Source organism: Tranquillimonas alkanivorans (assembly GCF_900115595.1).
Lineage (GTDB): Bacteria > Pseudomonadota > Alphaproteobacteria > Rhodobacterales > Rhodobacteraceae > Tranquillimonas > Tranquillimonas alkanivorans.
Genome location: NZ_FOXA01000007.1, coordinates 55,456 through 166,691, shown reverse-complemented (window position 1 = coordinate 166,691; position 111,236 = coordinate 55,456). Strand labels below are relative to the sequence as shown.

Sequence of the window (111,236 nt, the reverse complement as noted above, 5' to 3'; positions counted from 1 at the left end):
GACTGTCATGAGCACATACGCGAATCTTCCGGCCCCGAGCCCGGAACAGGGGCTTAACCGGTACCTGCAGGAAATCCGCAAGTTTCCGATGCTGGAGCCCGAGCAGGAATACATGCTGGCCAAGCGTTGGGCCGAGGATCAGGATACCGAGGCCGCGCACCAGCTGGTCACCAGCCATCTGCGCCTGGCGGCCAAGATCGCCATGGGCTACCGCGGCTATGGCCTGCCGCAGGCCGAGGTGATTTCCGAGGCGAACGTGGGCCTGATGCAGGCGGTCAAGCGGTTCGACCCGGAGAAGGGGTTCCGCCTGGCGACCTATGCGATGTGGTGGATCCGCGCCTCGATCCAGGAGTATATCCTGCGATCGTGGAGCCTTGTGAAGCTCGGCACAACCAGCGGGCAGAAGAAACTGTTCTTCAACCTGCGCAAGGCCAAGGCCCGCATCGGCGCGCTCGAGGAAGGGGACCTGCGCCCCGAGAACGTCAAGCAGATCGCCACCGATCTCGGCGTGACCGAGGACGAGGTGATCTCGATGAACCGCCGCATGTCGGGCGGGGACGCGTCGCTGAACGCCACCATCTCGAACGACAGCGAGGGCACTGCCCAGTGGCAGGACTGGCTTGAGGACGAGGACGCCAACCAGGCCACCGACTATGAGGAGCGCAACGAGCTGGAAAGCCGCCGCGCCCTGCTGATGGACGCGATGGACGTGCTCAACGACCGCGAGAAGGACATCCTGATGCAGCGCCGCCTGCAGGATCAGCCGGTGACGCTGGAAGAACTGTCGGGCCAGTACGATGTCAGCCGCGAGCGTATCCGCCAGATCGAGGTGCGCGCGTTCGAGAAGCTGCAAAAGCGCATGACCGAGCTTGCGCGCGAAAAGGGGATGATGGCGACCGCCTGAGGCGGACGTCCCCCGCATCGTACCTTCCTTCTGAATTGCCAGGGCCCGGACATGCGTCCGGGCCCTTTTCGCATGTAGGCGAGTGAGCGGATGCCTGTCCCATTCGCAGATGCTGTGTGATTGACGGCCGGGCCCGGGCAAGTACCCTCGCGCCGACCATCAAGATAGGGGACAGCACGATGAAGACGCCGATCCGCTGGGGCATCCTCGGCGCGGGGAAGTTCGCGCGCGAACACATGGGGCCCGCCATCCATCAGGCCGAACACGCGGTGCTCGCCGGGCTCGCCACTTCGGACCCGGCGAAGGCCGAACCGTTCCGCGCCTTTGCGCCCGGCCTGAGGGTCTTCGGCGATTACGACGCGCTGCTGGCCGATCCGGAGATCGACGCGGTCTACATCCCGCTGCCCAACCACATGCATGTCGAGTGGACGAAGAAGGCGCTCGCCGCTGGCAAACCAGTGCTGTGCGAGAAACCAATCGCGCTGCAGGAAGAAGAGTTTGATGACCTCATCGCGGCGCGGGAAAAGGCCGGGCTGCTGGCGGCCGAGGCCTACATGATCGTGCACCATCCGCAATGGCAGCGCGCTCGCGAGATTGCGCAGTCGGGCGAGATCGGGCGGATCCTGCACGTGGACGGCGCGTTCAGCTTCGACAACTCCCACGACACCGAGAACATCCGCAACCGCTCGGACACCGGGGGCGGCGGCCTGCGCGATATCGGCGTCTATACCTTCGGGTCGGCCCGCTTCGTCACGGGGGCCGAGCCAGATAACGTGGACGCGCACGTGCAATGGGAAAACGGGGTGGACGTCTATGCCCACGTCTCGGCCCGCTTCCCCGGCTTCGGCTATAACGCCATGGTGTCGATGCGGATGTTCCCGCGGCAGGAAATGGTGTTCCATGGCACGCAGGGCGTGATGCGCCTGACCGCGCCATTCAACGCGGGCGTGTTCGGCCAGGCCGAGGTGCATGTGGAGACGGACGGCAAGGTCGTCCGCACCGAACGCATTCCGGGCGTAAACCAGTACAAGCTCCAGGTCGAGGCCTTCGGCCGGTCGCTGCGCGAGGGCGATGAGTACCCGTGCCCGCTGGAGTTCAGCCGCGGAACGCAGCGGATGATCGACATGGTCTTCGCCGCCGCGGCGGAGTAGGGCATCGGGCGGGGCTGTCATCGCCGCGAAAGCCGGGACCTCCGTCCGTTGGCACAGGTGGGCGGGAGGTGCCCGCTTTCGTGGATATGACAGGGACAGGGGGTGTCCGACGCGCTATCTGTCATTCCCGCGCGCCCGCTGTCATCCCCGCCTGACGCCTGTCATTCCCGCGCAAGCGGGACTCTCTGTGGCGCAGGGCGTCGGGAGGTGCTCGCTTCCGCGGGCATGACACCCGGAAGAGGTGTTCTACTCCACCGGCGTCCTGTCATTCCCGCTCAAGCGGAGACCTCTCTCCGGTGCGCACAGGTGCTGGTGGACGCCCGCTCGCGCAGGCGTCGGCAGGTGCCCGCCTTTCACGGGCATGACAGGTGGCGGCCTCTCAGGCCGCGCCGTCCTCCATCGCCTCGAGCTCATCGATCATGCCCGAGATCATCGACAGGCCCTTGTCCCAGAACTTCGGGTCCGAGGCGTCGAGGCCGAAGGGCGCCAAAAGCTCCTTGTGATGCTTGGAGCCGCCCGCCTTGAGCATCTCGAAGTACTTGTCCTGGAAGTCCGGGTTCCCCTCCTCGTAGACGGCGTAGAGCGCGTTCACGAGGCCGTCGCCGAAGGCATAGGCATAGACGTAGAAGGGCGAGTGGACGAAGTGCGGGATATAGGCCCAGAACGTCTCGTACCCTTCCATGAAGTTGAACGCGGGCCCCAGGCTTTCGTCCTGCACCGACATCCACAGCGCATTGATGTCGTCGGGCGTGAGCTCTCCGCCGCGGCGGGCGGCGTGCAGCTTGCACTCGAAGTCGTAGAAGGCGATCTGACGCACGACCGTGTTGATCATGTCTTCGACCTTGCCGGCCAGCAGTACCTTCTTCTCGGCCGGGTCCTTGGCCTTGGCCAGAAGCTTGCGGAAGGTCAGCATCTCGCCGAAGACGCTCGCCGTTTCGGCCAGCGTGAGGGGCGTGGAGGCCAGAAGCTCGCCCTGGCCGGCGGCCAGCACCTGATGCACGCCGTGGCCCAGCTCGTGCGCCAGCGTCATCACGTCCCGCGGCTTGCCCAGGTAGTTGAGCATCACGTAGGGGTGCACGTCCACGACGGTCGGATGCGCGAATGCGCCCGGCGCCTTGCCCGGCTTCACGCCCGCGTCGATCCAGCCCTTGTGGAAGAACGGCTCGGCGATCTCGGCCATCTTCGGCGCGAAATCGGTATAGGCGTCCAGCACCATCGAGCGCGCGTCGTCCCAGCCGATGGTGCGCGGGTCTTCCATCGGCAGCGGCGCGTTGCGGTCCCAGACCTCGAGCTTGTCGAGCCCCAGCCACTTGCGCTTGAGCTCGTAGTAGCGGTGCGACAGCTTCGGATAGGCGTTCACCACCGCGTCGCGCAGCGCCTCGACGACCTCGGGCTCCACGTGGTTGGCGAGGTGCCGGCCGGTCTGCGGCGTGGGCATGCCGCGCCAGCGGTCCTCGATCTCCTTCTCTTTCGTCAGCGTGTTGTGCACGCGGGCGAAGAGCTTGATGTTGTTGGTGAAGGTCGCTGCCAGCTCCCGCGCCGCCGCCTCGCGCCGGGCACGGTCGTGGTCGGTCAGCAGGTTCAGCGTGGCCTCGAGGCCCAGCGTCTCGCCCTGCACCTGGAATTCAAGACCCGCCATCGTCTCGTCGAACAGCTTGTTCCACGCGCTCGCGCCGACCACCGACTGGTCGTGCAGGAATTTCTCGAGCTCGTCGGATAGCTGGTAGGGCCGCATCGCGCGCAACCGCTCGAAGACCGGCTTGTAGCGGGCGAGGTCCTCGTTCGCCTCGAACAGCGCGTCGAGTTGGTCGTCGGGGATGCGGTTGATCTCGAGCGAGAAGAAGACGAGCGGCGTCGTGTAGGTGGTGATCTTGTCCTGGCAGTCGGACATGAACTTGGCCCGCTCGGGGTCGGTGGTCTGCTGATAGTAGCGCAGACCGGCAAAGGACATGATGCGCCCGGCGATCAGGTCGATCTTCTCGTAGCGCAGGACGCACTCCAGCATCCCCGCAGCGTCCAGGCCGGCCAGCTTGCCCTCGTAGTCGGAGGCGAAGTCGGCGCAGGCCTTTTCCAGCCAGTCCATGTCGCGCTTCAGTTCGGGCGCGTCCGGCGCGGGGTAGAGGTCGGTCAGGTCCCACTCGGGCAGCTTGCCCAGATCCTTTCCGCCCTGGGCGTTGGCGTCGAAGACGGGGGCGGGCAGGGGAAGCGTCATGGGATACCTCGTTGTTGCTGTCGCCCCTGACATAAGGTTGCGCGGGCCGGCGGCGCAAGGCGGGCGACGCCTCGTCGCTCCTGCCGTCGCTTTTCGGGGCGACGAGGGACGGCAGGACCGGGGAGCCCCCGGCCTAGAAGCCGTACAGCTTGGCGGGGTTGTCCACCAGGATGCGCTGGCGGTCCTCGGCCCGCGGCACGGCGCGGTAGAACGCGTCGAGAAGGTGACCCGCATCCGGCATCGGCAGCCCGTCGAGCAGGATGTGCGGCCAGTCCGACCCCCACAGGCACCGCTCGGGGTTCGCCGCGACCAGCGCGGCGATCATCTCGTCGGCCTGGTCATAGGGATCGGCGCAGAAGCGGTAGACGCCCGACAGCTTCACCCAGGCGCGGCCGTCTTCCAGCAGCCGGCGCAGGGCCGCGAAGCCGGGCTCGTCCGGTCCGGCGGCGAGATCCGGCCAGCCCATGTGGTCGAAGACGACGGGGACGGCCATGCGGTCGATCGTGTCAGCGACCTCGCCCATGTGCTCGTGGGCATGCAGCAGCATCTCGACGTGCATGTCGCGGTCGGCCAGCATCGGGGCGAGGTTCTGCGCGCCCGCCCAGCTGAGCACGCCGCCGTGCACGTAGTTCAGCCGCACGCCCTTGATCCGGGCATGCGCCAGCCGGTCGAGCGTGCCGGCGCTGACCTCGTCGGGAACCAGCGCCACGCCCCGGAACTCGGGCCCCAGGCGGCGCAGCGTCTCGGCGGTCACGGCGTTGTCGGTGCCGTGGATCATCGACTGCACGACGACGCCGCGAGTGATGCCGAGAATGTCGAGATGTTCGTGAAACAGCGCCATCCAGTCGTCAAACCCCATGTCGGGGGCCGGGTCCTCGGGCCGGTCGTCGTCGAGCGGGAACTCGGCGGGGCCGCCCAGCATGTGGAAATGCGCGTCACACGCGCCGGGCGGCGGCTGGATCGAGGGCTTCTTGGGCACCGGCACGGGGTGGTGGCCGATGGGACGGCGCTCGGTCGTGTCGGGCGTGCGCTCGGGCGTGGCTGCAGCGATATCGTCGGGGTCATCCATAGGCGGCGAGCATCTCCCTCAGGTCGTTCAACGTGTTCGCTTCCTGCGCCGGCTTGTCGTGACGCCATCTTGCCATGCGCGGGAAGCGCAGGGCGACACCGGATTTGTGGCGCGGGCTTTCCTGTATGCCTTCGAAGGCGATCTCGAAGACGTGTTCCGGTTTCACAGCGCGCACGGGGCCGTATCGTTCCAGCGTGTTCTTCCGCACCCAGGCCGTGATGCGGCGGAACTCGGCGTCGGTCAGGCCGGAATAGGCCTTGGTGAAGGGGACGAGTTCGTTGCCCGACCACACGGCGAAGGTGAAGTCGGTGAAAAGGTTGGCGCGGCGTCCGTGGCCCTGCTGGGCATAGATCAGCACCGCGTCCACGGTCAGCGGGTCCACCTTCCACTTCCACCAGTCGCCCTTCCTGCGCCCGTCGCGGTAGGGGCTGTCGAGTCGCTTGAGCATGACGCCCTCGGCCTGCAGGTCGCGGGAGCGCTCGCGCTCGGCGGCGAGCGCATCCCAGTGGTCGAACGGCACAAGCGGGGAGAGCCGCACAGGAGCCTCGGGCGGGGCCCGTTCCACGAGCGTTTCCAGAAGGTTGCGGCGCTCGGCGAAGGGGATGCTTCGGACATCCTCGCCCTCGTGCTCCAGCAGGTCATAGGCCTTCAGGATCACGGGCGCCTCCGCCAGCAGCTTCTTCGGCACCGTCTTGCGCCCGATGCGCTTCTGAAGCTGGGCGAACGGCAGCGGGGCGTCCTGCGTCCACGCCAGCACCTCGCCGTCGATCACGGTGCCCATCGGCAGGAAGTCCTTCAGCACGGCCAGTTCGGGGAAGCGGTCGGTCATCAGCTCCTCCCCGCGGGACCAGAGGTAGTGGTCGCCGCCGCGCAGGATCAACTGGCCGCGGATGCCGTCCCACTTGCGCTCGGCCGCCCATTCCGCCGGGTCGCCCAGCTCCCACGGTCCTTCGTCGAGCTGATAGGCGAGGTAGAACGGATAGGGCTTCGACAGGTCGGCTGACGGGTCGTGCTCCAGGATCAGCGCGCGGTACGAGGTCGTCTCGGGGCTCCAGTCGCCCATCAGGCGGTGGGCGAGGTCGGGCTCCTCGACGCCGGTCGCCTGGCTCAGCGCGCGGGTCATCAGCTTTTGGCTGACGCCCATCCGGAAGCCGCCGGTGATCAGCTTGTTGAACACGAAGCGCTCGGTCTTGCCCATCTGGTTCCACGCCTCGAGAACCTGCCGTTTCCGTTCCTCTTCAGCGTGTTGCGACAGGCTCTTGATGTGACTGATCCAGTGCGTGAGGGATCGGTCGCTTTCCTCCTCGGCGTCGGGCAGGACCAGCGCAATGGTCTCGGCGAGGTCGCCGACGATCGGATAACTCTCCTCGAACAGCCACAGCGGGATACCGGCGCGCTCGGCGGCCCATTCGCGCAGGCGCGTTGTGGTGACGGTGCGCTTGGGCCGGCGGCCCGAGAGCAGCGCGATGGTCCACAGCCGGTCGTCCTCGGGCGCCTCGCGGAAATAGTCCGAGAGGGCGGCGACCTTGAGGCTTGTCTTGGTGGTCTGGTCGAGCCGGGTGAAGAGGTTGGCGAAGCGTTTCATGGGGTTACCGTTCGCCGAGTGCCGGAAATGGAGCGCGCCCCTCCCGCTGTTCCGCCCGGCGGGAACCGCCGGGCAGCGCCCGCCCGCCCCCAAGGCGGGCGCTTCCGCGCCCACCACGGGCGGCCGCTGCCCTCTGCTCGCCGTTCTTCCGCAACGTGTGCTTGCCAGTCGTGGAGACGCCGCTCACCCCTCGACCTCCCCCTCGTCGGCGGTGTCCAGGCTCTCGCCCTCCCATGCGGTTTCGACCACCTGCGCATCGAAGCCCTGCTCGGAGAGCCAGCGGCAGAAGATCGAGGTGTAGCCGTGGGTGACGAAGACGCGCTCGGCCCCGGTGTCGCGGATGGCGGCATTCAGCCCCTCCCAGTCGGCGTGGTCGGACATGACGAAGCCCCGGTCGGCCGCCCGCCTGCGCCGCACGCCGCGCAGCGCCATCCAGCCGCTGGCGAAGCCGGTCGAGGCGGGGCCGAAGCGCCTCATCCACGGCGTGCCGAGCGCCGAAGGCGTGGCCAGCACCAACGCGCCGGGATGCGCCTTCGCATCGAGCTCCGGCGTCACGCGGATGGTGTCGGGCAGCGCGACGCCCTGCGCGCGCAGCACCTCGTTCGTGTTCTCGACCGCGCCATGGGTGAGGATGGGACCGATGTCGGGATCGACGGCAGCGAGGATGCGCTGCGCCTTGCCGAGCGCATAGGCCCCCAGCACCGACACCCGCCCCTCGGCCTTGTTCTTCGCCCACCAGCCGTTGATCTCGCTCGCCACCTCGGCCTGCGGTTGCCATTTGAAGACCGGCAGGCCGAAGGTGCATTCCGAGATGAAGGCGTGGCAGCGCAGCGGCTCGAACGGCTCGGACAGGCCGTCGGGCTCGACCTTGTAATCGCCAGAGACGACCCAGACCTCGCCCCGGTGCTCCACCCGGATCTGGGCCGAGCCCGGCACGTGGCCCGCCGGGTGATAAGACACCCGCACGCCCCCGATCTCGCGCACCTCGCCGTACTCCACCGTCTCGACGTCGATGTCGCCCAGCCGGTGGCGCATCCCCGGCGCGGCGGCGCGGGTGGCGAGGTAACGGCGATGCCCGGGGCGGGCGTGGTCGGCGTGGCCATGGGTGACGAGCGCGCGGTCCACCGGTCGCCACGGATCGATGTGGAAGCCGCCCTTGGGGCAGCAGATCCCGCGGTCGGTGAAGGTCAGAAGCGGCTCGGTCATGTGGCGTAACCTAGGGCGTGAAAGCGGCATTCCCAACGCGCTCAGACGCTTGCGGTTCACCGCCCCGCGCCACGACGCCGCGGCGGCGCAAAACGTGATCAGGCGGCGGGAACACGGAGGGGGGTGGCCGGTTGGCGGGGCGTGGGGACGCAAGACAGTAACGGTTTCACAAGGAGACGATCACATGTTCCACCATTCCTCGAAGCTGCAGTACGAAGTGCGCTGCGACAAACCGAACCCGGCCTTCGCGAAGTACCTGCAGCAGGCCATCGGCGGGATCGAGGGCGAGATCCGCGTCGCGATGCAGTATTTCTTCCAGGCGATGGGCGCGCGCGGCAATCCGAAGTACCGCGACATGCTGATGATGACGGCGACCGAAGAACTCAGCCATATCGAGTTCCTGGGCCACGCCGTCGCCCTGAACCTCGAGGGCGCGCCGGTCGAGGTGACCGAGGACGCCGCCAAGGACCCCGTCGTGCACGCCATCCTGGGCGGCATGAACCCGCGTCACGTCCTGTCGTCGGGGCTGTCGGCGATGCCGGTCAACTCCAACGGCGTGCCCTTCGACATGAGCCACGTCTACGCCACCGGCAACCTGGCCGCCGACATGATGGCCAACGCCACGGCCGAGGGCGGCGGGCGCGTTCTGGCCAGCCGGCTTTACAACATGACCGACGACCCGGGCATGAAGGACATGCTGTCCTTCCTGATCGCGCGCGACACGATGCACCAGCAGCAGTGGATGGCGGTGATCGAGGAACTCGGCGGCATGGAGGCGCAGCTTCCGGTTCCCAACTCGACGCCCGAGGCGCACGAGAACACCGAGCATTCCTACTACTTCCTCAACACCTCGCTTGACGAGCCCACCCCCGAGGGGCGCTGGACCAGCGGCAAGTCGCTCGACGGCCGCTCGGAATTCACCATCCGCGAGAAGCCCGATCCGCTGGGCCAGAAGCCAGACCTGGGCAAGGCCAAGCCGGGATCCGGCGCCCAGAAGGAGCAGATGTAAGACATCTGCCCGCAGCCATTCGAAAGGAGGACGGACATGGTTACCACCGTTGGAACATCGACCGACATCAAGGACCTGGTCGAGAACTTCATCCTGCTCGAACGGGATGCGATCGCCGCCTATGACGAGGTGATCGCCAGGCTGGACTCGCCCGCCCGCAAGGAACGGGTGAGCCAGTTCAAGTCCGACCACGAACGGCACCTGGACGAGCTCACGCGGCTGGCCGCGCGGGTCGGTGCGAACGTCCCGCAGGAGCCCGACGCCAAGTCCATGCTGACCACAGGCGAGGTGCAGCTCGCTGACATGGCGGGTGGCGACGGCGCCATCCTCAAGGCGATGAGCACCAACGAAACCGACACCGTCACCGCCTATGAGCGGGGCTGCGACAACACGGCGGTGCCGGTCGAGGACCGGGCCATCTTCGCCCGAGCGCTCGAGGACGAGCGCAGCCACAAGGCGTGGATGGAGGCCGAGGCGAAGGCCGCCTGAACACCGCCCAATAAACGGGCGTCGCGCACGGATTTCCGGCGCGCGGCGCCCGGCCCCGGCCCGGTGCCGGAACACGGGGCTTCCCAATCGTTAACGCCGCGGCCTATCCTCGGCTCATGAGCGACGGAAACACACCGCCCTTTTTCAACGAGATGTTCGATGCCACCGGCGCCGTCCGCCCGCCCTATGGCGGGCTCGACGGCTGGGCGGCGGCCATGCCCGAAGAACTGCGCAGCCTCAAGCAATCCGAAGCCGAGGCGCTGTTCCGCCGCATCGGCATCACCTTCGCCGTCTACGGCGAGGGCGGATCGCCGGACCGGCTGATCCCCTTCGACATGTTCCCGCGCGTCTTCGGCGCCGACGAATGGCGGCGGCTGGAAAACGGCATCAAGCAACGCGCCCGCGCGCTGAACGCCTTCCTCGTCGACGTCTATGGCCGGGGCGAGATCGTGAAGGCCGGCCGCATCCCGGCGCGGCTGGTTTATTGCAACGAGGCATACGAGACGGCGGTCGCCGGCATCACGCCCCCCAAGGGCGTCTATTCTCACATCGTGGGCGTGGACTTGGTGCGCACGGGGCCGGACGAGTTCTTCGTGCTCGAAGACAACTGCCGCACGCCCTCGGGCGTGTCCTACATGCTGGAGAACCGTGAGATCATGATGCGGATGTTCCCGCATCTCTTCCAGCAGAAGCGCATCCTCCCGGTTGAGACGTACCCGGCGCTGCTCAAGCGCACGCTGGCCTCGGTCGCGCCCGCCAAGTGCCAGGGCGAGCCGCGCGTCGCGATCCTGACGCCCGGCCACTTCAACTCGGCCTATTACGAGCACTCCTTCCTCGCCGACCAGATGGGTGTCGAGCTGGTCGAGGGGCAGGACCTGTTCGTCGAGGGCGATTATTGCTGGATGCGCACGACCGAGGGGCCGAAGCGCGTGGATGTGATCTATCGCCGGATCGACGACGCCTTCATTGACCCGCTGTGCTTTCGCCCGGACTCGATGCTCGGCGTGCCGGGGCTGATGAACGTCTATCGCTCGGGCGGGGTGACCATCGCCAGCGCGCCCGGTGCGGGCGTCGCGGACGACAAGGCGATCTATACCTACGTCCCCGAGATGGTGCGCTTCTACCTGGGCGAGGAACCGATTCTGAACAACGTGCCCACCTGGCAGTGCGCGAAATCCGACGATTGCGCCTACGTGCTCGACAACCTGTCCGAGCTGGTGGTGAAAGAGGTGCACGGCTCGGGCGGCTACGGCATGCTCGTGGGCCCCAAGGCCACGCAGGAGCAGGTCGCCGCCTTCGCCGAGAAGATCAAGGCCGATCCCGACAACTACATCGCGCAGCCCACGCTGGCGCTGTCGACCACGCCGACCTTCGTGGAAGAGGGCGTCGCGCCGCGCCACGTGGACCTGCGGCCCTATTGCCTGGTGGGCGAAACGGTCGAGCTTGTCCCCGGCGGGCTGACGCGCGTGGCGCTGACCGAGGGCTCGCTGGTGGTGAACTCGTCGCAGGGCGGCGGGGTCAAGGATACCTGGGTGGTGGACGAGTGATGCTGAGCCGGACCGCCGCCAACCTGTTCTGGACCGCCCGCTACATCGAGCGGGCCGAGACCAACGCCCGCCTGCTCGAGGTCGGCGCACGCAACGCGCTGATCCCCAACACCGGCGGCGGTTACCGCAACGAGTGGGAATCGATCCTGCACGCCAGCGGCACCTCGGACGCCTTCCGCGCCAAGTACGGCGAGGCGGTGCAGCGCAACGTCGAAACCTGGCTGTTCTTCGACCGCGACAATCCGTCCTCGGTCACCGCCTGCATCGAGAAGGCGCGCGAGAACGGGCGCATCGTCCGTACGGCGCTGACAAGCCAGGTCTGGGACGCGCTCAACACCGCCTGGGCCGAGGTGCGCGAATTCGGACGCACCGAACGCTCGAAACTCGGCACCAGCGACCTGGTGGACTGGACGCTGCGCACCGCATCGCTGGTGCGCGGCGCGGCCATGGGCACGCAGTTGCGCAACGACGGCTACGACTTCACCAATATCGGCCATTTCCTGGAACGGGCCGACAGCACGGCGCGGCTTCTTGACACGAAGTACTTCGTGCTGCTGCCGCACGTGACCTTCGTTGGCTCGGGGCTCGACAATTACCAGTGGCGCACGCTTCTGCGCGCGCTCAGCGCCCACCGTGCCTTCAACTGGGCCTACGGGGGCGAGATTACGCCGCCCAAGATCGTCGACTTCCTGGTGCTCAACCGCGCCTCGCCGCGCTCGCTTCTGACGGCGGTCGAGGGCGTGAACCACCACCTCGACCGCCTGGCACGCGCTTACGGCAAGGCGACGAGCGCGCAGACGCGGGCGCGCATGCTTTTGGGCGAAATGGCCGAGCTCACGCCCGAGGACATTTTCGACGAGGGCCTGCACGAATTCCTGACCCGCTTCGTCCGCGATGTGTCGGCGTTGTCCGAGGTGGTGCACGAGACCTACCTGAGCGGAGAGACGCGATGAGGCTGACGGTCCGTCACACTACGACCTACCGCTACGCGCCGCCGCGCCGCGCCGTGGTTCAGAGCCACCGGCTGACGCCCTCTGTCTTCGAGGGGCAGCAGACGATCTGGTGGAACATCAGCGTCCCCGGTGCCTGGACCGGCGCGACCTTCCGCGACGGCGCGGGCGACCGGATCGAGACGGTGTCGATGCTGGGCCCGGTCGAGGAGGTGCTGGTCGAGGTCACGGGCGAGGTCGAGACGCAGGATTTGGCCGGCGTGCTGCGCGGTCACCGCGAAACGGTGCCGCCGACCGCCTACCTGCGCACGACCCGCGCCACGCATCCGGACACCGGCCTGCGCGAGCTTTCGGCCGACGCGCTCGCCGGCGCCGATGGCGACCCGCTGGACCGCGCGCACCGGCTGTCGCGCGCCGTGGCCGAGGCCATCGCCTATGTCCCGGGCGAAACGCACGCCCATACCAGCGCGGCCGAGGCGCTGTCGCTGGGCAAGGGCGTCTGCCAGGACCACGCGCACGCCCTGATCGGCGCGGCCATCGCCGCCGACATGCCCGCCCGCTACGTCACCGGCTACCTCTTCGTGGGCGACGAGCCGATGGGCGAGGCCAGCCACGCCTGGGCCGAGATCCACGTCCCCGAACTGGGCTGGGTGGGCTTCGACCCCGCCAACCGCTGCTGCCCCGACGCTCGCTATATCCGGCTTGGCTCCGGCCACGACGCGCAACTCGCCGCCCCCATTCGCGGCCTCGCGCAGGGCGTGGGCGAGGAACGGCTCGACGTCTCGGTCGACGTGGCCGAGGCCGCGCAGTCGCAGCAGCAATAGCGCGACCCGGCCCTCATCTTCGGTCCCTAAATATCCTCCGGGGGTGCGGGGGTGGAAAACCCCCGCCGGTCCCGCGTTCACCGCCCGCGCGGCGTCACCGCAGCGCGCCCTCGGCCCGCAAGCTCTGGTACTTCTCCTCGTCCCACCACCAGAAATCGTCGCCCCGGTCGTATGGCGGCTTCTCCTCGGGCCGGCCGAAGACGTCCCAGTAGGCCAGGAAGTGCGACCCCTTGTACCAGTTCGGCACCCAGATGTGCTTGGCCCGCAGCACCCGATCCAGCGCACGGACCCGCGTGACCAGCTCTCCGCGGCTCTCGGCCTGGATGATCCGCTCGATCAGCGCATCCACCACCGGGTCCGCGACGCCCGCCAGGTTCAGCGTGCCCGGGTTGTCCGCGCCCTCGGATCCGAAAAGCGAGCGCAGCTCGACCGAGGGGCTGAGCTGCATGACCAGCCGGCCGATGGCGATGTCGTAGTCGAAGACCTCCTGCCGCTCCTGCATCTGCGCGGGGTCGATCAGGGTGTGCGTCGCGTCGATCCCGAGCGCGCGCAAGTTGCCGATGAAGGGCAGCGCGATGCGCTCGAAGGCGGGGCTGTCGTCGACCATCTCGACCCGCAGCACCTCGCCTTGCGCGTTCCGGCGCAGGCCGTCCTCCCCCACGGTCCAGCCCGCCGCGTCCAGCAGTCGCGAGCCCTCGCGCAGCGCGCGCCGGTCGGTCTGGCTCAGGCTGCTCACCGGCGGGGAATAGGCGGGTTCGGTGAACACCGCCTCGGGCAGCTGGTCGCGGTATTCTTCGAGCAGGGCCAGTTCGTCACCCTCGGGCAGGCCCTCGGCCTCGAGTTCCGAGTTCTCCCAGAAGCTGTCCGTGCGCTCGTAGAGGCCGTGGAACAGCGTCTGGTTGGCCCATTCGAAGTTGAACATCAGCGCGATCGCCTCGCGCACGCGCGGGTCGGCGAATTTCTCGCGGCGCAGGTTGAACCAGAAGCCTTGTGCGCCGGAGGGGCGTCCATCGGGCAGCGTCTCGCGCTTGATCCAACCCCTCTCGACCGCCGGGAAGTCATAGGCGGTGGCCCAGAGGGCCGAGGTGAACTCCTCGTGGAACAGGTACTCGCCGACTTTCAGCGCCTCGAAGGCGGCGGTGTTGTCGCCGAAATATTCGTAGACGACGCAGTCGAAGTTGTCCTTGCCAACGTTCACCGGCAGCTCCGCGCCCCAGTACTCGTCGGTCCGGCAATAGGTGATCGAACGGCCGGGCGACACCTCGGCCACCTCGAACCCGCCCGAGCCCACGGGCGGGTCGAGCGTCGACTCCTCGAAGGGCACCTCGGCGTAGTAATGTGCGGGCAGGATCTCGATGCTGCCCACCTCGGCGGCAAGGTCGCGGGTCGCCGCGCCCTCGCGGAAGGTGAACCTCACCCGATGCGGGTCCAGTGCCTCGACCGTTTCCACGTCGGCGAGCGTGATGCGGTACCAGGGCATCCCGTGCTCTTTCAGCGCCTCGAAAGTGAAGACGACGTCCTCGGCGGTCAGAGACTCGCCGTCGGTGAAACGCGCCTCGGGACGCAGGTTGAAGATCGCCCAGCTGCGGTCCTCGGGGTATTCCACCGTCTCGGCGATTAGCCCATAGGCCGCGCCGGGCTCGTCGAGCGACGGCGCCAGAAGCGTGTCGTAGAGCCGCTCGAGCCCCTGGGCCGGCTCGCCTTTCAGGATGAACGGGTTCAGGCTGTCGAAGGTGCGTGAGGCGCCGGTGCCGCGGAAGCTGAGCGTGCCGCCCTGCGGCGCGTCCGGGTTCACGTACTCGAAATGCGGGAAATCCGGCGGGTACTTCAGCTCCCCGAACGGAGAGATGCCGTGGCGGACGGTCACCTCCTGCGCCGCCGCCGGAAGCGCGGTGACAAGGGCGAGAGCGGCGAGCGGGGCGGTGCGCATCGGGGCCTCCGTGGTGCTGTCATTCGTCGATGGTAACGCCCGTGCGGCACCGGTAAAGCGTGTCCTACACCTCCTCGTCCACCTGCGTGACGTGCCGGAAATAGCCGTAGGGTTCAAACGACGCGCCGAGCGCGCCGATCGCCACGCTGAGCGAGGCGGTGAAGGCGGCCATGTGCGGGCGCAGGCCAGGCAGCTCGCCGGCCCCGACCCAGCCGGCCAGTAGCGCGTCGCCGAACAGCCCCGCCCCCATGGCGAAGGCCACGGCGAAGACGCTCAGGTAGGTCACGCACATCCCCAACGCCACGGCGACGACGGTGCTGACATTGCTGACGGCCCGCTGTTCGCGCAGCGGCCCCCGGCGCGGGGCCAGCAGGCGCTGCGCCCGCAAGAGGTAGACGCTGGTGGCCGTCAGCGCGAGAAGCGACAGCACCACCACCGCGGGAAGGCCCAGGTTCGCCGCCACCTCCCACGACTCCGCGGTCATCATCAGCACGGCGAGCGCCGAGGCGGCGGCGGTGGTCAGGCGGCTCAGCCGCAGCGGAAAGCTCCACGGCCGCATCCGGAAGATCGCGCCGGGCAGAGCGGTGCGGTTGCGCCAGAGCGAGCGGGCGTAGAAGGCCACCGGCCCCGCGCCCGCACCCTCCATCTCTTCCACCCGCAGGTCGGCGACCTCTTCCAGCCGCCGTCCGAGCACCGGCAGGGCCGCTTCGGTGAAGCGGTTGCGGCCGTCCAGGTCGCCGGGCACGTCGATGGGCGCCATCAGGTCGCCGGCGGCGTCCGGCGACAGGCCGTTCAGCCGCCCGAAGAGGTGCAGCGCCAACGCCGTCAGCCGGCGGGCAAGCGCGTTGTCCTCGGCATCGGTGCGGGTGAGGAAGGCGGTGGACAGGATCGCCGTCTCGAACACGCTCGACGTCACGCCCAGGGCCTGCGGGTGGACATGGCTGGCCAGTTCGCTTTCGGTGACGACCAGTACGAAGTCCCAGCCGCCCGCGTCCCGCTCGACCTCGGCCGCGTCGAGCAGGCGCACCGGTTCCACCGTGCCGCCGCCCGAGTCGTCGGAGCGGGTCACGGTGCTCACGTGCCAGTCGAAGGCCGGCAGGCAACCCGACAGCATCCCGGCCATCGCGTCCGCCGCCGCCGGAACCGCCTGGCGCAGCCGCTCGCTCGCCCCGGCTTCGATCAGCCACGCAACCTCGACCTTCGGGCCCGTGGGCCGTGCGGTGCCGTCGGCGCTCATCGTTCAGCGTGCGGGCGCGGCTCCCCGCGCCTGCGTCGCGCGCGGCGGCCCAGAATGTTGAGCACCTCGACCAGCGCCGAGAAGGCCATCGCCGCATAGATGTAGCCCTTCGGCACGTGCACCCCGAAGCCGTCGGCGATCAGAGTCGTGCCGATCATCAGAAGAAAGCCGAGCGCGAGCATCACGATGGTGGGGTTGTCGGCGATGAAGTTGGCCAGCGGGTCCGCGGCCAGCAACATCACACCCACGGTGACAAGCACCGCGACGACCATGATCGGGACGTGGTCGGTCATGCCCACGGCCGTGATGATGCTGTCGACCGAGAAGACGAGGTCCAGCAGCAGGATTTGCAGGATCGCGGCCGAGAACCCGATGCTGCGCCCGCCCTCGAACATGTCGGGGCCGGGGTCGGGATCCACGTTGTGGTGGATCTCCTTCGTGGCCTTCCAGACCAGGAACAACCCGCCCGCGATCAGGATCAGGTCGCGCCAGGAAAAGCCGTGGCCGAAGGCGGTGAAGACCGGGTCGGTCAGTTGCACGATGATCGCGACCGTGCCCAGAAGCCCCAGCCGCAGGATCAGCGCCCCGCCGATGCCCATGCGGCGCGCGCGGGCGCGTTGGTCCTCGGGCAGCTTGTTGGTGAGGATCGAGATGAAGATCAGGTTGTCGATGCCCAGCACGATTTCCATCGCGATGAGCGTCACCAGAGCGGCCCATGCGGCGGGGTCGCTCAGAAGGGCGAGGATATAGTCCATGCGGTCTCCACCGTCGTTGCAGCCGCGGCTCGTCCGGCCGTTGCGGCAACGTGCCCGAAGAGGAAGACGTTCCTGACCCGCCGTTCCTCAGGCGCTTTGGTATTTCACCATCGGCTGCATCAGAACGAGCAGATTGTCGTTCATCCCGACATTCATCGAGCCATGGGGCTGCCACCCGGCGGCCAGGTATTCCTCGACCTGTTTCGACAGCCGGTCGCGCAGGGCGGCGGTATCCGCATCCTCGCGATAGAGCGCCGACAGAACGGTGTAGCGTTTGATCCTGGCCATGCAGTTCCTCCCTCGACATGACTCCGCCGCGGGCCGGAACGCGGAAACCGGACACGCGGCGCCTTGCGCGGGTCCTACCATCATTCTGATTTACAGGAGGTGAATGGTGGGCGACCCAGGAATCGAACCTGGCATGGGTCTCCCCGGCGGATTTACAGTCCGCTGCCGCACCTTGCAGCACGTCGCCCTAGCGCCGGCGCTCCGTCCGGCGTGGGGTGGGGGATACTCGGGCGGTGCGGAGGCGTCAACCGCAAAATCCCTTGCGTGCGCCACGTCAGCATCGCATGGGTGCACCCTCAGCAAGCGTGGGGCGAGAGAGCCATGAAGAAGCCGAAATGGGTGATCGAGAAAGAGCGCGGGCGCCGTGCGGCGGCGGCCGAAACCGTGTGGCTGTTCGGCCTGCACGCGGTGCGCGACGCGCTCGAGAACCCGGCGCGCGAAAAGCTGCGGCTGGTGCTGACCAAGAACGCCGCCGACAGGCTGGGCGAGGCGGTGACCGGATCGGGTATCGCGCCCGAGATCGCCGATCCGCGCAAGTTTCCCGCCCCGCTCGACCCGGGCTCGGTGCACCAGGGCGCGGCGCTCGAGGTCAAGCCGCTGGACTGGGGCTCGGTCGAGGAGCGCTGTGCCACGGGCGGGCAGGGGCGGCCGGTGGTCGTCGCGCTCGACCGGGTGACCGATCCGCACAACGTCGGCGCCATCCTGCGCTCGGCCGAGGTCTTCGGCGCCCGCGCCGTGATCGCCCCCGCCCGCCACTCCGCACCTGAGACCGGCGCGCTGGCCAAGACGGCGTCGGGTGCGCTCGAGCGGCAGCCGTACCTGCGGGTGACGAACCTCGCCTCCGCGCTCGAGCGGCTGCGCGACATGGGCTACGTGCTGCTGGGCTTAGCCGGCGAGGCCGAGGCGACGCTGGGTGAGGCGCTGGCCGACACCGGTGACCGCCCGGTGGCGCTGGTGCTGGGGGCCGAGGGGCCGGGCCTGCGCGAAAAGACGCGCGACACCTGCGACCGGCTGGTGAAGATCCCCTTCGCCGGCCCGTTCGGGTCGCTCAACGTGTCGAACGCGGCGGCGGTCTCGCTCTACGCGGCGCGGCAGGCGTAACCCCGCCGGCGATGCGCCGCTGCCACAGGCAAGTAGAATTTTATCTTCACAGATACATTACCGCCCCTTTCACCCAAGGGCAGCGTCCCTAACTATGGGTCATGATCGTGGGGGCGGAACACCCTGCGTTTCACTTCACTGTCCCTCGTTCCGACACTGCGCCCGGAGTTTGCTTCGGGCGCTTTTTTGTCCGAAACTCGGGGCATGACCCACTCCGATGATTTGCTGCGCGACGTGCTGGGCCGGGTGAAGACCATCGCCTGCATCGGCGCCTCGCCCAATCCCGCGCGCCCGTCGCACTATGTCTCGCAATACCTGCGGCAGAAGGGCTACCGCGTGATCCCGGTCAACCCGGGCCACGGCGGCAAGCACCTGTTCGGCGAGGTCGTCGTGCCCGACATCGCCTCGCTGCCCGACGGGGTGGACATGATCGACGTCTTCCGCCGCTCGGACGCGGTGGCCGAGGTCGTCGGCGCGGCGATTGAACGGTTTCCCGACCTTGACGTGCTGTGGACTCAGATTGGCGTGCGCGACGACGCGGCGGCGGCGCGGGCGGAGGCGGCCGGCGTCACCGTCATCCAGGACCGCTGCCCGAAGATCGAGTATGCCCGCCTGATCGGCTGAGCCGCCCCGGTCAGCCCTGCGGCATGCTCAGCGTCACGTCGCGGCCGTTCTTGATGTAGCGAATTTCGGACTCGCCAATCGCCGCGATGCGCCCGCCGTCGACGCTGTCGCCGACCTTGACCTTCACGAACCGGCCCGAGGGCAGGCGGACCAGCGCGCGGCGATCCGCGTCCGAGCCGTAGACCCCCACGAGGTTCAGCCGCCGCAGGTTCAGCTCGTCCGACAGCGTCGCCCGGCGCGCCACCTCGGGCGCAGTGGGTCGGCTCGGGGTGACCACCGAGCTGGCCGCCGCCACCTGGACTGGCGCGACCCGCTCCTCGAAATCCTCGGGCCGGCTGGCGGGGCGAAGCGAACGAGCGACGGCATAGGGCGACGCCTCGGCACTCTCCTCCTCGGCCTCGGCGCCCTCGACCGCCTCTTCGTCGGTGCGGGCGAACAACGACGCCGCGCTCGACGCGCGGGCGGCCTCGACCGCGCGTGCCACCGCGTCGTCGCGCGCCACGTCCTCCACGACACCAGACACCGCCTCGGCAACCTCGGGCAGGTCATCGGCCTGCGATGCCGTATCCTCTGCTGTCGCGGGGCGCGGCCGCGGGCGGATCGCGGGCGTCCCGGTCGTGGGCTGAAGTTCCTCCGGAATGCCGGCCACGACCGCCGGCCGTTCCGGCGTTTGCGGGGGCGTGATCGGCGGCGCGCCTGCGGTTACGAGGACGCCCGCGGGCGACAGCGCGCCGTCTGGCGTCGCCACCACGCGCCCGTCCTCGCCCATCTCGAAGGTGGTGCCGGCGGGGGCGGGCGGCAACGGCGCCTCGAGCGACGCGGCGGCCTCTGCCGGCGGGGCGGAAAGCGGCGTTAGGTCGGACAGCTCCACCTCCGGATCGACGGAGGCGAGGTAGACGTCGTTGGGGGCCCCGCCCGGCGGGGCGGCGGGCTCTTCCGGCGAGAGCTGCCAGATGCCGGTCGCCGCATAGCGGGTGACCGCCTGTTGCGGTGTCAGCGGGCCGGGTGCGGCGTTGGCGAGTGCGATGTCCGGCTGAGCGTCAGAGGACGCCATGTCCACCGATGCGCCGGTCCCGGCGTTGGCGGAGGCCGTCTCGACCGGTGTTGCGGACGCGGTGGACGTGCTGTCGGTCGCCGCCTCCGTGGGTGCGGCGTCTCGCTCGGGGACATCCGCGCCATCCGCCTGGCCTCGGGCAGCGCTCTCCACCGCCTGCTCCTCCGGGGCAGCGCTTGTGGTATCGACAGGCGCGGTGGGGCCAATCCCTGCCGGTGTCGGCTCAGGGGCAGAGGCCACATCTCGCGCCGCCCGCGCATCCGGCAGGTCGGGCTGCGCCGCTTCCTCCATCAGGACCACCGCCCGGTCCTCGGGCGCGAGGGCCGAGCTGTCGAGCGCCACCATCTCGCCCGCCGGCGACCCGCCCAGCACGTTCCACGCACCATAGGCCGCGCCTGCGGCCACCACGGCGGCGAGTCCCGCGGCAAGGACGATGCGCCGTCCGCCCCGCCGCTCCGGCCGGCTCCGCGCGCCGAAGACGGTCAGCGCCTCTTCCTCGTCCAGCGTGTGCCCGGCGGCCATGCGCGCGGTCAGCCGGTCCCGCGCCTCGGGCGCCAGCGCCTCGCCGTCCGCCCCGCGCGCCGGGGCAAGGCTCGCTGCCGCAGGACCGGTCGGGGGCAGAACGGGCTCCATGTTCGCCGGCCGCAGCGACGGGCCGAGCTTTGGCCGGGCGTGCTCCTTCGCCTTCGCCGTGTCCTCGGCGACGGGAAAGCGCGGGCCGATCAAGCCGGGCGCGCCCAGCTTCGGGCCAAGCGTGCGCGACGATGGGCCGGAGGCTTCGCCCGCTCCTCGTGAACTCTCTTCGTCGCCGGCTGCGACGGCTGCTCCGTCGTCCAGAGCGGAAGGGCGAGGTGCCTTGTCGGCCCGTGACGTGTGACGGTCGCCAGTCGGCTTGGCGGAGCGATCCTGCGGAGCGTGGGCCGCGTCGGTGTCGTCGGTGACGCCCATGTCGCCCCGCAGGGGCTTCCGCCCGGACACATCCGGTGCAAGAGCTGCAAGACCCGGCGAGGGTTCGGAGCCCGCCAAGGTCGGAGCGCCCTTGGCGTCCCCTTCTTCCAGGGCGCGCGTCTCTTGCTTCCGCTCATCCGGAACGGTTCGGTCGTCATGACCCGGTCCACGGCTATCGGAGCGAGCGGCATCCGCGCCCTCCGAGGCCGTCGCACCCTCGGTCTGCACTCGATCCGCCGGCTCCTCCGCAGGGGCGTCGTCCTCGACGCTCTCCTGCGTCCCGTTCGGTTCACCCGCGCGCGCCGTCTCGGCGTACGCGCCGGTAGAAGCTGTCGCCCCGGCCTCGGCCGGAGGTGCGGAAACGGTCGGCGCGGGACTCGCCCCTATGTCCTTCGAGCCCGGCTGTCCCGGCTCGGCATCCGCCGCCGCCTCGATCGGAGGCCCGAAGACGGCCGTTGCCGCACTTGTCCGGGCGGCTTCCGAATCCGCCTGTCCCGGCTCATGGGCCGCCACCGTCGCCCCGGCCTCTACCGGTTTCTCGGGAACAGCCTGCGCGAGCTCCTCGCCGCGGTCCTCCGCCTCCGGAGGCTCCACCGCCTGACCGCGCTCCGCGCCGGCCGCCGTCGCCTCAACCGCGTCCCCCAATCCCCCGACCGGCCCGAAGTCCGGCTGCCCCGGGAACGCGCCGGCCTCGGGGCGGGCGGTGAAGCGGACGGGGTTGAAGCCGTTCTGCGCCGCGAAGGCCTGCGCCTCGTCCAGGGTCTGGCGGGCCACGGCGGCGACCTGCGCGGCGTCCTTGTCCGCGCACCAGTCGAAGACCAGTTCGTCCAGCGTGTAGGGGGTGCGCCCCTCGAGCCCCGCGCGCACGGCCTGCCGGCGCGCGGTGTCGTCGCCGCCGGGAACGTGCAGGGTGCAATACAGGATCTCGGAGTTCGGGATTACCAGCTCGGTGCGTAGCGGCCCGTCCGACAGCGCCTCTGCGTCGCGCCGCAGCAGGTCCACCCGCGCCTCGAACTCCGGATCGTCGAGCCGCGCCTCTCCGAGGAACGGCGCCCCCTCGGCGGCGAGGTGGTGCAGGCGGATGCCGTCGAGCGACAGTTCGAGAGCGAAGTTCGGCTTCATGTCAACGGCCTAATCTGTGGCGCAGGACCAGCGTCCCGAGTATGACTGGCCTACAACTACAACAGCTTCACGCCAAAGAAAACGGCGGAGGCGGCGGTCCGGCGGCAGGGTGTCGCCGGCGCGGGCTTCGGGAGAATTACGATGAGCAGGCTGATTTTCGTGCTGGCGCTGGTCTGGGCGGGCGTCGCGGCGGCGCAGACGCCCGAGGGGCGGCTGACGGTGACCGGGCAGGGCAGCGTGACGCACGCGCCCGACATGGCGACGATCAACCTCGGCGTCGCGGCCGAGGCCCCGAGTGCGGCCGAGGCGGTCGAGGAGACCTCGGTCGCCACCTCCCGCGTGCTGTCGCGGCTGGTCGAGGCCGGCGTCGCGGCCAGCGACATCCAGACCGACCAGCTGCTCCTTCACCCCGTCTATGCCGATCGCGCGGTCGACGGCCCCGCTCGCACGCCCGAGATCGAGCGGTTCCGCGCGGTCAACCGGCTGTCGGTGCGGGTGCTCGACCTTCAGTCGCTGGGCGGCGTGCTCGACGCCGTGGTGACCGACGGCGCGAACGTCTTCGACGGCCTGCGCTTCGGTCTGCAGGAGCCGCAGCCGGCAGAGGATGCCGCCCGCGTCGCCGCCGTCGAGGACGCGATGCGCAAGGCCCGTATCATCGCCGGCGCGGCGGAGCAGGAGCTGGGCACCATCGTCTCGATCACCGAGAACGGGGGAGGCGGCCAGCCGGGCCCCGTGATGATGGAAATGGCCCGCTCCGTCCCCGTCGCCGAGGGCGAGATCGACGTGAGCGCTCAGGTCACCGTGGTCTTCGCGCTGGAGTGAGAGCCGCGCACGGGCGAGTTGTCGGCGCGATCTCGGTGGGGTAGAACGCGGCCCCGGAAGGCCGGTCGCGGGCGTGGTGGAACGGTAGACACAAGCGACTTAAAATCGCTAGGGCATCGCCCGTGCGGGTTCGAGTCCCGCCGCCCGCACCACCGAAAGATCGGCCCATACCATGCCTCGGACCGGCTGCTTGTCAGGCCGCCCGGCAAGCGGCCCCGGACACGCGCTGCTCGCGGAGCCGCACCAGCGACCGGAGCCGGGACGCCAGCCGCCTCCGCCCTTCCGGTGAAAGAAGGCGCCGCCCCCGATCACAGCGCCGCATCGACCACCGCCTGCATCGCCACGTAGGTCGAGGTCTGGCTGACATGCGGCAGCGCCGAGATGCGTTCGCCCAGCACCTCGCGGTAATCCGTCATCGATCCGGTGCGCACCTTCAGCAGGTAGTCGAAGTCACCCGCGATCATGTGGCACTGCTCGACCTCGGGCACCTGCCGAACGGCGTTGTTGAACGCGGCCAGCGCCGCCTCGCGCGTGTCGGTCAGCTTCACCTCGACGAAGGCCACGTGCTCGCGCCCCACGCGCACGGGATCGATCAGGGCGCGGTAGCCCATGATGATGCCGTCAGCCTCCAGCCGCTTGAGCCGCGCCTGCGTGGGCGACTTCGACAACCCGATCTTCTCGGCCAGCGCGGTGACGCTGATCCGGCCGTTTTTCGAAAGCTCGCGCAGGATCGCGCGGTCGAAGCCGTCGAGCCCGCTGTCGTTCAATTGCATCGTCAAAGCCCCTTCATTCAGAACGTTCGCCTGTCTGGCGCGAAAGATCGGGCCGATCGTCGCGCCGCTTCGCGCTACATTAGATTATCATACCGGAGGAGACCATGCCGCGCGACACCGTCACCCCCCCGCTCGCCCGCCTGTCCGTCGATACCTATCCCGACCAGGACGCCATCCTGCGTGATCTGGTGGCCGAGGCGGACCTTGCGCCCGACGCCCGCGCCCGCACCACCGCGCGCGGGGCCGAGCTGGTTCGCCGCATCCGCGCCTCGGCCCGGCCGGGGCTGATGGAGATGTTCCTGGCCGAGTACGGCCTGTCGACCGAGGAAGGCATCGCCCTGATGTGCCTGGCCGAGGCGCTGCTGCGCGTGCCGGATTCCGAGACCATCGACGCGCTGATCGAGGACAAGATCGCGCCGTCCGACTGGGGCAAGCACCTCGGTCACTCGTCGTCGTCGCTCGTCAACGCCTCGACCTGGGCGCTGATGCTGACGGGCCGCGTGCTCGAGGACGAGAAGCCGGGCGTCGTCGGCCACCTGCGCGGCGCAGTGCGCCGTCTGGGCGAGCCGGTGATCCGTACCGCCGTCGGCCGCGCCATGCGCGAGATGGGCCGCCAGTTCGTGCTGGGCGAAACCATGAGCGCCGCGATGGAGCGGGGCCGGAAGATGGAGGCCAAGGGCTACACCTATTCCTACGACATGCTGGGCGAAGCCGCCCGCACCGACCGCGACGCGCAGCGCTATCACAAGGCCTATGCCGACGCGATCGACACCATGTCGAAGGCCGCGACCCACGGCGACATCGCCAAGAACCCCGGCATCTCGGTCAAGTTCTCGGCGCTCCACCCCCGTTACGAGGTCGCGCAGGGCGATCGGATCATGGAGGAACTCGTCCCCCGCGTCCGCACGCTGGCCCGGCAGGCGGCGAAGCTGGGCATCGGCCTGAACGTCGATGCCGAGGAGGCCGACCGCCTGACCCTGTCCCTCGCCGTCATCGAAGAGGTGCTGTCGGACACCGAGCTTCACGGCTGGGATGGTTTCGGCGTGGTGGTGCAGGCGTACGGCCCCCGCGCGGGCGCGACGCTCGACTGGCTTTACGCCTTGGCGGAAAAGCTCGACCGCCGGATCATGGTGCGGCTGGTAAAGGGCGCGTACTGGGACACCGAGATCAAGCACGCCCAGACGCTGGGGATGGGAAGCTTCCCGGTCTTCACCTCGAAGGCCGCGACCGACGTGAGCTACATCGCGAACGCCCGCAAGCTCCTGGGCATGACCGACCGCATCTATCCGCAGTTCGCCACCCACAACGCCCACACCGTCGCCGCCATCCTCGAGATGGCCGAGGACCGCAGCGTTTTCGAGTTCCAGCGCCTGCACGGCATGGGCGAACGGCTGCACGACATCGTGCTGGCCGAGGAAAAGACCCGCTGCCGCATCTACGCCCCCGTCGGCGCGCACCGGGACCTGCTGGCCTATCTCGTCCGGCGTCTCCTGGAGAACGGCGCGAATTCGTCCTTCGTAAACCAGATCGTGGACGAGGAAGTGCCGCCTGAAACGGTCGCCGCCGACCCGTTCGACATGGTGGGCCGCGCGCCGCAGATCCCGCCGGGCACCGACCTGTTCCTGCCCGAGCGCCCGAACTCCCGCGGCTGGGACCTGGCTAACGCCACGCATCTGGCGGAGATCGAGGCCGCCCGCCTGCCCTTCCGCGATACCCGCTTCACCGCCGCGCCGCTGCTCGCGGGCGAGCCTGCGGCGAGGGAGCCGCAACCGCTGCCCAACCCCGCCGATCCGGGCGACACGGTGGGCGAGGTGCGCTGGTCCACGCCCGCCGACGTGGACACCGCGCTCGCCGCCGCGCAGCCGTGGGACGCCGCGCCCGAGGAGCGCGCGCGGGTGTTGAACGGCGTGGCCGACCTTTACGAGGAACACCACGGCGAAATCTTCGCCATCGTCGCCCGCGAGGCCGGCAAGTCGCTACCCGACGCAGTGGGCGAACTGCGCGAGGCGGTGGATTTCCTGCGCTACTACGCCGCCCGCATCGCCGAGCTCGACGCGCCGCCGCTGGGCCGCGTCACCTGCATCTCGCCTTGGAACTTCCCGCTGGCGATCTTCACCGGCCAGATCGCCGCCGCGCTGGCCGCCGGCAACGCCGTGCTGGCCAAGCCCGCCGAGCAGACGCCGCTCATCGCCGACCTCGCCGTGCGCCTGATGCACGAGGCGGGCGTGCCGCGCACCGCCATCCAGCTTCTGCCCGGCGGGGGCGAGATCGGCGCGGCGCTGACCTCGGACGCGCGGGTGGACGGCGTGACCTTCACCGGCTCAACCGAAACCGCGCTGAAGATCCGCAAGGCGATGGCCGAGAACCTCGCCCCCGGCGCGCCGCTGACGGCGGAAACAGGCGGGCTGAACGCGATGATCGTGGACAGCACGGCGCTGGCCGAACAGGCGGTGGCGGACGTCCTGACCTCGGCCTTCCAGTCCGCCGGCCAGCGCTGCTCGGCGCTGCGCTGCCTCTACGTGCAGGCCGACGTCGCGCCGATGTTCAAGGAGATGCTCTTTGGCGCGATGGAGGAGTTGCGCCTGGGCGATCCTTGGTCGCTGGCGACCGACGTGGGCCCGCTGATCGACGGCGAGGCGCATGCCGCGATCAAGGGCTACGTGGACAAGGCGCGGTCGGAGGGCCGCGTGCTGAAGGAGCTGAACGCCACCGCCGGCGGCCATTTCCTCGGCCCCGTGGTCATCGGCGTGAGCGGAATCGAGGCCATAGAGAAAGAGGTCTTCGGCCCGGTCCTCCACCTTGCCACCTTCGAGGCCGACGAACTGGACGCCGTGATCGACGCGGTGAACGCGCGCGGCTTCGGGCTGACCTTCGGGCTGCACACCCGCATCGACAGCCGCGTGCAGCACGTGGTCGAGCGGGTTCATGCCGGCAACCTCTACGTCAACCGCAACCAGATCGGCGCGATCGTCGGATCGCAGCCCTTCGGCGGCGAGGGGTTGTCGGGCACCGGGCCCAAGGCGGGCGGTCCGATGTACGTGCGCAAGATGACGCGGGCCGAGGGGGCAGAGAAGTCGCAATCGCAACAGTTGCAGGTGCAACCGTCCGGCGGCCCCCGCGACCTGCCGGGGCCCACGGGCGAGTCGAACCGCTACTCGACCTTCCCCCGCGCGCCCTTCGTCTGCCTCGGCCCCGACGCCCGCGCGCAGGCGAAGGCGGTCGAGGCGCTCGGCGGTCGGGCGGTCGTGGCCGAGGACATGGCGCCCGACGAACTGACCAAGCGGGACGGCATCGCAGGCGCGCTCTGGTGGGGCGACGCGGCGACGGCGCGGGACTACGCGCAGGCGCTGGCCCGGCGTGAGGGCGCGATCCTGCCGCTTCTCACGGGGCAGCCGCGCCCCTGCGACGTGCTGCTCGAGCGCCACGTCTGCGTGGACACCACCGCCTCGGGCGGGAACGCGCAGCTTCTGGCCGAGGCGGCATCGGCTTGACCTGACCGGGGACATGGGCGAGCGTCGCGCCCATGTTCCCGATCCGCGATCACAACCCGTCGGAGGGCACGCCCTTCGTCACCTACGCGCTGATCGCGGTGAACGTCCTGGTGTTCCTCGCCACCGTGCCGCTGATGGCGGACGAGCGGGTGTTGCAGGCCTTCTACTTCCAGTGGGCGCTGGTCCCGGCGATTTCGGACCCGGTGACCTTCGTCACCTCGCAGTTCCTGCACGGCGGGCTGCTGCACCTGGCCGGCAACATGCTGTTTTTGTGGATCTTCGGCGACAACCTGGAAGAGGAGATGGGCCATCTGCGCTTCCTCCTCTTCTACCTTGCCTCGGGCGTGGGGGCGGCGCTGGCGCAGGTGTTGCCGGATCCGACCTCGACCATCCCGATGGTCGGCGCCTCGGGCGCCATCGCCGGGGTGATGGGCGGCTATCTTCTGATGTTCCCCCGCGCGCGGGTGGACGTGTTGATCATCCTGATCGTGTTCTTCCGCGTCATCCCGATCCCGGCCTGGCTGGTGCTGGGCTTCTGGTTCGCGATCCGGGTCTTTTCCGGCGCGGCCACGCCAGCCGGAATGGGTGGCGTGGCCTACTGGGCGCATGCCGGGGGCTTTGTCGTGGGCCTGGCGCTGACCCTGCCGGTCTGGCAGCGGCGCGGCGGTCCGGCCTACTGGACCCGCACCCACGGCCACCCGCCGCACCCCGAGGCCCGTTACCGCATACGCCGGACACCGATCCCTCGGACTGGACGGCGGCGGTGAGGCGCGGGGAGGTGTCGACTGCTCATCAGGGGCTTGCGCGACACGTTTAAGGCTCATCCGCCCGGGCCCGCGGCCCGGGCAGCGCCCGACCGCCCCCATGGGCGGGCGCTTCGCGCCCCCCCCCCCGCGGCCGGGCGATGCCCTATTGTTGGTGAGCTGCGGTGGGACCGGGGAGTGGTCCGGGCCGTCCCGGCGCGCAGCGTCGACATGCTCACTCTGGCTGCGACCAGTCCACTGCGGCAAGGATGGAAGACATCCAGCGCTGTTCTCGAAGCCACCCGCCCGGGCCACCGGCCCGGGCAGCGCCCGACCGCCCCCAGGGGCGGGCGCATCGCTCCCGCCCTCGGTCGGGCGATGCCCTGTCGTCGGGTGCTGTGGCGGGACGCCGCCGCGCCTCGGAACCGTTTGAAAGCAGGCTTGGCGCCTCAGCCCCGCACGGCCTTGGCGAAGGCGTCGAAAACGCCCTCGTTGGCGGCGATGATCTCGCCGCGCTCGAGCGGGTCGTCGCCCTCGCGGATGCCGTCGACGAGGCCGCCGGCCTCGCGCACGATCAGCATCCCCGCCGCGATGTCCCAGGCGCTCAGCCGGCGCTGCCAGTAGCCGTCGAAGCGGCCCGCCGCGACATAGGCCAGGTCCAGCGCCGCCGCGCCCCACTGCCGCACGCCGGAGGCGGCGGGCAAGACGCGGCCCAGCTCCTGCATCGCGGCGGGAAGCCCGCTGCGCCCGGCCTGCGGCAGCCCGGTGGCGAAGAGGCATTCGATCATGCGGTGGCGGCCCGAGACGCGCAGGCGCATCTCGTTCATCCAGGCGCCGCCGCCCTTTTCGGCCACGAACATCTCGTCCTTGGCAGGGTCGAAGACGACGGCCGAGACGACCTCGCCCTTGTGCTCGAGCGCGATGGACACGCACCAGTGTGGCTGGCCGTGCAGGAAGTTGTTGGTCCCGTCGAGCGGATCGACGATCCAGCGGCGCGTGGGGTCCTTGCCCTCGACCGGGTCGCTTTCCTCGCCGACCCAGCCGTAGTTCGGGCGGGCCTGGGTCAGTTCCTCGAAGACGATCTTCTCGGCCGCGGTGTCGGCGCGGCTGACGAAGTCGCCGGCGCCCTTGGTCGAGACCTGCAGGTTCTCGACCTCGCGGAAGTCCTTGACCAGGCTCCGCCCGGCCTTCCGCGCGGCCTTGATCATGATGTTGAGATTGGCGCTGCCCTGCATGTCGTCACCTTCCGGATGGTCAGGGCGCGCGTATAGGCCCCGAACGTGCCTTTGCCAAGCGGGCAGGGCGAAAAGACGCGAAGATGACCCCGCGCCCGGTGCGCCTGCCGCGCCGCGAAGAAAGAAGGGGCGCGCGGATCGAGCCGCGCGCCCCCATCGTGTTTTCCTTCGACACGCAGGGCCGAAGATGCGCCGATCAGGCCAGGTCGAAGCGGTCCGCGTTCATCACCTTGGTCCAGGCGGCGACGAAGTCCTTGACGAACTTCTCCTTCGCGTCGTCCGCGGCATAGACCTCGGCCAGCGCGCGCAGCTGCGAGTTCGAGCCGAAGACCAGGTCGACGCGGGTGCCGGTCCACTTGACCTCTTCGGTGGCGCGGTCGCGGCCCTCGAAGACCCGCGCGTCGTCCTCGCGCGCCTTCCACGCCACGCCCATGTCGAGCAGGTTGACGAAGAAGTCGTTGGACAGGACGCCCGGACGGTCGGTCAGCACGCCGTGTTTGGTGCCCTCGAAGTTGGCGTCGAGCGCCCGCATGCCGCCGATGAGCACCGTCATCTCGGGGCCGGTCAGCGTCAGAAGCTGCGCGCGGTCGATGAGCAGTTGCTCGGCCGGAATGGTGTAGTCCGGCTTGACGTAGTTGCGGAAGCCGTCGGCGACAGGCTCGAGCACGTCGAACGAGTCGGCGTCGGTTTGCTCGTCCGTGGCGTCGGTGCGGCCCGGCGCGAAGGGCACCTCGACCTCATGGCCGCCGTCCTTGGCCGCCTTCTCGACCGCGGCGACACCGCCCAGCACGATGATGTCGGCCAGCGAGATGCGCTTGTTGCCGGTCTGAGCGTCGTTGAAGGCCGAGCGGATGCCCTCCAGCATGTCGAGCACCTTCTTCAGCTGCTCGGGCTGGTTGACCTCCCAGTCCTTCTGCGGGGCCAGGCGAATGCGCGCGCCGTTGGCGCCGCCGCGCTTGTCCGAGCCGCGGAAGGTCGAGGCCGAGGACCATGCGGTGTAGACCAGTTCCTGCACCGACAGGCCGCTGTCGAGGATCTTGGCCTTCAGCTCGGTGACGTCCTTGTCGTCCACCAGGTCGTGGTCGACGGCCGGCACCGGGTCCTGCCAGATCAGGTCTTCCTGCGGCACTTCCTTGCCCAGGTAGCGGACCTTCGGGCCCATGTCGCGGTGGGTCAGCTTGAACCAGGCGCGGGCGAAGGCGTCGGCGAATTCCTCGGGGTTCTCGTGGAACCGGCGCGAGATCTTCTCGTAGCTCGGATCGACGCGAAGCGCGATGTCCGTGGTCGCCATCATCGGCGGGTTCTTCTTCTCGGGGTCGTGGGCGTCGGGCACGATGTGCTGGCCCGATTCCTCCTTCGGCTGCCACTGCCAGGCGCCGGCGGGGGATTTCACCAGGTTCCACTCGAACCCGAAGAGGGTGTCGAAGTAGGCCATGTCCCACTTGGTCGGCGTCGGCGTCCACGCGCCCTCGAGGCCCGAGGTGATGGTGTGACCGCCGCGGCCGCTTTCGTGGCGCGAGGTCCAGCCCAGGCCCTGTTCGGCGATGTCCGCGCCTTCGGGCTCGGCGCCCACGAGCGAGGCGTCGCCCGCACCGTGGCACTTGCCGAAGGTGTGGCCGCCGGCGATCAGCGCGACGGTTTCCTCGTCGTTCATCGCCATTCGGCCGAAGGTCTCGCGGATGTCGTGCGCGGCGGCTTCCGGGTCGGGCTTGCCGTCCGGGCCTTCGGGGTTGACGTAGATCAGGCCCATCTGCACTGCGGCCAGCGGGTTTTCGAGAGCGCGGCCTTCGCTGTAGCGGCTGTTCGGCTTTTCGCTGGTGGCCAGCCACTCCTGCTCGGTCCCCCAATAGATGCTTTCGTCCGGCTCCCACACGTCCTGGCGGCCGCCGCCGAAGCCGAAGGTCTTGAAGCCCATCGACTCGAGCGCGCAGTTGCCCGTCAGGATCATCAGGTCGGCCCAGGACAGCTGCTTGCCGTACTTCTTCTTGACCGGCCACAGCAGGCGGCGGGCCTTGTCGAGGTTGGCGTTGTCCGGCCACGAGTTCAGCGGCGCGAAGCGCTGCGAGCCCGAGGACGAGCCGCCGCGGCCGTCACCGCTGCGATAGGTGCCCGCGCTGTGCCAGGCCATGCGGATCATGAACGGTCCGTAATGACCCCAGTCGGCCGGCCACCACTCCTGGCTGTCGGTCAGCACCTTGTAGATGTCCTGCTTGACCGCATCGAGGTCGAGCTTCTTGAACTCTTCCGCGTAGTCGAAGTCGGGATCCATCGGATCGCCCAGCGTCGAGTTCTGGTGCAGGATCTTGAGGTCCAGCTGGTTCGGCCACCAGTCCTTGTTGCGCGGACCCCGGAAGGTGTGGTGCTTCACCGGGCATCCGCCGGTCTGTTCGATGTCGTTCCCGTCCATGTCTCTCTCCGAATTAAAGTCTGGTCGGTCGTCCGGTTCACGCGGGGCGTCGGGGGATGCGGATTACCTGTGATCATGGTCCGCCGATGTGAAGGGGGCGTGGCGCTCTGCCGTGCGCGGCGGTCCGCACGCTTCGTTCCCTCTCCGACGCCTCGTCGCTCCGTGCCGTTCCGAGGTTCTGCATACCCCTCCCGAACCATCAGTGGAAGTTGAATTATCTGATGCTTTGGATAAGGTGCGCTTATGGCTAACCTCACGCTGAAACAGCTCCGCTATTTCGAGGCGCTCGCCCGGTCGGGACATTTCGGCCGGGCCGCCGATGTCTGCGCCATCTCGCAGCCGGCGCTTTCCATGCAGATCAGGGAACTGGAGGAAACGCTCGGCGCGGCGCTGTTCGAACGCGGGGCGCGCAAGGTGCGGCTGACCGGCTTCGGAGAGGCGTTCGCGCCGCGCGTCCACGACATCCTGCGCTCGGTCGACGAGCTCGAGGACCTGGCCCGCGCCTCGCGCGGCCGGCTGGCGGGACGGCTGCGGATGGGCGTGATTCCCACCGTCGCGCCGTACCTGCTGCCGTCGCTGATCGTGAATCTGACGCGCGAGTTCGAGGGGCTCGACGTGCAGGTGCGCGAAACGGTGACCCCGCGGCTGATGCGCGAGCTGTCGGACGGTCGGCTCGACGCCGCCGTGGTGGCGCTGCCGGTTTCGGACCCCGCCTTCACCGAGGCCGCGCTGTTCAGCGAACGCTTCGTGCTGATCCGCCCCGCCGACGAGGCCGACGCGCCGGTGCCCAGCGGCGAGGCACTGCGCCGCATGCGGCTGCTGCTGCTGGAAGAGGGGCACTGTTTCCGCGAGCAGGCGCTGTCGTTCTGCAAGATCGGCACGGCCGAGGCGCATGGCGGGCTCGACGGTAGTTCGCTGGCCACGCTGGTGCAGATGGTGGGGGCGGGGCTGGGCCTGACGCTGATCCCCGAGATGGCCGTGCCGGTCGAGACGCGGTCGGCCCCCGTCTCGGTCGCGCGGCTGGAACGGCCCGAGCCCACGCGCACCATCGGCATGATCTGGCGCCGCACCAGCCCGCTGGCCGAGCAACTCACCCGGATCGCCGAGGTGGTGCGCCACTCGGGCGAAGAGATGCGCCGCGCCAACGGGATGGAGCCGGTCGAAGCGGCGTGAGCGCCGCTCAGCCCGGTAAGGGCACGGGCGCGGCCAGGTCCGCGCCCAGGAAATAAGGCCACAGCACGATCGCCAGCACCCCGCGCCAGAACGACAGGTCGAGGTAGCCGATCGTGAACAGCCACCCCGCGATCCAGAGCAGCCCGAGGCCCCCGTGCTGCTCGACCCTGATCCTCTTGTCCGCCATCCCGCACCTCGTGTCCCTTGCGATGCCGCCAGTGTGGCGGCCTGGGCAGAACCGGTCCTTGACCTCGGTCATGCCGGCGGCGCGCCGCCTATTCCTCGGCCGGAAGCGATTGCGGCGGCGCGTTCTCGCGCTCCTGCCGCCGGCGCCAGGCCCGCGTGGGCCGTGCACCGCGCCGCCGGCCGGTGGCCACCAGCCAGCCGTTGACGACCGGGCGCACCAGCCCGCCCGCGACGCCCGAGAAGTTCACCGATGGGTCGCCCGTGATGCCGAACTTCAGCTCTTCGTATCCCTTCGGGACGTAGAGCGAGCCGAACACCCAGTCCCACAGCGCGAAGATCTGGCCGAAGTTCTTGTCCCAGTGCTTGCGCGCGACAGAGTGGTGGATCTGGTGCTGCGCCGGGCTGATGAACACCCGCTCGAGCCAGGGCCCGTAGCTCAGCCAGACATGGCTGTGCCTGAGCCCCGCGCCGAACATGTGGAAGACGGCGAAGACGAGGTTCGCGCCGAACGCCGTCATCGCGTCCACCGGCCCCGCCCAGGCGAAGAAGACCAGCCCCTGAAGCGGCCCCATCAGCAGCGCCTTGAGCGCCCGCGCCGCAAGGTCGTAGAGCGGGTGGATACGAAAGATGGTCAGCGGGCTCATCACCTCGGCCGAGTGGTGGACCTTGTGGATCTCCCACAGCGCCGGGATCGTGTGATAGAGCCGGTGCACGACATAGGTCGCAAGGTCCGACACCAGCGCGAGCGCCAGCGTGAACAGCAGCAGCGACCACAGCCCCCACGAGAACGACGGGTCGTGCCCCGGAAGGATCCGGCCCAGCCCCTCGCTCGTGGCCGAGGCGATGACGCCGGTGCCGAGCGCCGTCAGCGACAGCGTCAGCGGCGAGAAGAGCTGGTTGATCACGATCAGCTGGATGTCCACCCAGGTCGAGCGGTGCAGGTAGACCGAGCGCGGGAACAGGAACCGCAGGAAGTTCATCGGCCCCGGAGCGCTGCGCTTCACGTAGTGCAGCCGCCACGCGATCCAGGCGAGCGCCAGCGTGGTGCCGACGAAGACGCCGATGACGACGGCGTATTTCAGCGTGACACCGCCGAACAGCGCCTCGGCGTTGCGCAGCGCGGTGTCGAGCACCTCTTGGGGGGAAAGGTCTTTCATCGAAATAAGCTCCGCGACCGGAAAAATCGTCCACTCGGGGGCGAACGAACGAGGGCGGAAATGGCTCCCGCTGTCGAGCCTGCTGGGTCGCGGCGGGTCAGGCAAGTGGCGCGTGGCCGGGGACCGAACTGCGGCCGGGTGAAGACGTTAAATCTTCGTGAAGGCTTGACCATTCTCAACGCGCGGCGGGTGAGTCGCGCCATACTTCGGCCGGGGCGGCCTGCGAGTCGCGGTTTGCAAGTTCGGGAGAGGGATGATGACAAACCTGGATCGGTTTCGCAGAAGCGGCGCCGCGCTCTTGGCCGGCGTGGCGCTCGTGGGGATGCAGGCGTCTGCGCCGCCCGCCGTGGCGCAGATGGCCGATGTGGCGCAGCCGGCGGAGGTGGTGGAGCGGGTCGCGCCCGCGGTTGTTGCCGTCACGGGGACCGGCGATATGCCGGGGCTCGACGGGATGCCGGACGAGCGGTTCATCGACGAGTTCTATCGCCGGTTCGGCGGCGAGCCGCGTATGCCGCGCATGGGGCGCGGGGCGGCCGTCGCCTCGGGTTTCGTGATCGACGGCGGATTGGTGGCGACCGTTTGGGACGGGTCGGGCGCGGAGCCCGAAATCGTGCTGGACGACGGCACCCGGCTGCCCGCGCAGGTCGTGGCGCGGGACGGCGGCGTGACGGTGTTGCGCGTCGAGGCCGACGGGGACCTTCCGTCGCTGGACTGGGCCGAAGACACGCCCGTGCTGGGCGCGGAGGTCCTGGCCGTGGGGCGGAGCGAGAGCTACGGCACCCTCGCCGCCGGGGGCCGCGTGGCGGCGCGGTTCGGCGAGGGGGACGCCGCGCGCCTTCTGATCGACGACGAGCTGCCCGGGGGCCTGGCGGGTGCGCCGCTCATCGACGCGCAGGGCCGGGTGCTGGGCATGGTCGGGGCCGACGGTGATGCCCCCGCGGGCGCGTCGCTCGCCATTCCGGCGGACATCATCGCCGCGCTGGCCGCGGACCCGGGGCAGGGCACGGCGGCGCGCGGCTATCTCGGCGTGCGCATCCAGGGCGTCGGCGGCGACGTGGCGGCGGCGCTGGGCCTGCCCGAGCCGCGCGGCGCGCTGGTCACCGAGGTGCAGCCGGGTTCTCCGGCCCAGGCGGCGGGGCTGACGCCGGGCGACGTGATCCTCGGCGTGGGGGACGCGCCGGTGGAGGGGCCGGAGGACCTGTCGCGACAGGTCTCGGACATGGCGCCGGGCGAGGCTGTGCGGCTCGACATCTGGCGCGGGGACGGCGCGGTGGAGGTCGAGGCCGTCATCGCGGCGCTGCCCGACGGCGAACCGGAGGCGCAGCGCGACGCGCCGCAGGACGCGGTGCCGGGGCTGGATCTGTCGCTGGCCGAGATCACCGACAAGACCCGCGACCGCTTCGCGCTGCCCCCGGATGCCGAGGGTGTCGTGGTGACCGACGTGCCCGCCACGCTGCCCGGCGAGGTGGACGTGCAGCCGGGCGACGTGATCGTCTCGGTCCAGCGCTTCGGGGTGGCCGATCTCGACGACGTGTCGGCGGCGGTGCGCGACGCCGCCCGCAGCGGCCGCCGCACCGTCCTGCTGCTGATCGAGCGGGACGGCGTGCGCACCTTCGTCGTCGCACCGCTCTCGGCTACCTGAGGCCAGCGCGTCGGGTCGTCGGTCCGCCCGAAGGGACGCGGGTCGAGGCCGGCTCGTGCAGTTTGAGCCTCTCAAGCAGGGCGCGAACCGGCCTGAGCCGTGCCCCGTGCCCCGGCCGATCGAAGGATGCGGGAGCCGAGCGGCCGTCGCTACAGGCGGACCCCGTGGGGCGCGGGGGCGCCGCCATGGCCGTTGCATTCGGAAAGCCCGTGACCCCGCGTCGCCGGATCGGCCCGGCCCTCCGCGAGCTGGCGGAGGCCCTGGCGATCCCGGATCACGAAGCGGCCCGGATCCAGGATCGTGATCAGGCCGTGGCGGTCCAGGTCGCGCAGGCTCCGGCAGACCGATTCCGGCGAGGTGGCGAGGTAGTTCGCCAGGTCCAGGCGCGGGATCTCGAGCGTCAGGTCGTCGCCGGGGCGCAGCGTCGTCACCCGGGGATGGCCCAGTTCCGCCAGAAGAAAGCCTGCAAGACGCTGGCGGACACTGCGATAGCCCAGAAGCGACACGAGTTCCCGCGCCCGGTGCAGGGCTCGGAGCGAGCGCTGCATGAACTGCCGCTCCAGGCAGGGCCGGCGGTTCAGAAGCTCTTCCACCGCCCGGCGGTCGAGCTGGCGAACCGTGGCGTCGGTGACCGCCTCGACAGCGTAATCCTCGTGCTCGGAAAAGGCGCCGCCGAAGACATCCGAGGGGGTGAGGAACGCGACGATCTGCCGGTGGCCGTCGTCCGTCGTCCGGATGAGCCGCAGGATACCGCTGACGACGCTGCCCACGTAGCCGAGGTCGCAGGCCACCGCCGCGACCGTCTCGCCGGCGCGATGGCGCTGAAGCCGGGTCATCCCGGGCCCGCGTTGCGCCAAGGCGTCGTGCAGTGACGGCGAACAGAGGTCTTCGGGATCGGCCACGGGTTGCTCGGACGAATACGTTTTGAGCGGCATCGAAATCTCCAGTGTCTCGAAATGGAAGAACGAAAAACGCGGAGGCGGCGACCGGCCCAAATGGCCGAAGCAGTCGGAGGTTATAAGGAAAATCGAGCGAATCGTGTCGCCGCGAGCATCAATCGCTAATAATATTTCCATTATTGAATATAGGGAAACACGCACCGTGTGTTAAGCCCCCTCGATGTCGCATCGGCGCTGGCCCGCCGGGCACATTCCTCCGCCACGACATGGTAGTTGCGGCGGAACCTCATTGATGCCCGTCAATGCGCCGCGCGGGCGCTGACGTACCGTAGATGTGATGTTCGCGCACCGCGGTCGGAGGAGCCGCCGGTGCCGCTTGTCGCAGGGAGGACGAAGCATGCTGGACGAACTGAAGGTGAAGCGGCGGCACTTCCTGGTGGGCGCCGCCGGGGCCGCCGGCGCGGCGGCGTTGGGCGACGCCGGCGTTCGGGCCGCCCGCGCGCAGGAGGCAAGCGGCCTGCCGGACTATGTCTCGTGGAAGGAGCCGGGCGCGTTCATCCAGCACTCGCCCCAGACGCTCGAGACGATGCGCGGCGAGATCGGCCTGTCGCCGCTCACGCCGAACGACCTCGTTTTCGTGCGCAACAACCTGCCCTCGCTGACCGAGGAGCAGGTGGGGGACCCCGAGGCGTGGGAGGTCAACGTCGAGGGCGTAGCGCAGCCGCGCCCCATCACGCTCGCCGAACTCAGGACGCTGGGTCCTGAAACGGTCGCCTGCGTGTTGCAGTGCTCGGGCAACGGACGCGGCTTCTTCGAGCACGAGACCAGCGGGTCGCAGTGGCTCACGGGCGCGGCCGCCAACGTGTCGTGGACCGGCGTGCCGGTCCGCACGGTGGTCGAGGCGATGGGCGGCGTCGACGGCGACAAGAGCTTCATGACCGGCACCGGCGGCGAACCGATTCCCGAGGGGCTCGACCCGCTTACCGTGATCGTCGAGCGCTCGGTCCCGCTTGAGGCGCAGGAGGTCGCGCTTTTGGCGTGGGAGATGAACGGAGAGCCGATCCCGCTGGCCCATGGCGGCCCCGTGCGGCTGGTGCTGCCGGGCTACTACGGCGTCAACAACGTCAAGCACCTCAAGCGGTTGTCCTTCGACGAGACGCAGTCGCAGGCGGACATCCAGCGAAGCGGCTACCGCGTGCGGCCGGTGGGCGAGAGCGGCGCGCCGGACCAGCCGTCGATGTACCAGATGAACGTGAAGTCCTGGGTCACCCACCCGCTGCGCGAGGCCGGAACCGGGCGCACGCAGATCTGGGGCGTCGCGCTCGGCGGCACCGAGGACCTGGACCGCGTGGAGGTCTCGACCGACGGAGGCGAAACATGGGAGGAGGCGCGTTTTGTCGGCCCGGACCTCGGGCGCTTCGCGTGGCGGCCCTTCGTTCTGGCCGCCGACCTCGCCCCCGGCACCCACCGCATCGCCAGCCGGGCCACGACGGCGAGCGGTGCGGCGCAGCCGAGGGACTTCGAGCCGAACCACCGCGGCTACGGCCACAACGGCTGGGACGCCCACGCCGTGGACGTGACCGTTCAGTGATGCCGCCGGTGAGGGGGAGCCGTCGCGGCGCCGCGGGCGTCGTCGCATCGGGCGTTCTTGCGCTCACGTGTGCGGCGGCGCCCGCGGCCGAGGATGACTGGGCGCGGACGTATTTCCTCGAGGGCGGGGCAATGCCAGCCTGCGGCATCTGCCATTCGCTGGACGCGGCAGAGGCGACCGGCACGGTGGGCCCGGACCTCGATCTGCTCGAACCGACCGAGCAGCAGGTCTACCTTGCCTTGCGGGACGGGGTAGGCGTCATGCCGGCGTTTTCCGAGGAATTGCCGGAGGATCGACTGCGCGCGCTGGCGGACTACGTGGCGCGCGCGGTGCAAGAGTGAGCGGGCCCGGCGGCCGTCGTGCCGCCGGGCCCCGAAATCACTAGGATCGCGCCGCGAGAGATCACTCGCCGTGGGTCTCGCCGGACTCCCCAAGCTTCATCTTCACAAGCTCCATCAGAGTGTATTCGCCGGGTTCCACCCCGACCGACTGCGCGAGCTGCGCCTTGACCGCGGCCGATGTCGGGGAAAGCGTTTCGCTGCTGTGAGCGTAACGCGCCACGTCGGCGAAGCTGCAGTCGTTGGCCTCGGCCAGGTGAAGCAGATAGACCAGTTCCGCCGTGGTGAAATCGTCCGGGTCGACCCCGGCCTGCCGCGCGAGCTGTTCCTTCGACGCGCTGCTCGGCTCCTGCGGGACTTCGCCGTAGCCCTTCACGCTTTCCAGCAGGCGGCGGCGCTCGGCGTCGCTGTCGGCCGACTCCAGGCGGCATTTCAGCTGCCCCAGTTCCATCATCGTGTAGTCGGCGGGATCGACGCCCAGCGAGCGCGCGAGCTGTTCTTTCCCGGCGTCCGATTGCGCGAAGGCGCCGGACTGCAGGGCGACGAGTCCGCAGAGGAGCGGGACGAGTAGTTTGGCTTTCATTCGGTGCCTCCCGTGTACAACCGTGCCGGTACGCCACCGGCACCAAAGCCACGTTAGGAGTGATCCCCGGGCGGGGCATTGACGGCCGTCAATCGGGCTGCGTCCGGCTGACACGTGGCAAACGGCTCAGCGAAAGGCGGCGGGGTCGAGGGCGACGGCGTAGCTGCCAATGCCGGCCGTGCCATCCGCGCGGGCGCTGAGGATTCCGGCGAGCCGCCATTCCTCTCCCGCGCGCACCAGCACCGGGGCGCCGGACTGGCCCGGCTCGGCCGGGCAGTCGAGCCCGAAAACCGGACCTTGCCTGCGTATCACTGTGCAGTCGGCGCGGGCGGGCAGGTGCGGTCGGCTGCGGGCATAGGAGACGACGGTGACGGCGGTGCCGGGGGCGGGCGCCGCCGCGACCGGGATCGGCGCGATGTCGACCGGGCCGGGCAGGCGGACGAGCGCCGCGTCGCGGGCGAGGGCGGGCGCGCCGGAGGGGGCGAGGACCTCGACGCCGCGGGCATGGGCGGCGTAATCGCCCTGCGACCATCCGGCGACGAAGTTGACGCGCGCCGGATCGAAATCCCGGCCCGAACGCGGGTCGCGCAGGCAATGGGCGGCGGTCAGCACGAGGTCGGGCCAGACCAGCGTACCGGTGCACATCCGCCGGGTGCGGTAGCCCGCGATGTTGATGCGGCCGATGGCCTCGGGCACCGGCTCCTGAGCCTGAGCCTGAGCCTGAGCCTGAGCCTGAGCCTGAGCCTGAGCCTGAGCCTGAGCCTGAGCCTGAGCCTGAGCCTGAGCCTGAGGAGGCGCGGCGGCCAGGAGAAGGGCGAGGAGGATGCGGATCACGGGCGGCCCCGACGCGTTGCGAACAAGGCGAGTGTGGCCCCGGATGCAGGGCGGCGCAAATCTTCGTCGAAGATTTGCGGGTCCGAATTTTCGGCGAAAATTCGCGGCCGGCGGTGCGCGGGGCGCGGGCGGCTTGCGACACCGTGACCGCGCCGTGGCTTGCTTGCCAACCCCCGACCCCACAAGTAGGGTGCGCGCCAACTCAAGAAGGGGCCTGCTGCCCCGCCAAAGAAGGACAATCGCATGTTTGCTACGCCTGCCTACGCGCAAGCGGCCGACGGGGTCGGGGGCGCGTTCGCCAGCTTCGTTCCTCTCATCCTGATCTTCGCCATTATGTACTTTCTGCTGATCCGCCCGCAGCAGAAAAAGGTGAAGGAACACCAGAAGATGGTCGAGGCGCTGCGCCGGGGCGACCAGGTGGTGACGGCCGGCGGGTTGATCGGAAAGGTCAGCAAGGTCAAGGAGGACGGCGAGCTCGAGGTCGAGCTGAGCGAGGGCGTGAAGGTCCGCGTCGTCAAGTCCACCATCAGCCAGGTTCTCAACAAGACCGAACCGGCCAAGTCGTAAAGGCCGCACATGCTGAACATCCCTCTCTGGAAGCGGGTCGTCATCTGGGGCGTCGTCGCGCTGGGGCTGCTTTATGCGATGCCCAACCTGTTCTATTCGCGGGTCGAGCTGAGCAACGACGCCGAGGCCGCGATCGAGGCTGCCGGCGCCACCCCCGAGCGCGAGGCCGCGGCCGGGGCCTGGCCGGACTGGCTGCCCTCGTCGCTGGTGAACCTGGGCCTCGACCTGCGGGGCGGGGCGCACCTTCTGGCCGAAGTGCAGGTCGAGGACGTCTACGACGACCGGCTCGACGCCTATTGGCCGGAAATCCGCGACGCCCTGCGCGACGAGCGTGACACCGTCGGCACGATCCGCCGGCAGGACGCGCCCGCGGGCGAGCTTCGCATCCGCGTATCGCGACCCGAGGGGATGGCCCGCGCGCTCGAGGTCGTGCGCGGGCTGGCAAGCCCCGTCACCAGCCTGTCGGGCGTCGGCGCGACCGACATCGTCGTGGCGGGCCAGGGGGACGAAATCATCGTCCAGCTCTCGGAAGCCGAGCAGCAGGCCACCGACGACCGCACCATTCGCCAGTCGCTCGAGATCATCCGCCGCCGCGTGGACGAGGCGGGCACCCGCGAGCCGACGATCCAGCGCCAGGGCGCTGACCGCATCCTGATCCAGGTGCCCGGCATCGGCTCGGCGCAGGAGCTCAAGGATCTGATCGGCACCACCGCGCAGCTGACTTTCCACCCGGTGCTCGGCCGCACCGGCGACGCGGATGCCGACGTGCCGCCGCGCGCTCAGCTGCTGCCGTCGATGACCGAGGAGGGGACGTACTACACTGTCGAGGAGTCGCCCGTCGTCACCGGCGAGGATCTGGTCGACGCGCAGCCGGCCTTCGACCAGAACGGCCAGCCGGCGGTGAACTTCCGCTTCAACCCTTCGGGCGCGCGCAAGTTCGGCGACTACACGGCCGAGAACATCGGCTCGCCCTTCGCCATCGTGCTGGACGAAGAGGTGATCTCGGCCCCCGTGATCCGCGATCACATTCCCGGCGGCTCGGGCATCATCACCGGCAACTTCTCGGTCGAGGAATCGACGCAGCTTGCCGTGCTTCTGCGCGCGGGTGCGCTGCCGGCCGAGATGACGTTCCTGGAAGAGCGGACCATCGGCCCCGAGCTGGGGCAGGACAGCATCGAGGCGGGCGAGATCGCGGCGATCGTCGCGTTCACGGCCGTGCTGGTCTTCATGGGCCTGAGCTACGGGCTGTTCGGCATCTTCGCCAACATCGCGCTGCTCATCAACGTGGGGCTCCTGTTCGGCCTTCTGTCGATGATCGGGGCGACGCTGACGCTGCCGGGCATCGCGGGCATCGTGCTGACCATCGGCATGGCGGTGGACGCGAACGTGCTGGTGTTCGAGCGTATCCGGGAAGAGATGAAGACGGCGCGCGGCCCCGCGCGGGCGATCGAGCTTGGGTACGACCGGGCGCTTTCGGCCATCGTGGACGCCAACATCACCACGTTCATCATCGCCACCATCCTGTTCATGCTGGGCTCCGGCCCGGTGCGCGGCTTCGCCGTCACGCTCGGCCTCGGGATCATCACGTCGGTGTTCACCGCGATCTTCGTGACGCGCCTGATCATCGTGACGTGGTTCGAGCGTCGCCGCCCCAAGACAATCGAGGTCTGACATGCGTCTGAGACTCGTTCCCGAGACCACCGACATCGACTTCTTCAAGTACCGGCGCTCGACCTTCGGGGTGTCGATGGTGCTGATGGTCCTGTCGCTGGTGGTGTGGGCCGTGATGGGCCTGAACTTCGGCATCGACTTCCGGGGCGGCACCACGATCCGCACCCAGTCGACCGAGGCGGTGGATGTCGGCGCCTATCGCGACGCCATCGCGCCGCTGGGCCTGGGCGACGTGACGATCACCGAGATCTTCGATCCCTCGTTCGACGAGGATCAGAACGTCGCGATGGTCCGCATCCAGGCCCAGGAGGGGCAGGAGAGCGTCACCGCCGAGACCATCGCCGAGGTCGAGACGGCGCTGCAGCAGGTCGACCCGTCGATCACCTTCCCGTCGGTGGAATCCGTCGGGCCCAAGGTGTCGGGCGAACTGATCCAGACGGCGTTCATCGCGGTGGCGGCCTCGCTCGCGGCGATCCTGTTCTACATCTGGCTGCGCTTCGAGTGGCAGTTCTCGGTCGGGGCGGTCGTGGCGCTGTTTCACGACGTGGTGCTGACGATCGGCCTGTTCTCGCTTCTCCAGATCCGGTTCGACCTGGCGACCATCGCAGCGATCCTGACGATCATCGGTTATTCGATCAACGACACCGTCGTGATCTTCGACCGGCTGCGCGAGAACCTGATCAAGTACAAGCAGCGTGCGCTTCAGGACGTGATGAACCTGTCGGTGAACGAGACGCTCAGCCGGACGGTCATGACCTCGGGCACCACCCTGATCGCGCTGATCGCCCTGCTGATTCTAGGCGGCGACGTGATCCGGGGCTTTGTCTTCGCGATCACCTGGGGCGTCGTGGTCGGCACGTATTCGTCGGTCTATGTGGCCAAGAACGTCGTGCTGTGGCTGGGCGTGAAGCGCGACTGGTCGAAGCCCGACGCGAACCAGGGCAACCAGTTCGCCAACATCGACGCCTGAATTGGGCCTGCCGGGCGAGCTTCTGGCCGCGCCCGGCCTGACATGGCTGGTGGCCGCGGCGATCCTTGCGGGGATCGTCCGCGGCTTTTCCGGTTTCGGGACCGGCATGGTGTTCCTGCCGGTCGCCACGCAGGTGCTGAGCCCGGTTCAGGCGATCACGGCGCTGGTGATCATGGACCTCGTGGGCCCCTTGCCGAACGTGCCGCGCGCCCTGCGCGACGGCCACCCGGCCGATGTGGCGCGGCTGGGGGCGGGGATGCTGGTGGCGCTGCCGATGGGCGTCTGGGTTCTGTACGTCGCCCCGCCCGAGCTGTTCCGCTATGCCGTGTCGCTGCTGGCGCTGGGACTACTGGCGGCGCTGGTGGCGGGGCTGCGGTATCGCGGTCCGATGTCGCCGCCGCTGATCTTCGGCACCGGCGGGCTGGGCGGCTTCCTGGGCGGCGCGGCGGGCCTGCCGGGGCCGCCGGTCATCCTGCTTTACATGGCCAGCCCCCTGCCGCCGGCGGCGATCCGGGCGAACACGCTTCTCTACCTCGTGCTCACGGACGCGCTGTTGCTGGCGCTCCTGGGCGCGACGGGCGGGCTGGCGTGGTCGGCGCTGGGGCTGGGACTTCTGCTGATCCTGCCCTACACTCTGGCCAACATCGCGGGTGCGGCACTGTTTCGGCCCGAGCGGGCCACGGCGTACCGCGCCGTCGCCTACACGATCATCGCGGCGTCGGCCCTGTCGGGCCTGCCGCTTCTCGACTGAGGTACTCCCATGCGCATGAACGAGGTCACCTTTACCGACGCGCAGCCCATCGACGGCTACGGCCCCGGCTTCTTCCGCGTCGGCGGGCAGGTCGTCGAGGGGGCGGTCGCGGTCCTGCCCGAGGGGGTGAAGGACTGGGGCGGCTACGACGACCACGCCACGCTGATGGCGGCCGTGGATAGCATCGACGTGCTGTTCATCGGCACCGGGGCCGAGGTCGCCCACGTCCCCCGCACCCTGCGCGAGACGCTCGAGGAGGCGGGGCTGGGGGTCGAGAGCATGGCCTCGCCCGCCGCCTGCCGCACCTATAACGTGCTGCTGAGCGAAGGCCGCCGCGTCGGCGTGGCGCTGCTGCCCGTCTGACACTTCCCGCCGCGCGATCAATGGTCTAAGCGGACATCCATGGAACTGAGGGTGAGGGATCTGGCCTGCGCGCGGGGCGGGGTGCCGGTGCTGGAGGGCGTGAGCTTCACGCTGTCCTCCGGCGAGGCGCTGGTGCTGCGGGGGCCCAACGGATCGGGCAAGACGACGCTTCTGCGCACGCTGGCGGGGCTTCAGCCGCCGCTGGCGGGCGAGGTGTCGATGCCGGCCGAGGCGCTGGCCTATGGCGCGCACGCCGACGGGCTGAAGGCGACGCTGACGGTGGAAGAGAACCTGTCGTTCTGGGCCGGCGTCTATGGCACGCGCGACATCGCCACGGCGCTTGCGGCCTTCGACCTGGAGGACCTGCGCGAGCGGGCGGCGCAGAACCTGTCGGCCGGGCAGAAGCGGCGGCTGGGGCTGGCGCGCCTGCTGGTCACCGGTCGGCCCGTCTGGGCGCTGGACGAGCCGACCGTGTCGCTCGACACCGCGTCGGTCGCGCTGTTCGCCGACGCGGTCCGGGCGCATCTGAAAAAAGGCGGCGCTGCAATCATCGCGACGCATATCGATCTAGGGCTCGATGCACGCGTGCTCGATATCGGCGGATTTCGCGCAAAACAGCGCGAAGCCGGCGCGTTCGACGAGGCATTCCTGTGATCCGGCTGGTGCTGCGCGACGTGCGGCTTGCCGTGCGGGCGGGGGGCGGCTTCGGCCTGGGCCTCGCCTTCTTCCTGATCGTCACGGTGCTGGTCCCGTTCGGCGTGGGCCCCGAGGGTGCTGTGCTGACCCGCATCGCGCCGGGCATCCTGTGGGTGGGCGCGCTGCTGGCGTGTCTTCTGTCGCTCGACCGGATGTTCGCGCTGGACTGGGAGGACGGGTCGCTCGACCTGCTGGCCACCGCGCCGGTGCCGCTTGAAGGGGTGGTCGCGGCCAAGGCGCTGGCGCATTGGCTGACCACCGGGCTGCCGCTGGTGGTCGCGGCGCCGCTCTTCGGGCTTCTGCTGAACCTGTCAGGGCCGGGCTACGTGTGGCTGGTCGTGTCGCTGGCGCTCGGCACCCCGGCGCTCAGCGTGATCGGCGCGTTCGGCGCGGCGCTGACGGTGGGGCTCAAGCGCGGCGGGCTTCTGCTGTCTCTGCTGGTGTTGCCGCTCTATGTCCCGACGCTTATCTTCGGGGCCGAGGCCGTGCGCCGCGGCGCCGAGGGGCTGAGCGTCGAGACGCCGCTCCTGATGCTGGCCGGGATCACCGCCGGCACGCTGGCGGTGCTGCCCTTCGCGGCCGCCGCGGCACTGCGCGTGAACCTTCGCTAGCGATCTTTCGACGAAAGATCGCACGTCCGGCTTTTCGACGTAAAACCGGGGTCGCTGCGGCGAAAGTGTCGCCTTGTTGCGGGGCGCGGGCGCGGATAAATCGGGACCATGTCGATCTGGAGATACGCCAACCCGGCCAAGTTCATGGCCACAACCGAGCGGCTGGTGCCGGCCCTTTCGTGGCTGGCCGCCGTGGCGTTGGCCGTGGGGCTGGTCTGGGGGTTCTTCTTCACGCCCGACGATTACCGTCAGGGCTCGACGGTCAAGATCATTTACCTCCACGTGCCCGCGGCGCTGATCGCGATCAACGCGTGGTTCATGATGCTCGCCGCCTCGCTGATCTGGCTGATCCGGCGGCATCACGTCAGCGCCCTGGCGGCCAAGGCGGCCGCTCCGGTGGGCGTGACGATGACGCTGATCGCGCTGGTCACGGGGGCGGTCTGGGGCCAGCCGATGTGGGGCACCTGGTGGGCCTGGGACCCGCGGCTGACGTCATTCCTGATCCTGTTCCTGTTCTACCTGGGCTACATGGCGCTGTGGTCCGCGATCGAGGATCCGGACACCGCCGCCGATCTGACCAGCGTGCTGTGCCTCGTGGGCTCGGTCTTCGCGGTGCTCAGCCGCTACGCGGTGAACTTCTGGAACCAGGGCCTGCACCAGGGCGCATCGCTGTCGCTGGACGCCGAGGAGAACGTGGCCGACGTCTTCTATCTCCCGCTGCTGGTCGCCATCGGCGGGTTCGTTCTTCTGTTCATCGCGCTGGTGCTTCAGCGCACCCGCACGGAAATCCGGGCGCGGCGGCTGCACGCCCTGCGCCTGCGTGAAAGGATGGCGTGATGCCCGACCTTGGGAAGTACGCGGCCGAGGTGCTGACGGCCTATGGCGTGTCTCTGGCGCTGCTGGGTGGCATCGTGTGGCTGTCGATCGCGCGGGGCCGGAAGGTCAAGCGCCAGCTCGAGGCGGCGGAGGCGCGGCGCCGTGGCTAAGATCTCTCCGCTCATGATCCTGCCGCCGGTGCTGTTCGCCGGGCTCGCCGCGACCTTCTGGATCGGCATGCAGCGCGACGACCCCGACGCGCTGCCCTCGGCCATCGCCGGCAAGCCTGCGCCGTCGCTGGAGCTGACGCCGCTGGGCGATCTGCCGGCCTTCGGCGACGAGGCACTGGACGCGCCGGGCGTGAAGTTGGTGAACTTCTGGGCCAGCTGGTGCGCGCCCTGCCGGGTCGAGCACCCGAACCTCGAGGTGCTGGCCGAGGAGGGGGTGCCGATCTACGGCATTAACTACAAAGACAACCCCGACAACGCGCTGTCTTTCCTGGACGAACTGGGCAACCCGTATGTCGCAGTCGCGGCGGACGTGAACGGGCGCACGGCGCTCGACTGGGGGCTCTACGGCGTGCCCGAGACCTATGTCATCGACGGCGACGGGCAGATCGTCCTTCGCTTCGCCGGGCCCATCACCCAAAGGGTGATGGACAGCCAGATCCGGCCGGCGCTGAAAGAGGCGGCGGACTAGGCGCCGGCGGCGAACGCCAGCAGCAGCAGAAGGGCGGTTTCAAAGAAGGGCACGCTGGGCGAGTAGCTTCGCGCGGTGCGCAGGATGTCGTTCAAATACATGCAGTCCCCCAGTGACTGGGTCCAAATAAAACGCGGTCGCGGACGACCGACGAGGAAACAATGCGATGTGGGCCGGATCGGTCCGTTTTTCCGCCACAATCTGGCGGGACGCGGCACGTTCGTTTCCATAGAACGCCGCAATTTTGTCTAAATGTGTGTTCGAATCTAACGGTCTCGGGGCCGCCAGGCGGCCAATGACCCCAAGTAACAGGCGGATTCGGGCGAGAATGTGGCAACGTTTTCCGCTGCGCTGAAATCCGCCGGAACGAAAAAGCCCCGGCGCGATGGCCGGGGCTTTCCAATTCGGTATGCCGTGGCGGTCAGGCCGCCTTGGCGAGGTTGCGCAGCACGTAGTGCAGCACGCCGCCGTTCTCGATGTACTCGATCTCGACCGCGGTATCGATCCGGCTCTTGAGCTGGATTTCCTTCGTGGTGCCGTCGGCATAGGTGATGGTGCAGGGCACCATCGCGCCCGGCTTGGTGTCGCCGGCCAGCCCGGTGATCGAGAACGTCTCTTCCCCGGTCAGGTTCAGCGACGTGCGGTTATCCTCGCCCGTGAACTCGAGCGGGATGACACCCATGCCGACCAGGTTCGAGCGGTGGATACGCTCGTAGCTTTCGGCGATGACCGCCTTCACGCCCAGCAGCGCCGTGCCCTTGGCCGCCCAGTCGCGCGAGGAGCCAGCGCCGTACTGTTCGCCCGCGACGATGACGAGCGGGGTGCCCTGCTTCTGGTACTCCATCGCGGCGTCGTAGATCGGCATCTGCTCGCCGTTCGGGCCCTTGGTGAAGCCGCCCTCGACGCCGTCCAGCATCTCGTTGCGGATGCGGATGTTGGCGAAGGTGCCGCGCATCATCACCTCGTGGTTGCCGCGGCGGCTGCCGTACGAGTTGAACTCGCGCGGGGCGACCTGGCGCTCGACCAGGTACTTGCCTGCCGGAGTGGTGTCCTTGAACGACCCGGCGGGCGAGATGTGGTCGGTCGTGACCATGTCGCCCAGCAGGGCCAGCATGCGCGCGCCCTGGATGTCCGAGATGGTGCCCGGCTCTTTCGACATGTTCTGGAAGTAGGGCGGGTTCTGCACGTAGGTCGAGCTCGCCGGCCAGTCGTAGGTTTCGCTGTCCGTCGTCTCGACCGAGCGCCACTTCTCGTCGCCCTTGAACACGTCGGCGTACTTGGACTGGAACGCCTCGCGCGTGACGGTCTTCTCGACCAGCTCGGCGATCTCGGCCTGGCTCGGCCACAGGTCCTTGAGGTAGACGTCGTTGCCGTCCTTGTCCTTGCCCAGCGGATCGTTGGCGATGTCCACGTTCATGTCGCCCACCAGCGCATACGCCACCACCAGCGGCGGCGAGGCAAGGTAGTTGGCGCGGCAGTCGGGCGAGATGCGGCCCTCGAAGTTCCGGTTGCCCGACAGCACCGACACCGCGATCAGGTCGTTGTCGTTGATCGTCTGGCTGATCTCGGGGTCGAGCGGGCCGGAGTTGCCGATGCAGGTCGTGCAGCCGTAGCCCACGAGGTTGAAGCCGATGGCGTCGAGGTCGTCCTGAAGCCCCGCGGCTTCCAGGTAGGCCGACACCACCTGCGAGCCCGGCGCGAGCGAGGTCTTCACCCAAGGCTTCCGGTCGAGGCCCAGCTCGCGCGCCTTGCGCGCCACGAGGCCCGCGCCGATCATCACGTAGGGGTTCGAGGTGTTGGTGCAGGACGTGATCGACGCGATCACGATCGAGCCGTCGTGAAGCTGGTAGTGGCCGTCGTCGGTCTTCACGAAGCCGCGCTTGTGGTGGCCTTCGTCGCCCGGAATGTCGATCGGCTCGGGGTGGCCGCCTTCGCCTTCCCAGCGGATCTCGGCGTTCTCGGACACCTGCTCGCCGTTGCGCTGACCCTTGAGGTAGTCACGGAACGTCTCGGCCGCCTTGGTCAGCGCGATGTGGTCCTGCGGGCGCTTCGGGCCCGAGATGGCGGGAACGACGGTGCCCATGTCGAGCTCGAGCGTGTCGGTATAGACCGGCTCGTAGCCCGGGTTGCGCCACATGCCGTTGGCCTTGGCATAGGCTTCCACCAGCGCGATCGTCTCTTCCGAGCGGCCGGTCTGGGTGAGGTAGCGAATCGTCTCGTCGTCGATCGGGAAGAAGCCGCAGGTCGCACCGTATTCGGGAGCCATGTTGCCGATGGTCGCCCGGTCGGCGAGCGGCACGTTGTCCAGCCCGTCGCCGTAGAATTCGACGAACTTGCCGACGACGCCCTTCTCGCGCAGCATCTGCACGACGCGCAGCACGAGGTCGGTGGCGGTGGTGCCCTCGACCATGGCGCCGGTCAGCTTGAAGCCCACGACCTCGGGGATCAGCATCGAGATCGGCTGGCCCAGCATCGCGGCCTCGGCCTCGATCCCGCCGACGCCCCAGCCCAGCACGGAGGCGCCGTTGACCATCGTGGTGTGCGAGTCCGTGCCCACCAGCGTGTCGGGATAGGCGACCTCCTCGCCGTTCTGGTCGGTGTCGTTCCAGACCGTCTTGGCCAGGTACTCCAGGTTCACCTGGTGGCAGATGCCGGTGCCCGGCGGCACGACGCGGAAGTTGTTGAACGCGCCCTGGCCCCACTTGAGGAACTGGTAACGCTCGAAGTTGCGCTCGTACTCGCGGTCGACGTTCATCTGGAACGCGCGCGGGTTGCCGAACTCGTCGATCATGACCGAGTGGTCGATGACCAGGTCGACGGGGTTGAGCGGGTTGATCTTCTGCGGATCGCCGCCGAGCGCCTTGATGCCGTCACGCATCGCGGCCAGGTCGACGACGGCCGGCACGCCGGTGAAGTCCTGCATCAGCACGCGAGCGGGGCGATAGGCGATCTCGCGCTTGGACTTGCCGCCGTTGGCGCCCCAGTCGGCGAACGCCTTGATGTCGTCGGTCGTGACGGTCTTGCCGTCCTCGAACCGCAGCATGTTCTCGAGCACGACCTTCAGCGCGGCGGGCAGGCGACCGAAGTCACCCAGGCCGGCCTCGGTGGCGGCGTCGATGGAATAGTAGGCATAGCTCTTGCCGCCGACCTGCAGCGACTTTCGGGTCTTGGAACTGTCGTGTCCGACCTGGATGGGCATCTGGCCTCTCCCTGGCTTTGCGTGAAACTTGCGCCTCAAGTGCCGCAGGGAAAGGCGCGGCGCAAGAGGATCGCGCGCTGTATACCATTGTGCACAAGCATTGGCGAGTGGCATTCTCGCCGCACGATGACGGACGCACGCGGTTTCTCTCAAAACCTTGATTGGTCTTGGCGGTTCCGCTTGCGTAGGCAAGAGTGCACCATCTGCGAGGGGACAATATGCGCGCGCTTCCAACGGCGGTACTGGCGGTCTGGCTTGGGGTCACAGGGGCCGTCGAAGCGGGCGATCAGCCGGTGGTGATCGAGCTTTTCACCTCTCAGGGGTGTTCCTCGTGCCCGCCTGCGGACGCGCTGCTGACGCAACTCGCGGACCGCGACGACGTTCTGCCGCTGGCCCTGCACGTGGATTACTGGGACTATATCGGCTGGAAGGACAAGTTCGCCTCGCCCGCTTACTCGGCCCGGCAGAAGGCGTATGCGCACGCCAACGGCGAACGCTCGGTTTATACGCCGCAGATGATTGTCGGCGGAAAGGACCACGTCCTGGGCTACCGCCCGATGGAGCTGGCCGAGCTGATCCAGGCGCACCGCGACGTGCCGGACCCGGTTGCGCTGGACGTGGCGCGCGAAGGGCGCGAACTGCATATCGAGGCACGTCCCGAAGGCGAGAGCCTTGGTCCCCTGGTCGTTCAGCTCGTCACCTACGCCCCCGAGAAGACGGTGGATATCGAGCGGGGCGAGAACGCGGGCAAGCGCCTGACCTATTCCAACGTGGTCACGAGCTGGAGCGTGCTGGGCGAGTGGAACGGCTCAAAGCCCCTGACGCTGACGACCGAGCTGCCCGAGGACGCGCCCGCGGCGGTTCTGTTTCAGCGCAAGGGTCACGGACCCGTGGTGGCCGCCGCCCGGGTCGACTGACTTTCCGGCTTCCAGCGCCGGTGGATCCAGAACCACTGGTCCATGTGGCTGCGCACCTGCCGTTCCAGCAAATCGTTGAGCTCCTGCGTCATGGTCACCGGGTCGCTGTGGGCCACCGGCGCGTCGGTGATCAGGTCGAAGTTCAGCCCGTCGGGCCGGCGGATGCCGTAGATCGGGATCAGCAGCGCGTCGTGGTTCAGCGCCCACTGGCAGACCGAGGTCGCCGTGGGCGCCGGCTTGCCGAAGAAGGTCACCGGCGCGCCCTTGGACGAGTAGATATCCGTCAGGATGCCCACCATGCCGCCATTGGCCAGGTGCCGCACGAAGCGCGGCACGCCGTAGCGGTCTGCGGGAAAGACGGGGCCGTTTTCCTCCAGCGTCTTGACGTACTTGGTGTTGAACGGCTCGATCCGCATCGGCCGGTAAAGCCCTGCCAGCGTGTAGCCCTGCGCCGAGAGCGCGGCGCGCAGCGCGTCGAAATTGCCGATATGGGCGGTGACCAGGATGACCGGCCGGCCCTCGGCCCGCGCCTGCTTCATCGGCTCGACCCCCTGTCCCGACAGCGGCGTGTCGGCAAGGCGGCGGCGGAACTCGGCGCCAGAGTAGATCTCGATCATTGTGCGGCCCCAGTTGTCGGGGACCGCGCGGGTCAGGCGCCCCACCTCGGCCTCGGGCAGGTCGGGCATGACGTGGGCAAGGTTGTCCCGAATGCGCCGGTCCCATTTGAGAAGTGGCGCCACGACCCGCGCCATCAGCCAGCCCATCATCGGCACGCGCACGCGGTAGGGGATGCGCAGCACGCCCCACAGGAGCGCCGCGATCACGTGAGAGGTGATCCTGTCCCTGGTGACGTTGCGGTTCTTCTTGCCCATCGATCCCCCGGTGCGGTCCGGCGCGACGTCGCGTCGTGCGCCGCGCCCGTCTTAGTGTTGCGCCGGAACGACCACAAGCGCAGGGCTGGGCGGGGTGGTCAGTCGTCGTCGCCCACCAGCGTGATCTCGCGCGAGTCCAGAAGCTGGCGGATGGTGTCGAGCACCTGCCGGCGCGCGTTCTCGGCCTGCTTGGCCTTCACGCCGGCGAGCTCTCCGGCCTCGTCGCGGATCGCCCCGGCCATGCGCTTGGACATGTTGTCCATCAGGAACTCGACCGTGTCCTGCGTCTTCGGATCGGTGGCGGCGACGATGGTGACCAGAGCGGACTGATCGACGCTGCGAAGGATCACCGGCACGTCCAACGGCTCGACCCGCCTGGGAATATCCTCGAACGTGAAGATGGCGCGCCGCACCTCGGCGGCGAACGCCTCGTCCTCTTCCTCCAGCCCCTTGAGCACGCCTTCTCGGGTGTCGGCCTCGGACACGTTGAGGATCGCGCCCACGCGGTCCACTGCGCCGCTGACGAAGGCGCGTGGCGGCTCGGCCTTGAGCGCGGCGGCCAGCGACAGCCCGATGCGGCGCACGGTGTCGGGCGCGATCTCGGCCGTTTCGGACACGGCATAGGTGATGCGCCGCGCCCGGTCGCCGGGCAGGCGGCCCAGCAGTTCGGCCGCCTTCGACACCTTCAGCTTCGACAGGATCACCGCCGCCACCTCGGCGCTTTCCTCGCGCAGGAAGGGCAAAAGGCGTTCGACCTCGATCTCGGCGATGGTGTCCCAGGGGTCGTGGGTCCAGACCAGCCCCGACTGGCTGCGCAGGCGCGCGGCGATGTCCGGGCTGATCGCCCCCTCGAGGATCGACAACACCCCGTCGAGCCCGCCGGGAAACGACAGGCCCACCGCCTCGAGCTCGGCGGCGAATTCCTCGACCACCTCCTGCAACGTGGCGCGGTCGATATAGCGCATCTGGCTCATCTGTGCGGCCAGTTCGGTCTGAAGCGACTCGGGCAGTTCCGACAGCGGCAGTTGTGCCCCCTCGGCAAGAAGCAGGCGCACGACCACCGCGGCCTTCTGCCGGCGGGTCAGGTGCGCCTTCGCCGCGGGCGAGTCCGCCCCGGCCGTCCAGTTTCCGTCCGTCGCTGTGGAAAGTTCGGTGCCGCTCAATCCCGTCCTCCGCGCCTGACGGGGCCAAGGTGGCAGAGCCGGCTTAACGCGCGCTTACCGCGAGCGGTGGGCGAACCGATCCGCCCGCCGCGAAGGGTCAGCCGGTGACCTGCTCGACGCAGGTGCCGGCCTCGGCGTCATAGACCATGCCCTCGGCGCAGGACGTCGCGGTCTGGTCGGTGTGCCCCGTCCAGCACGCGGCGCTGGCCGACAGCGCCGGCGCAAGCGCCAGGACGACGGCGGTAAGAAGCGTCTTGGTCATGGATACGTCCTCCTGTTTCCGGACGCCTCAAATGATAGACTGACGCAGGGGAAAGTCACCTGCGGCGGACCGTCCCGGCGGCTCGCCGCCACCTGTTTCAGCTTTCGCCGAAAACCCGAGCAAAGATCGTGTCCACGTGCTTGGTGTGATAGCCGAGGTCGAACTTTTCCTCGATCTCGGCCTCGCTCATCACCGCGGTCACGTCGGCGTCGGCCTTGAGCTCTTCCATGAAGTCCGCGCCCTGTTCCCAGACCTTCATCGCGTTGCGCTGCACCAGCGAATACGCGTCCTCGCGGCTCACGCCCTTCTGCGTCAGCGCCAGAAGCACCCGTTGCGAATGCACCAGCCCGCGAAACTTGTTCATGTTGGCGATCATGTGCTCGGGGTAAACCACCAGCTTGTCGACCACCTGCGTCAGCCGCGCCAGCGCGAAGTCCAGCGTCACGGTCGCGTCCGGGCCGATGTTGCGCTCGACCGACGAGTGCGAGATGTCGCGCTCGTGCCAGAGCGCCACGTTTTCCATCGCCGGGACCACCGCCATGCGCACCAGCCGGGCGAGGCCGGTCAGGTTCTCGGTCAGCACCGGGTTGCGCTTGTGCGGCATCGCGGAAGAGCCCTTCTGGCCCTTCGAGAAGAACTCCTCGGCCTCAAGCACCTCGGTGCGCTGCATATGCCGGATCTCGATGGCAAGGTTCTCGATCGACGAGGCGACAACGCCGAGCGCGGCGAAGAACGCCGCGTGCCGGTCGCGCGGGATGACCTGCGTGCTGATCGGCTCGGGGGTCAGGCCCATCTTCGCGCAGACGTGCTCCTCGACCCGCGGGTCGATGTTGGCGAAGGTGCCCACGGCGCCGCTGATCGCGCCGGTGGCGATTTCCTCGCGCGCGGCCAGAAGGCGGCGCTTGTTGCGCTCCATCTCGGCGTAGAAGCGGGCGAAGGTCAGGCCCATGGTCGTCGGCTCGGCGTGGATGCCGTGGGAGCGGCCGATGCGCACCGTGTCCTTGTGCTCGAACGCGCGGCGCTTGAGCGCGCCCAGCAGCCCGTCCATGTCGGCCAGCAGGATGTCGGCGGCGCGCACGAGTTGGACGTTGAACGTGGTGTCCAGCACGTCCGAACTCGTCATCCCCTGATGCACGAAGCGAGCGGCGTCGTTGCCGATAATCTCGGCCAGGTGGGTGAGGAAGGCAATCACGTCGTGCCTGGTCACCGCCTCGATCTCGTCGATGCGGGCGACGTCGAACTCCACGTCCTTCGCCTTCCACACGGCCTCCGCGTTCTCCTTCGGGATTACGCCAAGCGTGGCCTGCGCGTCGCAGGCATGCGCCTCGATCTCGAACCAGATGCGGAACTTGGTTTCCGGCGACCAGATGGCGACCATGTCGGGACGGGAGTAGCGAGGGATCATGGGAAGGCTTCCGCAGCGTCGTTGATGGGGTCGCGCGCCTCTTAGACCGCGCATCCCTGCGTCACAAGGGCTGGCGCTTCGCCGCCCGCCGCCCGATGCTGCGGCCGTTGAGATGAGAGGCAGGATGACGCTGAGGATCGAGGATTTCGAGGGAAGTTGGACCCTGTCGCGGTGCATCGAGGATCACCGCGCCGGAGCGACGGGCAGGCTCGAGGGCGAGGCGCAGGTCGCGTCGGGGCAGGGCGGGCACGTCTATATCGAAAGTGGCACCCTGCGCCTGCCGGGCCAGCCGCCCCTCACGGCCGAGCGGCGCTACCTCTGGCGGCCCGCCCCGGGCGGCGTCGCCGTGCACTTCGACGACGGCCGCTTCTTCCACCTCATGGCGCTCGACGCCCCGCACGCGACGGCGGATCACGACTGCGACCCCGACCGCTACGAGGTCCGCTACGACTTCTCCGCCTGGCCCCAATGGCGCGCGGTGTGGGAGGTGCGCGGTCCGCGCAAGGACTACCGGCTCGAGAGCCTCTACCGCCGCTGACGCGCGTGGCTCTTGCGAGCGCGCGGCAATGGGTGCAGAACCGAGCGAAACGCAAGACAATCGGAGACGGACATGGCCACGAGTTTGACGGACAGGGTGCTGGTCGAGGCGATCGGCCCGCGCGAGGGCACGGCGCTGCGCATCAAGCAGGCGGTTCTGGTGGTGCTGGGCATCGCCGCGCTGGCGGTCGCCGCCAAGATCAAGGTGCCGATGTGGCCGGTGCCGGTGACGATGGGCACGTTCGCCGTGCTCGGTATCGGCGCGGCCTACGGCCCCCGGCTCGGGCTGGCGACGATCCTGGGTTACATGCTGCTGGGCGCGGTGGGCTTCGATGTCTTCGCCGGCTCGGGCGCCGAGGCGTCGGGCCTGATCTACATGTTGGGCGGCACCGGCGGCTACCTCGTGGGCTTCGTGCTGGCCGCGGTCGCGCTCGGCGCGCTGGCACGGCAGGGCTGGGACCGGTCGGTGACGAAGATGGCCGCCGCCATGCTGATCGGCAACGCCATCATCTATGCGCCGGGCCTGCTGTGGCTGGGCCAGCTTTACGGCTGGGACCAGCCGATCCTGGCCTGGGGCCTGACGCCGTTCCTGATCGGCGATGCGCTCAAGCTGGTGCTGGCCGCGCTCCTGCTGCCCGCGCTGTGGAAGGCCGTGGGCGACGCCCGCGCCTGATCCCGCAGGACCCCGGCAATCACGAAAGGCGCGGCCCCGGCCGCGCCTATTTCTTTGCAGGTGTCCCGGCCGACAGGGACAGGACAAGCGGTGTCTGCTAGGCTGTCGCGACCCGTTGGGGGGGGCTGTCATGCCACTGATCGACATCCATGTCCTGGAAGGCGTCTTTTCAGAAGAGGAAAAGGCGCGCCTCATCACCGAGACCGCGAAGGCGTTCGGAGCGGTCGCCGGGAAAACCTTGCAGGACAACACATCGGTGCGCGTTCACGAGGTCAAGAGCGGAGACTGGGGCGGGGCCGACGGCGTCTGGACGACCGAGACGGCGCTGAAGTTGAAGAGCGGCGGATAGCGAGCCCGCCAAAGCAGGGCGCCACCTCCTCTCGCACGTGCAGGCCAGGCGACCCGACGCGCCGCGCACACATATCCCTCGTCCTCTGCCCACCGCCCGCGCGGTCCCCTGTCTTCCTCTTGCTACAAATACTCCCGCCGGAGGCACGCACGAAGGGCGTTCCGGCCGCCGGTCCGCCGCCCGCGACCGCCCCCCGGAACGCGACACGGCCCGCCGGAGGACCGACGGGCCGTGCGCGCTGAGAGCCGCCGAGGGAGAGGGGCGGCGGGAGGAAGTCAGAGGAACATCTGCAACGCCTGCGCACCGGGCATGTGCATCAGGCCGATCAGCGCGCCGGTCAGCCCCATCGCCCGCGCCGTGCCGTTGATCGAGCCGCCCGACAGCAGGTTGTACGTCATCATCCCCGCCCCGATGGGGAAGGACATGATGCACAGCGTCGAGTTCAGCGTGTAAAGGGTCAGTTTCGCCGGCAGGTTCATGCCGTTGCGGTCGGTCTCCTCGATCGCGTCGACGGGCGGCAGCGGCTGAAGCCGCATCTTCGCGCGCCGCCGCGCCTCGATCGCCTCGTGCCGGATCGCGGCCTCGGCGCCGACCGGGCGGCGGTCGACGGCGGCCTCGGCGGCCATCTGCGGCACCGCCATCGTCTGCGCGCGCTGCGCGGCCCGCCGGCGTGCCGTGGTGCCCGACGGCTCGAACCGGCGCACGGTGGGGCGCTCGACGACCGTCTCGCGGCCCGGCTCGGTGATGTAGCGGCCGCCCTTGTGGCGCCATTCGACGCGGCTGGCGGGGATGTTCAGGATGAAGTGGCGGACGATGTCGGCGCAGACCCGGAAGCGGGTCTTGGCCATCTCGCGCGGCTGCGGCGCGTCGACGGGGCTTTCCACCGCGACGCGGACCTCGTCGGCGTCCTCGGAATCAAGGCTGACGGACACGACGAGGTCGCGGCTGACGAACTGGATCTCGTCGGTGCCGATCAGGTCGGTCCGGTCGAAGGCGACGCCCTTGGCGGCCAGCTTCTTCTCGATGGTCTCGGCCAGCGCGCTGGTGGCGAGCTGGACTGTGCCCTCGTAGGAAATGACGGCGGTCGTCTCCTCGAATCTCTGAGCCATGACGCTTCTCCCGGTGGCTTTCTGCTCGAGGCCAGATTCGCCGCAAAATGCGGAAAGATTTGGGCGAGGCTTTGGCAATTCGGCTGCGGCAAGGCCTTCCGTCCGGGCGCTGAGACGAAAAAGGGGCGCCCGGTGGGCGCCCCTTCGCTGTCTCGCCGGTCCGGCGGGGATCAGCAGCTGTAGTACAGCTTGAATTCCACCGGGTGCGGGGTGTGCTCGTAGGCGTAGATCTCTTCCCACTTGAGGTCCATGTAGCCCTCGATCTGGTCGCGGGTGAACACGTCGCCCGCCAGCAGGAAGTCCATGTCCTTCTCGAGCTCTTCCATCGCCTCGCGCAGCGACGCGCAGACCGTCGGGATTCCGGCCAGTTCCTCGGCGGGCAGGTCGTAGAGGTCCTTGTCCATCGCTTCGCCGGGGTTGATCTTGTTCTTGATGCCGTCGATGCCGGCCATCAGGAGCGCCGCGAAGCACAGGTAGGGGTTCGCCGACGGGTCGGGGAACCGGGCCTCGACGCGCTTGCCCTTCGGGCTTTCCGACCACGGGATACGCACGCAGCCCGAGCGGTTGCGGGCCGAGTAGGCGCGCAGAACCGGCGCCTCGAAGCCCGGGATCAGGCGCTTGTACGAGTTGGTCGAGGGGTTGGTGAAGGCGTTGAGCGCCTTGGCGTGCTTGAGGATGCCGCCGATGAACCACAGCGCCTCGTCCGACAGGTCGGCGTACTTGTCGCCCGCGAAGAGCGGCTTGCCGTCCTTCCAGATCGACATGTTGACGTGCATGCCGGTGCCGTTGTCGCCCGCGATGGGCTTCGGCATGAACGTGGCCGACTTGCCATAGGCGTGGGCGACGTTCTGGATGACGTATTTGTACTTCTGCAGGTTGTCACCCTGGTCGGTCAGGGTCGAGAAGATCATGCCCAGCTCGTGCTGGCACGACGCCACCTCGTGGTGGTGCTTGTCGACCTTCATGCCCATGCGCTTCATCGTCGACAGCATCTCCGAGCGGATGTCCTGGCCGTCGTCGATCGGGTTCACCGGGAAGTAGCCGCCCTTGACGCCCGGACGGTGGCCCATGTTGCCCATCTCGTACTCGGTGTCGCTGTTCCAGGACGCGTCGATCGCGTCGACCTGGTAGGACACCTTGTTGATGCCGACCTGGAAGCGGACGTCGTCAAACAGGAAGAACTCGGCCTCGGGGCCGAAGTAGGCGGTGTCGCCGATGCCCGACGAGCGCAGGTATTCCTCGGCGTTGCGCGCAGTGCCGCGCGGGTCGCGGGCGTAGCGTTCGTTGGTGTCCGGCTCGAGCACGGTGCAGTGCATCGCCAGCGTCTTCTCGGCGTAGAACGGGTCGATATAGGCCGAGCCCGGATCGGGCATCAGCTTCATGTCGGACTGGTCGATGGTCTTCCAGCCGGCGATCGACGAGCCGTCGAACATGAAGCCTTCGTCCAGAAAGTCCTCGTCGACCTGGTCGGCCATGATCGTGACGTGCTGCAGCTTCCCGCGCGGATCGGTGAAGCGGATATCGACGTATTCGACCTCTTCGTCCTTGATCGTCTTGAGAACGTCAGACTTGCTCATGGTTACTCGTTTCCTTGGTTCGTTTGATGTGGGTCCCGGTGCGCGAGGCGCCCGGGTGGCGGAATGTCCCTGCGTTTCGGTGGCGCGTCAGAGCGCCTCGGCGCCGGTCTCCCCGGTGCGGATGCGGATCGCCTGCTCGACGGGCGAGACGAAGATCTTGCCGTCGCCGATCTTGTCGGTCTTGGCCGCGGCGATGATCGCCTCGACGGCGGCGTCCACCTGGTCGTCGCTCAGCACGACCTCGACCTTCACCTTGGGCAGAAAGTCGACGACATACTCGGCGCCGCGATAAAGCTCGGTGTGCCCCTTCTGGCGGCCGAAGCCCTTGACCTCGAGCACGCTCAGCCCCTGCACGCCGATGTCCTGCAGCGCCTCCTTCACCTCGTCGAGTTTGAAGGGCTTGATGATCGCTTCGATCTTCTTCATGCGCCGACTCCCTGTAAGCATGCCGTTCCCGGGTGAGACCACTTCTCATTCCGCGTCACAATTCGGTAGGGTGCGAGAGAAAGCGGCCCACTGCCGAATTGCTACGCTGTGCCGCGAAAATGTGCAAATCGCTCATTCCGTGGGCATCTTGTGAACAGGGGAGCGGCGCCGATGCCCATTTGCCTGACATCCGACCAGATGCGCGCGGTCGAGCGCGCCGCGATCGACAGCGGCCGCGTGACCGGGCAGGGCCTGATGGAGCGGGCGGGCGAGGGCGTGGTCTCGGCCATTCTCGACTACTTTCCGGCGCTCGCCGCCGTACCCGGCCGGGCGCTGGTGCTGTGCGGGCCGGGCAACAACGGCGGCGACGGCTTCGTCGTCGCGCGTCTGCTGCGCGCGCGCGGCTGGCGGGTCGAGCTGCGCCTGCTGGGCGAGGTCGCCCGGCTCACGGGCGACGCGGCGACCGCCTGCCGCAACTGGGGCGGCGAGGTCCTGCCGCTGGACGAGACGCCGGATGACGCGCTTCAGGCCGCCGACCTGGTGGTCGACGCGCTGTTCGGCACCGGGCTCCAGCGGCCCCTGTCGCCCGACCTGGCGGGGCTTCTGCACCGTGCCGCGCGGCGGCCGCTGGTGGCGGTGGACATCCTCAGCGGCATCTGCGCGGACAGCGGTCGGTTGCTGGCCGACCCCGACCGGGCGGCGCAGGCCGCGCTGACCGTCACCTTCGACGCGCCCAAGCGCGGGCACCTCATGGCCGAGGGCGCGGCGCGCAGCGGTGCGCTCGCCGTCGTGCCCATCGGGCTGGCCCGCGAGGTCGAAGAGGCGTCGCGGGACCCGGCGGTGGCCCGCTGCCCGGACGCCGCCACGCTCGACCCGCGGGCGCTCGGCAAGGCGGGGGGTGGGCACAAGTACGCCCACGGCCATGTGCTGGTCCTGTCGGGCGGGCCGGGGCGCGGCGGCGCGGCGCGCATGGCCGCGCGCGGGGCGCTTCGCATGGGCGCGGGGCTAGTGACGCTGGGCTGCCCGCCCGACGCGGTGCCCGAGAATGCCGGCCGGCTCGACGCGATCATGCTGCGCCCGGTGGCCGACGCGGTGGCGTTGGGCGAGATGCTGGAGGACGCCCGGCTCGACACCCTCTGCCTCGGCCCCGGGCTGGGCCATGGCGACGGCGTGCGCGACACGGTGCTGACGGCCCTGCGCGCCGGGCGGGGTACGGTGCTGGACGCCGACGCCCTGACCAACTTCAAGGACGATCCCGAGACGCTGTTCGCCGCGCTGCATCCCGGCGCGGTGCTCACGCCGCATCCGGGCGAGTTCGCGCGGCTGTTTCCCGACCTCGCCGGGCGGCTGAAGGGCGTGCCGGAGCACGGCCCGGCCTATTCCAAGGCCGACGCGGCGGCCGAGGCGGCGGCGCGGTCGGGCGCTGTCGTGCTGCTCAAGGGCGTGGACACGGTGGTGGCCGCGCCGGACGGACGGCTGTCGCTGCACGCGGCCGTGCGCGCGCGCGAGGTGCCGTGGCTGGCCACCGCCGGGGCGGGAGACGTGCTGGCGGGCTTCGTCGCCGGCCTTCTGGCGCGCGGCCTGCCCGCGTTCGAGGCCGCCGAGGCCGCCGTCTGGCTGCACGCCGAGACCGCGCGCCGCTTCGGCCCCGGCCTGATCGCCGAGGATCTGCCGGAGACGCTGCCGGCCGTCCTGCGCGACCTCGCCCCGACGGGCTGACCGCCACCGCTGTTGCGCCGCCGCGGCGCGCGCGCCACAAAGGCGGCGAGGGTCGAGAAGGAGGAGTTTCATGGCCGAGCCGCTGTCCGTCGCGCTGGTGGGGATCGGGAAGATCGCCCGGGATCAGCACATTCCCGCGCTCAACGCCGATCCCGACTGGACGCTGGCCGCCACCGTCAGCCGGTCGGGCGGCGTGGACGGCGTCGAGAATTTCGCCGACCTGCCGCAGATGCTGGAAGCCCGGCCCGATATCGGTGTCGTCTCGCTCGCCGTGCCGCCGGTGCCGCGCTTCGCCATGGCCGCGGCCGCCATCGGGGCGGGACGGCACGTGATGCTGGAAAAGCCGCCGGGCGCAACGCTGGCCGAGTGCCACGCTCTGTCCGCGCAGGCGCAGGCGGCGGGCGTAACCCTCCATGCCACCTGGCACAGCCGCATGGCGCATGGCGTGGCGGCGGCGAAGGAGTGGCTGGCCGAACGCGAGCTGAAGCGCCTGCGCGTGACGTGGAAAGAGGACGTGCGCCGCTGGCATCCGGGGCAGGAATGGATCTGGCAGGCCGGCGGGCTGGGTGTCTTCGACCCGGGCATCAACGCGCTGTCCATCCTGACCGAGATCCTGCCCGCCCCGGTGCACCTGTCGCGCGCCGTGCTCGACTTCCCCGGGAACCGCGACACGCCCATCGCCGCCGAGCTCGACTTCGCCCATCCCGGCGGGGCCGAGGTGTCGGCGGTGTTCGACTGGCGGCAGGAGGGGCCGCAGACCTGGGACATCGAGGCCGAGACCGACGCCGGGACCATGCGGCTGAGCGACGGCGGCGCCACCTTCCGCGCCGAGGGCGCCGCGCCCGTCGAGGGGCCGGACCGCGAATACCCCCGGCTCTACGCCCGCATGGCCGAACTCGTGCGCGCCGGCACGTCCGAGGTCGACCTTGCCCCGATGGTGCACGTGGCCGACGCCTTCACGCTGGGCCGGCGGCGGGTGGTCGAACCGTTCGACTGGTGATCAGCGCTCCAGCCGTACGTCCGCAAGGCTCTCAACGAACGCCTCGACGAACTCCAGCGCCAGGACCGACTGCGGCGACAGGCGCGACAGCAGGATATCGAGGTTGTGCGGCACGCGCGGCCAGAACGGCCGGATGGCGATCCCGGTATGCAGGTACTCGCGCGCGTCGAGCTCGCTGACGACGGTGACGCCGAAGCCCTCGGCCACCATGCGACAGGCGGCCGAGAACTGGCGCGTCTCGACGGTCGAACGCGGCTGCACGCCCGCCTCGTCGAACGCACGCATCAGGCTGCAACAGAACGGCTCGTCCCGGCGCGCGTGGATCAGCCTCTCGCCGCGCAGGTCGTGGGGCGTGATCTCGTCGCGCGCCGCCAGCGGGTGGCCCGGCGGCAGTACGCAGACGGTGCGGACCTGCACGCGGGTGCGGGTGACGGCGGCGTGGCCCTCGAAGTCGGCGGTCAGGCCGATGTCGCAGTTCTCGGCCACGATCCAGTCGAGGATGCGCTCGGGCCGGTCGGGTTCAAGCGTGGCGAACACGCCCTCGCGTTGCGACAGGAAGCGGGCGAGCACCGAGGGCAGGTGGACGGTGGCGAATCCCGGCAGGCAGGTGATCCGCAGCCGCCCCTGCGGCTGGCCCTGCAACTCGCGCGTCAGCTTTTCGAACCCCGACAGCGCCTCGAGCACGCGGCCGGTTTCGCTGAGCAGGTAGCGCGCCTCCTGTGTGGGGACCATCGCGCCGCCGTCGCGGGCGAAAAGCGGCACGCCCACCGATGCCCCCAAATCGCGCACCAGCCGGCTGACGGCGGGCTGCGACACGCCCAGAAGCGCGGCGGCGCGGGTGAAGCTGCCGGTCTGCGCCACTGCCTGGAAGGCTTCAAGCTGGCGCACGCGGACGCCGGCGCCGGTGCGGGTGTGGTCGGTCATGCGGCGAAATCCCCGGCGGAAACGGCACCCCCTGTGTGCCGTCGCTGCTTCATAACATCAGGTTATAAACATTGTTGGAAAATTTTCATTTGATGCATCGCCACTTTGCTGGCTTTTTGTGCAGCAGCAGGTGCGGCTGCCGGCGGAACATTTCGCTCCGGTCGCGCTGCGCAGCAAACAATAAACGGGGACGTTCCGATGAAATCCACTCTTTCGATGACGGCCATGGCCTCGGTCATGGCGCTTGCCGCTCCGGCCGCCATGGCGCAGACCGAGATCAACTTCTGGCACGCCATGGGCGGCGCGCTCGGCGAGAAGGTCGAGGAGATGGCCACCGCCTACAACGAAAGCCAGGACGACTTCGTCGTCGTGCCCACCTACAAGGGCAACTACACCGAGAACATGACCGCCGCGATCGCCGCCTTCCGCGCCGGCGAGCAGCCGCACATCGTGCAGGTGTTCGAGGTCGGCACCGCCACGATGATGGCCGCGCAGGGCGCGATCAAGCCGGTCTACGAGGTGATGGAAAACGCCGATATCGAGTGGAGCAGCGACGCCTATCTGCCGGCCGTGCGCTCGTACTACTCGACCCCCGAGGGCCAGCTTCTGTCGCTGCCCTTCAACTCGTCGACGCCGGTGATGTGGTACAACCAGGACCTGCTGGACCAGGCGGGCAAGGACGTGCCGCAGACCTGGGACGAGGTGTTCGAGCTGGCCGACGCGCTGCAGGCCGAGGGCCATGAGTGCGCCGTGTCGTTCGGCTGGCAGTCCTGGTCGATGATCGAGAACTACCTGGCCTGGCACAACCAGCCCATCGGCACCCAGCAGAACGGCTTTGCCGGGTTCGACACCGAGCTGACCATCGACGAAAGCGAGGACCTGGCCAACCTGCTGCAGCGCATCGCCGACAGCCAGGAAGACGGAACCTTCGTCTACGGCGGTCGTCGCGGCGACTCGCTCCCGCTGTTCACCAGCGGCGAGTGCGCGCTGTGGATCAACTCGTCGGCCTACTACCCCGACATGGTCGAGCAGGCCGAGTTCAACTTCGGCCAGACCATGCTGCCGCTGAACACCGAGGCCGCGGACGCGCCGCAGAACTCGATCATCGGCGGCGCCACGCTGTGGGTGCTGTCGGGCCACGAGGACGCGGACTACCAGGGTGTGGCCGAGTTCTTCGACTTCATCTCGCAGCCCGAGATCCAGGCCGACTGGCACATGTCCACGGGCTATGTCCCGATCACCACGGCGGCCTACGAGCTGGCCCAGGAGCAGGGCTTCTACGACGAGAACCCGGGCACCCAGACCGCCATCGAGCAGCTGTCGCTGAACGAACCGACCGCCAACTCGGCCGGCCTGCGCTTCGGCAACTTCGTGCAGATCCGTGACGTGATCAACGAAGAGCTTGAGGACCTCTGGAGCGGCGACCAGACCGCCGAAGAGGCGCTGTCGAACGCGGCCGAGCGTGGCAACGCCATGCTGCGCGACTTCGAAGACACCAACATGTAAGACCGCGCCATCTGGCGCCGGGGGCGGGCCGACAGGCACCGCCCCCTTTTCGTTGCAACATCGGAGGATGCCGCCCCGTGCGCACCAAGAGGGTTACCTTCCGCCACCGCTGGTTACCGTACCTGCTGGTGGCGCCCCAGATCGTCATCACGGCGGTCTTCTTTCTCTGGCCGGCGAGCCAGGCCATCTACCAGTCCGTCCTGCGCGAGGACGCCTTCGGTCTGAAGACCGAGTTCGTGGGCCTCGCCAACTTCGAACGCCTGTTCAGCGACAGCGCCTACCTGGAAAGCTTCTGGACCACGATCGTCTTCAGCGCACTGGTCGCAGGCCTGTCGATGGGCATCGCGCTGGTGCTGGCCGTAATGGCCGACCGCGTGATCAAGTCGGCGCTGGTCTACCGCACCGTGCTGATCTGGCCCTACGCCGTGGCCCCCGCCATCGCGGGCGTGCTTTGGTGGTTCCTGTTCAACCCCACCATCGGCATCGGCGCTTACGCCATGGGCCAGCTCGGCTACGACTGGAACCATTTCCAGGACGGCAACGACGCCATGGCACTGATCGTCATCGCGGCGGCGTGGCGGCAGGTGAGCTATAACTTCCTGTTCTTCCTCGCCGGGCTCCAGGCGATCCCGCGCTCGCTGATCGAGGCCGCGGCCATCGACAATGCCGGGCCGTTCAAGCGCTTCTGGTCGATCCAGCTGCCGCTCCTGTCGCCGACGGTTTTCTTCCTTCTGGTCGTCAACGTCGTCTACGCCTTCTTCGAAACCTTCGGCATCGTGCACGCCACCACCGGCGGCGGTCCGGGCAACGAGACGGTGATCCTGGTCTACAAGGTCTGGCGGGACGCCTTCGAGGGCCTGAACCTCGGCTCCTCGGCGGCGCAGTCCGTGATCCTCATGGTCATCGTGATCGCGCTGACCGCGATCCAGTTCCGTTACATCGAACGCAGGGTGGAATACTGATGGTCGAACGCAGACCCGTCCTGAACTTCGTCCAGCACTTCGTGCTGATCCTCGGCGCGGCGATCTTCGCCTTCCCGATCTACCTGGCCTTCGTTGCCTCGACCCATACCGGGATCGAGGTGAACCGGGGCCTGCCGCTTCTGCCCGGCGACCAGTTCTTCCAGAACTATGCGACGGTGCTGGGAGAGGGGCTGTCGACCGCCGGCGCGCCGCCCATCGGGCTGATGCTGATGAACTCGACGATCATGGCGATGGCCATCGCGCTGGGAAAGATCGCGATCTCGCTGCTGTCGTCCTTCGCCATCGTCTATTTCAAGTTCCCGTTCCGGGTTCTGGCGTTCTGGACGATCTTCATCACGCTGATGCTGCCGGTCGAGGTGCGTATCCTGCCCACCTACGAGGTCGTGGCGCAGCTGGGCATGCTGAACTCCTATGCCGGCCTGTCCATCCCGCTCATCGCCTCGGCGACGGCGACGTTCCTGTTCCGGCAGTTCTTCATGACCGTGCCGGAAGAGCTGACCGAGGCGGCGCGTATCGACGGGGCCGGGCCGATGAAGTTCTTCCGCGACATCCTGGTGCCGCTGAGCCGGACCAACCTGGCCGCGCTGTTCGTGATCCTCTTCATCTACGGCTGGAACCAGTACCTCTGGCCGCTGCTCGTGACCACGGACGAGAGCTATTACACCGTCGTCATGGGCATCAAGCGGATGGCGAATGCCGGCGACTCGTTGCCGGAATGGCACCTCATCATGGCGACCGCGATCCTCGCGCTCCTGCCCCCCGTCATCGTGATCCTCGGCATGCAGCGCCTGTTCGTGCGCGGGCTCGTCGAGGTCGAGAAGTAAAGAGAAGACATGGCAGACATCACACTGAACCATATCCGCAAGGTCTATCCCGGCGGGGTCGAGGCGATCCCCGGCCTGTCCGTCGACATCGAGGACGGCGAACTCTGCGTGCTCGTCGGGCCCTCGGGCTGCGGCAAGTCCACGCTCCTGCGCATGGTCGCGGGGCTCGAGGAAGTGACGGGCGGCGAGATCTCGATCGGCGGGCGCAAGGTCAACGACCTGGAGCCGGCGGACCGCGACATCGCGATGGTGTTCCAGAACTACGCGCTCTACCCGCACATGTCGGTCTACGAGAACATGGCCTATGGCCTGAAGAACCAGGGCACGCCCAAGGCCGAGATCCGCGAGCGCGTGAACGAGGCCGCGGGCATCCTGGGCCTCGCGGACTTCCTCGAGCGCAAGCCGCGCCAGCTGTCGGGCGGCCAGCGCCAGCGCGTGGCCATGGGCCGCGCCATCGTGCGCAAGCCGCAGGTGTTCCTGTTCGACGAGCCGCTGTCGAACCTCGACGCCAAGCTGCGGATGAAGACCCGGGTCGAGATCCGCGACCTTCAGCAGCGGCTGAAGACCACCGCGATCTACGTCACCCACGACCAGTCCGAGGCGATGACGCTGGCCGACAAGCTGGTGGTCATGAACGCCGGCCGGATCGAGCAGGTGGGCCCGCCCATCGCGCTTTACGAGCGTCCGGCCACCAAGTTCGTGGCCGAGTTCATCGGCTCGCCGCCCATGAACTTCATCCCGGGCCATGCCGGCGCCGACGGCGTGACGATCGGGGAGGGGGTGAAGCTGGACGACCGGCCGCACCAGCACGGCGAGGTGTCGGTGGGCATCCGCCCCGAGCACCTGGTGCGCGACACCGCCGGCCCGCTGTCGGTCGACGTGCGCGTGGTCGAGCGGCTGGGCGCGTCGGGCAACGTCTATGGCTGGGTCGAGCAGACGGGCTCCGAGCTTGTCGCCAGCCTCACCGACGCCACGCTGCCTCAGCCGGGCGAGACGATGCGCATGTCGGTGGACCCGGCGATGCTGCACCTCTTCGACCGCGAGACGGGCGACCGGCTGGACTGACCCTCACGGCGCGCGGCCCGGTCGGACCGCCGCGCGCCGCCCCAAGCCAACCCGCCCGGGCCAGCGGCCCGGGCAGCGCCCGCCCGCCCCCACGGCGGACGCTTTCACGCCCACCACGTGTGGACGCTGCCCTCTTGGGACGCACCGTTCGCCACGTGCCGGCGCGTCAAACCAGATCACCTGTCGATCACTCCGCGAAGCATCCGCTGCCACAGCCTCTGGTCCGTGCGGCCAACGATTGCGCGCCGCTCGAAGCCAACCCGCCCGGGCCAGCGGCCCGGGCAGCGCCCGCCCGCCCACCAAGGCGATCGCTGCCCTTTGGGCGCACTCCATGTCCCACGTGCCGCAGCCCCGTCGCCACCGGCTTGCGGTCCGCGACGCTCCGGTCCGCCCGCGATCCGCTCACGCGGCTGTCGGGTACCTCACGCGGTGATCACACCTGACACCGGAGTGTCGCTTTCTGTAGCCAAGTCGCCCTTTGCGCGTACAATGGACGCATCAACCGCAGTCGGGTCCGTTCCGGTTACGGTCATGTGTCTTGCAAGTACGCGGGCCCGTCATAAGTCATTAATATGACTTAGCGTCAACAAGGCGCTTCGGCGCCAGCGAGGCGAGAGAGCGACACATGGACTTGTTCACGGAATTCGCGGAGGCGTACGAGCAGAGCAGAGTGGAGGAGATGTCCCTGCAGGACTACCTGCTGGGGTGCCGGGAAGACCCGAGAATGCGGGCCACGGCAGCCGAGCGGATGGTCTCGGCCATCGGCGAACCCACGCGTATCGACACCAGTCAGGACCAGCGGCTCAGCCGCATCTTTCAGAACCGAACCATCTCGCGATACCCGGCCTTCGCCGAGCTTTACGGGGCCGAGGACACGATCGAGCGCATCGTGGGCTTCTTCCGGCACGCGAGCCAGGGCCTCGAAGAGCGCAAGCAGATCCTCTATCTGCTGGGCCCCGTCGGCGGCGGCAAATCCACCATCGCCGAGATCCTCAAGCGGCTGATGGAGAAAGAGCCGATCTACGTCCTCAAGGCGGGCGAGCAGATCAGCCCCGTCTTCGAAAGCCCCCTGGGCCTGTTCGAGCGCGAACGCTTCGGCGCGGTGCTCGAGGACAAGTACAACATCCCCCAGCGCCTTCTGACCGGGCTCCTGTCGCCCTGGGCCGTCAAGCGGCTCGAGGAATTCGACGGCGACATCTCGAAGTTTTCGGTGGTGAAGCTCCAGCCGTCTAAGCTGCGCCAGATCGGCGTCGCCAAGACCGAGCCGGGGGACGAGAACAACCAGGACGTCTCGTCGCTGGTCGGCAAGCTCGACATCCGCAAGCTGGAACACTTCAGCCAGAACGACCCGGACGCCTACAGCTACTCGGGCGCGCTCAATCGGACCACGCAGGGGCTGATGGAGTTCGTCGAGATGTTCAAGGCGCCGATCAAGGTGCTGCACCCGCTTCTGACGGCGACGCAGGAGGGGTCGTATGTCGGGACCGAGAACATCGGCGCGATGCCCTACCAGGGGATCATCATTGCCCACTCGAACGAGGCCGAGTGGCAGCAGTTCAAGTCGGACCGCAACAACGAGGCGTTCCTCGACCGGATCAGCGTGGTGAAGGTGCCGTACTGCCTGAGGGCGACGGAAGAGACGCAGATCTACGAGAAACTCCTGACGAACTCGACCCTGGGCGAGGCACCGCGCGCGCCCGAGACACTGCCGATGCTGGCGAAGTTCTCGGTCCTCACGCGGCTGCGCGAGCACGAGAACTCGTCGCTCTATTCCAAGCTTCGGGTCTATGACGGCGAGACGCTCAAGCACACCGACCCGCGCGCCCGCTCGATCCAGGAGTACCGCGACGCGGCCGGGGTGGACGAGGGCATGACCGGCATATCGACCCGCTTCGCCTTCAAGGTGCTGTCCGAGACCTTCAACCACGACCCCGAGGAGGTCGCCGCCGACCCGGTGCACCTGATGTACGTGCTCGAACAGACCATCAAGCGCGAGCAGTTCCCCGAGGAGGTCGAGCAGAGTTACATGAACTTCGTGAAGGCCGAGCTCGCCCCCCGCTACGCCGAGTTCATTGGCGAGGAGATCCAGAAGGCGTACCTGGAAAGCTACTCGGACTTCGGCCAGAACCTCTTCGACCGCTACATCGCCTATGCCGATGCCTGGATCGAGGAACAGGACTACAAGGACCCCGACACCGGGCAGATGTACGACCGCGAGGTGCTCAACCAGGAGCTCGAGAAGATCGAGAAACCGGCCGGCATCTCGAACCCCAAGGACTTCCGCAACGAGGTCGTCAAGTTCGTCCTGCGCGCCCGGGCCGAGCGGTCGGGCCAGAACCCGGACTGGCGCAAGTACGAGAAACTGCGCCGGGTGATCGAGAAGCGCATGTTCAGCCATGTGGAAGACCTGCTGCCCGTCATCAGCTTCGGCGCGAAAAGCGACAGCGACACCCAGGCCAAGCACGCCGAGTTCGTCGATCGCATGGTCGCCCGCGGCTACACGCCCAAGCAGGTCAGGCGTCTGGTCGAGTGGTACATGCGCGTCAACAAGGCGGGGTGAGCCGGACCGCATCATGTCCCATTTCATCGATCGCCGGCTGAACCCCAAGGACAAGAACCTCGGCAACCGCCGTCGCTTCATCAAGCGGGTGCGCGAGCAGGTGAAGGAGGCGGTGAACAAGTCGATCCGCACGCGCGGCATCCGAGACATGGACCGCAGCGGCGAGGTCACGGTGCCCACCGACGGCATCAACGAGCCGCAGTTCCACCACGACCCCCGCGGCGGCCGGCACGAGCGTATCCTGCCCGGCAACAAGCAGTTCCGCGCCGGCGACCGGATCGAGAAGCCGCCGGGCGGAGCGGGCGGCTCCGGGCGCAAGGGCTCGGACAACGGAGAGGGAGAGGACGACTTCACCTTCGTGCTGTCCCGCGACGAGTTCCTCGACATCTTCTTCGAGGATCTCGAGCTTCCCGACCTAGTGAAGCAAACCCTGAAGGAGATCGAGACCGCCAAGCCGCGCCGCGCGGGCCTGTCGGTCACCGGGGCGCCCGCGAACCTCAATGTCGGGCGCACCATGCGCAACGCCTATGGCCGCCGCCTGGCGCTAAGGCGGCCCACCGACGCCACGGTGCGCGAACTGCGCAAGCGCATCTTCGAGCTGGAGGAGATACACGCCCCCACCGCCAAGCAGCGCAAGGAGCTGAAGGAGACGCGCGAGGAACTGGACGAACTTCTGCGCCGCCAGAAGGTCGTGCCCTACATCGACCCGCTCGACGTGCGCTACAACTACTTTGTCCCGCGCCCCGAGCCCAACGCCAAGGCGGTGATGTTCTGCCTGATGGACGTCTCGGCCTCGATGGGCGAGCGCGAGAAGGACCTGGCCAAGCGGTTCTTCGTCCTGCTTCACCTGTTCCTCACCCGGCGCTACGACCGGGTCGAGCTGGTCTTCATCCGCCACACCCACCGCGCCAGCGAGGTGGACGAAGAGACGTTCTTCTATGCCCGCGAAACCGGCGGCACGGTCGTCAGCTCGGCGCTCGAACAGATGAAGAAGATCGTCGAGGCGCGGTATTCCCCGCGCGAGTGGAACATCTATGCCGCGCAGGCCTCGGACGGGGATAACTCGCCCGGCGACTCGTCGCGCTGCATGCAGTTGCTCAACGACCACCTGATGCCGGTCTGCCAATACTTCGCCTATGTCGAGATCATCGCCGAAGAGGAGACGCGCTTCCTGAAACACGACGGTAACGGCACAGAGCTGTGGCTGGCCTATCGCGAGGTTGCGCAGGCCTGGCCGAACTTCAAGACCAAGCGGATCGCCAACCCGGCGGGGATCTACCCGGTTTTCCGCGAGCTCTTCGCCCGGGGAGGGGAGGAGGCGCAGCATGGCTGACAGCAAGCTGATCTTCGAGGGCACCGACTGGACCTTCGAGAAGCTCGACCGCGCCTACGAGGCGATCGAGCAGGTGGCGACGAAGGAACTGCGCCTCGACTGCTTCCCCAACCAGATCGAGATCATCTCGGCCGAGCAGATGCTCGACGCCTATTCCTCGGTCGGGATGCCGCTGATGTACCGCCACTGGTCCTTCGGCAAGCATTTCATCCAGCACGAACGGATGTACCGCAAGGGCGCGCGGGGGCTGGCCTTTGAAATCGTCATCAACTCGAATCCCTGCGTCAGCTACTGCCTGGAAGAGAACACCATGGCGCTTCAGGCGCTGGTGATGGCGCACGCGGCCTTCGGGCATAACCACTTCTTCAAGAACAACCACCTGTTCCGGCAGTGGACCGACCCCGACGGCATTCTCGACTACCTCGACTACGCTCGCGGCTTCATCGCCCGGTGCGAGGAACGGCACGGCGAACGGCAGGTCGAACGCACGCTGGACTCGGCCCACGCGCTGATGTCGGCCGGCGTCTTCCGCCACCGCCGCCCGCCCGACCTGTCGGCCAGCGAGGAGAAACGCCGCGCCATCGAGCGGTTCAAGGCCCAGGAAGAGGCCGTGGACTACCTGCTCGACACGTTCGAGAGGCCGCAGACCGCCGCGCCCGTGCCCGACGCGGCAAGCGAACGCCGCCGCCGCATGCACCTGCCCGAGGAGAACCTGCTGTTCTTCCTCGAACACCACAGCCCCATCCTCGAGCCCTGGCAGCGCGAGATCCTGGGGATCGTGCGCAACGTCGCGCAGTACTTCTATCCGCAGAAGCAGACGCAGATCATGAACGAGGGGTGCGCGACCTTCACACACTTTTACATCATGCACCGCCTGCACGAGGACGGGCGCATCGACGACGGCGCGATGTTCGAGATCCTGCACAACCACGCCAACGTCCTGACCCAGCCCGATTTTGATGATCCGCGCTATTCGGGCATCAACCCGTATACGCTGGGCTTCGGCATGATGCGCGACATCAAGCGCATCTGCACCGAGCCCGAGGACGAGGACCGTGCCTGGTTCCCCGAGATCGCGGGCTGCGGCGACTGGCTGGGCGTGCTGACCGAGGCTTGGGCGAACTATCGCGACGAAAGCTTCATCCAGCAGTTCCTCAGCCCCCGACTGATGCGCGAGCTCAAGCTGTTCGCGCTGACCGACGACGCCGCCGACCGCTACGTGACCGTGGACGCCATCCACGACGAACAGGGCTACGAGCGGGTGCGCGACGCGCTGGCCCGGTCGCGCGACGTGTCGATCAATGAGCCCGACATCCAGCTTGTCGATGCCGACCTGATGGGCGACCGCGTGCTGCGGATCCGCCACTTCCGCCGCGACGGCATTCCGCTGGAAGACGCTGACCGCACCGCGACGCTGGCGCATGTCCGCCGGCTATGGGGCTACGACGTGGTGTTGGAATAGGCGGTCCGGAACGGCTGTCCGCGCCTCGCGTTCCGACCCCGACTCCCAAGGGAAAAGGAACGCGAGAATGAGCACGGTGATACGCATCCACGAATTCGGCGACGCGAGCGTGCTGCGTGCCGAGGACCAGCCGGTGCCCGAACCGGGGCCGGGCGAGCTTCTGGTGCGGGTGGACGCCGCCGGCGTGAACCCGGTCGACTTCAAGATCCGCGAAGGCGCGTACCCGCTGGTGACGAAGGACGACCTGCCGTTCTCCATGGGCGCCGACGTGGCCGGCACGGTCGAGCGCGCGGGCGAGGGCGTGACCTCCTTCGACCGGGGCGCGGCGATCCACGCCATGCTGGGGCAGGGGCGCGGCGCCTATGCCCAGCACGTCATCGTCAAGTCGGACGAGGCCGCGGCCATCCCCGCCAACCTCTCGGCCGCCGAGGCCGCGTCGGTGCCTCTGGCGGGCCTGACGGCGTGGCAGGGCCTTCTGGACCACGGGCGGCTGGCCGCGGGGCAGCGCGTGCTGATCCACGGCGCGGCCGGCGGCGTCGGCCACTTCGCGGTGCAGATCGCCAAGGCGCAGGGCGCGACCGTCATCGCCACCGCGCGCGAGGAGGACGCCGACTTCCTGCGCGACCTCGGAGCGGACGAGGTAATCGACTATCGCAACCAGCGATTCGAGGACGAGACGGATGAGATCGACCTGGTCTTCGACACCATCGGCGGCGAGACGCAGGAACGCTCCTGGCAGGTGCTCAAGAAGGGCGGCGCGATGGTCTCGACCCTTGACGAGCCGTCCGAGAGCAAGGCGAACGAGAAGAACGCCCACCGCGCGCGCTTCCTCGTCCAGCCCAACGGCACTCAGCTCGAAGAGATCGACGCGCTGATCCACCAGGGCAAGATCCGCGTCGTGGTCGACCGCACCTTCCCGCTGGACCAGGCCGGGCGCGCCCACGACACGCTCGAGGGCGAGCACATCCGCGGCAAGATCGCCCTCACGGTCGGCTGACGGTCGCCTGAAGGCCCGCGCGCGCGGGGGCTCAGCCCTCCGCCCGCGCCAAGGTCGCCCGGATCGCGGTTTCGAGCTGCGGGGCGAGGCAGGGCTTGGTGACGTAGCCGCCGTGGAACCCGAGGCTGCGCACCTCGTCCACGTCCAGCCCGGTGACCGCGACATAGGGAATGCCGTGAGCGTCGAGCGCATCGGCCACGGGCCGCGCCGTTTCGCCCGCCAGTCGGATGTCGATGAGGGCCAGGTCAAGCTGGGCGTGCCGGGCCTCGATCATCTCGAGCGCACGGCCGGCATGCGCGGCGACGCCGGCCACGGTATGGCCCATCTCCTCGAGCACGGCTTCCAGGTCCATGCTGACCACTGTCTCGTCCTCGACAAGAAGTACTTCCAGGCCGGTTCGCCCGGACACTCGATCAGGCGTCACTGCCCCCTCCTGCACGTCCCCGACACCCGAAAGACACAAGACCGGCCCCCGGTTCCCGCCATCCGCGTAACAAGTTGAGATGACGTCGCGGCATGCGTGTCCGCGCAACCCCTAAGCGCCCGCGGGCGTTGGCGCCCCGACCGCCCCGAAGGAGCCGGAATGTCACTCCCCCTGAGCCTCGAGCCCGTCCAGATCGCCTATCTCGTCATCGGTTTCGGGCTGCTGGCGCTGACCCTGCGCCCGGCGCTGACGCGCTACAGCTGGGCGAACCTGCCGCTGTTCTACGTGCTGCTGGGCGTGGGCATGGCGCTGGCGGGGCTGCCCACGCTTGACCCGCGGTTGTCGCAGGTGCAGTCGGCGGTGGTCGAGCACGCGTCCGAGCTGATCGTCATCGTGTCGCTGTCGGGCGTGGGTCTGGCCATCGACAGCCGCATGACGTGGCACAACTGGCGCGCCGGCTTCCGGCTGCTGCTGATCGCCATGCCACTGACCATCGCCTGCGTCTACGGGCTGGGCGTGACGCTGCTGGGCCTGGGCGCGGCCGCGTCGATGCTGCTGGCCGCGTCCCTCGCCCCCACCGACCCGGTTCTTGCCCGCTCGGTGCAGGTGGGCCCGCCCGGCGGGAAGGAAACGCCGATGCAGGTCGCGCTGACCGCCGAGGCGGGGATGAACGACGGGCTGGCCTTTCCCTTCGTCTACCTGGCCATCACGCTCGCTGGTCTCTCGGCGGCGGCGGGGCCGGGGGACTGGGCGTGGGGCTGGCTGGGCTACGACGTGCTTTACCGCGTGGTGGCGGGCTGGGCGCTGGGCTGGGCCTGCGGCATGCTGATCTCGCGGCTGGTGTTCAGCCCGTGGGGCGATGCGCGGCAGGGGGCGTGGAACTCGCTCGCCGTGATGCTGTCGGCGACGCTTCTGGCCTATGGCGTGGCCGAGACGCTGGACGCCTACGGCTTCCTCGCCGTCTTCGCCGCCGCGCGGGCCGGACGGTCCAACGCGCGCGGAACCGAGGACGACCGCTACCACGAGTTCGCCCACCACGGGGCCGAGCAGTTCGAGTCCATCCTGCTGGTGCTGCTGCTTCTGTGGTTCGGGATGTTCGTCGGAAGCGGCGCGCTCGAAGGGCTGACATGGGAGGAACTGGCCTTCGCCGTCCTGCTGATCTTCGTCATCCGCCCTCTCGCGGGCCTTCTGTCGCTGGTGGGCGATCCCTGCGACGCGCTCAGCCGGCGAAAGGTCGCCTTCTTCGGCATCCGCGGCATGGGCACGATCTTCTATGTCGCCTACGGCCTGAACGCCGCCGATATCCCGCATGGCGGGATCATCTGGCGCGTCGTCGCGCTGTGCATCCTGCTGTCGATCGTGGTGCATGGCTTCGCCTCGAGCGTCGTTGTGCACGAGGGCGAGGGCGGTCAGGCCCGGCCCTGAGTTTCGCACAAGCGCCGGAAAAACCGGGTGAAATCGGCGGCACTCTGGCGAAAACGTGGCGCGGGGCGGGTGGCGTGGCTTGATCCGCGCGCGCGCCCGCCGCATTGTCGGCGCAGTCGGCCCCGCGCGGCGCAGAACCGCAGACAGAAAAGGCGGCCGGCGACGGGCAAAGGTTTGGGGCAGACCATGATGCACGATCGGGTACTTGCGGCGCCCGCGCGCCGCGCGCGGATCGACTTGTCGAGCTTTTCGGTCAACCGCGCACGCGGCGACCGCGTTCTGGCGGAGTTCACGGTGAAACTGGGCACCCTCTCGGTGCGGGAGTGTCGGCTGGTGCGGCGCGCCGATGGCGGGCACGAGGTCATAGCCCCGCTGCTCGAGGACGCCGAGACGCGCCGCCGCGCCCGCGTCGCGCCGCGGGCGTTGCGCGAGGTGCTCGACAGCGTCCTGCCGGTCTATCACGCCATCAACGCCCGCGGCTGAGCGGGCGGCACGAAAAAGGGCCGCCCGGTTTCCCGGCGCGGCCCCCTTTCGTCACGTCGTGCCGATCAGCGGTCGCTGTGCTCGGCGATCTTCTCGCGCGCGGTCTCGACCAGCGCGGCACCGTCGACGCCCTTGGACTCCACGTCCTCGATCCAGCGGTCGACGACCGGCTGAAGCGCGTCGCGGAAGGCTTGGGTCTCTTCCTCGGACAGGACGATGTGCTCGTTGCCCGCCTTGGTCGCCAGGTCGATGCCGAAATCGTCGGTGGCGCGCCAGACGCGGCCGACCTCGGCCCACCATTCGGGACCCGAAGCGTCGCGGAACGCCTGCTGGATGTCCTCGGGCAGGCTTTCCCACTTCGCCTGGTTCATCGACACCTGGAAGGTGGTGGTGCCGAAGCGCTCTTCGTCCGCACCTTCGATTTGGTACTCGGTCTGGTCCTGGATCTTGAGCGGCGGGATGATCTCCCACGGGATGAAGGCCCCGTCCACGACGCCCTTCTGCAGCGCCTGCGGCAGTTCCGGCACCGGCATCGCTGTCGGGTTGGCGCCCAGCGCCTCGATCACCCACGCGCCCGTGCGGGTCGGGATGCGCATGTTCTTGCCCTCGAGGTCGGCGGGCATGCGCACGGGCTCGTCCGCCATGTGGATCGCCTGGCCGGCATGGACGTGCAGGAACATCGGCTCGGTGCCGCGGTACTCGTCCCCCAGGTCCCCGTCCTGCCACATGTCGTAGAGCGCCAGGTTGGCGGCCACGGGGTCGTTCTTGAACACCGTCGGCAGCTCCATCACCTCGGTGCGCGGGAAAAGCCCCGGGGTGTAGCCGTTCACGGTCCAAACCAGGTCCACGACGCCATCCCGCACCTGCTGGATCAGCTCGGGCGGACGGCCGCCCAGCGTCATTGCCGGATAGATCTCGATCTCGACCCGGCCGCCGGAGTTCTCCTCGACCGCCTCGGCCCAGGGCTCGAGCATCTGGGTCTGCGCGGGCGATTGGGCGCCCAGGAAGTGGTGCAGCTTGAACGTGTACTCCTGCGCCTGCGCCGCGCCCGTCAGCGCGAGGACGGCGGCACTGCCCGACAGCACCGTGATCATCTTGGAAACCATGCTCTCTCCCTTCGTATCGTTGCGTGAGCCCGCCGAAGGCGGCTGACCGGCGTTCGTTACCGTCGGCATCCTGCGGCTGCAAGGCATCACCCCTGGGCACGAATGCCGGCGGCGGCGACCTTCCCGTCACCGGAGGCTTGACCGCGGAGAGCATGCGTTAGATCGCAGCACGCAAGGTAATGGGCACGAGGGTCATGATTCACCAGGTTTTCTATGTCAGCACGGCCACGGAAGAGCAGTCGGCGGCCGATATCGACGCGCTGCTCGAGGTGTCGCGCCGCAACAATCGCCGTGATGGGATCACCGGGCTGCTGATCTATCACGACCGCATGTTCCTCCAGGTGCTCGAGGGGCCTAAGGACGCGGTGCGCGCCTGCTTCGCCCGGATCGAGCGCGACCCGCGCCACCGCGAAGCGTGGATCGTGAGCGAGGGCGAGGCCGCGGCGCGGGGCTTTCCCGACTGGCAGATGGGCTTCGCCAGCCCCGAGGACCTGAACGCGGAGTCGCAGCGTTCGGTGCGGTCGCTGATGAGCCTCCGGCGCGGCGAGGACGATTCGCTCGGCACCGATCCGGCCGTGCAGGGCCTCTTGCAGAACATCCTGCCGGCGCTGCGCGGCTAGCGCCCCCGCAGCGCCGCCGCGGCGGCCATGTCGCCCGAGGCCACCGCGCTTTCGATCGTGGCGGGCAGGCCGGTCTGCACGACGTCCCCCGCGAGGAACAGGTTCGCCGCCGGGCCTTGGGTGGCGGGGCGGCGCGCGGCGCTGTCGGGCGCGGGATCGAAGGTCGCCGCCTTCTCTTTCAGCAGGCGCGCAGCCAGCGGTTCGGCGTCGGGCGCGTCCAGCGCGGCGGCGATCTCGGGCCAGACCTCGGCCAGCACCTCGTCCCTGGGCCGCGTCCAGAACGGGTCGTCGGCCACCGCCGACACGGTGGCCGAGACCACGTCGCCCCGCCGGAACAGCCAGTGCAGCCGTCCCGACAGGAGCCCGGTAATCGCGGGCAGGCGCGCGGCAGGGTCGGGCGCAACGCGGAAATGCACGTTGACGATGGCTGCGCCGTCGCCCGGCACCGGCAGGCCCGGCAGGGCGCGGCCCAGGGCCGAGGGCGGAAGGGCGAGGATCACCGCGTCGTCGGGGCCGAGTGTGATGGTCTCGCCGCCCAGCGTCAGGGATGCCACCCGGTCATCCTTGATCGACACCTCTCCCAGCGGCGCGCGCAGGTGAACCGGCACGTTACGCCGCTCCAGCAGCGCCAGCGCCGGGTCCACCAAGGCGGGGCCCAGCCCCTCGGGCGCGAGCACCGGGCGCGCGGCACGGGCGCCTTTCAGGAAAGTTCGGCGCAGCGAGGTGCGCAGAAGGCCGGCATCGGCGTGCTCGGGCGCGGCGTTCAGCACGGCGATGGTCAGCGGCTCCCAGAAGGCGCGCCACATCTCGCCCCGTCCCCGGATCGCCTGCGCCACCGTCGCGCCGCGCGGGGCGGTCAGCAGGGATGCCACGCCCGCCAGGTCGCGCAGGGCGACGCCCGGCGGGCGGGCGTGGCGCGACAGAAGGCCAAGCGGCGTGCGGGGCAGGCGGACAGTCCAGCGTGCGCCGGTGGCCAGGTCGAGAAACGGAAAATCCGGCGCGCCGATCTCGAGCCGCGCGTCGCCGCCGATGCGGCGGGCATAGTCCAGCACCGCGCGGTTGCCCGACAGCATCAGGTGGTTGCCGTTGTCGATGCGCCGGTCGAGCTGCGCGTCGTAGTAGCTGCGGCAGCGCCCGCCCGCCTTGCCCGTCGACTCCCACACCGTCACGCGGCTGTCGTGGCGCTCCGACAGCCGGATTGCGGCCGCGAGCCCGGCGAGGCCCGCGCCGACGATGTGGATATTGCGGGTCAACGCCGGGGGCCGGCGAAGGCGGCGCAGCGCAGCCCCTGGACGGCCTTGCGCCATCCGGGCAGGCGCGCGGGGCGGGCGGTCCAGTCGGCCTCCATCCGCGCCAGCAGGCGGTCGTAGGGGCCCATCATCACCAGCGCGGGCAGCAGCCGCGCACGGCTGTGGTACGGGATCTCGGCCGCCGCCGCGTCATAGGCGGCGCGCGCCTGCGCGCCCAGCGTCCGGCGCACGCGGTGCAGCTCGGGGTGACGGGCGGCGGGCATGGGGCGCAGGGGGAGTCCGGCGTCCTCAAGCAGCGGGGCGGGCAGGTAGAGGCGGCCCATCTCGGCGTCCTCGGCCACGTCGCGCAGGATGTTGGTGAACTGCATCCCGCGCGCCAGAGACAGCGCAAAGCGGCGCGACGGCTCGCCCCGCCAGGCGCCGAAGATGCGCATGGACAGGATGCCCACCGCGCCCGCGACCCGGCGGACATAGGCTTCCAGCCGCTCGGGCGAAGGTGCGACCATGCCCTCGGCGTCCATGCGCATGCCGTCGAGCACCAGCTCGAACTCCTCGCGCGGCAGGTCGTAAGCGGCGATGGCGCGTTCCAGCTCGACGCCCACGGCGGTGGACGGGCGGCCGTCGAAGACGCGGTCGAGCTCGTGCGCCCAGCCGTCGAGCTCCCGCGCCTTGTCCGTCGGCGTGCCGCCGCCGTCGGCAACGTCGTCGATGCAGCGGCAGAAGGCGTAGACGGCGAAGATCGCCGCCCTCCGCTCGGCCGGGAGGATGCGCATCCCGGTGGTGAAGGACGAACCCGAGGCGGCGACGATGCGGCGCACTTCCTCTCGCGGGGCGAGTGTCGGCAAGGCGAGCGTCATGCGCGCTCTCGCACCGAGGCCGTGCGTCCGCGCACGGGACGGAGTGCGCGGGCCAGTCCCAGCGCCCCGGCCCGGGCGAAATCCAGGCGCGAGGGCTTCACCCGGCCGGCCAGCGGGTCGCCCGCGCGCAGCCGCGCCGACAGGCGGTGGCCGAGGTGGACGATCGTGCGCGCCTCGCCCGCCAGGCGCGGGGCGCGGATGGCGGCGGGCAGGGTACGCGCCTCGACCAGCAGGGCGTCGCAGCGGTCGAGCGCACGGTCGATCACCCGCCGGAGCCCGGGGGTGAGCGCGGCGCCCGACAGCGCGGCGGGGGGCACGCCCTCGGCCTCCAGCCACTCCGAGGGCAGGTAGACGCGCGCGATCCGGTCGTGGTCGTCGCGGATGTCCTGAAGGTGGTTGAGCACCTGGAGCGCCGTGCACAGCGCGTCAGAGGGACCGTGCGTCGCCGGCCCCTCGACGTGCAGATCCAGCAGGAATCGCCCGACAGGGTTGGCCGAATGGGCGCAGTAGCTCAGGAGATCCTCCCACGTGCGATAGTGAAAGCCGCGCGCGTCCTGGCGGAAGGCGACCAGCAGCAACTCGGCGTGCCGGACAAGCGCCCCGCGCTGCTCGGAACTGAGCCTCGCACGCAGCGTGCGCGCCTCCTCGGCCCCCGCAGAATCGCCCTTGAGCCCGGCGGCGAAGGCGTCGAGGCGGGCGAGCTTGGCGTCGCGCGACAGGTCGGGCGCGTCGGCCACGTCGTCGGCGGCCCGCGCGAAGCGATAGAAGTCGCGCACCGTGGCGCGAAGCTCCGCTCGGATCAGCAGCGATGCGACCGGGAAATTCTCGTCCGTCTTCATCCGGGGCTCCGGCGTCCTTTTCGGGGCGTCGTGGTCTTTTTTCTCATCAGCCTCTTCGGAGGAAGCGGAATCCGTGTGCGCAACAACCTGTCACGGAAAAAGTAGACGTCAATGAAGCTCGGTCTACCTGCCTCTCCACCAAGGATTTCCCTGACGGAGGAAGAACAGGTGAACGTCAGCCGCATGAAGACCGGGCGCAACGTCGTGGTGGTCGGAGCCGGGCCCGGAGGGCTGGCCAGCGCGCTTCTGATGCGCGCGGCGGGGGCGAACGTGACGGTGCTGGAACGCTCGGACCGGGTGGGCGGGCGCACCGGCGCGTTCACGCAGGACGGGTACACGTTCGACTACGGGCCGACGTTCTATCTGTACCCCGAGGTGCTGCGCCAGATCTTCGCCGCCTGCGGCCGGTCGCTGGATGAGGAGGTCGAGCTGATCCAGCTCGACCCGATGTATCGGTTGCAGTTCGACGACGGCGCGACGGTGAACGCCACCGCCGACCCCGAGCGGCTGATCGCCGAGATCGCGCGCATCGACGCCGAGGACGCCAAGAACGTGCGCAAGTACCTCAACGAGAACGCGCGCAAGTTCGACGCGTTCAAGCCGATCCTCCAGCGCCCGTTCCTGAGCGCGGCGGACCTGATGAAGCCCGACATGGCCCGCGCGCTGCCGCTGTTCCGGCCGTGGTCGACGGTGGATCAGGACCTGCGGCGCTGGTTCCGCCACCCCGACGTGCGGCTCGCCTTCACGTTCCAGTCGAAGTACCTGGGCATGTCGCCGTTCAAGTGCCCGTCGCTCTTCACCATCGTGGCGCATGTCGAATACGGCTTCGGCGTCTTCCATCCCAAGGGCGGCTGCAACGCGATCACCGCGGCCATGGCGCGGGTCGCACGCGAGCAGGGCGTCGACATCCGCGTGTCCGAGCCGGTCGAGGAACTGGAGTTCGAGGGCCGCCGCGCCACCGCCGCGCGCACCGCGCAGGGCCGGTACGAGGCTGACGCCGTGGTGGTCAACGGCGACTTCGCCGCAACGATGCAGAAGATCATCCCCGACCGGCTGCGCCGCCGCTGGACCGACAAGAAGATCGAATCCAAGCAGTACTCGTGCTCGACCTTCATGATGTACCTGGGCATCGAGGGGCGGTTCGACGACATGCACCACCACACGATCTATCTGTCGGACGATTACCAGAAGAACATCCGCGAGATCGACGCGGGCCAGGCGCCCGAGGAACCGACGATCTATGTCCAGAACGCCTCGGTCACCGATCCGACGCTGGCGCCCGAGGGGCATTCGACGCTCTACGTCTTGGTGCCCGTCGGTAATCTTTCGGGCGGTGTCGACTGGGAGCAGCTGGCCCCGATGTATCGCGAGAAAGTGCTGAAACGTCTGGAGAAACTTTGCGGCCACGACATCCGCAGTCGCATCCGGACTGAGCGGATGATCACGCCGGCCGACTGGGCCGAACAGATGTCGATCTATCGCGGGGCCACGTTCAACCTGGCACACAACCTGGGCCAGATGCTGCACTGGCGGCCGCGCAACCGGTTCGAGGATGTCGACGGCGTCTACCTGACCGGCGGCGGCACGCATCCGGGCAGTGGCCTGCCCACCATCTTCGAAAGCGCCAAGATCGCCAGCACGCTGGCGGCGCAGGACCTCGGGCTGGCGGCGCCGGCGATGCCGGACGTGTCGGAGATGCAGGAGGCGGCGGAATGAGCGACAAGGGAGGCATCCGCAGATGAGCAAGACGGGGATCATCGGCGCGGGGCTGGGCGGCCTGGCCGCCGCCTGCACGCTGGCCGCGCGGGGCCACAAGGTCACCGTGTTCGAGAAGAACGCCTGGCTGGGCGGCAAGGCTGCGCTGCTCGAGGAAGACGGTTATCGCTTCGACATGGGTCCGACAATTCTAACCATGCCGCGCGTGCTAGAACGGGTTTTTGCCGAGGCCGGGAAGGATATGTCGGACTATCTGGACCTCGTGCGGCTGGACCCGCAATGGCGGTGCTTCTACGAGGACGGCTCCGTCCTGGACCTGAGCCAGGACCCGGAGGCGATGAAGCGCACGCTGGCCGACTTCGCGCCGGGCGACGTGCAAGGGTACGACGATTTCCTGAAGGTCGCCAAGCGATTGTCCGACGTTTCCGACCGCTTCTTCTTCTGGAAGTCGGTCGAGGACCTGAAGGACACCATGAACATGCGCGAGAACATGTCGCTCGACACGTTGCGCGACGTCCTGGCGCTGCGCATGCCGCGCACCGTGTCCGAGCAGATCGGCCGCAGCGTCAAGGACACGCGCGTGGCGCAGATGCTGGAACACTTCATCCAGTACGTGGGCTCCTCGCCCCTGGCCTCCCCGGCGGTGCTGTGCGGGATCGCGCAGATGCAGGTGGGCGAGGGCGTCTGGTACCCGATGGGCGGCACCCGCGCCGTGCCGCTGGCACTGCAACGTCTGGCCGAAGAACTGGGCGTCGAGTTCCGCACCGGCGTGGATGTCGAGCGGATCGAGACCGACCAGGGGCGCGCCACAGCGCTGGTGACGGCACATGGCGAGCGCATCGCCTTCGACCGGATCGTGTCGAACATGGACAGCGTGCGCACCTATCGCGAACTCGTCGGCGGCGACGCCTGGCGCGACTTCGAGAAGAGCCGCAAACGCGAGGCCGCGTGTTCGGGCGTGGTGCTGTATCTGGGCCTCGACCGGGAATACGAACACCTGGCACACCACAACTTCGTCTTCTCCCGCGATCCGGAGGAGGAGTTCCACGCCATCTACGACAAGGGCGAGCCCGCGCCGGACCCGACCGCGTACCTCGCCGCGCCGGCGCGCACGGAAAAGGGCGTCGCGCCCGAGGGGGGAGAGGCGCTTTATGTCCTCGTGCACACGCCCTACCTGCGCGAGGGGCACGACTGGTCGCAGATGCTGCCGCAGTATCGTCGGACAATTTTGGACAAGCTCGCCCGGACGGGCGGCATGCCGGACCTGGAAGAGCGGATCGTGGTCGAGCGGACGCTGACGCCGCAGGACATCCACGACCGATACAAGGTTCTGAACGGCGCGATCTATGGCCTGGCCAGCCACGGGCGGATGATGGGGGCGTTCAAGCCCGGCAACCGTTCGCGCCAGGTGCGGGACCTGTATCTGGCGGGCGGCTCGGCGCATCCGGGGCCGGGCATGCCGATGGCGCTGATGTCGGGCTGGATCGCCGCCGACACGCTGGACAAGGACGCGACGTCGAATGCCGCAGCGGTCGCCGCACAATGACCCGGTAGAGCTGCGCTCGCCCGCGATGGCCCGCTTCTTCACCGGCGTGATGGAGCGGCAGATGCGCGGGGCGTTCCGGGCCGTGCGGCTGGCCCGTCCGGGTGCGGCCGAGGTGCCGGCGGACCGGCCGCTGATCGTCTATTGCAACCACCCGTCCTGGTGGGACCCGGCGTTCTGCCTGCTTCTGGCGCGCGCGGCTTTTCCGGACCGCGCGCCGTTCGCCCCGATGGAGGCGGCGGCGCTGGAGCGGTACCGCTTCATGCGGCGGCTGGGCGTGTTCGGGATCGCGCCGGGCACGCGCAAGGGCGCGGCGGCCTTCCTGGCGACCTCGCTGAGGGTGCTGGAGAGCCCCGACCGGATGCTCTGGGTGACGGCGCAGGGCCAATTCCGTGACGTGCGCGACCGGCCGCTGGAGCTTCAGGGCGGCGTGGCGCACCTGATGGAGCGGGTGCCGGACGCCGTCGCGGTGCCGCTGGCGCTGGAATACCCGTTCTGGTCCGAGAAACGGCCCGAGGCGCTGGCCGCCTTCGGCAACCCGCTGGACGGGGCCGAGGGGCTGACGGCGCGCGCGTGGCGCGGCCGGTTGGAGGAGCGCCTGCGGGGAACGATGGACCGGCTGGGGGCGCTTGCCGCGGCGCGCGATGCCTCGGCCTTCGACCGGTTGATCGCGGGGCGGGCCGGGGTCGGCGGCGTCTATGGCGGCTGGAGCCGCCTGCGCGCCGCGCTCCGGGGCGAGAGATACGCGCCCGATCACATGGCGGAAGGAAATTGATGTACACGCTCACCGTCGCCTGCCTTGCCCTCGCCGTGCTTTACGCGGGGATGACCTTTATCAACCTGATCTTCTTCCGTCCGCCGCCGCACCGGTCCGCGCGGGCCAACGTCTCGGTGCTGATCCCGGCGCGGGACGAGGCGGCGAATATCGGGCCCGCGGTGGACGCGGTGCTTGCCTCGGAGGGCGTGGATTTGGAGGTCGTCGTGCTCGACGACGGCTCGACCGACGGGACGGGGCGCATCGTGGCCGAGCGTGCGGCGCGGGACGGGCGCGTGCGGCTGATCGAGGGCGACGGGCTGCCGGCCGGCTGGAACGGCAAGCAGCACGCCTGCTGGCAACTGGCGCGGGCGGCGCGGCGGGACACGCTGGTCTTCATCGACGCCGACGTGCGGGTGGGGCCGGACGCGCTGGGCCGGCTGGCGGCGTTCATGGAGCGGCGCAGGCTGGACCTGGCGAGCGGGTTTCCCCGGCAGGTGACGCGGACGCTGGGCGAACAGCTGGTGGTCAACCAGATCCTCGTGCTGCTACTGGGCTATCTGCCGATGGCGATGGCGCGCATCTTCCGCAGCCCGGGCTTCGCCGCCGGATGCGGGCAGTTGATGGCGGTGCGGCGCGACGCCTATTTCCGCGCGGATGGGCATCGGGCGATCCGCGCCTCGCGCCATGACGGGCTGATGCTGCCGCGGACGATGCGCGCGGCGGGCGGGCGCACCGACCTGTTCGACGCGACCTCCGTCGCCTCGTGCCGGATGTACGACGGATGGGAGGCAACCTGGGCGGGATTCTCGAAGAACGCGACCGAGGGGATGGCGAAGCCCGTGGCGCTGCCCGTGTGGACGGTGCTTCTGGGCGGCGGGCACGTGCTGCCGGTGCTGCTGGCGCCGCTGGCGCTGATCTTCGGGCCGGCCGAGGCGGTGGCCCCGGCGCTGCTGGCGGTGGCTCTGGTCTATGCCGCGCGGGCGGCGCTGGCGGTGCGCACGCGGCAGCCGGTGCGGTCGGTGCTGCTGCATCCGTTGGGCGTGGCGGTGGTGCTGGCGATCCAGTGGGCCGCGTTCCTGAACCACCGGCGCGGGCGTCCGTCGGAGTGGCGCGGCCGCAGCTACGGGGCCTGACATGGCCAGCGGCTTTCCCTGGCACCGCGTGTTCCATCCCCTGTGCGGGGCCGACCCGCTGACGCTGGCGGAGCTGGTGGTGCGGCGGGGGCCGCCGTCGTGGCGGGGGATGCCGGCCTATGGCGTGGCGCTGGCGACGGCGCTGGCGCGGGTGCCGTTCACGCTGGCCGACCGGGTGGTGGCGCGGCGGCGCGAGGTGCGGCCTCCGGTGTTCATCGTGGGCCATCCGCGCAGCGGGACGACGCACCTGCACAACATCATGGCGGCCTCGGGCGCGTTCGGCACGGTGCCCCCGGTGACGGCGACGCTGCCGTGGGAGAGCCGGACGATGGCCCCGCTGATCCGGCCGTTCATCGACCCGTTCCTGCCCGAGACGCGGCTGATCGACTCGGTCGAGTTGTCGCCCGACGCGCCGACCGAGGACGAGGTGGGGCTCGCCAACCTCGGGGGGCTGTCGTATTTCCACGCGATCTATTTCCCCAGCCGGTTCGCACGGGATTACCGCGACGGGCTGCTGGGCGAGGGGCCCGAGCGACGTGTCGCGGCGCGCAGGCGGGCGATCCGGCGCTATGTGGGCGCGATGGCCGGGCAGTGCGGGGAGCCGCTGCTGTTGAAGAACCCGGCCTACACCGCGACGCCGGAGATGCTGCTGGAGCTGTTTCCGGGGGCGCGGATCGTACACATCCGGCGCGATCCGCGAGACGTCTTCGCCTCGACCCGGCGGATGCTGCGGCGGGTGCTGGGGGAGTTGGCGTTGCAGGATATCGGGGGCGTCGACGTGGAGGCGGCGATCCTGGAGACCTATCCGCGGGTGATGGCGCGCTGGGACGCGGCGCGGGAAAGGGTGCCCGCCGCGCAGGTCGCGGAGGTGGCGTTCGAGGAGGTCGTGGAGGCGCCCGAGGCGGTGCTGACGCGCCTGTGGGAGGCGCTGGACCTGCCGGGCGGAGCGGCCGAGATGGAGCGGATGCGGGCGTATCTGGACAGCGTGTCGGGGTATCGGCCTTCCGAGAACCGGCTGTCGGGGGAAGAGACGGCGCTGCTGGCGCGTGTCTGGCCGCGGCAGATGGCCGGGTACGGGGCGGCTGCTGGAGAGTAAGGCGCAGGTCGTGCAGGCTATTGGTAACGCTGCAGAATCTTGGACAGGTTTCCATTCTCTGAACGCGGCGCTCCGGGGCGGACGTGCAACCTGAGGGAGATTTTGCTTGACCTTCCGAACGCTCTGAGGTAGAAAAAGGGCAAGCTGGAAGAAATGGGCAGGCGGCCCGGGTGAAGAACCCGAGGCCGCTTTTTCATGTTCGCTCGGGCAGAGACCCCACAACCAACGGTGGTCGAGCCATGACAATGATAATCCCGGAGACACCGGGGCGGAGCGCGCTGTCCCTGCTCGAGGTGGCGGATGCGCAGTATCGGGAGGCCGTTCAGGCCCTCGTGGAGATGAAGCGGCACGTCAGGGCGCGGCGCGATCTTCCGGAAGCGGAGGTGAAGCGCGTGCTGCAGGCGCTGGGGCGCAGCGTGCAGACGGCGTTCGACGAAAGGAAGAAGCTTGAGGACCGGGCCAGACGGGAACGCGGGATCGCGGAGGGAGCAGCCTATGCGCTCGATTTCGACAAGGTGCGGGAGGAGGTCGGGCGCAGCCTGGATCGCCTCAGAGCCGCCGGAGGTTCAGGCGAAGTTCCTGGATGAGCTTTCCGAGGGAGCGCTGCTGGCGCTCCCTTTTTTGTTCGAGTTCTGGGCGATGGAGCATCAGGTGCCGCCCGACGGCGACTGGCGCAGTTGGGTGGTGCTGGGCGGCCGTGGCGCGGGCAAGACGCGGGCCGGGGCGGAATGGGTGCGCGCGGAGGTGGAGGGGGCGCTGCCGCTCGACCCCGGGCGGTCGGCGCGCGTGGCGCTGGTGGGCGAGACGCTGGACCAGGTGCGCGAGGTGATGGTGTTCGGGCCGTCGGGGATCCTGGCGTGCTCGCCGCCCGACCGGCGGCCGAAGTGGGAGGCGACGCGGCGCAGGCTGGTGTGGCCGAACGGGGCGGTGGCGCAGTGCTTTTCGGCCCACGAGCCCGAGAGCCTGCGCGGCCCGCAGTTCGATGCGGCCTGGGTGGACGAGCTGGCGAAGTGGAAGCGGGCGGAGGAGGCCTGGGACATGCTGCAATTCGCGCTGCGGCTGGGGGAGCGGCCCCGGCAATGCGTGACGACGACGCCGCGCAACGTGGGTGTGCTGAAGGGGCTGTTGAAGGCGGGCTCGACGGTGGTGACGCACGCGCCGACCGAGGCGATCGCCGCGCATCTGGCGGCGTCGTTCCTGGAGGAGGTCCGGGCGCGGTATGCCGGGACGCGGCTGGGCCGGCAGGAGCTGGACGGCGTGCTGCTGGAGGACGCGGAGGGCGCGCTCTGGACCTCGTCGGAGATCGAGGCGTGCCGGGTGGCGGAGGCGCCGGCCTTCGACCGGGTGGCGGTGGCCGTGGACCCGCCGGTGACGGGGCACGGGGACGCCTGCGGGATCGTGGTTGTGGGCGCGGTGACCGAGGGGCCGCCGCAGGAGTGGCGCGCGGTGGTGATCGAGGATGCGAGCGTCGAGGGCGCCTCTCCCATGGCATGGGCGCGGGCGGCGGTGGACGCGGTGGCGCGGCACGGGGCCGAGCGACTGGTGGCCGAGGTCAACCAGGGCGGCGAGTTGGTCGAGAGCGTGGTGCGGCAGGTCGATCCGCTGGTGCCGTTTCGTGCGGTGCACGCGACGCGAGGCAAGGCGGCGCGGGCCGAGCCGGTGGCGGCGCTCTACGAACAGGGGCGGGTCGGCCATCTGCGGGGGCTCGAGGCGCTGGAGGACCAGATGTGCCGGATGACGGCGCGGGGGTTCGAGGGGCCGGGGTCGCCCGACCGGGTGGACGCGCTGGTCTGGGCGCTGCACGCGCTGATCCTGGAGCCGGCGGCGACGTGGCGGCGGCCTCGGGTGCGGGTGCTGGGGTGATGGGACGCGCTGAGGGCAGCGCCTGCCTGGGCTGGTGCTTCGGGCGGTGTCGGGGCCAGTGGCGCGGCGCTGGAGTGTCTGCTCTGCGGTGCCACGGGTTGAGACGTTGAGAAGCGCCTGCCGGGGGGCAGGCAGGCGCTGCCCGGCGGTGCCGCCGGGCGGGCGGGTTGTGCGGTTGCGGTGGCACTTCGGGACGGAGGAGGAGCGATGTTCGGGATCGGGAAAAAGGCTGCGCCGGAGCGCAAGGAGAGTGCTGTGGGCCGGGTGGTGGCCTGGGGCGGGTCGGGGCGCGTGGCGTGGTCCGGGCGCGACACCGGGTCGATGACGCGGGCGGGGTTCATCGGCAACCCGGTTGGGTTCCGGGCGGTGAAGCTGATCGCCGAGGCCGCGGCGGCCTTGCCGCTGATCGTGCAGGACCGGCGGCGGCGGTACGACGAGCACCCGCTGATGTCGCTGGTCGAGCGGCCGAACCCGGCGCAGGGGCGGGCGGAGCTGTTCGAAGCGCTCTATGGCCAGCTTCTGCTGTCGGGCGACGGCTACGTGGAGGCGGTGGGCGGAGAGGCTCCGGCGGAGCTGCATGTTCTGCGCTCGGACCGGATGCGGCTGGTGCCGGGGGCGGACGGCTGGCCGGTCGCCTATGAATACGCGGTGGGGGCGCGGAAGGTGCGGTTCGCGGTGGAGGACGGGATCTCTCCGATCTGCCACGTGCGCTCATTTCATCCACAAAATGACCATTACGGGTTGTCTCCGATGCAGGCGGCGGGGCAGGCGGTGGACGTGCACAACGCGGCCTCGCGCTGGTCGAAGGCGCTGCTGGACAATGCGGCGCGGCCTTCGGGCGCAATCGTCTATTCCGGGGCGGACGGCCAGGGGGCGATGAGCCCGGAGCAATACGAGAGGCTGGCCGCGGAGATGGAGGCGCATCACCAGGGGGCGCGCAATGCCGGGCGGCCGATGCTGCTGGAGGGCGGGCTGGACTGGAAGCCGATGGGGTTCTCGCCCTCGGACATGGAGTTCCAGAAGACCAAGGAGGCGGCGGCGCGCGAGATCGCGGTGGCCTTCGGGGTGCCGCCGATGCTGCTGGGGATGCCGGGCGACGCGACATACGCAAATTACCAGGAGGCGCACCGGGCGTTCTATCGCCTGACGGTTCTGCCGCTGGCGCAGAAGGTCTGCGCGGCGCTGTCGCACTGGCTGGCCGAGCGGACGGGCGAGGCGGTGGAGCTGCGGCCCGACCTGGACCGGGTGCCGGCGCTGGCGGCCGAGCGTGACGCGCAGTGGCGGCGGGTCAGCGAGGCGGCGTTCCTGACGGACGCGGAGAAGCGGCGGATGCTGGGGCTGCCGGTGGAGTGAGGGGAAGCTTCTTCTGAAGAAGCTTCCCCGCAGTTTTCTGAAAACTTTGGGAGGGGCGATGGAGCTGGAGCGGAAGTTCTGCGGCTCGGGCGGCGGCGTGACCGTGTCGGACGGCGCGGTGATCGAGGGCTATGCCTCGGTCTTCGGGGCGTGCGACCGGGGCGGCGACGTGGTGGCGGCGGGGGCCTTCGGGGCGCCGGGGCGGGTGAAGATGCTGTGGCAGCACGACCCGGCGCGCCCGATCGGCGTCTGGGACGAGGTGCGCGAGGACGCGACGGGGCTGTTCGTGAAGGGGCGGCTTCTGACCGAGGTGGCGCAGGGGCGCGAGGCGGCGGCGCTGGTGGCGGCGGGCGCGGTTGACGGGCTGTCGATCGGCTATCGCGTAAGGCGCGCGACGAAGGACGGGCAGGGCCGGCGGGTGCTGCACGAGGTCGAGCTTTGGGAGGTGTCCCTGGTGACCTTCCCGATGCTGGCCGAGGCGCGGGTCGGTGCGAAGGGCGAGGGCCCGGAGGCGGCGGCGCTGCGCCGCATGGCGGCGGTCCTGCGGGACGCGCGGCGGGAGTGGGCGCGCGACTGAGGCGCGCGATCAGGAACGGGAGACGGGAATGACCGAGACGAAGTCCGGGGCCGGGCAAGCTGCGCCCGGCGCGGCGGAGGAGATGAAGGTGGCGATGCGGGATTTCATGCGCGATCTCAGCACATTCAAGGGAGACGTTGAGGCACGGCTTCAACGACAGGAGGGCAGGATGTCGACGCTGGATCGCAAGTCACACCGGGGCGCGCGGCCGGCGCTGTCGGCGGCCGCCGAGGTGGAGGCGCCGCACCGCAAGGCGTTCGGGGCCTATCTGCGCGTGGGCGACGATGCGGGGCTTCGGGGGCTCGAGCTCGAGGGCAAGGCGATGAACACGGCCGTTGCGGGCGACGGCGGCTACCTGGTCGATCCGCAGACGGCGGAGAGCATCCGCTCGGTCCTGCACTCGACCGCGTCGATCCGGCAGATCGCGAACGTGGTGAACGTGGAGGCGACGTCGTTCGACGTGCTGATCGACACCACCGAGGCGGGCGCGGGCTGGGCGGGCGAGACCGATCCGGCCGCCGAGACGGGGACGCCGAACCTGGAGCGGATCAGCATCCCGCTGCACGAACTGTCGGCGCTGCCGAAGGCGTCGCAGCGGCTGCTGGACGACGCGGCCTTCGACATGGAGGGGTGGCTCGCGGCCCGGGTGGCCGAGAAGTTCGCGCGCGCAGAGGCGGCGGCCTTCGTCGAGGGCGACGGGGCCGACAAGCCCACGGGCTTTCTGGCTCATGCCCACGTGGCGCAGGCGTCGTGGGAGTGGGGCAAGCTGGGCTACGTGGCTTCGGGCGCGGACGGGGCGTTCGTGGACGCCGATCCGCTGATCGACCTGGTTTATGCCCTGGGGGCGCAATACCGGGCGAACGCGACCTTCGTGATGAACTCGAAGACCGCGGGCGTGGTGCGCAAGCTCAAGGACGGCGACGGGCGGTTCTATTGGTCGGACGGGCTGGCCTCGGGCGAGCCCGCGCGGCTTTTGGGGTATCCGGTGCTGATCGCCGAGGACATGCCCGACATCGGCTCGGGCGCGACGGCGGTGGCGTTCGGCGATTTCCGCGCGGGCTACACCATCGCGGAGCGGCCGGACCTGCGGCTGCTGCGCGACCCGTTCTCGGCCAAGCCGCACGTGTTGTTCTATGCGACCAAGCGCGTGGGCGGCGACGTGAGCGACTTTGCCGCGATCAAGCTTCTGAAGTTCTCGGTCAGCTGATCGGGACTTGGGACGGCGTGCGCGGTTGAGGCCGCGCCGTCGGCGGGCGCGCGCATCGAGCCTTCGTATCGTCCAGCTGCTCTGCTCTGTCCGAGCGGTGCGGAGGGCGTGCGCCCGCATTTTCGCTTACGGTCATTTTGGAGAAAAATCATGTTCTTGCGGGAGGAAGCGAAGGTCACGCCTGAAGCTCTTCCGGTCGCGGCGTTTCGCGATCACCTGAGGCTCGGGACGGGCTTTGCGGACGATGGCGTGCAGGACGCGGTGCTCGAGGGCTGCCTGCGCGCGGCGCTGGGGCGGATCGAGGCGCGCTGCGGGAAGGCGGTGCTGCGGCGGCGGTTTTCCTGGCGGATCGGGGCGTGGCGTGAGGCGGCGCGGCAGGTGCTGCCGCGTGCGCCGGTGTCGGCGGTGGTGTCGCTGGCGCTGACGGACCGGTTCGGAGCGGTCGCGGCGGTCGAGGCCGGGCGATACCGGCTGGCCGAGGACATGCACCGGCCGGCGCTGGTGGCGACGGGGGCGGCGTTGCCGGCAATTCCGGTGGGTGGCTCGGCGGAGGTGGTATTCGAGGCGGGCTTCGGCGTGTGGGCGGACGTGCCGGGCGACCTGGCGCAGGCGGTGCTGCTGCTGGCGGCGGAGTTTTACGAGCATCGGCACGACGCGGGGCGCGCGGCGGTGGCGCTGCCGGTGGCGGTGGCGGGGTTGCTGGAGCCGTGGCGCGGCCTGCGGATCGGGGGCGGCGCATGAGACTGACGCGGAAGCTGGTGCTGGAGGCGCCGGAGCGGACGGGCGACGGCGCGGGCGGGTTCGTCGATAGCTGGGTCGTGCTGGGGACGCTTTGGGCGGCGGTGGACCTGCGCTCGGGCCGGGAGGCCCGTGGCGAGGTGGCGGCGCTGTCGCGGGCGGCGTTCCGGATCACGGTGCAGGCGGCGCCGGTGGGCGCGCCCTCGCGGCCCGTGGCGGGGCAGCGGTTCCGGGAGGGTGACAGGGTGTTCCTGGTGCGCGCGGTGGGCGAGGCCGACGGCGACGCCCGCTACCTGACGTGCTTCGCGGAAGAGGAGACGGCGGCATGAGTTACGGCATGGCGGGCGTGCTGCAGGAGGCGGTGTTCCAGCGGCTGCGGGGCGACACGGCGCTGCAGGCGCTGGTGGGCGCGGAGGTCTTCGACGCGGTACCGGGGGGCACGCTGCCTGCGACCTACGTGGTCGTCGGCGAGGAGGACGTGCGCGACCGCTCGGACGCGACGGGGGGCGGGGCGCGGCACGATTTCACGGTGAGCGTAGTGAGCGACGCGAGTGGGTTCGCGACGGCCAAGGCCGCGGCCGGCGCGGTGTCGGACGCGCTGGTGGATGCGGGGCTGACATTGGCGCGCGGGCGGCTGGTGGGGCTGTGGTTCCTGCGGGCGAAGGCGGACCGGACGGGCGCGGGCGACGGGCGGCGGATCGACCTGCGCTTCCGCGCGCGGGTCGAGGATGAAGAGGAGGCGTAAGAAATGGGTGCGCAGAACGGCAAGGACCTTCTGATCAAGCTCGACCTGACGGGGGCGGGACAGTTCGAGACGGTGGCGGGGCTTCGCGCGACGCGGATCTCGTTCAACGCCGAGAGCGTGGACGTGACCTCGCTGGAAAGCCAGGGCGGGTGGCGCGAGCTTTTGTCGGGGGCGGGGGTGAAGTCGGCCTCGATCTCGGGCTCGGGAGTGTTCCGCGACGCGGACACGGACGAGCGGGCGCGGGCGATCTTCTTCGGGAGCGAGACGCCGGATTTCCAGGTGATCGTGCCGGATTTCGGCATCGTGCAGGGGCCGTTCCAGGTGACGGCGCTGGAATACGCGGGGTCGCACGACGGGGAGGCGACCTACGAGCTGTCGCTGGCCTCGGCGGGGCTTCTGACCTTCACGGCGCTTTGATGGCCAATCCGCAGGCGGGCGAGGTGGCGCTGGTCGTCGATGGCGAGCGGCACGTGGCGAAGCTGACGCTGGGGGCGCTGGCGGAACTGGAGGCGGAGTTGCAGGAGGGGTCGCTGGTGGAACTGGTCGAGCGGTTCGAGGGCGGGCGGTTTTCGTCGCGCGACGTGCTGGCGCTGGTGGTCGCGGGGCTGCGCGGCGGGGGCTGGCGCGGGACGTCAGAGGACCTGTTGAGCCGCGAGATCGAGGGCGGGCCGGTGGAGGCGGCGCGGGTGGCCGGGCGGCTGCTGGCGCGGGCGTTCTCGGGGCCCGGCGGTGTTTGACTGGGCGGCGCTGCTGCGCGCGGGCGTCACGCGCGGCGGGCTCAGGCCGTGGGAGTTCTGGCGGCTGACGCCGTTCGAGCTGCTGGTGGTGCTGGGGCTGGAGGGCGGCCCGGCGCCTCTGTCGCGGGCGCGGCTGGAGGAGTTGGCGGCGGCGTTTCCGGATGAGCGCGGTGGGTGAAGTTTAAAGCTCCTACAGAAGGAGCTTTCCGAGAGTTTGAAAGCTCTTGGGTGCGGGAGGTCATGCGATGGACGAGGAGATAGAGGCGCTGGGCGACGTGGTTGCGGCGTTCGAGGGCGAGTTGCGGCGGCTCGGCACCACGGTGGCCGAGACGGGGCGCGAGGTTCGCGTGCTGTCGGGGGGGCTGTCGCGCGGGCTGAGGCGTGCCTTTGACGGGATGGTGTTCGACGGTCGCAAGCTGTCGGACGCCTTGCAGGGCGTGGCGCGGTCGATGGCGGATGCGGCGTATTCGGCAGCGGTGCGGCCGGTGACGCGGTATGTCGGCGGGCTGCTGGCCGAGGGGATCGAGGGGGCGATGACGGCCCCGTTCTCGCGCGGGCGGGTGATGCCGTTCGCCGATGGCGGCGTGGTGCGCGGGCCGATGACCTTCCCGATGCGCGGCGGCACGGGACTGATGGGCGAGGCGGGGCCGGAGGCGATCCTGCCGCTGTCGCGCGGAGTAGACGGCAAGCTGGGCGTGGAGGCGCGCGGCGGGCGGGCGGTGAACGTGGTGGTCAATGTCTCGACCCCGGATGTCGAGGGGTTCCGGCGGTCGCAGTCGCAGGTCGCGGCGCAGGTCGGGCGGGCCTTGGCACGTGGGCAGCGTAACCGGTGAGGAGAGGGTCATGAGCTTTCACGAGGTGCGGTTTCCCGCAGGGTTGAGCTTTGGCTCGATGGGCGGCCCGGAGCGACGGACGGAGGTCGTGACGCTGGCGAACGGGTTCGAGGAGCGCAACGCGCCCTGGGCGCATTCGCGCCGGCGCTACGATGCGGGGCTGGGGATGCGCTCGCTCGGGGATATCGAGACGCTGATCGCCTTCTTCGAGGCGCGGCGCGGGCGGTTGCACGGGTTTCGGTGGAAGGACTGGGCGGACTTCAAGTCGGCTGCGGCCGCACGCGAGGTGGCTCCGGGCGACCAGGTGATCGCGGTGGGCGACGGGGTGTCGCGCGTGTTCCGGCTGGCGAAGACGTATCGCTCGGGGGCCGCGGAATATGTCCGACCGATCGTGAAGCCGGTGGCGGGCAGTGTCGTGCTGGCGGTGGCGGGCGATCCGCTGCGCGAGGGTGCGGGGCTCGAGGTGGACGTGACGACCGGCGCGGTGACGCTGGACGCGGTGCCGCCCGCAGGCGCGCAGATCACCGCCGGGTTCGAGTTCGACGTGCCGGTGCGCTTCGACGCCGACCTGATCCAGACCTCGGTCGCCTCGTTCCAGGCGGGCGAGGTGCCGGACGTGCCGGTGGTGGAGGTGCGGATATGAGCGGCGGACTGCGGGCGCATCTTGAGAGCGGGACGACGACGCTGTGCCGCTGCTGGCGCGTGATGCGGCGGGACGGTGTGGCGTTCGGCTTCACCGATCACGATGTGGCGCTGGCCTTCGATGGCATGGAGTTCCGGCCGTCCGACGGGCTGAGTGCCCGGGCGCTGGAGGAGACGACGGGGCTGGCGGTGAACAACACGGAGGCGCTGGGGGTCCTGAGCGACGATGCGATCCGCGAGGCCGACGTGCTGGCGGGGCGGTTCGACGGGGCGGAGGTGCTGGCCTGGCTGGTGAACTGGGCCGCGCCGGAGGAGCGGGTGCTGCGGTTTCGCGGGACGCTGGGCGAGATTCGGCGCGTCGGGGCGAGTTTCCGGGCCGAGTTGCGCGGGCTGACCGAGGCGTTGAACCAGCCACGGGGGCGGGTGTTCCAGGGCGATTGCCCGGCGGTGCTGGGGGATGGTGCGTGCCGCGTGGACCTGTCGGCGCCCGGCTATTCGGTGGAGGCCGAGGTGCGGGGCGTCGAGGGCGTGTCGCTGCGGTTCGATCCGCTGTCGGGCTACGCGGACCGGTGGTTCGAGAAGGGGCGGCTGCGGGTGCTCTCGGGTGCGGCCGAGGGGCTGGAGGAAGTGGTCAAGAACGACCGGCTCGAGGGCTCGGGGCGGAAGGTGGAGCTGTGGGACGCGCTGAAGGCGGAGGTCGCCGTGGGGGACCGGGTGCGGCTGGAGGCAGGGTGCGACAAGCGGGCGGAGACGTGCCGGCTGAAGTTCGACAACTTTCTGAACTTCCGGGGCTTTCCGCACCTGCCGGGCGAGGACTGGCTGATGGCGTATCCGACGCGTGCGGGCGTGAACGACGGCGGGAGGCTGTCGTGAGCCGGGTGGTCGATGCGGCGCGGGGGTGGATCGGGACGCCTTATGTGCACCAGGCGTCGGTGAAGGGGGCGGGAGCGGATTGCCTGGGCCTGATCCGGGGCGTGTGGCGCGAGGTGTGCGGGGGCGAGCCGGAGGCGGTGCCCGCCTATACGCCGGACTGGTCGGAGCCGCAGCGCGAGGAGCGGCTCTGGCGGGCGGCGGCGGCGCATCTGCGGGAGGTGCCGGTGGGGCCGGTGCGCGCGGGCGACGTGCTGCTGTTCCGGATGCGCCACGGGGCGGTGGCGAAGCATCTGGGGCTGGCCTCGGGCGCGGCGTCGTTCATCCACGCGTATGCGGGGCATGGGGTGGTGGAGAGTCCGCTTTCGGCGCCGTGGCGGCGGCGCGTGGTGGCTCGGTTTCGATTTCCTGGGGAGGAGAGCTGAATGGCGACGATCGTTCTTTCCGCCGCCGGCGCGGCGCTGGGCGCGTCGGTGGGCGGGTCGGTGCTGGGGCTGTCCTCGGTCGTGATCGGGCGCGCGGCGGGGGCGACGCTGGGGCGCGTGGTGGACCAGTCGCTGATGGGCGCGGGCAGCCGTGTGGTGGAGACCGGGAAGGTGGACCGCTTCCGGCTGACGGGGGCCGGAGAAGGGGCGGCGGTGCCGCGGCTGCATGGCCGGATGCGGCTGGCCGGGCAGGTGATCTGGGCGACGCGGTTCCTGGAGCACGTGGAGAGCACGGGCGGATCGGGCAAAGGGGCGCCGAGTGCGCCGACGGTGCGGGAGCATTCCTATACCGTGTCGCTGGCGGTGGCGCTGTGCGAGGGCGAGATCGGGCGCGTGGGCCGCATCTGGGCGGACGGGCAGGAGATCGAGCGCGAGGCGCTGACGCTGCGGGTCTATCCGGGGTCTGAGGACCAGCTGCCCGATCCGAAGATCGAGGCGGTGGAGGGCGCGGGGATGGCGCCTGCGTATCGCGGGATCGCCTATGTCGTGATCGAGGACCTGGACCTGTCGCGCTTCGGCAACCGGGTGCCGCAGCTGTCGTTCGAGGTGTCGCGGACGGACGCGGACGTGGCCGGTGCGGTGCAGGGCGTGGCGATGATGCCGGGAACGGGGGAGTACGCGCTGGCCACGACCCCGGTCTATGTCGAGGAAGAAGCGGGCGTCACGCGGGCGGTGAACGTGAACACGCCGCTGGGCGGGACCGACTTCGCGGCCTCGGTGGAGGCCTTGTGCGGTGAGTTGCCGGCCTGCGGAGCGGTGTCGCTGGTCGTGTCGTGGTTCGGGGACGATCTGCGCTGCGGGGCGTGCCGCGTGCAGCCGAAGGTGGAGCGGGGTGCGCCGGACGGGTCGATGCCGTGGACGGTTTCGGGGATCGGGCGCGCCGAGGCGGGTGTGGTGCCGGTGGAGGACGGGCGCGTCGTCTATGGCGGGACGCCGTGCGACCGGTCGGTGATGGAGGCGATCGCGGCGCTGCGCGACGCCGGGCAGGCGGTGACGTTCTATCCGTTCCTGCTGATGGAGCAGATGGGCGGCAACGGGCTGGCGGACCCGTGGGGGGGCGAGGAGCAGCCGGCGTTGCCGTGGCGGGGGCGGATCACGTGCTCGGTCGCGCCGGGGCGGGAGGGCTCGCCGGACGGGACGGCGGCCGCGGAGGGCGAGGTGGCGGCGTTCTTCGGGACGGCTGTGCCCGGGGAGTTCTCGGCCGACGAGGATGGGGTGAGCTTCGCCGGCACCGAACTGTCCTATCGGCGGTTCATCCTGCACTACGCGCATCTGTGCGCCGCCGCCGGGGGCGTGGACGCGTTCTGCGTGGGATCGGAGATGCGGAGCCTGACGCAGGTGCGCGGCGCTGGGCGCTCGTTTCCGGCGGTGGAGGAACTGCGGCGGCTGGCGGCGGAGGTGAAGGCGATCCTGCCGGGGGCGAAGGTGGGATATGCCGCCGACTGGTCGGAGTATTTCGGGTACCGGCCGCAGGACGGGTCGGGGGATGTGTACTTCCACCTGGACCCGCTTTGGGCGGACGAGGCCGTCGATTTCGTGGGGATCGACAACTACATGCCGCTGTCGGACTGGCGTGACGGGGACGATCATGCGGATGCGTCGTGGGGGGCGGTGTATGACCTCGGCTACCTGAAAGCCAACGTGGCGGGCGGAGAGGGGTACGACTGGTACTATCCCTCTCCCGAGGCGCGGGAGGTCCAGCGGCGCGCGCCGATCACGGACGGGGCGCACGGGGAGCCGTGGGTGTTCCGATACAAGGACATCCGGTCGTGGTGGTCGCGGCCGCATCACGAGCGGATTGGGGGGGTGAGGTCGCAAACGCCGACGGCCTGGATACCGGGCTCGAAGCCGGTGTGGTTCACCGAGTTCGGCTGCCCGGCGGTGGACAAGGGGACGAACCAGCCGAACAAGTTCCTGGACCCGAAGTCGTCCGAGACGGGGCTGCCGCGGTATTCGACCGGGCGGCGGGACGATCTGATGCAGATGCAGTACCTGCGCGCGGTGCTGGGGTACTGGAGCGATCCGGCGAACAACCCGGTGTCCGAGATCTATGGCGGACCGATGGTCGAGATGTCGCGGGCGCATGTCTGGGCCTGGGACGCGCGGCCCCATCCGTTCTTTCCGGGCAACCTCGATCTCTGGGCGGACGGAGAAAACTGGGCGCGGGGACACTGGATCACGGGGCGCGCGACGCACCGGGGGCTCGACAGCGTGGTGCGGGAGGTGTGCGGCGTGCCGTGCGAGACCCCGGCGCTGTTCGGCGTCGTGCGGGGCTATGCGGTGGATCAGGTGCAGGACGCGCGGGCGGAGGTGCAGCCGCTGATGCTGGCGCATGGCTTCGACGCGCTCGAGCGGGAGGGGGTGCTCTCCTTCCGCTCGCGAGATGGACGGGCCGCGGGGGCCCTCGATCCGGAGCGGCTGGCGGTGAGCGGGGAGTTGGAGGGCGACATGGAGTTGCTGCGCGCCCCCGAGGCCGAGACGGCGGGGCGTGTGCGCGTGGCCTATGTCGGAGAGCACGACGGCTTCGCGGCGCGGGTGGCCGAGGCGGTGTTCCCGGGCGAGGACGTGCTGCCGGTGGGGCAGACGGAGCTGCCGATGGTGCTGACCGGGGCCGAGGCCAAGGGCATCGCCGAGCGCTGGCTGGCCGAGGCGCGGGTGGCGCGGGACGGGGCGCGCTTCGCGGTGCCGCCCTCGGCGCTGGGCGTGGGCGCGGGGGATGTCGTCGAGCTGAAGGGGCAGTCCTGGCGCATCGATCGGGTCGAGCAGGCAGGGGTGCAACTGGTCGAGGCGGTGCGGACGGAGCCGGGGCTGTTCCGGCCGTCGGACGCCGTCGAGGAGGCGGTGCGGGTCGAGCCCTTCGTCGCGCCGGTGCCGGTGCTGCCGGTGTTCCTGGACCTGCCGCTTCTGACGGGGGACGAGGTGCCCCATGCGCCGCACGTCGCGGCGGCGGCGCGGCCCTGGCCGGGATCGGTGGCCATCTACGAGTCGGCTCAGGACGAGGGGTACGCGCTGGATGTGCTGCTGCCCGGTGCGGCGGTCGTGGGGGTGACCGAGACGCCGCTGATGCGCGCCGTGCCCGGCGTGTGGGACCGGGGCGCGGCGTTGCGCGTGCGGCTGGTGGCCGGGGCGCTGGGCGCAGCGTCGCAGGCGCAGGTGCTGGCCGGTGCGAACGGGATGGCGATCGGGTCGGGCACGGACGACGACTGGGAGGTGTTCCAGTTCGCGCGGGCCGAACTGGTCGCGCCGCGCACCTACGATCTGAGCCTGCGGCTGCGGGGACAGGCGGGGACGGATGCGCTGGTGCCCGAGGCCTGGCCGGCGGGGTCGCGGGTGGTGCTGCTGGACGGGCGGTTGAAGCAGCTGGAGCTCATGCCCGCGCAGCGGGGGCTGGCGCGGCATTACCGGATCGGGCCGGCGGGGCGGAGCTATGACGATCCGGTCTATCGCCACGAGGTGCGAGCGTTCGAGGGCGTGGGACTGCGGCCCTACGCCCCGGTGCATGTGCGGGCGGCGTGGTCGGGCGGCGCGCTGAAGGTCGCGTGGGTGCGGCGGACGCGGATCGAGGGCGATGGCTGGGGACCGGCGGACGTGCCGCTGGGCGAGGCGGTCGAGGCGTACCTGGTGCGGGTCGTCAAGGACGGCGCGGTGGTGGCCGAGGCGCGGGTGAGCGCCCCGGAGTGGGTCTGGGAGGACCCGGTGGCGCCGCCCTTTGCGGTGGAGGTGGCGCAGATTTCGGACCGTTTCGGGCCGGGGCTTTTCAGGAGGAGCAATGTCGATGGATGAGACGGCGAAGCTGGGACTGCCGCTGGTGCAGCCAGCGCAGGCGCAGAAGCACGTGACGGTGAACGAGGCTCTGACGCGGCTCGACGGGCTGTGCCAGCTGGTGCTGGCCTCGCGCGGGGTGATGGTGCCGCCGAACGCGCCCGAGGAGGGGGAGGCGTATGCCGTCCCTGTGGGTGCGGTGAATGCGTGGGACGGGCAGGACGGCGCGGTGGCGCTGTTCGTTAACGGCGGATGGACGTTCGTTGCTCCGCGCGCCGGGTGGCGGGCCTGGATCGAGGACGAGGGCGTGGCGGCGGTGCATGACGGGGTCTCGTGGGTCGCGGGGGCGTTGTCGGTTTCGGAGAACGGGGCGGCGCTGGCGTTCCGCTCGATCGAGGTGGAGCACGCGGTGAGCGCGGGGGCGACCTCGGTCGTGGCGGGGGCGATCCCGGCGCGGGCCATCGTCTTCGGCGTGAGCGGCGTGGTGACGGAGGCGATCGGGGGGGCCTCGGCGTGGTCCCTGGGGAACGACGCGGGCTCGGCGGACCGGTTCGGGTCGGGGATCGGGACAGGCGTGGGCGCGTGGGTGAAGGGAGAACTGGGTGCCCCGACCACGTATTACGGCGCGACGGATTTGCTGCTGAAGGCGGAGGGCGGCGACTTCACCGGCGGGCGGGTGCGGCTGGCGGTGCACTACGCTCAGATCGGGGTGCCGCGGGTGTGAGGCCGGCGCGCATGGGCGACGTGATCTGCGCGGCACGGGTGCTGCTGGGCGTGCCGCGGCGGCGCTGGGCCTGGGTGCTGGCGCGGATGTGCGCCGAGGCGCGGGCGTCGGGGGGCAGCCTGATGGAGGCGGCGCTGCGGCGCGAGACGGTGGCCGAGCCGGACCTGCGGTGCAGGGAGTACCGGCGAGCGCTGGTGTTCGTGCTGCTGGGGCTGGGGCGGGATTAGTCGGTGTCGTGGAGCGTGTTGCGCCACGGGAGGGCAGCGGCCGCCCGTGGTGGGCGTGGCAGCGCCCGCCAGGGGGGCGGGCGGGTTTTGTGGTGTGGTGGTGCCGCGTCGCTGTCATGCCCGCAGCGGCGGGCATTTGTAGGGGCGAGGGCTGCGCGTCCGGGTATCCGGTGGAGCGCGGGCGGAGGCTGGCGGGGGCAGCGTGGCGCTGATGGTGGGAGGTCCCGCTTGCGCGGGAATGACAGGGGGCCCTTGTTTGCCCGCACGGCAAAGAAAAAGGGCCGCGCGATGGTCGCGCGGCCCTGAAGGGTCCGACCCGGTGACGGATCAGTTAGCGGTCGAGCTTCTCGTCGAGCTCTTCCTTTTCCTGAACGGCGGGCTCGTCGGTGCGCTGCTCGACGTCCGTCTCGAGCTCGTCGAGCTGGGCGGCGCCGATGTCGTCGAAGAGCTCCTGGATCTCGAACTCGGCGGCCGCTTCTTCCTCGGCGGCGAGTTCCTGGATCGACTTGCCGCTCTTTTGTAGCTCGGCCTCTTCCGGCGAGCGGGCGACGTTGATCTCGACCTCGGCCTCGACCTCGGGGTGCAGCTTCACCCACACCTTGTGCAGGCCGAGCTCCTTGATCGGGTTGGTCAGGATCACCTGGCGACGCTCGATGTCGAAGCCGGCTTCCTTGGCCGAATCCGCGATGTCGCGGGTGGTGACCGAGCCGTAGAGCGCGCCGCCGTCCGAGGCGGAGCGAATCACGATGAACTGCTTGCCGTCGAGATCGGCCGAGGTCTTCTCGGCGTCCTTCTTGGTCTCGGCGTTCTTCGCCTCGAGGTCGGCCTTCTGGGCCTCGAAGGCCTTCACGTTGGCGTCGGAGGCCCACAGGGCCTTCTTCTGCGGCAGCAGGAAGTTGCGCGCGTAGCCTTCCTTGACGGAGACGACGTCGCCCATCTGGCCCAGCTTCGCCACGCGTTCGAGCAGAATGACTTGCATGTCTCTCTCCTTACTTCACGGCGTAGGGGAGCAGGGCGAGGAAGCGGGCGCGCTTGATCGCGCGGGCCAGTTCACGCTGCTTCTTGGAGGACACCGCGGTAATGCGCGAAGGCACGATCTTGCCGCGCTCGGAGATGTAGCGCTGCAGCAGCTTGGTGTCCTTGTAGTCGATCTTCGGCGCGTTGTCGCCCGAGAACGGGCAGACCTTGCGGCGGCGGAAAAACGGTTTTGCGGCCATGACGTGTGCTCCTTTAAATCAGCGGCGGTCGCGACGGCCGTCGCGTTCGTCGCGCTTCTGCATCTGGATCGAGGGGCCTTCCTCGTGCGCGTCGACCTTGATGGTCAGCACGCGCATCACGTCGTCGTGCAGCCGCATCAGGCGCTCCATCTCCTGGACGGCCGGCGCCGGGGCGTCGGTGCGCAGGAAGGCGTAGTGGCCCTTGCGGTTCTTGTTGATCTTGTAGGCCATCGTCTTGACGCCCCAGTACTCGTTGTCGACGACCTTGCCGCCGTTGTCGCTGAGTACGGTCGAGAAGTGTTCGACGAGGCTTTCGGCCTGCGCGTTGGACAGGTCCTGACGCGCGATCATGACATGCTCGTAAAGCGGCATGTGCTCTCCGTATCATTGCGGGCGCACTTCAAAGGACGGGAACCCCTTCCGCGCCCGTCCACGAGAGGCTGCGCCGGTTTCATACCGTGCGGAAGGATGCGGCCTTATACACGGACCGCGCGGCGATGCAACCGGGCGGACGGCTCTGCGCGGGGGCGCACAGGGGCTGTTGTTCCGCGCCGGTTGTTCGCGCGCCGCGACGCGGCATCTTCGGGTCATCGAAAGACACCGTCAGGAGACGACCCATGAAGACCACCTTCGCCGCCGCGCTTCTGGCCGGCACCGTCCTGTCCACCGCCGCGATCGCCGAGCCCGTGGCCTACGATCTGGACCCGAGCCACAGCCAGATCGTGTTCACCTACAACCACCTGGGCTTCTCGACCAGCTACGGCATGTTCTCGGGTTTCGAGGGCGACATCCAGTTCGACCAGGAAGACCCGGCCAATTCATCGGTCGAGGTGGCGTTCCCCGTCCGCTCGATGCTGACCGGCTGGGAAGCGCGGTTCGAGCACTTCATGTCGGGCGACTTCTTCGACGCTGCCGAGGACGAGATGGTGACCTTCACCTCGACCGGCATCGAGGTGACGGGCGAGGACACGGCGCTGATCACCGGCGATCTGACGCTGAACGGCACGACGCAGGAAGTGGTGCTGGACGCCAAGCTGAACCAGGCGGGCGAGCACCCGATGGAGGGCAAGCCCTGGGCCGGGTTCGACGCCACCACCACGCTGGTGCGTTCGGATTACGGGCTGGGCGCCTTCGCGCCGTATGTCAGCGACGAGGTCGAGGTGATGATCTCGATCGAGGCGATGCAAGCGGACGCGCAGGAAAGCTGAGCCGCGTGTAACGGTATCAGGCAGTAAGAGTTCAGGGGCCGTCGGGGCGATCCGGCGGCCCTTTTTCCGTGCGGCGGTATCAGAGAGCGGTGGCGGGGCCCTGGGAGAGGCGGTGCGCGGCCTCGGGGTTGTCGGCTTCCCAGTCCTTGAAGGCGAGGTAGCCCGTGCGGCTGGCGGCGGCGCGGGCCTTCGGGGGAAGAGTGGAGAAGAGTTCCGGAGCGACGTCCGCCACGAAATGCAGCTTCACGCGCAGGAAGGCGGCCGAACACAGGGCTGCGCGGTCGCGGGAGAGAAAGCCGTCTCGCGCGGCGGCCTGGCAGCGGTAGTGCGTGGTGAACGCGCCGGCGGGAATGTCCGCCTCGGCGTCGGCGTGGATCGCGCGGCTGGGCGCGGGCAGCGTGGCGGAGAGGAAGAGGAGGGCGGCGGGGACGTGCTTCATGTCGCGGCCTTTGTCAAATGGTCGGGTCGTCGGCGGCGACCGCGCGGGACGCGGGTTGCGGCCGGATGAAAATGCCTTGTGGTGCGGTGCACCGAATGACGAAAGCGTAGCACGACCGGACGCGCGCACGAAGGCCACGAATTTTCGACGGAAATTCGTGGCCGGCAGATTTTCGACGAAAATCTGCTGTGTCAGTCGGTGGCGCGTTGGGCGGTCAGATCGACCGTGACGTCGACGCCGAAGGCGAGCGTGTCGGGGTCTGTCTGACCAGCGCCGATGTCGAAGTTGCGGCGGTCGAGTGTGGTGGCGCCGGACATGGTGGCGGTGTCGCCGTCGAGATCGAGCGTGAAGGGCAGCGTCACCGGCACGGTTGCGCCGCGCAGGGCGAGGGTGCCCTCGGCGACGTAGCCGGTCTCGGCCGGCAGGATCTCGGCCTGGAAGGTGGCTGTCGGGTGCTCTTCGGCGGCGAAGTAGTCGGCGCCGAGCGCCTGCGAGGTGACCGAGCCCAGCGTCAGGCTGGGAATGGCGACCTGCACGGTGACGTCTCCGTGGCGGCCATCGGTGGGCTCTTCGGCGAAGGCGATGTCGGCGGTCCAGTCGGCGAAGCTGCCCTCGACTGTGTTGCCGAACTGGCGGACCTGGATGCCGAGCGTGCCCTCCTGCACGGTCCAGTTGCCGGTTTGCGCGGCGGCAAGTTCGGGGGTGGCGCGGGCCTGGGGCTCGGGCCCGACGAGGGCGTAGGCGGCGCCGAAGCCCAGGGCGTAGATGGCGGCGGCGGCGATGGCGGCGGGGGCATGTCCGAGTTCGGGCGCGCGGGCCTGCGCCGGCGTCCGTCCGGGCAGCATTCGGGCGAGCGTGGCGTCTCGGTCGACCATCGCGTGCTTCAGCGCGCCGGCCACGTGCAGGATCAGCGCGGCGATCAGCACCTTGGTGAAGACCCAGTGTGTGGCGCCGGCATAGGCCTCGACCATCGTGGATTTCGGCACCAGCGGCAGCGACTGGCCGAGCGGCCAGAGGATCGGCGCGAAGCCTTCCGACGCCGCGTGCATGATCCAGCCCGACAGCGGCACGACGACGATCGCGGCGTAGAGCGACCAGTGCACGATCTCGGCCAGCAGCGTCTCGCCCCGCCGTTCGGGGTGCAGCGGATGCGGGCGGGGCTGGATCAGCGCCCAGAGGATACGGCCGAGGGCCACGAAGAAGGCGAGCACGCCCAACGTCTTGTGCAGCGAGAAGAGCCGCGCCTTCACGGCGAGCTGGTCGGCGGTGTCGTAGGGCCATTCGTGCGCCACCAGGCCCAGCGGGATCAGCGTGAGGATCAGCAGGGCCGTCAGCCAGTGGAAGGTCTTGGCCACGCCGCCATAGCTGGCGCGGGTGTTGCCGAGGGCGGCTGCGGCGGTGTCGGTCATGCTCATGGTCGTGCTCCGCTGGGGGGACGCCGGGAAACCTACGGTGTCGGGCGCGGGCCGCAATGCCGACCGCCGCACCCGGGATGTGCATGGATGCAGGGAGCGTTGCGTGCGGGCGGCCGCCGCGTTATCCCCCGTGCCCAAGCAGAGTTGGAGGACGACGATGAGCCGGGCTTTCGTATTTCCGGGCCAGGGGGCACAGACGGTCGGCATGGGCCGGGCGCTGGCCGAGGCCTATCCCGCCGCGCGCGCGGTGTTCGACGAGGTGGACGAGGCCCTGGGCGAGAAGCTGTCCGTGTTGATCTGGGAGGGCTCGGCCGAGGACCTGACGCTGACGGCGAACGCGCAGCCGGCGCTGATGGCGACCTCGATGGCGTCGATGCGGGCGCTCGAGGCCGAGGGGATCGGCGTCGAGACCGCGGCCTTCGTCGCGGGGCATTCGCTGGGCGAGTACTCGGCGCTCTGCGCGGCCGGCGCGCTGAGCGTGGCGGACACGGCGCGGCTTCTGCGGCTGCGCGGGCAGGCGATGCAGTCGGCGGTGCCGGTGGGCGAGGGCGCGATGGCCGCGCTTCTGGGGCTCGACCTGGACGGCGCGCGGGCCGTGGCCGAGGAGGCCGGGCAGGGCGAGGTCTGCCAGGCGGCCAACGACAACGACCCGGCGCAGGTGGTGATCTCGGGGCAGAAGTCGGCCGTCGAGCGCGCGGTGGAGGTCGCCAAGGCGCACGGCGCGAAGCGGGCGGTGCTGCTGCCCGTCTCGGCCCCGTTCCACTGCCGCCTGATGGAGCCGGCGGCGCGCACCATGGCCGACGCGCTGGCGCAGGTGGAGATCGCCGCGCCGAAGGTGCCGGTCGTGGCGAACGTCACCGCCTCCGCCGAGAGCGACCCGGACCGCATCCGGACCCTGCTGGTCGAGCAGGTGACCGGCGCGGTGCGCTGGCGCGAGAGCGTGGGCTACATGGTGGCCGAGGGCGTGGACGACTTCTGGGAGGTCGGCGCGGGCAAGGCGCTGTCGGGCATGATCCGGCGGATCGAGAAGGGCGCGTCGGTCCGGCAGGTCGGCACGCCCGAGGACGTGGCCGCCGTCAAGGGCTGACGGAGCGTGCGGGAGCGGGGGCCAGCCCCCGCACCCCCGGGATATTTCTGGACCGAAGATTAGGGCGCGGGCGCGCCCGGAGGAGAGTGAGATGTTCGATCTGACGGGGAAGACTGCGCTGATCACCGGCGCCTCGGGCGGGATCGGCGCCGAGATCGCGCGGGTGCTGCATGGCGCGGGCGCGACGGTGGGCCTCTCGGGGACGCGGGTGGCGCCGCTCGAGGAGCTGGCGGGCGAGTTGGGCGCGCGGGCGCATGTGCTGCCGTGCAACCTGAGCGAAAAGGAAGAGGTCGACGGGCTGCCGAAGAAGGCGGCCGAGGCCATGGGCTCGGTCGACATCCTGGTGAACAACGCGGGCATCACGCGCGACAACCTGTTCATGCGGATGTCGGACGAGGAATGGCAGTCGGTGCTCGACGTGAACCTGACGGCGGCGATGAAGCTTTCCAAGGGCGTGCTGCGCGGCATGATGAAGGCGCGCTGGGGGCGGATCGTCAACATCTCGTCCATCGTGGGCGCGACGGGGAACCCGGGCCAGGGCAACTATGCCGCCGCCAAGGCCGGGCTGATCGGCATGTCGAAATCTCTGGCCTATGAGGTGGCGACGCGGGGAATCACCGTCAACGCGGTGGCGCCGGGCTTCATCGAGACGGCGATGACCGAGAAGCTGACCGACGACCAGAAGGCGGGGATCCTGGGCCAGGTGCCGATGGGGCGCATGGGCACGCCGCAGGAGATCGCCGCCGCCGTGCTGTACCTGTCGAGCCCGGAGGCGGGTTACGTGACCGGCGCGACGCTGCACGTCAACGGCGGGATGGCGATGCTTTGAGAGCGCCGCGAGACGGCGTTCGAAAGCGTTTGCGTCGCCCGGGCGATATGCTATAGGCGGCGCACATTTTCGGACGGGGCCGCCGGATGCGGCGGCCTTTTGACGTGACCGCAACGGCACGGAACGAGTGGCCCGCGGGGCTGAAGACCAACGGGAACGGACCCCGAGGAACCAAGAGGAAAAGACATGAGCGACATCGCAGATCGCGTGAGGAAGATCGTCGTCGAGCACCTGGGCGTCGAAGAAGAGAAGGTGACCGAGAACGCCTCGTTCATCGACGACCTGGGCGCCGACTCGCTGGACACCGTCGAGCTGGTCATGGCCTTCGAGGAAGAGTTCGGCATCGAGATCCCGGACGACGCGGCCGAGACGATCCAGACCTTCGGCGACGCGGTGAAGTTCATCAAGGAAGCCCAGCAGTAAGGGCTTCGGCCGGGCCCGCGCGGGCCGGGCAGGAAATCGCGGGGGCGGCGTGCCACGGGGCGTGCCGCCCCCTTGCGTTTCCGGCGGGGGCGTGCCGGGCCGGCCGCGCCGCTCTTCCCAGCCCGGGCCCGGGCGTGTATCAGGGCAGCAACAGAAAAGCAGTATCGAGAGGCGCACATGCGGCGGGTCGTTGTCACCGGTTTGGGAATGGTCAGTCCTCTGGCCTGCGGGGTCGAGGAGACGTGGAAGCGGCTGCTGGACGGGAAGTCCGGCGCCGGGCAGATCGAGCGTTTCGACGCCAGTCACCTGGCCACCACCTATGCCTGCGAGGTGCCTCTGGGCGACGGCAGCGACGGGACCTTCAACCCCGATGACTGGATGGCGGCGAAGGAGCGGCGCAAGGTCGACGACTTCATCCTCTATGGCATGGCCGCCGCGGACCAGGCGGTGAAGGATGCCGGCTGGACGCCGGAGGACGAGGAGAGCCGCCTGCGCACCGGCGTGATGATCGGCTCGGGCATCGGGGGCTTGCAGTCCATCGCCGAGACCGCCGTGCTGATCAAGGAGAAGGGGCCGCGGCGCGTGTCGCCGTTCTTCATCCCGGGCGCGCTGATCAACCTCGTCTCAGGGCAGGTGTCGATCCGCTACGGCTTCAAGGGGCCGAACCACGCGGTGGTCACCGCCTGCTCGACCGGGGCGCATGCCATCGGCGACGCGGCGCGGCTGATCCAGTGGGGCGACGCTGACGTGATGATTGCGGGCGGCGCGGAAAGCCCGATTTCCGAGATTGGTGTCGCGGGCTTCAACGCCTGCAAGGCGCTGTCGACGAAGCGCGGCAACGATCCACAGGCGGCCTCGCGCCCCTATGACGAGGATCGCGACGGCTTCGTGATGGGCGAGGGCGCGGGGGTCGTGGTGCTCGAGGAATACGAACACGCCGTGGCGCGCGGCGCGAAGATCTATGCCGAGGTGATCGGCTATGGCCTGTCGGGCGACGCCTATCACATCACCGCACCGGCCGAGGACGGCGACGGCGGCTATCGCTCGATGGAGGCCGCGCTGAAGCGCGCCGGCATCACGCCGGAGGATGTGGACTACATCAACGCGCACGGCACCTCGACCATGGCCGACACGATCGAGCTGGGCGCGGTGGAGCGGCTGATGGGCGAGGCCGCGTCGAAGGCCACGATGTCGTCGACCAAGTCGTCGATCGGGCACCTTCTGGGTGCGGCGGGGGCAATCGAGGCGATCTTCTGCACGCTGGCGATCCGCGATCAGGTGGCGCCGCCGACGATCAACCTGGACAACCCGGCCATCGAGCCGAAGCTGGACCTGGCGCCGAACACGAAGCGTGAGCGCGAGATCGACGTGGCGCTGTCGAACTCGTTCGGCTTCGGGGGCACCAACGCGTCGCTCGTGCTGCGGAGGGTCGCCGGCTGATGTGGCGCAACATCGCCTCGAACTTCCTGACGCTGTTCATCGTCGTGCTGGCGCTGTTCGCGGGCGTGATCGCCTGGGGTAAGCGCGAGTATGCCGGACCCGGGCCGCTGACGCAGGCGATTTGCCTGGAGGTCGAGAGCGGGTCGAACATGCGGCGCGTGTCGGACAAGCTGGCGGGAGACGGCGCGATCTCGAACGCGCAGATCTTCCGCATCGGGGCGGAGTACACGGACAAGTCCGACCAGCTGAAGGCCGGCAGCTTCCTGGTGCCCGAGGGCGCGTCGATGGAAGAAATCGTCGATATCGTCACGCGCGGCGGGCAGTCGACCTGCGGGACCGAGGTCGTCTATCGCGTCGGCATCGCCGGGCAGGAGATCGAGGTGCGCGAGCTGGACCCGGCCTCGGGGCAGTTCGAGGAGGTCGTCGAGTTCGACCCGGCCGAGGCCGAGGCCCCGGCGGAATACGCCGAGGTGCGCGAGGCCGCCGACACCCGCTATCGCATCGCGCTGGCCGAGGGGGTCACCTCGTGGCAGATCGTCGAGGCGCTGCGGCAGGCCGATTTCCTGGACGGCGAGGTGGCCGAGGTTCCGGCCGAGGGCACGCTTGCCCCCGACAGCTACGAAGTGCGGCCGGGCGCGGCGCGGGGCGAGCTGCTGGCGGCGATGCAGGCGCGGCAGGAGGAGCGGCTGGCCGAGGCCTGGGCCGCGCGCGACGACGACCTGCCGGTGGAGACGCCGGAGGAGGCGCTGATCCTGGCCTCGATCATCGAGAAGGAGACCGGCGTGCCCGACGAGCGCGGGCAGGTGGCCAGCGTCTTCGTCAACCGCCTGCGCGAAGGCATGCGTCTTCAGACCGACCCGACGGTGATCTACGGCATCACCAATGGCGAGGGCGTGCTGGGGCGCGGGCTGCGGCGGTCCGAGCTGGACGCGGTGACGCCGTACAACACCTATCGCATCGACGGGCTGCCGCCGACGCCCATCGCCAATCCGGGGCTCGACAGCCTGATGGCGGCGGTGCAGCCGGCGGAGACGGAGTTCCTGTATTTCGTGGCCGACGGCTCGGGCGGGCACGCCTTCGCGCGCACGCTGGCCGAGCACAACGAGAACGTCGCCCGCTGGCGCGAGATCGAGGCGCAGCAGGCCGGGCAGTAAGCCCGGCCTGGCCTGCCCGGGCAGCGCCCGCCCGCCCGGGCGCTTCCTTTTGGGCGAACACCATCTGCGAGCGCCCGCTGTCATTCCCGCGAAAGCGGGAACCTCCCACCGCTTGCGCCGCGCTGCC

107 protein-coding genes, 2 tRNA genes and 1 pseudogene are annotated in these 111,236 nt (G+C 69.5%); 73 read left to right on the top strand and 37 right to left on the bottom strand.

What is annotated here, in order from left to right; translation table 11 throughout:
* The first annotated feature begins 7 nt into the window (after positions 1-7).
* Positions 8-904 (top strand): RNA polymerase sigma factor RpoH, encoded by an 897-nt coding sequence (gene rpoH, locus BM162_RS10740; RefSeq protein WP_093421527.1) that lies wholly within the window; start codon positions 8-10, stop codon positions 902-904.
* Positions 905-1,083: 179 nt separating this feature from the next.
* A complete protein-coding gene (locus BM162_RS10735; protein WP_093421525.1) occupies positions 1,084-2,055 on the top strand; it encodes a Gfo/Idh/MocA family protein in 972 nt (323 codons plus the stop codon).
* 379 nt (positions 2,056-2,434) lie between these two features.
* Here BM162_RS10735 and BM162_RS10730 read toward each other — a convergent pair whose 3' ends face one another.
* From BM162_RS10730 to BM162_RS10715, 4 genes are all read right to left on the bottom strand, one after another.
* Positions 2,435-4,267 (bottom strand): M3 family oligoendopeptidase, encoded by a 1,833-nt coding sequence (locus BM162_RS10730; protein ID WP_093421522.1) that lies wholly within the window; start codon positions 4,265-4,267, stop codon positions 2,435-2,437.
* Positions 4,268-4,400: 133 nt separating this feature from the next.
* Positions 4,401-5,336, bottom strand: coding sequence for an amidohydrolase family protein (locus BM162_RS10725; RefSeq protein ID WP_093421520.1), 936 nt, complete (start codon positions 5,334-5,336; stop codon positions 4,401-4,403).
* Positions 5,329-6,921, bottom strand: coding sequence for an ATP-dependent DNA ligase (locus BM162_RS10720; protein ID WP_093421517.1), 1,593 nt, complete (start codon positions 6,919-6,921; stop codon positions 5,329-5,331). The genes BM162_RS10725 and BM162_RS10720 overlap by 8 nt, the downstream gene beginning before the upstream one ends.
* 183 nt (positions 6,922-7,104) lie before the next feature.
* Entirely contained in the window at positions 7,105-8,127 is a 1,023-nt protein-coding gene (locus tag BM162_RS10715) for a ligase-associated DNA damage response exonuclease (protein ID WP_093421515.1), read from the bottom strand.
* A 184-nt stretch (positions 8,128-8,311) separates the two neighbouring features.
* Here BM162_RS10715 and BM162_RS10710 point away from each other — a divergent pair, with 184 nt between their 5' ends.
* The 5 genes from BM162_RS10710 (at position 8,312) to BM162_RS10690 (ending at position 12,946) form a co-directional block, all read left to right on the top strand.
* Positions 8,312-9,136: a manganese catalase family protein gene (locus BM162_RS10710; protein ID WP_093421512.1), complete on the top strand. Its 825-nt coding sequence runs from the start codon at positions 8,312-8,314 to the stop codon at positions 9,134-9,136.
* A 36-nt stretch (positions 9,137-9,172) separates the two neighbouring features.
* On the top strand, positions 9,173-9,625 hold the full coding sequence (locus BM162_RS10705) for a DUF2383 domain-containing protein (RefSeq protein ID WP_093421510.1): 453 nt from the start codon (positions 9,173-9,175) through the stop codon (positions 9,623-9,625).
* A gap of 116 nt (positions 9,626-9,741) precedes the next feature.
* Positions 9,742-11,172: a circularly permuted type 2 ATP-grasp protein gene (locus BM162_RS10700; RefSeq protein WP_093421508.1), complete on the top strand. Its 1,431-nt coding sequence runs from the start codon at positions 9,742-9,744 to the stop codon at positions 11,170-11,172.
* Complete coding sequence (locus BM162_RS10695) at positions 11,172-12,125, top strand: alpha-E domain-containing protein (protein ID WP_093421505.1); 954 nt, start codon at positions 11,172-11,174, stop codon at positions 12,123-12,125. Before BM162_RS10700 ends, BM162_RS10695 begins: the two co-directional genes overlap by 1 nt.
* Positions 12,122-12,946: a transglutaminase family protein gene (locus BM162_RS10690; protein ID WP_093421503.1), complete on the top strand. Its 825-nt coding sequence runs from the start codon at positions 12,122-12,124 to the stop codon at positions 12,944-12,946. The genes BM162_RS10695 and BM162_RS10690 overlap by 4 nt, the downstream gene beginning before the upstream one ends.
* A 94-nt stretch (positions 12,947-13,040) precedes the next feature.
* Here the strand turns inward: BM162_RS10690 and BM162_RS10685 are convergent, their stop codons facing one another.
* From BM162_RS10685 to BM162_RS10665, 5 genes are all read right to left on the bottom strand, one after another.
* Complete coding sequence (locus BM162_RS10685) at positions 13,041-14,876, bottom strand: extracellular solute-binding protein (protein ID WP_093421500.1); 1,836 nt, start codon at positions 14,874-14,876, stop codon at positions 13,041-13,043.
* A gap of 64 nt (positions 14,877-14,940) precedes the next feature.
* The gene (locus tag BM162_RS10680) at positions 14,941-16,113 is read right to left on the bottom strand and encodes a hypothetical protein (RefSeq protein WP_093421498.1); all 1,173 of its coding nucleotides are present in this window, start codon (positions 16,111-16,113) and stop codon (positions 14,941-14,943) included.
* Positions 16,110-16,868, bottom strand: coding sequence for a TerC family protein (locus BM162_RS10675; protein WP_093421495.1), 759 nt, complete (start codon positions 16,866-16,868; stop codon positions 16,110-16,112). Before BM162_RS10675 ends, BM162_RS10680 begins: the two co-directional genes overlap by 4 nt.
* An 87-nt stretch (positions 16,869-16,955) precedes the next feature.
* Positions 16,956-17,156 carry a DUF1737 domain-containing protein gene (locus BM162_RS10670; protein ID WP_177215130.1) on the bottom strand — a complete coding sequence of 67 codons (201 nt, stop codon included), beginning with the start codon at positions 17,154-17,156 and terminating at the stop codon, positions 16,956-16,958.
* Positions 17,157-17,260: 104 nt separating this feature from the next.
* Positions 17,261-17,344 (bottom strand) — tRNA-Tyr (locus tag BM162_RS10665).
* Positions 17,345-17,477: 133 nt separating this feature from the next.
* On the opposite strand from BM162_RS10665, the gene rlmB reads away from it, so the two are divergent.
* Together rlmB and BM162_RS10655 are read left to right on the top strand one after the other, a co-directional pair.
* The gene (gene rlmB / locus BM162_RS10660; RefSeq protein ID WP_093421490.1) at positions 17,478-18,257 is read left to right on the top strand and encodes a 23S rRNA (guanosine(2251)-2'-O)-methyltransferase RlmB; all 780 of its coding nucleotides are present in this window, start codon (positions 17,478-17,480) and stop codon (positions 18,255-18,257) included.
* A gap of 204 nt (positions 18,258-18,461) precedes the next feature.
* Complete coding sequence (locus BM162_RS10655; protein WP_093421486.1) at positions 18,462-18,881, top strand: CoA-binding protein; 420 nt, start codon at positions 18,462-18,464, stop codon at positions 18,879-18,881.
* A gap of 10 nt (positions 18,882-18,891) precedes the next feature.
* On the opposite strand, the gene BM162_RS22775 is transcribed toward BM162_RS10655, so the two are convergent.
* Positions 18,892-22,005 carry a hypothetical protein gene (locus BM162_RS22775; protein WP_093421484.1) on the bottom strand — a complete coding sequence of 1,038 codons (3,114 nt, stop codon included), beginning with the start codon at positions 22,003-22,005 and terminating at the stop codon, positions 18,892-18,894.
* Between the two features lie 141 nt (positions 22,006-22,146).
* Between BM162_RS22775 and BM162_RS10645 the strand changes: the two genes are divergently transcribed.
* Positions 22,147-22,827: an SIMPL domain-containing protein gene (locus BM162_RS10645; protein WP_093421482.1), complete on the top strand. Its 681-nt coding sequence runs from the start codon at positions 22,147-22,149 to the stop codon at positions 22,825-22,827.
* A gap of 67 nt (positions 22,828-22,894) precedes the next feature.
* Positions 22,895-22,979 (top strand) — tRNA-Leu (locus BM162_RS10640).
* A gap of 156 nt (positions 22,980-23,135) precedes the next feature.
* On the opposite strand, the gene BM162_RS10635 is transcribed toward BM162_RS10640, so the two are convergent.
* On the bottom strand, positions 23,136-23,600 hold the full coding sequence (locus BM162_RS10635; protein ID WP_093421652.1) for an Lrp/AsnC family transcriptional regulator: 465 nt from the start codon (positions 23,598-23,600) through the stop codon (positions 23,136-23,138).
* Between the two features lie 104 nt (positions 23,601-23,704).
* On the opposite strand from BM162_RS10635, the gene putA reads away from it, so the two are divergent.
* Positions 23,705-27,091 carry a bifunctional proline dehydrogenase/L-glutamate gamma-semialdehyde dehydrogenase PutA gene (gene putA, locus BM162_RS10630; protein WP_093421481.1) on the top strand — a complete coding sequence of 1,129 codons (3,387 nt, stop codon included), beginning with the start codon at positions 23,705-23,707 and terminating at the stop codon, positions 27,089-27,091.
* A gap of 32 nt (positions 27,092-27,123) precedes the next feature.
* Positions 27,124-27,858, top strand: coding sequence for a rhomboid family intramembrane serine protease (locus BM162_RS10625; RefSeq protein WP_093421479.1), 735 nt, complete (start codon positions 27,124-27,126; stop codon positions 27,856-27,858).
* Positions 27,859-28,283: 425 nt separating this feature from the next.
* On the opposite strand, the gene BM162_RS10620 is transcribed toward BM162_RS10625, so the two are convergent.
* Positions 28,284-29,069: an inositol monophosphatase family protein gene (locus tag BM162_RS10620; protein WP_093421477.1), complete on the bottom strand. Its 786-nt coding sequence runs from the start codon at positions 29,067-29,069 to the stop codon at positions 28,284-28,286.
* 196 nt (positions 29,070-29,265) lie between these two features.
* Positions 29,266-31,476, bottom strand: coding sequence for a catalase/peroxidase HPI (gene katG / locus BM162_RS10615; protein WP_093421475.1), 2,211 nt, complete (start codon positions 31,474-31,476; stop codon positions 29,266-29,268).
* A gap of 243 nt (positions 31,477-31,719) precedes the next feature.
* Between katG and BM162_RS10610 the strand changes: the two genes are divergently transcribed.
* The gene (locus BM162_RS10610) at positions 31,720-32,649 is read left to right on the top strand and encodes a hydrogen peroxide-inducible genes activator (protein ID WP_093421473.1); all 930 of its coding nucleotides are present in this window, start codon (positions 31,720-31,722) and stop codon (positions 32,647-32,649) included.
* A 7-nt stretch (positions 32,650-32,656) separates the two neighbouring features.
* On the opposite strand, the gene BM162_RS10605 is transcribed toward BM162_RS10610, so the two are convergent.
* Entirely contained in the window at positions 32,657-32,836 is a 180-nt protein-coding gene (locus tag BM162_RS10605) for a hypothetical protein (protein ID WP_093421650.1), read from the bottom strand.
* Positions 32,837-32,924: 88 nt separating this feature from the next.
* Positions 32,925-33,992 carry a sterol desaturase family protein gene (locus BM162_RS10600; RefSeq protein WP_093421470.1) on the bottom strand — a complete coding sequence of 356 codons (1,068 nt, stop codon included), beginning with the start codon at positions 33,990-33,992 and terminating at the stop codon, positions 32,925-32,927.
* Positions 33,993-34,248: 256 nt separating this feature from the next.
* On the opposite strand from BM162_RS10600, the gene BM162_RS10595 reads away from it, so the two are divergent.
* Positions 34,249-35,634, top strand: coding sequence for a PDZ domain-containing protein (locus BM162_RS10595; protein WP_177215129.1), 1,386 nt, complete (start codon positions 34,249-34,251; stop codon positions 35,632-35,634).
* A gap of 149 nt (positions 35,635-35,783) precedes the next feature.
* Here the strand turns inward: BM162_RS10595 and BM162_RS10590 are convergent, their stop codons facing one another.
* On the bottom strand, positions 35,784-36,569 hold the full coding sequence (locus tag BM162_RS10590) for a Crp/Fnr family transcriptional regulator (RefSeq protein ID WP_177215128.1): 786 nt from the start codon (positions 36,567-36,569) through the stop codon (positions 35,784-35,786).
* Between the two features lie 361 nt (positions 36,570-36,930).
* Here BM162_RS10590 and sorT point away from each other — a divergent pair, with 361 nt between their 5' ends.
* Both sorT and BM162_RS10580 read left to right on the top strand, forming a co-directional pair.
* Positions 36,931-38,124: a SorT family sulfite dehydrogenase catalytic subunit gene (gene sorT, locus BM162_RS10585; protein WP_093421462.1), complete on the top strand. Its 1,194-nt coding sequence runs from the start codon at positions 36,931-36,933 to the stop codon at positions 38,122-38,124.
* Positions 38,125-38,132: 8 nt separating this feature from the next.
* On the top strand, positions 38,133-38,465 hold the full coding sequence (locus tag BM162_RS10580) for a c-type cytochrome (protein WP_177215127.1): 333 nt from the start codon (positions 38,133-38,135) through the stop codon (positions 38,463-38,465).
* Between the two features lie 61 nt (positions 38,466-38,526).
* Here BM162_RS10580 and BM162_RS10575 read toward each other — a convergent pair whose 3' ends face one another.
* Entirely contained in the window at positions 38,527-39,045 is a 519-nt protein-coding gene (locus BM162_RS10575) for a hypothetical protein (RefSeq protein WP_093421457.1), read from the bottom strand.
* 126 nt (positions 39,046-39,171) lie between these two features.
* The gene (locus tag BM162_RS10570) at positions 39,172-39,741 is read right to left on the bottom strand and encodes a trypsin-like serine peptidase (RefSeq protein ID WP_093421455.1); all 570 of its coding nucleotides are present in this window, start codon (positions 39,739-39,741) and stop codon (positions 39,172-39,174) included.
* Positions 39,742-40,122: 381 nt separating this feature from the next.
* On the opposite strand from BM162_RS10570, the gene yajC reads away from it, so the two are divergent.
* The 10 genes from yajC (at position 40,123) to BM162_RS10520 (ending at position 47,023) form a co-directional block, all read left to right on the top strand.
* Positions 40,123-40,446: a preprotein translocase subunit YajC gene (gene yajC / locus BM162_RS10565; protein ID WP_093421452.1), complete on the top strand. Its 324-nt coding sequence runs from the start codon at positions 40,123-40,125 to the stop codon at positions 40,444-40,446.
* A 9-nt stretch (positions 40,447-40,455) separates the two neighbouring features.
* Positions 40,456-42,117, top strand: a complete 1,662-nt coding sequence (secD, locus tag BM162_RS10560; RefSeq protein WP_093421450.1) for a protein translocase subunit SecD — start codon at positions 40,456-40,458, stop codon at positions 42,115-42,117.
* Position 42,118: 1 nt separating this feature from the next.
* The gene (gene secF, locus BM162_RS10555; RefSeq protein WP_093421447.1) at positions 42,119-43,087 is read left to right on the top strand and encodes a protein translocase subunit SecF; all 969 of its coding nucleotides are present in this window, start codon (positions 42,119-42,121) and stop codon (positions 43,085-43,087) included.
* 1 nt (position 43,088) lies between these two features.
* Positions 43,089-43,838: a sulfite exporter TauE/SafE family protein gene (locus BM162_RS10550; protein WP_093421445.1), complete on the top strand. Its 750-nt coding sequence runs from the start codon at positions 43,089-43,091 to the stop codon at positions 43,836-43,838.
* A 9-nt stretch (positions 43,839-43,847) separates the two neighbouring features.
* Positions 43,848-44,201, top strand: coding sequence for an Mth938-like domain-containing protein (locus BM162_RS10545; protein WP_093421442.1), 354 nt, complete (start codon positions 43,848-43,850; stop codon positions 44,199-44,201).
* 39 nt (positions 44,202-44,240) lie between these two features.
* Complete coding sequence (ccmA, locus tag BM162_RS10540) at positions 44,241-44,855, top strand: heme ABC exporter ATP-binding protein CcmA (protein ID WP_093421440.1); 615 nt, start codon at positions 44,241-44,243, stop codon at positions 44,853-44,855.
* Positions 44,852-45,508 (top strand): heme exporter protein CcmB, encoded by a 657-nt coding sequence (ccmB, locus tag BM162_RS10535; protein ID WP_093421437.1) that lies wholly within the window; start codon positions 44,852-44,854, stop codon positions 45,506-45,508. The genes ccmA and ccmB overlap by 4 nt, the downstream gene beginning before the upstream one ends.
* 108 nt (positions 45,509-45,616) lie before the next feature.
* Positions 45,617-46,345: a heme ABC transporter permease gene (locus tag BM162_RS10530; protein ID WP_093421434.1), complete on the top strand. Its 729-nt coding sequence runs from the start codon at positions 45,617-45,619 to the stop codon at positions 46,343-46,345.
* Entirely contained in the window at positions 46,342-46,494 is a 153-nt protein-coding gene (gene ccmD / locus BM162_RS10525; RefSeq protein WP_093421432.1) for a heme exporter protein CcmD, read from the top strand. Before BM162_RS10530 ends, ccmD begins: the two co-directional genes overlap by 4 nt.
* Positions 46,495-46,507: 13 nt before the next feature.
* Positions 46,508-47,023, top strand: coding sequence for a DsbE family thiol:disulfide interchange protein (locus BM162_RS10520; RefSeq protein ID WP_093421429.1), 516 nt, complete (start codon positions 46,508-46,510; stop codon positions 47,021-47,023).
* A 421-nt stretch (positions 47,024-47,444) separates the two neighbouring features.
* Here the strand turns inward: BM162_RS10520 and acnA are convergent, their stop codons facing one another.
* Positions 47,445-50,222, bottom strand: coding sequence for an aconitate hydratase AcnA (gene acnA, locus BM162_RS10515; protein WP_093421427.1), 2,778 nt, complete (start codon positions 50,220-50,222; stop codon positions 47,445-47,447).
* 218 nt (positions 50,223-50,440) lie between these two features.
* On the opposite strand from acnA, the gene BM162_RS10510 reads away from it, so the two are divergent.
* Positions 50,441-51,139: a DUF1223 domain-containing protein gene (locus BM162_RS10510; protein WP_093421424.1), complete on the top strand. Its 699-nt coding sequence runs from the start codon at positions 50,441-50,443 to the stop codon at positions 51,137-51,139.
* Here the strand turns inward: BM162_RS10510 and BM162_RS10505 are convergent.
* The 4 genes from BM162_RS10505 to purB all read right to left on the bottom strand — a co-directional run bounded on the left by BM162_RS10505 (position 51,103) and on the right by purB (position 54,841).
* On the bottom strand, positions 51,103-52,011 hold the full coding sequence (locus tag BM162_RS10505) for a lysophospholipid acyltransferase family protein (protein WP_093421422.1): 909 nt from the start codon (positions 52,009-52,011) through the stop codon (positions 51,103-51,105). The genes BM162_RS10510 and BM162_RS10505 overlap by 37 nt on opposite strands.
* 98 nt (positions 52,012-52,109) lie before the next feature.
* Positions 52,110-53,174: a flagellar motor switch protein FliG gene (locus BM162_RS10500; protein WP_093421419.1), complete on the bottom strand. Its 1,065-nt coding sequence runs from the start codon at positions 53,172-53,174 to the stop codon at positions 52,110-52,112.
* A gap of 97 nt (positions 53,175-53,271) precedes the next feature.
* Positions 53,272-53,436, bottom strand: coding sequence for an adenylosuccinate lyase (locus BM162_RS22380; RefSeq protein WP_143096138.1), 165 nt, complete (start codon positions 53,434-53,436; stop codon positions 53,272-53,274).
* A gap of 97 nt (positions 53,437-53,533) precedes the next feature.
* On the bottom strand, positions 53,534-54,841 hold the full coding sequence (gene purB / locus BM162_RS10495; RefSeq protein ID WP_093421417.1) for an adenylosuccinate lyase: 1,308 nt from the start codon (positions 54,839-54,841) through the stop codon (positions 53,534-53,536).
* Between the two features lie 124 nt (positions 54,842-54,965).
* Between purB and BM162_RS10490 the strand changes: the two genes are divergently transcribed.
* The 3 genes from BM162_RS10490 to BM162_RS10480 all read left to right on the top strand — a co-directional run bounded on the left by BM162_RS10490 (position 54,966) and on the right by BM162_RS10480 (position 56,400).
* A complete protein-coding gene (locus BM162_RS10490; protein WP_093421415.1) occupies positions 54,966-55,379 on the top strand; it encodes a DUF6314 family protein in 414 nt (137 codons plus the stop codon).
* Positions 55,380-55,451: 72 nt separating this feature from the next.
* Positions 55,452-56,051 (top strand): biotin transporter BioY, encoded by a 600-nt coding sequence (locus BM162_RS10485; RefSeq protein WP_093421413.1) that lies wholly within the window; start codon positions 55,452-55,454, stop codon positions 56,049-56,051.
* 130 nt (positions 56,052-56,181) lie between these two features.
* A complete protein-coding gene (locus BM162_RS10480; RefSeq protein ID WP_093421411.1) occupies positions 56,182-56,400 on the top strand; it encodes a tautomerase family protein in 219 nt (72 codons plus the stop codon).
* 275 nt (positions 56,401-56,675) lie between these two features.
* Here the strand turns inward: BM162_RS10480 and BM162_RS10475 are convergent, their stop codons facing one another.
* The 3 genes from BM162_RS10475 to BM162_RS10465 all read right to left on the bottom strand — a co-directional run bounded on the left by BM162_RS10475 (position 56,676) and on the right by BM162_RS10465 (position 59,512).
* Positions 56,676-57,509 carry a hypothetical protein gene (locus BM162_RS10475; RefSeq protein ID WP_093421409.1) on the bottom strand — a complete coding sequence of 278 codons (834 nt, stop codon included), beginning with the start codon at positions 57,507-57,509 and terminating at the stop codon, positions 56,676-56,678.
* Positions 57,510-57,679: 170 nt separating this feature from the next.
* Complete coding sequence (gene glnA, locus BM162_RS10470) at positions 57,680-59,086, bottom strand: type I glutamate--ammonia ligase (protein WP_093421406.1); 1,407 nt, start codon at positions 59,084-59,086, stop codon at positions 57,680-57,682.
* Between the two features lie 87 nt (positions 59,087-59,173).
* Positions 59,174-59,512 (bottom strand): P-II family nitrogen regulator, encoded by a 339-nt coding sequence (locus tag BM162_RS10465; RefSeq protein WP_093421404.1) that lies wholly within the window; start codon positions 59,510-59,512, stop codon positions 59,174-59,176.
* Positions 59,513-59,683: 171 nt separating this feature from the next.
* Between BM162_RS10465 and BM162_RS10460 the strand changes: the two genes are divergently transcribed.
* Together BM162_RS10460 and BM162_RS10455 are read left to right on the top strand one after the other, a co-directional pair.
* Positions 59,684-61,231, top strand: a complete 1,548-nt coding sequence (locus BM162_RS10460) for an NAD(P)H-hydrate dehydratase (protein WP_093421401.1) — start codon at positions 59,684-59,686, stop codon at positions 61,229-61,231.
* 70 nt (positions 61,232-61,301) lie between these two features.
* Positions 61,302-62,231 (top strand): Gfo/Idh/MocA family protein, encoded by a 930-nt coding sequence (locus BM162_RS10455; RefSeq protein ID WP_177215126.1) that lies wholly within the window; start codon positions 61,302-61,304, stop codon positions 62,229-62,231.
* On the opposite strand, the gene BM162_RS10450 is transcribed toward BM162_RS10455, so the two are convergent.
* The gene (locus tag BM162_RS10450; protein ID WP_093421399.1) at positions 62,232-63,155 is read right to left on the bottom strand and encodes a LysR substrate-binding domain-containing protein; all 924 of its coding nucleotides are present in this window, start codon (positions 63,153-63,155) and stop codon (positions 62,232-62,234) included. It abuts the gene before it with no gap.
* Positions 63,156-63,353: 198 nt separating this feature from the next.
* Here BM162_RS10450 and ugpB point away from each other — a divergent pair, with 198 nt between their 5' ends.
* The 8 genes from ugpB (at position 63,354) to BM162_RS10410 (ending at position 73,885) form a co-directional block, all read left to right on the top strand.
* On the top strand, positions 63,354-64,661 hold the full coding sequence (ugpB, locus tag BM162_RS10445) for a sn-glycerol-3-phosphate ABC transporter substrate-binding protein UgpB (RefSeq protein ID WP_218153084.1): 1,308 nt from the start codon (positions 63,354-63,356) through the stop codon (positions 64,659-64,661).
* 77 nt (positions 64,662-64,738) lie between these two features.
* Positions 64,739-65,623 (top strand): sn-glycerol-3-phosphate ABC transporter permease UgpA, encoded by an 885-nt coding sequence (gene ugpA, locus BM162_RS10440; protein WP_093421396.1) that lies wholly within the window; start codon positions 64,739-64,741, stop codon positions 65,621-65,623.
* Positions 65,623-66,468: a sn-glycerol-3-phosphate ABC transporter permease UgpE gene (gene ugpE / locus BM162_RS10435; RefSeq protein ID WP_093421394.1), complete on the top strand. Its 846-nt coding sequence runs from the start codon at positions 65,623-65,625 to the stop codon at positions 66,466-66,468. The genes ugpA and ugpE overlap by 1 nt, the downstream gene beginning before the upstream one ends.
* Positions 66,469-66,477: 9 nt before the next feature.
* On the top strand, positions 66,478-67,533 hold the full coding sequence (locus BM162_RS10430) for an ABC transporter ATP-binding protein (RefSeq protein ID WP_093421391.1): 1,056 nt from the start codon (positions 66,478-66,480) through the stop codon (positions 67,531-67,533).
* A gap of 625 nt (positions 67,534-68,158) precedes the next feature.
* Positions 68,159-70,093 carry a PrkA family serine protein kinase gene (locus tag BM162_RS10425; RefSeq protein WP_093421389.1) on the top strand — a complete coding sequence of 645 codons (1,935 nt, stop codon included), beginning with the start codon at positions 68,159-68,161 and terminating at the stop codon, positions 70,091-70,093.
* A gap of 13 nt (positions 70,094-70,106) precedes the next feature.
* Positions 70,107-71,426 (top strand): YeaH/YhbH family protein, encoded by a 1,320-nt coding sequence (locus BM162_RS10420; protein ID WP_093421386.1) that lies wholly within the window; start codon positions 70,107-70,109, stop codon positions 71,424-71,426.
* Positions 71,419-72,888 (top strand): SpoVR family protein, encoded by a 1,470-nt coding sequence (locus tag BM162_RS10415; RefSeq protein WP_093421384.1) that lies wholly within the window; start codon positions 71,419-71,421, stop codon positions 72,886-72,888. Before BM162_RS10420 ends, BM162_RS10415 begins: the two co-directional genes overlap by 8 nt.
* Before the next feature lie 67 nt (positions 72,889-72,955).
* The gene (locus tag BM162_RS10410; protein WP_093421381.1) at positions 72,956-73,885 is read left to right on the top strand and encodes an NADP-dependent oxidoreductase; all 930 of its coding nucleotides are present in this window, start codon (positions 72,956-72,958) and stop codon (positions 73,883-73,885) included.
* A 31-nt stretch (positions 73,886-73,916) separates the two neighbouring features.
* On the opposite strand, the gene BM162_RS10405 is transcribed toward BM162_RS10410, so the two are convergent.
* Entirely contained in the window at positions 73,917-74,309 is a 393-nt protein-coding gene (locus tag BM162_RS10405; RefSeq protein ID WP_143096137.1) for a response regulator, read from the bottom strand.
* Between the two features lie 159 nt (positions 74,310-74,468).
* Here BM162_RS10405 and BM162_RS10400 point away from each other — a divergent pair, with 159 nt between their 5' ends.
* Entirely contained in the window at positions 74,469-75,734 is a 1,266-nt protein-coding gene (locus tag BM162_RS10400) for a cation:proton antiporter (RefSeq protein ID WP_093421376.1), read from the top strand.
* Positions 75,735-75,920: 186 nt separating this feature from the next.
* Positions 75,921-76,217 carry a hypothetical protein gene (locus tag BM162_RS10395; RefSeq protein WP_093421373.1) on the top strand — a complete coding sequence of 99 codons (297 nt, stop codon included), beginning with the start codon at positions 75,921-75,923 and terminating at the stop codon, positions 76,215-76,217.
* Positions 76,218-76,282: 65 nt separating this feature from the next.
* Here the strand turns inward: BM162_RS10395 and BM162_RS10390 are convergent, their stop codons facing one another.
* On the bottom strand, positions 76,283-77,323 hold the full coding sequence (locus tag BM162_RS10390; RefSeq protein ID WP_093421370.1) for a TRAP transporter substrate-binding protein: 1,041 nt from the start codon (positions 77,321-77,323) through the stop codon (positions 76,283-76,285).
* 194 nt (positions 77,324-77,517) lie between these two features.
* On the opposite strand from BM162_RS10390, the gene BM162_RS10385 reads away from it, so the two are divergent.
* Complete coding sequence (locus tag BM162_RS10385; protein WP_177215125.1) at positions 77,518-77,943, top strand: BLUF domain-containing protein; 426 nt, start codon at positions 77,518-77,520, stop codon at positions 77,941-77,943.
* On the opposite strand, the gene hpnE is transcribed toward BM162_RS10385, so the two are convergent.
* From hpnE to BM162_RS10370, 3 genes are read right to left on the bottom strand one after another with little or no spacing between them, the layout of a single operon-like run.
* The gene (gene hpnE, locus BM162_RS10380) at positions 77,940-79,196 is read right to left on the bottom strand and encodes a hydroxysqualene dehydroxylase HpnE (protein WP_245759234.1); all 1,257 of its coding nucleotides are present in this window, start codon (positions 79,194-79,196) and stop codon (positions 77,940-77,942) included. The two genes, BM162_RS10385 and hpnE, sit on opposite strands and share 4 nt — an antisense overlap.
* On the bottom strand, positions 79,193-80,050 hold the full coding sequence (locus tag BM162_RS10375) for a squalene/phytoene synthase family protein (RefSeq protein WP_093421363.1): 858 nt from the start codon (positions 80,048-80,050) through the stop codon (positions 79,193-79,195). The genes hpnE and BM162_RS10375 overlap by 4 nt, the downstream gene beginning before the upstream one ends.
* Positions 80,047-80,889, bottom strand: coding sequence for a squalene/phytoene synthase family protein (locus BM162_RS10370; RefSeq protein ID WP_093421360.1), 843 nt, complete (start codon positions 80,887-80,889; stop codon positions 80,047-80,049). The genes BM162_RS10375 and BM162_RS10370 overlap by 4 nt, the downstream gene beginning before the upstream one ends.
* Before the next feature lie 168 nt (positions 80,890-81,057).
* On the opposite strand from BM162_RS10370, the gene BM162_RS10365 reads away from it, so the two are divergent.
* The 23 genes and pseudogenes from BM162_RS10365 to BM162_RS10255 all read left to right on the top strand — a co-directional run bounded on the left by BM162_RS10365 (position 81,058) and on the right by BM162_RS10255 (position 101,897).
* Complete coding sequence (locus BM162_RS10365; protein WP_245759233.1) at positions 81,058-82,605, top strand: phytoene desaturase family protein; 1,548 nt, start codon at positions 81,058-81,060, stop codon at positions 82,603-82,605.
* Positions 82,606-82,627: 22 nt separating this feature from the next.
* Positions 82,628-84,151 carry a phytoene desaturase family protein gene (locus BM162_RS10360; protein WP_093421357.1) on the top strand — a complete coding sequence of 508 codons (1,524 nt, stop codon included), beginning with the start codon at positions 82,628-82,630 and terminating at the stop codon, positions 84,149-84,151.
* Complete coding sequence (locus BM162_RS10355; protein ID WP_093421354.1) at positions 84,126-84,923, top strand: lysophospholipid acyltransferase family protein; 798 nt, start codon at positions 84,126-84,128, stop codon at positions 84,921-84,923. Before BM162_RS10360 ends, BM162_RS10355 begins: the two co-directional genes overlap by 26 nt.
* A complete protein-coding gene (locus BM162_RS10350) occupies positions 84,923-86,038 on the top strand; it encodes a glycosyltransferase family 2 protein (RefSeq protein ID WP_093421351.1) in 1,116 nt (371 codons plus the stop codon). The genes BM162_RS10355 and BM162_RS10350 overlap by 1 nt, the downstream gene beginning before the upstream one ends.
* Before the next feature lies 1 nt (position 86,039).
* The gene (locus tag BM162_RS10345; protein ID WP_093421349.1) at positions 86,040-87,134 is read left to right on the top strand and encodes a sulfotransferase family protein; all 1,095 of its coding nucleotides are present in this window, start codon (positions 86,040-86,042) and stop codon (positions 87,132-87,134) included.
* A gap of 170 nt (positions 87,135-87,304) precedes the next feature.
* Entirely contained in the window at positions 87,305-87,721 is a 417-nt protein-coding gene (locus BM162_RS23615) for a type 2 periplasmic-binding domain-containing protein (RefSeq protein WP_439332830.1), read from the top strand.
* The gene (locus BM162_RS10335) at positions 87,630-88,997 is read left to right on the top strand and encodes a DNA-packaging protein (RefSeq protein ID WP_093421346.1); all 1,368 of its coding nucleotides are present in this window, start codon (positions 87,630-87,632) and stop codon (positions 88,995-88,997) included. The genes BM162_RS23615 and BM162_RS10335 overlap by 92 nt, the downstream gene beginning before the upstream one ends.
* A gap of 207 nt (positions 88,998-89,204) precedes the next feature.
* Positions 89,205-90,350: a phage portal protein gene (locus BM162_RS10330; RefSeq protein WP_093421343.1), complete on the top strand. Its 1,146-nt coding sequence runs from the start codon at positions 89,205-89,207 to the stop codon at positions 90,348-90,350.
* A gap of 58 nt (positions 90,351-90,408) precedes the next feature.
* Positions 90,409-90,927, top strand: a complete 519-nt coding sequence (locus tag BM162_RS10325) for an HK97 family phage prohead protease (RefSeq protein ID WP_093421341.1) — start codon at positions 90,409-90,411, stop codon at positions 90,925-90,927.
* A gap of 22 nt (positions 90,928-90,949) precedes the next feature.
* Positions 90,950-92,134: pseudogene (locus BM162_RS10320) on the top strand (phage major capsid protein); the annotation flags it as partial.
* 150 nt (positions 92,135-92,284) lie between these two features.
* Complete coding sequence (locus tag BM162_RS10315) at positions 92,285-92,875, top strand: head-tail connector protein (RefSeq protein WP_093421336.1); 591 nt, start codon at positions 92,285-92,287, stop codon at positions 92,873-92,875.
* Positions 92,872-93,201, top strand: coding sequence for a head-tail adaptor protein (locus BM162_RS10310; RefSeq protein WP_093421333.1), 330 nt, complete (start codon positions 92,872-92,874; stop codon positions 93,199-93,201). The genes BM162_RS10315 and BM162_RS10310 overlap by 4 nt, the downstream gene beginning before the upstream one ends.
* On the top strand, positions 93,198-93,617 hold the full coding sequence (locus tag BM162_RS10305) for a DUF3168 domain-containing protein (protein ID WP_093421330.1): 420 nt from the start codon (positions 93,198-93,200) through the stop codon (positions 93,615-93,617). Before BM162_RS10310 ends, BM162_RS10305 begins: the two co-directional genes overlap by 4 nt.
* Positions 93,618-93,620: 3 nt before the next feature.
* Positions 93,621-94,034 carry a phage major tail protein, TP901-1 family gene (locus BM162_RS10300; protein ID WP_093421328.1) on the top strand — a complete coding sequence of 138 codons (414 nt, stop codon included), beginning with the start codon at positions 93,621-93,623 and terminating at the stop codon, positions 94,032-94,034.
* Positions 94,034-94,354, top strand: a complete 321-nt coding sequence (locus BM162_RS10295) for a gene transfer agent family protein (protein ID WP_093421325.1) — start codon at positions 94,034-94,036, stop codon at positions 94,352-94,354. Before BM162_RS10300 ends, BM162_RS10295 begins: the two co-directional genes overlap by 1 nt.
* Positions 94,347-94,532, top strand: a complete 186-nt coding sequence (locus BM162_RS10290; RefSeq protein ID WP_093421323.1) for a rcc01693 family protein — start codon at positions 94,347-94,349, stop codon at positions 94,530-94,532. Before BM162_RS10295 ends, BM162_RS10290 begins: the two co-directional genes overlap by 8 nt.
* 67 nt (positions 94,533-94,599) lie before the next feature.
* A complete protein-coding gene (locus tag BM162_RS10285; protein WP_093421320.1) occupies positions 94,600-95,187 on the top strand; it encodes an RcGTA-type gene transfer agent tail tape measure protein in 588 nt (195 codons plus the stop codon).
* A gap of 10 nt (positions 95,188-95,197) precedes the next feature.
* Positions 95,198-95,830, top strand: a complete 633-nt coding sequence (locus tag BM162_RS10280; RefSeq protein WP_093421318.1) for a DUF2460 domain-containing protein — start codon at positions 95,198-95,200, stop codon at positions 95,828-95,830.
* Positions 95,827-96,702 carry a phage/gene transfer agent baseplate hub protein gene (locus tag BM162_RS10275; RefSeq protein ID WP_093421315.1) on the top strand — a complete coding sequence of 292 codons (876 nt, stop codon included), beginning with the start codon at positions 95,827-95,829 and terminating at the stop codon, positions 96,700-96,702. The genes BM162_RS10280 and BM162_RS10275 overlap by 4 nt, the downstream gene beginning before the upstream one ends.
* On the top strand, positions 96,699-97,124 hold the full coding sequence (locus BM162_RS10270) for an NlpC/P60 family protein (protein WP_093421313.1): 426 nt from the start codon (positions 96,699-96,701) through the stop codon (positions 97,122-97,124). The genes BM162_RS10275 and BM162_RS10270 overlap by 4 nt, the downstream gene beginning before the upstream one ends.
* Positions 97,125-100,967, top strand: a complete 3,843-nt coding sequence (locus tag BM162_RS10265; RefSeq protein ID WP_093421310.1) for a baseplate multidomain protein megatron — start codon at positions 97,125-97,127, stop codon at positions 100,965-100,967. It abuts the gene before it with no gap.
* Positions 100,954-101,670, top strand: a complete 717-nt coding sequence (locus BM162_RS10260) for a DUF2793 domain-containing protein (RefSeq protein WP_093421308.1) — start codon at positions 100,954-100,956, stop codon at positions 101,668-101,670. Before BM162_RS10265 ends, BM162_RS10260 begins: the two co-directional genes overlap by 14 nt.
* 11 nt (positions 101,671-101,681) lie before the next feature.
* Entirely contained in the window at positions 101,682-101,897 is a 216-nt protein-coding gene (locus BM162_RS10255; RefSeq protein ID WP_093421305.1) for a hypothetical protein, read from the top strand.
* A gap of 331 nt (positions 101,898-102,228) precedes the next feature.
* Here BM162_RS10255 and rplI read toward each other — a convergent pair whose 3' ends face one another.
* From rplI to rpsF, 3 genes are read right to left on the bottom strand one after another with little or no spacing between them, the layout of a single operon-like run.
* The gene (gene rplI / locus BM162_RS10250; RefSeq protein WP_093421302.1) at positions 102,229-102,876 is read right to left on the bottom strand and encodes a 50S ribosomal protein L9; all 648 of its coding nucleotides are present in this window, start codon (positions 102,874-102,876) and stop codon (positions 102,229-102,231) included.
* A gap of 10 nt (positions 102,877-102,886) precedes the next feature.
* Positions 102,887-103,114: a 30S ribosomal protein S18 gene (gene rpsR / locus BM162_RS10245; protein ID WP_020040241.1), complete on the bottom strand. Its 228-nt coding sequence runs from the start codon at positions 103,112-103,114 to the stop codon at positions 102,887-102,889.
* An 18-nt stretch (positions 103,115-103,132) separates the two neighbouring features.
* Entirely contained in the window at positions 103,133-103,486 is a 354-nt protein-coding gene (rpsF, locus tag BM162_RS10240; RefSeq protein ID WP_093421300.1) for a 30S ribosomal protein S6, read from the bottom strand.
* A gap of 245 nt (positions 103,487-103,731) precedes the next feature.
* On the opposite strand from rpsF, the gene BM162_RS10235 reads away from it, so the two are divergent.
* A complete protein-coding gene (locus BM162_RS10235) occupies positions 103,732-104,322 on the top strand; it encodes a YceI family protein (RefSeq protein ID WP_093421297.1) in 591 nt (196 codons plus the stop codon).
* A gap of 79 nt (positions 104,323-104,401) precedes the next feature.
* Here the strand turns inward: BM162_RS10235 and BM162_RS10230 are convergent, their stop codons facing one another.
* Positions 104,402-104,761: a hypothetical protein gene (locus BM162_RS10230; RefSeq protein WP_093421295.1), complete on the bottom strand. Its 360-nt coding sequence runs from the start codon at positions 104,759-104,761 to the stop codon at positions 104,402-104,404.
* Positions 104,762-104,952: 191 nt separating this feature from the next.
* Entirely contained in the window at positions 104,953-106,176 is a 1,224-nt protein-coding gene (locus tag BM162_RS10225) for a cytochrome b/b6 domain-containing protein (RefSeq protein WP_245759232.1), read from the bottom strand.
* 157 nt (positions 106,177-106,333) lie between these two features.
* On the opposite strand from BM162_RS10225, the gene fabD reads away from it, so the two are divergent.
* From fabD to mltG, 5 genes are all read left to right on the top strand, one after another.
* Positions 106,334-107,263, top strand: coding sequence for an ACP S-malonyltransferase (gene fabD, locus BM162_RS10220; protein ID WP_093421292.1), 930 nt, complete (start codon positions 106,334-106,336; stop codon positions 107,261-107,263).
* Between the two features lie 91 nt (positions 107,264-107,354).
* Positions 107,355-108,092, top strand: coding sequence for a 3-oxoacyl-[acyl-carrier-protein] reductase (fabG, locus tag BM162_RS10215; protein ID WP_093421289.1), 738 nt, complete (start codon positions 107,355-107,357; stop codon positions 108,090-108,092).
* 186 nt (positions 108,093-108,278) lie between these two features.
* Positions 108,279-108,515, top strand: coding sequence for an acyl carrier protein (locus tag BM162_RS10210; RefSeq protein ID WP_093421287.1), 237 nt, complete (start codon positions 108,279-108,281; stop codon positions 108,513-108,515).
* Between the two features lie 177 nt (positions 108,516-108,692).
* Positions 108,693-109,955, top strand: coding sequence for a beta-ketoacyl-ACP synthase II (fabF, locus tag BM162_RS10205; RefSeq protein WP_093421284.1), 1,263 nt, complete (start codon positions 108,693-108,695; stop codon positions 109,953-109,955).
* Complete coding sequence (gene mltG / locus BM162_RS10200) at positions 109,955-111,109, top strand: endolytic transglycosylase MltG (protein WP_093421281.1); 1,155 nt, start codon at positions 109,955-109,957, stop codon at positions 111,107-111,109. The genes fabF and mltG overlap by 1 nt, the downstream gene beginning before the upstream one ends.
* Positions 111,110-111,236: the final 127 nt, after the last annotated feature.

Excerpts from the sequence above, each read along its gene's own strand:
- rpsF (WP_093421300.1), bottom strand. The coding sequence starts at position 103,486 with ATGCCGCTTTACGAGCATGTCATGATCGCGCGTCAGGACCTGTCCAAC.
- BM162_RS10285 (WP_093421320.1), top strand. The coding sequence starts at position 94,600 with ATGGACGAGGAGATAGAGGCGCTGGGCGACGTGGTTGCGGCGTTCGAG.
- rpoH (WP_093421527.1), top strand. The coding sequence starts at position 8 with ATGAGCACATACGCGAATCTTCCGGCCCCGAGCCCGGAACAGGGGCTT.
- BM162_RS10510 (WP_093421424.1), top strand. The coding sequence starts at position 50,441 with ATGCGCGCGCTTCCAACGGCGGTACTGGCGGTCTGGCTTGGGGTCACA.
- BM162_RS10575 (WP_093421457.1), bottom strand. The coding sequence starts at position 39,045 with ATGAAAGCCAAACTACTCGTCCCGCTCCTCTGCGGACTCGTCGCCCTG.
- BM162_RS10390 (WP_093421370.1), bottom strand. The coding sequence starts at position 77,323 with ATGGTTTCCAAGATGATCACGGTGCTGTCGGGCAGTGCCGCCGTCCTC.
- BM162_RS10335 (WP_093421346.1), top strand. The coding sequence starts at position 87,630 with ATGCGCTCGATTTCGACAAGGTGCGGGAGGAGGTCGGGCGCAGCCTGG.
- BM162_RS10315 (WP_093421336.1), top strand. The coding sequence starts at position 92,285 with ATGTTCTTGCGGGAGGAAGCGAAGGTCACGCCTGAAGCTCTTCCGGTC.
- BM162_RS22380 (WP_143096138.1), bottom strand. The coding sequence starts at position 53,436 with ATGACCAAGACGCTTCTTACCGCCGTCGTCCTGGCGCTTGCGCCGGCG.
- sorT (WP_093421462.1), top strand. The coding sequence starts at position 36,931 with ATGCTGGACGAACTGAAGGTGAAGCGGCGGCACTTCCTGGTGGGCGCC.
- BM162_RS10600 (WP_093421470.1), bottom strand. The coding sequence starts at position 33,992 with ATGAAAGACCTTTCCCCCCAAGAGGTGCTCGACACCGCGCTGCGCAAC.
- BM162_RS10685 (WP_093421500.1), bottom strand. The coding sequence starts at position 14,876 with ATGCGCACCGCCCCGCTCGCCGCTCTCGCCCTTGTCACCGCGCTTCCG.
- BM162_RS10420 (WP_093421386.1), top strand. The coding sequence starts at position 70,107 with ATGTCCCATTTCATCGATCGCCGGCTGAACCCCAAGGACAAGAACCTC.
- BM162_RS10530 (WP_093421434.1), top strand. The coding sequence starts at position 45,617 with ATGTCGATCTGGAGATACGCCAACCCGGCCAAGTTCATGGCCACAACC.
- secD (WP_093421450.1), top strand. The coding sequence starts at position 40,456 with ATGCTGAACATCCCTCTCTGGAAGCGGGTCGTCATCTGGGGCGTCGTC.
- BM162_RS10675 (WP_093421495.1), bottom strand. The coding sequence starts at position 16,868 with ATGGACTATATCCTCGCCCTTCTGAGCGACCCCGCCGCATGGGCCGCT.
- katG (WP_093421475.1), bottom strand. The coding sequence starts at position 31,476 with ATGGACGGGAACGACATCGAACAGACCGGCGGATGCCCGGTGAAGCAC.
- BM162_RS10670 (WP_177215130.1), bottom strand. The coding sequence starts at position 17,156 with ATGGCCAGGATCAAACGCTACACCGTTCTGTCGGCGCTCTATCGCGAG.
- BM162_RS10620 (WP_093421477.1), bottom strand. The coding sequence starts at position 29,069 with ATGCAGGGCAGCGCCAATCTCAACATCATGATCAAGGCCGCGCGGAAG.
- BM162_RS10625 (WP_093421479.1), top strand. The coding sequence starts at position 27,124 with ATGTTCCCGATCCGCGATCACAACCCGTCGGAGGGCACGCCCTTCGTC.
- BM162_RS10645 (WP_093421482.1), top strand. The coding sequence starts at position 22,147 with ATGAGCAGGCTGATTTTCGTGCTGGCGCTGGTCTGGGCGGGCGTCGCG.
- BM162_RS10720 (WP_093421517.1), bottom strand. The coding sequence starts at position 6,921 with ATGAAACGCTTCGCCAACCTCTTCACCCGGCTCGACCAGACCACCAAG.
- BM162_RS10225 (WP_245759232.1), bottom strand. The coding sequence starts at position 106,176 with ATGAGCATGACCGACACCGCCGCAGCCGCCCTCGGCAACACCCGCGCC.
- rpsR (WP_020040241.1), bottom strand. The coding sequence starts at position 103,114 with ATGGCCGCAAAACCGTTTTTCCGCCGCCGCAAGGTCTGCCCGTTCTCG.
- BM162_RS10325 (WP_093421341.1), top strand. The coding sequence starts at position 90,409 with ATGGAGCTGGAGCGGAAGTTCTGCGGCTCGGGCGGCGGCGTGACCGTG.
- BM162_RS10520 (WP_093421429.1), top strand. The coding sequence starts at position 46,508 with ATGATCCTGCCGCCGGTGCTGTTCGCCGGGCTCGCCGCGACCTTCTGG.
- BM162_RS10255 (WP_093421305.1), top strand. The coding sequence starts at position 101,682 with ATGGGCGACGTGATCTGCGCGGCACGGGTGCTGCTGGGCGTGCCGCGG.
- BM162_RS10690 (WP_093421503.1), top strand. The coding sequence starts at position 12,122 with ATGAGGCTGACGGTCCGTCACACTACGACCTACCGCTACGCGCCGCCG.
- BM162_RS10460 (WP_093421401.1), top strand. The coding sequence starts at position 59,684 with ATGCCCATTTGCCTGACATCCGACCAGATGCGCGCGGTCGAGCGCGCC.
- BM162_RS10370 (WP_093421360.1), bottom strand. The coding sequence starts at position 80,889 with ATGAAGACGGACGAGAATTTCCCGGTCGCATCGCTGCTGATCCGAGCG.
- BM162_RS10395 (WP_093421373.1), top strand. The coding sequence starts at position 75,921 with ATGATGCACGATCGGGTACTTGCGGCGCCCGCGCGCCGCGCGCGGATC.
- BM162_RS10450 (WP_093421399.1), bottom strand. The coding sequence starts at position 63,155 with ATGACCGACCACACCCGCACCGGCGCCGGCGTCCGCGTGCGCCAGCTT.
- fabG (WP_093421289.1), top strand. The coding sequence starts at position 107,355 with ATGTTCGATCTGACGGGGAAGACTGCGCTGATCACCGGCGCCTCGGGC.
- BM162_RS10345 (WP_093421349.1), top strand. The coding sequence starts at position 86,040 with ATGGCCAGCGGCTTTCCCTGGCACCGCGTGTTCCATCCCCTGTGCGGG.
- BM162_RS10465 (WP_093421404.1), bottom strand. The coding sequence starts at position 59,512 with ATGAAGAAGATCGAAGCGATCATCAAGCCCTTCAAACTCGACGAGGTG.
- fabF (WP_093421284.1), top strand. The coding sequence starts at position 108,693 with ATGCGGCGGGTCGTTGTCACCGGTTTGGGAATGGTCAGTCCTCTGGCC.
- secF (WP_093421447.1), top strand. The coding sequence starts at position 42,119 with ATGCGTCTGAGACTCGTTCCCGAGACCACCGACATCGACTTCTTCAAG.
- BM162_RS10375 (WP_093421363.1), bottom strand. The coding sequence starts at position 80,050 with ATGACGCTCGCCTTGCCGACACTCGCCCCGCGAGAGGAAGTGCGCCGC.
- BM162_RS10425 (WP_093421389.1), top strand. The coding sequence starts at position 68,159 with ATGGACTTGTTCACGGAATTCGCGGAGGCGTACGAGCAGAGCAGAGTG.
- BM162_RS10485 (WP_093421413.1), top strand. The coding sequence starts at position 55,452 with ATGGCCACGAGTTTGACGGACAGGGTGCTGGTCGAGGCGATCGGCCCG.
- BM162_RS10280 (WP_093421318.1), top strand. The coding sequence starts at position 95,198 with ATGAGCTTTCACGAGGTGCGGTTTCCCGCAGGGTTGAGCTTTGGCTCG.
- BM162_RS10725 (WP_093421520.1), bottom strand. The coding sequence starts at position 5,336 with ATGGATGACCCCGACGATATCGCTGCAGCCACGCCCGAGCGCACGCCC.
- BM162_RS10635 (WP_093421652.1), bottom strand. The coding sequence starts at position 23,600 with ATGCAATTGAACGACAGCGGGCTCGACGGCTTCGACCGCGCGATCCTG.
- BM162_RS10210 (WP_093421287.1), top strand. The coding sequence starts at position 108,279 with ATGAGCGACATCGCAGATCGCGTGAGGAAGATCGTCGTCGAGCACCTG.
- ugpB (WP_218153084.1), top strand. The coding sequence starts at position 63,354 with ATGAAATCCACTCTTTCGATGACGGCCATGGCCTCGGTCATGGCGCTT.
- BM162_RS10330 (WP_093421343.1), top strand. The coding sequence starts at position 89,205 with ATGTTCGGGATCGGGAAAAAGGCTGCGCCGGAGCGCAAGGAGAGTGCT.
- ugpE (WP_093421394.1), top strand. The coding sequence starts at position 65,623 with ATGGTCGAACGCAGACCCGTCCTGAACTTCGTCCAGCACTTCGTGCTG.
- putA (WP_093421481.1), top strand. The coding sequence starts at position 23,705 with ATGCCGCGCGACACCGTCACCCCCCCGCTCGCCCGCCTGTCCGTCGAT.
- fabD (WP_093421292.1), top strand. The coding sequence starts at position 106,334 with ATGAGCCGGGCTTTCGTATTTCCGGGCCAGGGGGCACAGACGGTCGGC.
- BM162_RS10715 (WP_093421515.1), bottom strand. The coding sequence starts at position 8,127 with ATGACCGAGCCGCTTCTGACCTTCACCGACCGCGGGATCTGCTGCCCC.
- BM162_RS10610 (WP_093421473.1), top strand. The coding sequence starts at position 31,720 with ATGGCTAACCTCACGCTGAAACAGCTCCGCTATTTCGAGGCGCTCGCC.
- BM162_RS10350 (WP_093421351.1), top strand. The coding sequence starts at position 84,923 with ATGTACACGCTCACCGTCGCCTGCCTTGCCCTCGCCGTGCTTTACGCG.
- BM162_RS10695 (WP_093421505.1), top strand. The coding sequence starts at position 11,172 with ATGCTGAGCCGGACCGCCGCCAACCTGTTCTGGACCGCCCGCTACATC.
- BM162_RS10700 (WP_093421508.1), top strand. The coding sequence starts at position 9,742 with ATGAGCGACGGAAACACACCGCCCTTTTTCAACGAGATGTTCGATGCC.
- BM162_RS10265 (WP_093421310.1), top strand. The coding sequence starts at position 97,125 with ATGGCGACGATCGTTCTTTCCGCCGCCGGCGCGGCGCTGGGCGCGTCG.
- BM162_RS10480 (WP_093421411.1), top strand. The coding sequence starts at position 56,182 with ATGCCACTGATCGACATCCATGTCCTGGAAGGCGTCTTTTCAGAAGAG.
- BM162_RS10310 (WP_093421333.1), top strand. The coding sequence starts at position 92,872 with ATGAGACTGACGCGGAAGCTGGTGCTGGAGGCGCCGGAGCGGACGGGC.
- BM162_RS22775 (WP_093421484.1), bottom strand. The coding sequence starts at position 22,005 with ATGAAGCCGAACTTCGCTCTCGAACTGTCGCTCGACGGCATCCGCCTG.
- BM162_RS10305 (WP_093421330.1), top strand. The coding sequence starts at position 93,198 with ATGAGTTACGGCATGGCGGGCGTGCTGCAGGAGGCGGTGTTCCAGCGG.
- BM162_RS10735 (WP_093421525.1), top strand. The coding sequence starts at position 1,084 with ATGAAGACGCCGATCCGCTGGGGCATCCTCGGCGCGGGGAAGTTCGCG.
- BM162_RS10235 (WP_093421297.1), top strand. The coding sequence starts at position 103,732 with ATGAAGACCACCTTCGCCGCCGCGCTTCTGGCCGGCACCGTCCTGTCC.
- BM162_RS10590 (WP_177215128.1), bottom strand. The coding sequence starts at position 36,569 with ATGCCGCTCAAAACGTATTCGTCCGAGCAACCCGTGGCCGATCCCGAA.
- BM162_RS10505 (WP_093421422.1), bottom strand. The coding sequence starts at position 52,011 with ATGGGCAAGAAGAACCGCAACGTCACCAGGGACAGGATCACCTCTCAC.
- BM162_RS10385 (WP_177215125.1), top strand. The coding sequence starts at position 77,518 with ATGATTCACCAGGTTTTCTATGTCAGCACGGCCACGGAAGAGCAGTCG.
- BM162_RS10355 (WP_093421354.1), top strand. The coding sequence starts at position 84,126 with ATGCCGCAGCGGTCGCCGCACAATGACCCGGTAGAGCTGCGCTCGCCC.
- acnA (WP_093421427.1), bottom strand. The coding sequence starts at position 50,222 with ATGCCCATCCAGGTCGGACACGACAGTTCCAAGACCCGAAAGTCGCTG.
- glnA (WP_093421406.1), bottom strand. The coding sequence starts at position 59,086 with ATGAGCAAGTCTGACGTTCTCAAGACGATCAAGGACGAAGAGGTCGAA.
- BM162_RS10410 (WP_093421381.1), top strand. The coding sequence starts at position 72,956 with ATGAGCACGGTGATACGCATCCACGAATTCGGCGACGCGAGCGTGCTG.
- BM162_RS10360 (WP_093421357.1), top strand. The coding sequence starts at position 82,628 with ATGAGCAAGACGGGGATCATCGGCGCGGGGCTGGGCGGCCTGGCCGCC.
- BM162_RS10605 (WP_093421650.1), bottom strand. The coding sequence starts at position 32,836 with ATGGCGGACAAGAGGATCAGGGTCGAGCAGCACGGGGGCCTCGGGCTG.
- BM162_RS10230 (WP_093421295.1), bottom strand. The coding sequence starts at position 104,761 with ATGAAGCACGTCCCCGCCGCCCTCCTCTTCCTCTCCGCCACGCTGCCC.
- BM162_RS10400 (WP_093421376.1), top strand. The coding sequence starts at position 74,469 with ATGTCACTCCCCCTGAGCCTCGAGCCCGTCCAGATCGCCTATCTCGTC.
- BM162_RS10730 (WP_093421522.1), bottom strand. The coding sequence starts at position 4,267 with ATGACGCTTCCCCTGCCCGCCCCCGTCTTCGACGCCAACGCCCAGGGC.
- BM162_RS10415 (WP_093421384.1), top strand. The coding sequence starts at position 71,419 with ATGGCTGACAGCAAGCTGATCTTCGAGGGCACCGACTGGACCTTCGAG.
- BM162_RS10455 (WP_177215126.1), top strand. The coding sequence starts at position 61,302 with ATGGCCGAGCCGCTGTCCGTCGCGCTGGTGGGGATCGGGAAGATCGCC.
- rlmB (WP_093421490.1), top strand. The coding sequence starts at position 17,478 with ATGAAGAAGCCGAAATGGGTGATCGAGAAAGAGCGCGGGCGCCGTGCG.
- purB (WP_093421417.1), bottom strand. The coding sequence starts at position 54,841 with ATGATCCCTCGCTACTCCCGTCCCGACATGGTCGCCATCTGGTCGCCG.
- BM162_RS10430 (WP_093421391.1), top strand. The coding sequence starts at position 66,478 with ATGGCAGACATCACACTGAACCATATCCGCAAGGTCTATCCCGGCGGG.
- BM162_RS10300 (WP_093421328.1), top strand. The coding sequence starts at position 93,621 with ATGGGTGCGCAGAACGGCAAGGACCTTCTGATCAAGCTCGACCTGACG.
- BM162_RS10680 (WP_093421498.1), bottom strand. The coding sequence starts at position 16,113 with ATGAGCGCCGACGGCACCGCACGGCCCACGGGCCCGAAGGTCGAGGTT.
- BM162_RS10275 (WP_093421315.1), top strand. The coding sequence starts at position 95,827 with ATGAGCGGCGGACTGCGGGCGCATCTTGAGAGCGGGACGACGACGCTG.
- BM162_RS10490 (WP_093421415.1), top strand. The coding sequence starts at position 54,966 with ATGACGCTGAGGATCGAGGATTTCGAGGGAAGTTGGACCCTGTCGCGG.
- mltG (WP_093421281.1), top strand. The coding sequence starts at position 109,955 with ATGTGGCGCAACATCGCCTCGAACTTCCTGACGCTGTTCATCGTCGTG.
- BM162_RS10705 (WP_093421510.1), top strand. The coding sequence starts at position 9,173 with ATGGTTACCACCGTTGGAACATCGACCGACATCAAGGACCTGGTCGAG.
- rplI (WP_093421302.1), bottom strand. The coding sequence starts at position 102,876 with ATGCAAGTCATTCTGCTCGAACGCGTGGCGAAGCTGGGCCAGATGGGC.
- BM162_RS10655 (WP_093421486.1), top strand. The coding sequence starts at position 18,462 with ATGACCCACTCCGATGATTTGCTGCGCGACGTGCTGGGCCGGGTGAAG.
- yajC (WP_093421452.1), top strand. The coding sequence starts at position 40,123 with ATGTTTGCTACGCCTGCCTACGCGCAAGCGGCCGACGGGGTCGGGGGC.
- ccmA (WP_093421440.1), top strand. The coding sequence starts at position 44,241 with ATGGAACTGAGGGTGAGGGATCTGGCCTGCGCGCGGGGCGGGGTGCCG.
- BM162_RS10295 (WP_093421325.1), top strand. The coding sequence starts at position 94,034 with ATGGCCAATCCGCAGGCGGGCGAGGTGGCGCTGGTCGTCGATGGCGAG.
- BM162_RS10710 (WP_093421512.1), top strand. The coding sequence starts at position 8,312 with ATGTTCCACCATTCCTCGAAGCTGCAGTACGAAGTGCGCTGCGACAAA.
- BM162_RS10475 (WP_093421409.1), bottom strand. The coding sequence starts at position 57,509 with ATGGCTCAGAGATTCGAGGAGACGACCGCCGTCATTTCCTACGAGGGC.
- BM162_RS10545 (WP_093421442.1), top strand. The coding sequence starts at position 43,848 with ATGCGCATGAACGAGGTCACCTTTACCGACGCGCAGCCCATCGACGGC.
- BM162_RS10595 (WP_177215129.1), top strand. The coding sequence starts at position 34,249 with ATGACAAACCTGGATCGGTTTCGCAGAAGCGGCGCCGCGCTCTTGGCC.
- BM162_RS10260 (WP_093421308.1), top strand. The coding sequence starts at position 100,954 with ATGTCGATGGATGAGACGGCGAAGCTGGGACTGCCGCTGGTGCAGCCA.